This window comes from Streptomyces sp. NPDC029466, from assembly GCF_055574515.1.
The window spans coordinates 93,730-178,172 of sequence record NZ_JBVHZH010000009.1 but is presented as its reverse complement, the minus strand read 5'-3'; the positions used below and the strand labels follow the sequence as shown (position 1 = coordinate 178,172).

At 71.5% G+C, this 84,443-nt stretch carries 71 protein-coding genes, 1 tRNA gene and 3 pseudogenes; 34 read left to right on the top strand and 41 right to left on the bottom strand.

Annotated features, from left to right (window positions below):
* Window positions 1-112: 112 nt before the first annotated feature.
* The gene (gene ppc, locus ACZ4XD_RS10810) at window positions 113-2,875 is read right to left on the bottom strand and encodes a phosphoenolpyruvate carboxylase (RefSeq protein WP_468040419.1); all 2,763 of its coding nucleotides are present in this window, start codon (window positions 2,873-2,875) and stop codon (window positions 113-115) included.
* 304 nt (window positions 2,876-3,179) lie between these two features.
* On the opposite strand from ppc, the gene ACZ4XD_RS10805 reads away from it, so the two are divergent.
* Window positions 3,180-4,193, top strand: a complete 1,014-nt coding sequence (locus ACZ4XD_RS10805) for an acyl-CoA desaturase (protein WP_468040415.1) — start codon at window positions 3,180-3,182, stop codon at window positions 4,191-4,193.
* 21 nt (window positions 4,194-4,214) lie between these two features.
* On the top strand, window positions 4,215-4,898 hold the full coding sequence (locus ACZ4XD_RS10800) for a TetR/AcrR family transcriptional regulator (RefSeq protein ID WP_018091063.1): 684 nt from the start codon (window positions 4,215-4,217) through the stop codon (window positions 4,896-4,898).
* Between the two features lie 161 nt (window positions 4,899-5,059).
* Here the strand turns inward: ACZ4XD_RS10800 and ACZ4XD_RS10795 are convergent, their stop codons facing one another.
* Window positions 5,060-5,884: a trans-aconitate 2-methyltransferase gene (locus tag ACZ4XD_RS10795; RefSeq protein ID WP_468040410.1), complete on the bottom strand. Its 825-nt coding sequence runs from the start codon at window positions 5,882-5,884 to the stop codon at window positions 5,060-5,062.
* A 153-nt stretch (window positions 5,885-6,037) separates the two neighbouring features.
* Here ACZ4XD_RS10795 and ACZ4XD_RS10790 point away from each other — a divergent pair, with 153 nt between their 5' ends.
* The 3 genes from ACZ4XD_RS10790 (at window position 6,038) to ACZ4XD_RS10780 (ending at window position 9,614) form a co-directional block, all read left to right on the top strand.
* A complete protein-coding gene (locus ACZ4XD_RS10790) occupies window positions 6,038-6,535 on the top strand; it encodes a MarR family winged helix-turn-helix transcriptional regulator (RefSeq protein WP_085926438.1) in 498 nt (165 codons plus the stop codon).
* A gap of 198 nt (window positions 6,536-6,733) precedes the next feature.
* Window positions 6,734-7,528, top strand: coding sequence for an SDR family NAD(P)-dependent oxidoreductase (locus tag ACZ4XD_RS10785; protein ID WP_468040406.1), 795 nt, complete (start codon window positions 6,734-6,736; stop codon window positions 7,526-7,528).
* 88 nt (window positions 7,529-7,616) lie between these two features.
* On the top strand, window positions 7,617-9,614 hold the full coding sequence (locus ACZ4XD_RS10780) for a beta-galactosidase (RefSeq protein WP_468040404.1): 1,998 nt from the start codon (window positions 7,617-7,619) through the stop codon (window positions 9,612-9,614).
* A gap of 38 nt (window positions 9,615-9,652) precedes the next feature.
* On the opposite strand, the gene ACZ4XD_RS10775 is transcribed toward ACZ4XD_RS10780, so the two are convergent.
* On the bottom strand, window positions 9,653-10,873 hold the full coding sequence (locus tag ACZ4XD_RS10775) for an MFS transporter (protein WP_468040401.1): 1,221 nt from the start codon (window positions 10,871-10,873) through the stop codon (window positions 9,653-9,655).
* Window positions 10,874-10,919: 46 nt separating this feature from the next.
* On the opposite strand from ACZ4XD_RS10775, the gene pdxR reads away from it, so the two are divergent.
* Complete coding sequence (gene pdxR / locus ACZ4XD_RS10770; protein WP_468040397.1) at window positions 10,920-12,374, top strand: MocR-like pyridoxine biosynthesis transcription factor PdxR; 1,455 nt, start codon at window positions 10,920-10,922, stop codon at window positions 12,372-12,374.
* 97 nt (window positions 12,375-12,471) lie between these two features.
* On the opposite strand, the gene ACZ4XD_RS10765 is transcribed toward pdxR, so the two are convergent.
* The 4 genes from ACZ4XD_RS10765 to galT all read right to left on the bottom strand — a co-directional run bounded on the left by ACZ4XD_RS10765 (window position 12,472) and on the right by galT (window position 16,840).
* Window positions 12,472-13,239 carry a LuxR C-terminal-related transcriptional regulator gene (locus ACZ4XD_RS10765; RefSeq protein WP_468040393.1) on the bottom strand — a complete coding sequence of 256 codons (768 nt, stop codon included), beginning with the start codon at window positions 13,237-13,239 and terminating at the stop codon, window positions 12,472-12,474.
* A 270-nt stretch (window positions 13,240-13,509) separates the two neighbouring features.
* Window positions 13,510-14,757, bottom strand: a complete 1,248-nt coding sequence (gene galK, locus ACZ4XD_RS10760; protein WP_468040391.1) for a galactokinase — start codon at window positions 14,755-14,757, stop codon at window positions 13,510-13,512.
* Window positions 14,757-15,731 (bottom strand): UDP-glucose 4-epimerase GalE, encoded by a 975-nt coding sequence (gene galE / locus ACZ4XD_RS10755; RefSeq protein ID WP_468040388.1) that lies wholly within the window; start codon window positions 15,729-15,731, stop codon window positions 14,757-14,759. Before galE ends, galK begins: the two co-directional genes overlap by 1 nt.
* Window positions 15,728-16,840 carry a galactose-1-phosphate uridylyltransferase gene (gene galT / locus ACZ4XD_RS10750; protein WP_468040385.1) on the bottom strand — a complete coding sequence of 371 codons (1,113 nt, stop codon included), beginning with the start codon at window positions 16,838-16,840 and terminating at the stop codon, window positions 15,728-15,730. Before galT ends, galE begins: the two co-directional genes overlap by 4 nt.
* A 233-nt stretch (window positions 16,841-17,073) precedes the next feature.
* On the opposite strand from galT, the gene ACZ4XD_RS10745 reads away from it, so the two are divergent.
* Window positions 17,074-18,744, top strand: a complete 1,671-nt coding sequence (locus tag ACZ4XD_RS10745; RefSeq protein ID WP_468040383.1) for a sodium:solute symporter family protein — start codon at window positions 17,074-17,076, stop codon at window positions 18,742-18,744.
* A 30-nt stretch (window positions 18,745-18,774) separates the two neighbouring features.
* On the top strand, window positions 18,775-19,092 hold the full coding sequence (locus ACZ4XD_RS10740; RefSeq protein WP_468040380.1) for a hypothetical protein: 318 nt from the start codon (window positions 18,775-18,777) through the stop codon (window positions 19,090-19,092).
* Window positions 19,093-19,178: 86 nt separating this feature from the next.
* On the opposite strand, the gene ACZ4XD_RS10735 is transcribed toward ACZ4XD_RS10740, so the two are convergent.
* Window positions 19,179-19,952: a response regulator transcription factor gene (locus ACZ4XD_RS10735; protein WP_468040377.1), complete on the bottom strand. Its 774-nt coding sequence runs from the start codon at window positions 19,950-19,952 to the stop codon at window positions 19,179-19,181.
* Window positions 19,953-20,436: 484 nt separating this feature from the next.
* Here ACZ4XD_RS10735 and ACZ4XD_RS10730 point away from each other — a divergent pair, with 484 nt between their 5' ends.
* The 4 genes from ACZ4XD_RS10730 (at window position 20,437) to ACZ4XD_RS10715 (ending at window position 28,008) form a co-directional block, all read left to right on the top strand.
* A complete protein-coding gene (locus tag ACZ4XD_RS10730; protein WP_468040375.1) occupies window positions 20,437-20,868 on the top strand; it encodes an SseB family protein in 432 nt (143 codons plus the stop codon).
* A complete protein-coding gene (locus ACZ4XD_RS10725; protein WP_468040372.1) occupies window positions 20,865-21,482 on the top strand; it encodes a hypothetical protein in 618 nt (205 codons plus the stop codon). The genes ACZ4XD_RS10730 and ACZ4XD_RS10725 overlap by 4 nt, the downstream gene beginning before the upstream one ends.
* 66 nt (window positions 21,483-21,548) lie before the next feature.
* On the top strand, window positions 21,549-26,408 hold the full coding sequence (locus ACZ4XD_RS10720) for a putative T7SS-secreted protein (RefSeq protein WP_468040367.1): 4,860 nt from the start codon (window positions 21,549-21,551) through the stop codon (window positions 26,406-26,408).
* Between the two features lie 1,009 nt (window positions 26,409-27,417).
* A complete protein-coding gene (locus ACZ4XD_RS10715; protein ID WP_468040363.1) occupies window positions 27,418-28,008 on the top strand; it encodes a hypothetical protein in 591 nt (196 codons plus the stop codon).
* A 120-nt stretch (window positions 28,009-28,128) separates the two neighbouring features.
* Here ACZ4XD_RS10715 and ACZ4XD_RS10710 read toward each other — a convergent pair whose 3' ends face one another.
* Window positions 28,129-29,928, bottom strand: a complete 1,800-nt coding sequence (locus tag ACZ4XD_RS10710) for an ABC-F family ATP-binding cassette domain-containing protein (protein WP_468040359.1) — start codon at window positions 29,926-29,928, stop codon at window positions 28,129-28,131.
* A 263-nt stretch (window positions 29,929-30,191) separates the two neighbouring features.
* On the opposite strand from ACZ4XD_RS10710, the gene ACZ4XD_RS10705 reads away from it, so the two are divergent.
* Together ACZ4XD_RS10705 and ACZ4XD_RS10700 are read left to right on the top strand one after the other, a co-directional pair.
* Window positions 30,192-30,524, top strand: a complete 333-nt coding sequence (locus ACZ4XD_RS10705) for a hypothetical protein (protein WP_468040356.1) — start codon at window positions 30,192-30,194, stop codon at window positions 30,522-30,524.
* A gap of 31 nt (window positions 30,525-30,555) precedes the next feature.
* The gene (locus ACZ4XD_RS10700) at window positions 30,556-31,383 is read left to right on the top strand and encodes an alpha/beta hydrolase (protein ID WP_468040354.1); all 828 of its coding nucleotides are present in this window, start codon (window positions 30,556-30,558) and stop codon (window positions 31,381-31,383) included.
* A gap of 211 nt (window positions 31,384-31,594) precedes the next feature.
* Here the strand turns inward: ACZ4XD_RS10700 and ACZ4XD_RS10695 are convergent, their stop codons facing one another.
* From ACZ4XD_RS10695 to ACZ4XD_RS10665, 7 genes and pseudogenes are all read right to left on the bottom strand, one after another.
* Window positions 31,595-32,212 carry a LysE family translocator gene (locus ACZ4XD_RS10695; protein ID WP_107070720.1) on the bottom strand — a complete coding sequence of 206 codons (618 nt, stop codon included), beginning with the start codon at window positions 32,210-32,212 and terminating at the stop codon, window positions 31,595-31,597.
* On the bottom strand, window positions 32,206-32,976 hold the full coding sequence (locus ACZ4XD_RS10690) for a thioesterase II family protein (RefSeq protein ID WP_468040351.1): 771 nt from the start codon (window positions 32,974-32,976) through the stop codon (window positions 32,206-32,208). The genes ACZ4XD_RS10695 and ACZ4XD_RS10690 overlap by 7 nt, the downstream gene beginning before the upstream one ends.
* A gap of 7 nt (window positions 32,977-32,983) precedes the next feature.
* Window positions 32,984-33,271 (bottom strand): acyl carrier protein, encoded by a 288-nt coding sequence (locus ACZ4XD_RS10685; RefSeq protein ID WP_468040348.1) that lies wholly within the window; start codon window positions 33,269-33,271, stop codon window positions 32,984-32,986.
* Window positions 33,271-34,287 (bottom strand): class I SAM-dependent methyltransferase, encoded by a 1,017-nt coding sequence (locus ACZ4XD_RS10680; RefSeq protein WP_468040438.1) that lies wholly within the window; start codon window positions 34,285-34,287, stop codon window positions 33,271-33,273. The genes ACZ4XD_RS10685 and ACZ4XD_RS10680 overlap by 1 nt, the downstream gene beginning before the upstream one ends.
* 696 nt (window positions 34,288-34,983) lie before the next feature.
* A pseudogene (locus ACZ4XD_RS10675) lies at window positions 34,984-36,204 on the bottom strand (amino acid adenylation domain-containing protein); the annotation flags it as partial.
* Window positions 36,205-36,312: 108 nt separating this feature from the next.
* Window positions 36,313-37,680: pseudogene (locus ACZ4XD_RS10670) on the bottom strand (condensation domain-containing protein); the annotation flags it as partial.
* Window positions 37,681-39,007: 1,327 nt separating this feature from the next.
* Window positions 39,008-39,223 carry a hypothetical protein gene (locus ACZ4XD_RS10665; RefSeq protein WP_468040344.1) on the bottom strand — a complete coding sequence of 72 codons (216 nt, stop codon included), beginning with the start codon at window positions 39,221-39,223 and terminating at the stop codon, window positions 39,008-39,010.
* A gap of 205 nt (window positions 39,224-39,428) precedes the next feature.
* Between ACZ4XD_RS10665 and ACZ4XD_RS10660 the strand changes: the two genes are divergently transcribed.
* Both ACZ4XD_RS10660 and ACZ4XD_RS10655 read left to right on the top strand, forming a co-directional pair.
* The gene (locus ACZ4XD_RS10660; RefSeq protein WP_468040436.1) at window positions 39,429-40,265 is read left to right on the top strand and encodes a helix-turn-helix domain-containing protein; all 837 of its coding nucleotides are present in this window, start codon (window positions 39,429-39,431) and stop codon (window positions 40,263-40,265) included.
* Window positions 40,246-40,464, top strand: coding sequence for a DUF397 domain-containing protein (locus tag ACZ4XD_RS10655; RefSeq protein ID WP_468040342.1), 219 nt, complete (start codon window positions 40,246-40,248; stop codon window positions 40,462-40,464). Before ACZ4XD_RS10660 ends, ACZ4XD_RS10655 begins: the two co-directional genes overlap by 20 nt.
* A 6-nt stretch (window positions 40,465-40,470) precedes the next feature.
* On the opposite strand, the gene ACZ4XD_RS10650 is transcribed toward ACZ4XD_RS10655, so the two are convergent.
* From ACZ4XD_RS10650 to rsmI, 7 genes are all read right to left on the bottom strand, one after another.
* Window positions 40,471-40,836, bottom strand: coding sequence for a hypothetical protein (locus ACZ4XD_RS10650; RefSeq protein WP_468040339.1), 366 nt, complete (start codon window positions 40,834-40,836; stop codon window positions 40,471-40,473).
* A 201-nt stretch (window positions 40,837-41,037) separates the two neighbouring features.
* On the bottom strand, window positions 41,038-41,967 hold the full coding sequence (locus ACZ4XD_RS10645) for a 4-(cytidine 5'-diphospho)-2-C-methyl-D-erythritol kinase (protein ID WP_468040337.1): 930 nt from the start codon (window positions 41,965-41,967) through the stop codon (window positions 41,038-41,040).
* Window positions 41,964-42,998 (bottom strand): 16S rRNA (adenine(1518)-N(6)/adenine(1519)-N(6))-dimethyltransferase RsmA, encoded by a 1,035-nt coding sequence (gene rsmA, locus ACZ4XD_RS10640; protein ID WP_468040335.1) that lies wholly within the window; start codon window positions 42,996-42,998, stop codon window positions 41,964-41,966. Before rsmA ends, ACZ4XD_RS10645 begins: the two co-directional genes overlap by 4 nt.
* A gap of 22 nt (window positions 42,999-43,020) precedes the next feature.
* The gene (locus tag ACZ4XD_RS10635; RefSeq protein ID WP_468040332.1) at window positions 43,021-44,175 is read right to left on the bottom strand and encodes a ubiquitin-like domain-containing protein; all 1,155 of its coding nucleotides are present in this window, start codon (window positions 44,173-44,175) and stop codon (window positions 43,021-43,023) included.
* A 189-nt stretch (window positions 44,176-44,364) separates the two neighbouring features.
* A complete protein-coding gene (locus ACZ4XD_RS10630) occupies window positions 44,365-45,270 on the bottom strand; it encodes a TatD family hydrolase (RefSeq protein ID WP_468040329.1) in 906 nt (301 codons plus the stop codon).
* A gap of 33 nt (window positions 45,271-45,303) precedes the next feature.
* Window positions 45,304-45,765, bottom strand: a complete 462-nt coding sequence (locus ACZ4XD_RS10625) for a hypothetical protein (protein ID WP_468040327.1) — start codon at window positions 45,763-45,765, stop codon at window positions 45,304-45,306.
* 176 nt (window positions 45,766-45,941) lie between these two features.
* A complete protein-coding gene (gene rsmI / locus ACZ4XD_RS10620; RefSeq protein ID WP_468040325.1) occupies window positions 45,942-46,811 on the bottom strand; it encodes a 16S rRNA (cytidine(1402)-2'-O)-methyltransferase in 870 nt (289 codons plus the stop codon).
* 88 nt (window positions 46,812-46,899) lie between these two features.
* Here rsmI and ACZ4XD_RS10615 point away from each other — a divergent pair, with 88 nt between their 5' ends.
* From ACZ4XD_RS10615 to ACZ4XD_RS10605, 3 genes are all read left to right on the top strand, one after another.
* On the top strand, window positions 46,900-48,639 hold the full coding sequence (locus ACZ4XD_RS10615) for a dolichyl-phosphate-mannose--protein mannosyltransferase (RefSeq protein WP_468040323.1): 1,740 nt from the start codon (window positions 46,900-46,902) through the stop codon (window positions 48,637-48,639).
* A gap of 155 nt (window positions 48,640-48,794) precedes the next feature.
* On the top strand, window positions 48,795-50,447 hold the full coding sequence (locus tag ACZ4XD_RS10610; protein ID WP_468040320.1) for a penicillin-binding transpeptidase domain-containing protein: 1,653 nt from the start codon (window positions 48,795-48,797) through the stop codon (window positions 50,445-50,447).
* A 161-nt stretch (window positions 50,448-50,608) separates the two neighbouring features.
* On the top strand, window positions 50,609-51,460 hold the full coding sequence (locus ACZ4XD_RS10605; protein ID WP_468040317.1) for an EamA family transporter: 852 nt from the start codon (window positions 50,609-50,611) through the stop codon (window positions 51,458-51,460).
* Between the two features lie 19 nt (window positions 51,461-51,479).
* Here the strand turns inward: ACZ4XD_RS10605 and ACZ4XD_RS10600 are convergent, their stop codons facing one another.
* The 6 genes from ACZ4XD_RS10600 to ACZ4XD_RS10575 form a co-directional block, all read right to left on the bottom strand.
* Window positions 51,480-52,433 (bottom strand): TIGR01777 family oxidoreductase, encoded by a 954-nt coding sequence (locus ACZ4XD_RS10600; RefSeq protein ID WP_468040315.1) that lies wholly within the window; start codon window positions 52,431-52,433, stop codon window positions 51,480-51,482.
* Window positions 52,434-52,517: 84 nt separating this feature from the next.
* Window positions 52,518-53,903 carry an alpha/beta hydrolase gene (locus ACZ4XD_RS10595; protein WP_468040312.1) on the bottom strand — a complete coding sequence of 462 codons (1,386 nt, stop codon included), beginning with the start codon at window positions 53,901-53,903 and terminating at the stop codon, window positions 52,518-52,520.
* A gap of 348 nt (window positions 53,904-54,251) precedes the next feature.
* A complete protein-coding gene (locus ACZ4XD_RS10590) occupies window positions 54,252-55,457 on the bottom strand; it encodes a serine hydrolase domain-containing protein (RefSeq protein WP_468040310.1) in 1,206 nt (401 codons plus the stop codon).
* Window positions 55,458-55,581: 124 nt separating this feature from the next.
* The gene (locus tag ACZ4XD_RS10585; RefSeq protein ID WP_468040308.1) at window positions 55,582-56,352 is read right to left on the bottom strand and encodes an energy-coupling factor ABC transporter ATP-binding protein; all 771 of its coding nucleotides are present in this window, start codon (window positions 56,350-56,352) and stop codon (window positions 55,582-55,584) included.
* Window positions 56,340-57,101, bottom strand: a complete 762-nt coding sequence (gene cbiQ, locus ACZ4XD_RS10580; protein WP_468040306.1) for a cobalt ECF transporter T component CbiQ — start codon at window positions 57,099-57,101, stop codon at window positions 56,340-56,342. Before cbiQ ends, ACZ4XD_RS10585 begins: the two co-directional genes overlap by 13 nt.
* A gap of 1 nt (window position 57,102) precedes the next feature.
* Entirely contained in the window at window positions 57,103-58,236 is a 1,134-nt protein-coding gene (locus ACZ4XD_RS10575) for an energy-coupling factor ABC transporter permease (RefSeq protein ID WP_468040304.1), read from the bottom strand.
* A 318-nt stretch (window positions 58,237-58,554) separates the two neighbouring features.
* Between ACZ4XD_RS10575 and ACZ4XD_RS10570 the strand changes: the two genes are divergently transcribed.
* On the top strand, window positions 58,555-61,887 hold the full coding sequence (locus tag ACZ4XD_RS10570; RefSeq protein WP_468040433.1) for a S41 family peptidase: 3,333 nt from the start codon (window positions 58,555-58,557) through the stop codon (window positions 61,885-61,887).
* Between the two features lie 37 nt (window positions 61,888-61,924).
* On the opposite strand, the gene ACZ4XD_RS10565 is transcribed toward ACZ4XD_RS10570, so the two are convergent.
* Window positions 61,925-62,905 (bottom strand): RICIN domain-containing protein, encoded by a 981-nt coding sequence (locus ACZ4XD_RS10565; RefSeq protein WP_468040302.1) that lies wholly within the window; start codon window positions 62,903-62,905, stop codon window positions 61,925-61,927.
* Window positions 62,906-63,143: 238 nt separating this feature from the next.
* On the opposite strand from ACZ4XD_RS10565, the gene ACZ4XD_RS10560 reads away from it, so the two are divergent.
* Together ACZ4XD_RS10560 and ACZ4XD_RS10555 are read left to right on the top strand one after the other, a co-directional pair.
* Window positions 63,144-63,761 (top strand): hypothetical protein, encoded by a 618-nt coding sequence (locus tag ACZ4XD_RS10560; protein ID WP_468040300.1) that lies wholly within the window; start codon window positions 63,144-63,146, stop codon window positions 63,759-63,761.
* Window positions 63,762-63,991: 230 nt separating this feature from the next.
* Window positions 63,992-64,621 carry a hypothetical protein gene (locus tag ACZ4XD_RS10555; RefSeq protein WP_468040298.1) on the top strand — a complete coding sequence of 210 codons (630 nt, stop codon included), beginning with the start codon at window positions 63,992-63,994 and terminating at the stop codon, window positions 64,619-64,621.
* An 87-nt stretch (window positions 64,622-64,708) separates the two neighbouring features.
* Here ACZ4XD_RS10555 and ACZ4XD_RS10550 read toward each other — a convergent pair whose 3' ends face one another.
* From ACZ4XD_RS10550 to ACZ4XD_RS10535, 4 genes are all read right to left on the bottom strand, one after another.
* Window positions 64,709-64,966: a hypothetical protein gene (locus ACZ4XD_RS10550; RefSeq protein ID WP_468040296.1), complete on the bottom strand. Its 258-nt coding sequence runs from the start codon at window positions 64,964-64,966 to the stop codon at window positions 64,709-64,711.
* A gap of 127 nt (window positions 64,967-65,093) precedes the next feature.
* Window positions 65,094-65,975: an SDR family oxidoreductase gene (locus ACZ4XD_RS10545; RefSeq protein WP_468040294.1), complete on the bottom strand. Its 882-nt coding sequence runs from the start codon at window positions 65,973-65,975 to the stop codon at window positions 65,094-65,096.
* Entirely contained in the window at window positions 65,972-66,955 is a 984-nt protein-coding gene (locus ACZ4XD_RS10540; protein ID WP_468040292.1) for an alpha/beta fold hydrolase, read from the bottom strand. The genes ACZ4XD_RS10545 and ACZ4XD_RS10540 overlap by 4 nt, the downstream gene beginning before the upstream one ends.
* On the bottom strand, window positions 66,952-68,475 hold the full coding sequence (locus tag ACZ4XD_RS10535) for a flavin-containing monooxygenase (protein ID WP_468040290.1): 1,524 nt from the start codon (window positions 68,473-68,475) through the stop codon (window positions 66,952-66,954). The genes ACZ4XD_RS10540 and ACZ4XD_RS10535 overlap by 4 nt, the downstream gene beginning before the upstream one ends.
* A gap of 218 nt (window positions 68,476-68,693) precedes the next feature.
* Between ACZ4XD_RS10535 and ACZ4XD_RS10530 the strand changes: the two genes are divergently transcribed.
* Window positions 68,694-69,500 (top strand): MerR family transcriptional regulator, encoded by an 807-nt coding sequence (locus ACZ4XD_RS10530; protein ID WP_468040288.1) that lies wholly within the window; start codon window positions 68,694-68,696, stop codon window positions 69,498-69,500.
* Window positions 69,501-69,525: 25 nt separating this feature from the next.
* Here ACZ4XD_RS10530 and ACZ4XD_RS10525 read toward each other — a convergent pair whose 3' ends face one another.
* Window positions 69,526-71,436: an AfsR/SARP family transcriptional regulator gene (locus tag ACZ4XD_RS10525; RefSeq protein WP_468040286.1), complete on the bottom strand. Its 1,911-nt coding sequence runs from the start codon at window positions 71,434-71,436 to the stop codon at window positions 69,526-69,528.
* A gap of 383 nt (window positions 71,437-71,819) precedes the next feature.
* Between ACZ4XD_RS10525 and ACZ4XD_RS10520 the strand changes: the two genes are divergently transcribed.
* From ACZ4XD_RS10520 to ACZ4XD_RS10510, 3 genes are all read left to right on the top strand, one after another.
* On the top strand, window positions 71,820-72,332 hold the full coding sequence (locus ACZ4XD_RS10520; protein ID WP_468040284.1) for a stress protein: 513 nt from the start codon (window positions 71,820-71,822) through the stop codon (window positions 72,330-72,332).
* Window positions 72,333-72,521: 189 nt separating this feature from the next.
* The gene (locus tag ACZ4XD_RS10515) at window positions 72,522-73,076 is read left to right on the top strand and encodes a hypothetical protein (protein WP_468040282.1); all 555 of its coding nucleotides are present in this window, start codon (window positions 72,522-72,524) and stop codon (window positions 73,074-73,076) included.
* Complete coding sequence (locus ACZ4XD_RS10510) at window positions 73,073-73,237, top strand: hypothetical protein (RefSeq protein WP_468040280.1); 165 nt, start codon at window positions 73,073-73,075, stop codon at window positions 73,235-73,237. The genes ACZ4XD_RS10515 and ACZ4XD_RS10510 overlap by 4 nt, the downstream gene beginning before the upstream one ends.
* A gap of 53 nt (window positions 73,238-73,290) precedes the next feature.
* Here ACZ4XD_RS10510 and ACZ4XD_RS10505 read toward each other — a convergent pair whose 3' ends face one another.
* Window positions 73,291-74,094 carry an exodeoxyribonuclease III gene (locus ACZ4XD_RS10505; protein ID WP_468040278.1) on the bottom strand — a complete coding sequence of 268 codons (804 nt, stop codon included), beginning with the start codon at window positions 74,092-74,094 and terminating at the stop codon, window positions 73,291-73,293.
* A 143-nt stretch (window positions 74,095-74,237) separates the two neighbouring features.
* On the opposite strand from ACZ4XD_RS10505, the gene ACZ4XD_RS10500 reads away from it, so the two are divergent.
* The 8 genes from ACZ4XD_RS10500 to ACZ4XD_RS10465 all read left to right on the top strand — a co-directional run bounded on the left by ACZ4XD_RS10500 (window position 74,238) and on the right by ACZ4XD_RS10465 (window position 81,458).
* A complete protein-coding gene (locus ACZ4XD_RS10500; RefSeq protein ID WP_468040276.1) occupies window positions 74,238-74,723 on the top strand; it encodes a GNAT family N-acetyltransferase in 486 nt (161 codons plus the stop codon).
* 133 nt (window positions 74,724-74,856) lie between these two features.
* Window positions 74,857-75,786, top strand: a complete 930-nt coding sequence (locus tag ACZ4XD_RS10495) for an ABC transporter ATP-binding protein (protein WP_468040274.1) — start codon at window positions 74,857-74,859, stop codon at window positions 75,784-75,786.
* A complete protein-coding gene (locus ACZ4XD_RS10490) occupies window positions 75,783-76,772 on the top strand; it encodes an ABC transporter permease subunit (RefSeq protein WP_468040272.1) in 990 nt (329 codons plus the stop codon). Before ACZ4XD_RS10495 ends, ACZ4XD_RS10490 begins: the two co-directional genes overlap by 4 nt.
* A gap of 169 nt (window positions 76,773-76,941) precedes the next feature.
* Window positions 76,942-77,337, top strand: coding sequence for a GntR family transcriptional regulator (locus ACZ4XD_RS10485; RefSeq protein ID WP_468040270.1), 396 nt, complete (start codon window positions 76,942-76,944; stop codon window positions 77,335-77,337).
* Window positions 77,338-77,548: 211 nt separating this feature from the next.
* Window positions 77,549-78,334 carry a MerR family transcriptional regulator gene (locus ACZ4XD_RS10480; RefSeq protein WP_468040268.1) on the top strand — a complete coding sequence of 262 codons (786 nt, stop codon included), beginning with the start codon at window positions 77,549-77,551 and terminating at the stop codon, window positions 78,332-78,334.
* A gap of 389 nt (window positions 78,335-78,723) precedes the next feature.
* Window positions 78,724-80,046, top strand: coding sequence for a glycosyltransferase (locus ACZ4XD_RS10475; RefSeq protein ID WP_468040266.1), 1,323 nt, complete (start codon window positions 78,724-78,726; stop codon window positions 80,044-80,046).
* A 294-nt stretch (window positions 80,047-80,340) separates the two neighbouring features.
* Entirely contained in the window at window positions 80,341-81,081 is a 741-nt protein-coding gene (locus ACZ4XD_RS10470; RefSeq protein ID WP_468040264.1) for a M23 family metallopeptidase, read from the top strand.
* A 191-nt stretch (window positions 81,082-81,272) separates the two neighbouring features.
* A complete protein-coding gene (locus ACZ4XD_RS10465) occupies window positions 81,273-81,458 on the top strand; it encodes a hypothetical protein (RefSeq protein WP_468040262.1) in 186 nt (61 codons plus the stop codon).
* 126 nt (window positions 81,459-81,584) lie between these two features.
* On the opposite strand, the gene ACZ4XD_RS10460 is transcribed toward ACZ4XD_RS10465, so the two are convergent.
* The 5 genes and pseudogenes from ACZ4XD_RS10460 to moaC all read right to left on the bottom strand — a co-directional run.
* A tRNA-Ala gene (locus ACZ4XD_RS10460) sits at window positions 81,585-81,657 on the bottom strand.
* Between the two features lie 75 nt (window positions 81,658-81,732).
* Window positions 81,733-82,764, bottom strand: coding sequence for a divisome protein SepX/GlpR (gene sepX / locus ACZ4XD_RS10455; protein ID WP_468040260.1), 1,032 nt, complete (start codon window positions 82,762-82,764; stop codon window positions 81,733-81,735).
* Window positions 82,765-82,915: 151 nt separating this feature from the next.
* Window positions 82,916-83,530, bottom strand: coding sequence for a GNAT family N-acetyltransferase (locus ACZ4XD_RS10450; RefSeq protein WP_468040258.1), 615 nt, complete (start codon window positions 83,528-83,530; stop codon window positions 82,916-82,918).
* 14 nt (window positions 83,531-83,544) lie between these two features.
* Window positions 83,545-84,048: a MogA/MoaB family molybdenum cofactor biosynthesis protein gene (locus ACZ4XD_RS10445; protein WP_468040256.1), complete on the bottom strand. Its 504-nt coding sequence runs from the start codon at window positions 84,046-84,048 to the stop codon at window positions 83,545-83,547.
* Window positions 84,045-84,347: pseudogene (gene moaC, locus ACZ4XD_RS10440) on the bottom strand (cyclic pyranopterin monophosphate synthase MoaC); the annotation flags it as partial. The pseudogene moaC and the gene ACZ4XD_RS10445, both read right to left, overlap by 4 nt.
* Between the last annotated feature and the right edge of the window lie 96 nt (window positions 84,348-84,443).

Genomic DNA, 84,443 nt, shown 5'->3' with positions numbered 1-84,443 from the left:
CCCCCCCCCCCCCCCCCCCCCCCCCCCCCCCCCCCCCCCCCCCCCCCCCCCCCCCCCCCCCCCCCCCCCCCCCCCCCCCCCCCCCCCCGCCGTATGTGGTGCCGGGGCCGGGTCAGCCGGTGTTGCGCAGTCCGGCGGCGACGCCGTTGACGGTCAGCAGCAGGGCGCGGGCGAGGACCGGGTCGGCCTCCTCACCGCGTTCGGCGGCGCTGCGCTGGCGGTCCAGCAGCGAGACCTGGAGGTAGGAGATCGGGTCCAGGTAGGCGTCGCGGATGTGGAAGGTCTGCTTCAGGACCGGGTTGGAGTCGAGGAGTTCCTTCTCGCCGGTGACGCGCAGGACCTCGGCGACGGTGAGCTCGTGCTCGGCCTTGATGACGTCGAAGACATGCTTGAGCTTGTCGGGGACCAGGGTGTCGACGTAGTGCTGGGCGATCCGCAGGTCGGTCTTGGCCAGCGTCATGGTGACGTTGGACAGGAAGTTGCGGAAGAAGTGCCAGTACTCGTGCATCTCGTCCAGCACGCTGTCGAGTCCGGCTTCGCGGGCGGCCTTGAGGCCGGTGCCGACGCCGAACCAGCCGGGGACGATCTGGCGGGACTGGGTCCAGCCGAAGACCCACGGGATGGCGCGCAGCCCGTCGAGGCCCGCGCCGGAGTCGGGGCGGCGCGAGGGGCGCGAGCCCAGGTGGAGCTCGGCGAGCTGGTCGACGGGGGTGGAGGCGAAGAAGTACGCGGGCAGGTCCGGGTCCTCGACCAGGCGGCGGTAGGCGCCGTGGGCCGCGTCGGAGACCCGCTCCATGGCCGCGTCCCAGCGGGCCAGCGCCTCGTCGGACTGCCGGGGGGCGGTGTGCAGGGCGGAGGCCTGGAGGGTGGCGGCGACCGTCAGCTCCAGGTTCTCCCGCGCCAGCGAGGGCACCAGGTACTTGTCGGAGATGACCTCGCCCTGCTCGGTGACCTTGATCTCGCCTTCGAGGGTGCCGTAGGGCTGGGCGAGGATCGCGTCGTGCGAGGGGCCGCCGCCGCGGCCGACGGTGCCGCCGCGGCCGTGGAAGAGGCGCAGCCGTACGCCGTGCCGGTGGGCGACGTCGCGCAGCAGGCGCTGGGCGCGGTGGATCTCCCACTGGGAGGTGGTGATGCCGCCGAACTTGGAGGAGTCGGAGTAGCCGAGCATGACCTCCTGGACGTCGCCGCGCAGGGCGACCAGGCGCCGGTAGGAGGGGTCGGCGAGCATCTCGTCGAGCAGCTGGTCGGCGATCTTCAGCTCGTCGGTGGTCTCCAGCAGCGGCACGATGCCGACCTTGGCCCAGCCGGCGTGCAGGTCGATCAGGCCGGCCTCGCGGGCGAGGACGGTGGCGGCGAAGACGTCGTCGGAGCCGGCACACATGGAGATGATGTAGGACTCGATGACCTCGGGGCCGAAGGTGTCCTTGGCCTTGAGGATGGTGCGGAAGACACCGAGGGTCTTGGCGCCGGCCTCGTCGAGGGGGGCCGGGGTGGGGGCCAGCGGACGGCGCGAGCGCAGCTCCTTGGCGAGGAGCTTGCGGCGGTAGTCGCGCGGCATGTCCACGTAGCGCCAGGATTCTTCGCCGAGGCGGTCGAAGAGCTGCCCGAGGGCGTGGTGGTGGGCGTCGGCGTGCTCGCGGACGTCCATGGTGGCGAGCTGGAGGCCGAAGGCGGCGATGGTGCGCAGGGTGCGCTCCAGACGGCCGTCGGCGACCAGGCCGCCGCGGTGTGCGCGCAGCGAGGTCTGGATGAGCGCGAGGTCGTCGAGGAGCTCGGTGGTGCCGAGGTAGTCGCGGCCGGGGACGTGCGGGGTGTCGCCGGCCAGGCGCTCGCGGGTGTTGAGGAGCTTCTGCCGGATGCAGGTGGCCTTGAGGCGGTAGGGCTCCTCGCTGTTCAGCCGCTTGTAGCGCGGGCTGATCTCCGGGAGGAGTTCGAGGTCGCGCTGGAGGGAGGCCAGCAGCTCGTCGGTGGCGCCGCAGTTGCGGATGGAGTTGGACAGCGCGCCGCGCAGCTCGTCGACGTGCTCCAGCGCGTCGGTGATGCCGTGCTCGTGCTGGAGCAGCAGGACGTCCCAGGTGACCTGGGGGGTGACGTTGGGGTTGCCGTCGCGGTCGCCGCCGATCCAGGTGCCGAAGGTGAGCGGGCGGGTGCCGGCGGGCAGCTCGGTGCCGGCCCGCTCCAGCTCGGCGGCGAGGTCCTCCAGGACGTCGCCGACCGCGCCGCGGCCCAGCTCGTCGAGGTAGTAGATGGCGTTGCGGGCCTCGTCGGTGGGCTCGGGGCGGGCGACCCGCAGCTCGTCCGTCTGCCAGATGAGGTCGATGTTCTCGGCGAGGCGGAGGTCGGCGCGGCGGCGCTCGCCCTCGGGGCTGTCCAGCAGCTCGGCGACCTTGCGGAGCTTGGTGAGGACGGAGCGCCGGGCGGCCTCGGTGGGGTGCGCGGTGAAGACGGGGCGGACGCCGAGGTTGCCGGCGGTCGCGCGCAGGTGCTCGGGGTCGGCGTCCTTCAGCATGTCGGCGGTGCGGGCGAGGATGCTGCCCTCGGCGGCGCGCCGGGCGCCCAGCTCACGGCCGCGGTGGACCTGCTCGGTGACGTTCGCGAGGTGGAAGTACGTGGAGAAGGCGCGCACCAGCTTGGCGGCGGTGGCCAGGTCGGTGTCGCCCAGGAGCCCGGCAGCGGCCTCGCCGTCGGAACGGGTCAGGGCGCGTACCCGCTCGACCAGGTCGAGAAGTTCCTGCCCCTCCTGTCGGACGAGGGTCTCGCCGAGGAGATCACCGAGGCGGCGGATGTCGGCACGCAGGGCGACGTTGTCGCTCGGGCCGGCTTCGGGGCCTTCGATGGACACGATCTCGGCGGGAGTGTTGTCGGCACTGCTCACTGGTGCGGCTCCTTGCGGCGATCAGGGACGTCGCCCGTGACCCATGGGTGGGGTCGGGACGGGCGACGGGTTGGGCAGGTCTGATGCGGGCGGGTTGCGGACCGCGCTGTCCGACGTCCCCAGGATAGGTCTGTCCCGGCCTCGGCAGATCACACCGTCCGCAGGGTGGGCACTGCGTCACAGCCGGGCGGGTGTGGCGCCTGTCACGGCCTTGCCCGAGGCGGCGGCACTGCCATACTTACGAGACCGTAGGTTACGGTTCCGTAGCCGTAGCCGTGCCCCCGAGCCCCCGACGAGGGACACCATGACCGCTGGTCCTGAAGCCGTAGAAGATCCCCCGATTCCCGCCGATTCCGCCGTCGGTGCGGCCGCCGGTGCGCCGGTACCGTCCGCGACGCTCGGCGGCGAGCAGCGCAGGTCGGTCGAACAGATCTCGCTCCTGCTGTTCATCACCGTCCCGTTCGTGGCGCTGGTGGCCGCGGTGCCACTGGCCTGGGGCTGGGGGGTGAGCTGGCTCGACCTGGCGCTGATGGTGGCGATGTACTACATCGGCTGCCACGGCATCACGATCGGCTTCCACCGTTACTTCACGCATGGTTCGTTCAAGGCGAAGCGGCCGCTGCGGATCGCGCTCGCGATCATGGGGTCGCTGGCCGTGGAGGGGCCGCTGGTGCGCTGGGTGGCGGATCACCGCAAGCACCACAAGTTCTCCGACGCCGAGGGCGACCCGCATTCGCCGTGGCGCTTCGGCGAGACGGTGCCCGCCCTGATGAAGGGCCTGTGGTGGGCGCACATCGGCTGGATGTTCGATGAGGAGCAGACGCCGCAGCAGAAGTACGCACCGGACCTGATCAAGGACCCGGCGATCCGGACGATCTCCCGCCAGTTCGTGCTGTGGACGGCGGTGTCGCTGCTGATCCCGCCGCTGGTGGGCGGCCTGGTGACCTGGTCCTGGCAGGGCGCGCTGAGCGCGTTCTTCTGGGGTTCCCTGGTCCGGGTGGCCCTGCTGCACCACGTCACCTGGTCGATCAACTCCATCTGTCACGCGGTCGGCAAGCGCCCCTTCAAGTCCCGCGACCGCTCCGGGAACGTCTGGTGGCTGGCCGTCCTCTCGTGCGGCGAGTCCTGGCACAACCTGCACCACGCGGACCCGACCAGCGCCCGGCACGGGGTGATGAAGGGGCAGCTGGACTCCAGCGCCCGCTTGATCCGCTGGTTCGAGAAGGCGGGCTGGGCGTATGACGTCCGGTGGCCGGACGCGTCCCGTCTCGATGCCCGACGCGCGCAGAAGGCCGCCGGGGGTGCCGCCCGGCGGTAGCGGGGAAGGCATCATTGACGGGTGGCGATCGACGACAGCAGTACCAGCGGCAGCAAAAGCAAGTCTTCCTCCGCGGGCACGCGGCGGGCCCGCAGGGTCCGGATGACCGGAGCGGAGCGCCGGGAGCAGCTGCTGGACATCGGTCGCACGCTCTTTGCCGAGCGGGGCTACGAGGGCACCTCGGTGGAGGAGATCGCGGCGAAGGCCGGGGTGTCCAAGCCGGTGGTCTACGAGCACTTCGGCGGCAAGGAGGGCCTGTACGCGGTGGTGGTGGACCGCGAGATGCGGCAGCTGCTGGACATGGTGACGGGCGCACTGACCGCCGGCCATCCCCGCGAACTCCTCGAACAGGCGGCTTTCGCGCTGCTCGACTACATCGAGACCTTCACCGACGGTTTCCGCATCCTGGTCCGCGACTCCCCCGTCGCCCAGTCGACCGGCACCTTCGCCTCCCTCATCAGCGATATCGCCACCCAGGTCGAGGACATCCTGGGCCTGGAATTCAAGGCCCGCGGCTTCGACCCGAAACTCGCCCCCCTCTACGCCCAGGCCCTGGTCGGCATGGTCGCCCTCACCGGCCAGTGGTGGGTCGACACCCGCAAACCGAAGAAGGCCGAGGTCGCGGCCCATCTCGTCAACCTCGCCTGGCACGGCTTGGGCAACTTGGAGGCGAAGCCTCGGTTGATAGGGCATCGGAAGAATTGAGGGGCCTTACCGGCCTCGGACCGGCGTCCCCCACTCAAGACTTCGCTTGAGCGGGAGGTGCCCCCTCATGGGCGGCGCGCTGGATGGGGTCGAGGCCGGTGATCACGGCGTGGGGTCACCTCGGAGGGCGAGCATCGCGGGGTGGCTGTGGGCAGCGGGCGTCAGGCGGTGGACGGCTTGCGGGCGACGGCGAAGATGCGGCGGAAGGGGAAGACCGTGCCGTGGCGGCCCGTGGGGTAGGCCTTGCGGAGGGCGTCGCGGTATTCGGTGAGGAAGGCTTCGCGGGCGGCCGGGTCGTGTTCCAGGGCGGTGAGGACGGGGCGCAGGGCGGTGCCCTTGACCCAGTCGAGGACCGGGTCGTCGCCCTCCAGGAGCTGGACGTAGGTGGTTTCCCAGACGTCGGCGGTGCAGCCGAGGTCGGTGAGGCGCTCCAGGTAGTCGGTCGGTTCGAGGATGTGGATGAAGCGGCGGCCGTGGGTGGTGAGCCGTTCGCGCCACTGGGGGGCGTCGCAGAGTTCGCCGAGGAGGGCGTGGCTGGGTGAGGTGAAGTTGCCGGGGACCTGGAAGGCGAAGGTGCCGCCGGGGGCGAGGGCCTCGATCCAGCGGGCGAAGGAGTCCGGGTGGTTGGGGACCCATTGGAGGGCCGCGTTGGAGACGATCAGGTCGTAGGTCTCCTCGGGCGTCCAGTCGGCGGCGTCGGCGTCGGCGAAGTCGAGGTGGCCGCCGCCCGGGGTGGGGCCGGCGTGGGCCTCGGCCTCTTTGAGCATCTCCGGGGAGTTGTCGTAGCCGGTGATGTGCGCGTCGGGCCAGCGGGTGGTGAGCTGGGCGGTGACGTTGCCGGGGCCGCAGCCGAGGTCGGCGATGCGGGCGGTGCGGTCCTGCCGGGGCAGGTCGGGTATCCGGTTGAGCAGGTCGTGGAACGGACGGGTACGGTGCCCGGAGTGGCGTAGGTATTGCTGCGGATCCCAGGTTGGTGCGTCGTGCATGGTCGAAACCCCTTTGCCGATGCAGGGCTGGCACGGTCTGGTTCGGGCCGTCTCGGCTGGAAACCGAGCCCCCGCCGACGATGCCCATAGTCCAGCGAAATATATCTCGACGTCAAGAGACTTCATGTCGACAGACCCTCTACACTGATCGTCATGGAGGACGAGGTCGACCGACTGGTCGCAGCATGGCGCCGCGAGCGCCCGGACCTCGACGTGGAGCCGCTTGAGGTCCTCAGCCGCGTCTCCCGGCTGGCCAGACACCTTGACCGGGCCCGCCGTATCGCCTTTTCCGAGGTGGGCCTGGAGCCCTGGGAGTTCGATGTGCTCACCGCGCTGCGGCGCGCCGGGGCGCCCTACCAGCTCTCCCCCGGGGCGCTGCTGACCCAGACGCTGGTCACCTCGGGGACGATGACCAACCGCATCGACCGGCTGGCCAAGAAGAACCTCGTCGAGCGGCTGCCCGACCCCAGCGACCGGCGCGGCGTGCTGGTCAGGCTGACCGCGGAGGGCCGCGACAAGGCCGACCGGTCGCTGGCCGGACTGCTGATCCAGGAGCGCGCGATTCTCGCCGAGCTCTCCCGGCAGCAGCGCGGTGAACTGGCCGGTCTGCTGCGGAAGTTGACCGGCCCGTTCGACAACACCCCCGGCTAGGGCCGACAGGCCCTAGGGACCCAGGGGTGCGGCCGCCCCGGGCGCATCCGGAGAGGCTTCCCGCACCGGCGTACGACCCGTTGGCGCACCGTATTTGGCAGCGCGAAAGAAGATGGTGCGCGCCCCATGAATCCGCGTGCGCCCCTCTCCCTCTCTGTGCCCTTGCCCGTCGCTCGCCCCGTGGGCTTGGATCGCGCCATGAGCCAGCAGCGCGCATCGCATCCGCCGAACGGCCCGTACGGCAGGCGGTTCGAGGGCCGTACGGTCCTGGTGACCGGGGCCGCCGCCGGGATCGGGGCGGCCACCGCCGACCGGCTGGCGGCCGAGGGCGCCGGGGTGCTGCTGCTGGACATCGACGACGCGCGCGGCGAACGCACCGCGCGGCGCATCCGGGCGGCCGGCGGCCACGCCTCGTACGAGCACTGCGATGTCTCGGGCGAGGACGACTGGCGACGCGCCGTCGAGGCGGCGCGGCGACGCTACGGCCCGGTGGACGGGCTGGTCAGCAACGCCTTCCTGGCGCAGGTGGCGGCCGCCGAGCACACCTCGCTCGCCGACTGGGACCGGCAGCTGGCGGTCAACCTCACCGGTTCGTTCCTCGGCGTACGCGCCGCCCTGCCGGATCTGCGGGCGCGCGGCGGCGCGGTGGTGCTGACCTCGTCCGTGCATGCCCTGGCCGGGCTGCCGGGGCGGCCCGCCTACGCCGCGGCGAAGGCCGGACTGACCGGTCTGGGCCGTCAACTGGCCGTCGAATACGGGCCACAGGTGCGGGTGAACAGCGTGCTGCCGGGTCCCGTGCTGACCGCGGCCTGGGACGGCATCGGCGAGGAGGAGCGGCAGGCCAGCGCCGCGGAGACGGCGGCGCGGCGGCTGGGGCGGCCCGAGGAGGTCGCCGCGGTCATCGCCTTTCTGCTCTCCCCCGAGGCGTCCTTCGTCACCGGCGCGAGCCTCGTCGTCGACGGCGGCTGGAGCGTGTACAAGAACTCCTCGTGAGGCGTGCGCCGTGCCTGCCGGCGGCGGGGCGGCGGCACCCCGGCCGGGCTTCGGTCCGTAGGGAATCCATCGATCCGTAGGGGCATCCATGGGCATCCATTTCGGCGGCGACTACAACCCCGAGCAGTGGCCCGAGGAGGTGTGGGCCGAGGATCTGAAGCTGATGAAGGCGGCCCATGTCACCATGGTCACCGTCGGGATCTTCTCCTGGGCCAAGGTCGAACCCCGGCCCGGGTCCTGGGACTTCGGCTGGTTCGACCGCGTCATGGACGGGCTGGCGGGCGCCGGGATCGCCGCCTGTCTGGCGACGATGACCGCCTCACCGCCCCCGTGGCTCTCCCGCGCGCACCCCGAGATCCTGCCCGAGGACGCCGACGGCCGGCGCCGCTGGCCCGGCGGCCGGCAGCACTACTGCCCCTCCAGCCCCGTCTACCGCACCCACGCCGTACGCCTCGTCGAACAGCTCGCCACCCGCTACGCCGACCACCCCGCGCTCACCATGTGGCACATCGGCAACGAGTACGGCTGCCACACCCGCCACTGCTACTGCGAGGTGTCCGCCGAGGACTTCCGGCGCTGGCTGCGCGTCCGGTACGGAACCGTCGAGGCGCTCAACGCCGCCTGGTCGACGGCCTTCTGGTCGCAGGCGTACGGCGGCTTCGACGAGGTGCTGCCGCCCCGCACCGCGCCCACCTTCCCCAACCCCGCCCAGCAGCTGGACTATCTGCGCTTCGGCGACGAGGCGCTGCGCGCCTGCTATCTGGCCGAAAAGGAGGTGCTGGAACGGGTCACCCCGTCGATTCCGGCCACCACCAATCTGATGCCGCAGCACAAGCCGGTCGATGCCTTCGCCTGGTCGGCCCATATGGACGCGATGGCGCTGGACTTCTACCAGGACCCCTATGTTCCCGACGATCACGTCCGGGCCGGCTATGTCTTCGACCTGATGCGCTCGGCGCGCGCCGGGCAGCCCTGGATGCTGCTGGAACAGGCGCCGGGCGCGGTCAACTGGCGGCCCCGCAACGGCCCCAAGCCGCCCGGCGCGATGCGGCTGTGGAGCTGGCAGGCCGTCGCCCAGGGGGCGGACGCGGTGCTGTTCTTCCAGTGGCGGCAGTCGCTGGGCGGCGCGGAGAAGTTCCACTCGGCGATGCTGCCGCACGGCGGGACCGACACCCGCATCTTCCGCGAAGTGACGGAACTGGGGCGGGAATTGGCGTCGCTGCCGGGCATCGAGGGGACCCGGTCGCGGGCCGGGGTGGCGCTGCTGGCGGACTGGCACAGCTGGTGGGCCCTGGAACTGGACTCCAAGCCGTCGACCGCGCTGGACCACTCCCGGATCGCGCTGGATCACTACCGGCCGCTGTTCGAGGCGGGCGTGGCCTGCGACGTGCTGCCGCCGCGGCGCGACCTGTCCGGCTACCGGCTCGTCGTGGCCCCCAACCTGTATCTGCTGACCACACCGGACGCCGAGCGGCTGGCCGCCTATGTACGCGACGGCGGGCACCTGCTGGTGTCGTTCTTCTCCGGCATCGTCGACGAGCACGACCGGGTGCACCCCGGCGGCTACCCGGCGCCGCTGCGGGCGCTGCTGGGACTGCGGGTGGCGGAGTTCTGGCCGCTGGACGCGGGCCGGTCGGTGGCGGTCGGCGACGGGGAGTACACGGGGCGGGCGGACCTGTGGTCGGAGGCCCTCGACCTGGAAGGGGCCGAGGCGCTCGCCCACTTCACGGACGGGGAGCTGGCCGGCCGGCCCGCGGTGACCCGGCACTCCTACGGGCGCGGCACGGTCTGGTACGTCGCCACCCGGCCCGATCCGGCGCTGATGCGGACTCTGCTGGACGATGTCCGCGCGGCGGCCGGGGTCGGCCCCGTACTGCCGGGCCTGCCACCGGGCGTCCAGGCCACCGTCCGCGAGGGCACCGGCGGCCGCTGTCTCTTCCTGCTCAACCACGGGGCCGAGGCCGTCGAGATCGGGCTGCCGTCGCCGCTGCGGGACGCGCTCGCGGCGCACGGGACGGCCGGGGCCGGCGCCACCGACCGGATCACGCTGGGGGCACGAGGGGTGGCCGTGCTGACGGAGCCCTAGGGGGTGTGTCCGGGGCGGGGTCCGGGTGTGATCACGCGTCAGCCGCCCCCGGCTGAGGCACGACCCATCCCGTCACCCGAGCCGTGCGCCTGCCGACGGTCGCGCCAGGCCGGGGCGACCGCCGTGAGCATCAGCGCGGCGGTGAGGGTGAAGGCCAGGGGGTAGCCGACGCCGTCGGCGAGTACGCCGAACCCGAGGGCGCCGACGCCCATGCCCGCGTCGTAGGCGAAGTTCCACAGGGCGCTGACCGTGCCGTAGCCGGCGGCGGAGACCCGCGCGTACATGAGGGTCAGGGTGGCGTTCTGGATGACCCCGAAGCCGATCCCGAACAGGGCCACACCGGCCATGACGGCGACGGGGCGGTGGGTCATCGCGGTGAGCAGGGTTCCCGCGGCCGCCGCGGCCAGGCCGGGCAGCACGAGTCCGGCCGGCCCGCGCCGGTCGCTGTGCCGGCCCGCGACCCAGCGGGCCGCGGTCGCCGCCGTGGACTGCGCGAACAGCGCCACGGAGACGAGTCCCAGGGAGGCCGACGGCACGGCCAGGGGGAGAAAGGTGACGAGGATGCCGGCGGCGAGCGCGGTGGCCGCGAAGACGACACCGGGCCGCAGCAGCGCCGCCGTGCGGAGCCCGGACAGCATGGTGACCGATTGTTTCGAGGCCGGCTCCCGGTCGGGCAGGCCCGGCACCGAGACGATCGCGGCCAGCGCGGCCAGGCCACCGGCGGCGCAGACCGGTGCGTACCCCACGTGCCCGGCCAGCCACACCCCCAGCGGCAGCCCCACCAGCGACGGCACCCCGGACACGATGCCGACCAGCGCCAGCCCCTCCCCGCGACGCTCCGGCGGGATCAGCGACGCCGTCAACGCGCCACCCGCGACGACCGTGAAGGCGAAGCCCAGACCGCGCACCAGACAGACCGCCACGATCCACACCAGGTCCGCGGAGGCGGTCAACACCAGTGCGGGCGCCCCGAGCAGGACCAGCCCCGTCGCCAGCACCGGGCGGTAGCCGAAGCGGGCCACCAACCGGGGCGTGGCCAGCTCACCCACGACCGTGGCCAGCATCAGGGCACCCGTCGCCGGGCCCGCCGCGTTCCCGCCCCCACCGGATGTCTCGGCGTAGAGCGGCACGACCGACAGCAGGAGGAAGAAGCTCGTCGAGGCACCGATGATCGACACGAACCGCAGCAGCAGCGGCGGTGTCACCAGCGGCGGGCGCGAACCGGCGTCCTGCGACGGGGAGTTGGTCGTCTTCGTCATGCCTCGACGCTAGAGTCCGAGCGGATCACCAGTAAGCTCCAATTCCATGCCTCTTGAATGGTCCGGTCTGTCCCCCGACCTGTTGTTGGACATCGACCGGGACGGCGGCGGGCCACTGCGCGCACAGCTGGAACGCCAGATACGGGACGCGATCCGCACCCAGCGGCTGCGGGTCGGCGAACGGCTGCCGTCCACCCGTGAACTCGCCCGGACACTCGGGCTGTCACGAGGGCTGGTGCAGGACTGCTACGCCCAGCTCCAGGCCGAGGGCTACCTCGTGGCCCGCCCGGGCGCCGCCACGCGCGTGGCGGCGGGCGCAGGCGTACCGGCCGCGCCCACGCCACCCGCCGCGGCGCCGCCACAGCTGCTGGCCGACTTCCGGTGGGGCGTCCCGGACCTGAGCGCCTTCCCGCTGTCCGACTGGATGTGGGCCACCCGCGATGCGGCACGCACCCTGCCGACGGCGGCGCTCGACTACGGCGACCCGCGCGGCAGCGCGGCGTTGCGCGAGGTCCTCGCCGGATATCTGCGGCGCGTACGGGCCGCCGCGGCGGATCCCGAACGGATCGTCATCTGCTCCGGCTACGCGCAGGGCCTCGGTCTGGCCCTGCAGGCCCTGGCCCGTACCGGTGTCCACACGGCGGCGTACGAGGATCCCGGCTCACCGGCCACGGTCTCCTCGACCATGTCCTGGGCCGGCCTGTCGGCGGTCCCCGTGCCGGTCGACGCGCACGGCATCGACGTACGGGCCCTGGCCGCCACCGGCGCCCGTGCGGTCGTGGTGACCCCCGCGCACCAGTGGCCCACCGGTGTCGTCATGTCCCCGGAGCGGCGGCTCGCCCTGATCGAGTGGGCCAGGCACCGGGACGCCGTGATCATCGAGGACGACTACGACGCCGAATTCCGCTACGACCGGGAGCCGGTGGGCGCCCTGCAAGGACTCGCCCCCGACCGCGTGATCTCCATGGGGACCGTCAGCAAGTCCCTCGCGCCCGCGCTGCGTCTCGGCTGGATGCTCTGCCCGCCCGCCCTCGCCGAACACCTCACCGCACACAAGCAGTTGACCGACCGCGGGTCGCCCACGCTCGACCAGCTCGCCCTGGCGAGGATGATCGAGTCCGGGCGCTTCGACCGGCATCTGCGCCGGATGCGGACGATCTACGCCGCACGGCGCACCGCCCTGGTGGCAGCGCTCGCCGCACACGCCCCCGAGGCCCGGGTGACCGGCCTGGCGGCCGGCTTCCACGCCGTCGTGCACCTCGGCGGACCGGCCGACGAGCAGACCGTCATCGCCGCCGCCCGCGCCCGCTCCGTCGGCCTCTACGGCATGCGCGCCTGCCGCACCGCGCCGACGGCACCGGAGCCACAGCTGGTCCTGGGGTTCGGCAATATCGGCGAACGCGCCCTCACCGCGGGTATCGCGGCGGTCGGCGACCTGCTCAGAGGCGAGCGGCGCGGCCCGGCCCGGCCGGGTCGGCGTTCCCGTCCCGGGCCGCCCTGACCTCGTCGTCGTGCGCGATGGCCGCTGCCCCGAGCGTGTGACCGGGGTACGCGGGGTCACCCCCAGGGCGGCCGCCCGTAGAGCGGGTCCCGTCGCCTCACGGCACCGGCACCGACGCCGCGGCCGCCGTCTCCAGCTCGACCGGGCCGACCCCGGCCCGGCGGGCCAGGGCCACCGCCGCGAGGGTGGAGTGCACCCCGAGCTTGCCGAGCACGTTCTGCATATGGGTACGGACCGTGTGCGGGGAGAGGAACAGCCGCTCGGCGACCGCCTTGCGGCCCAGACCGGCCACCATGCAGCGCAGCACCTCACGCTCGCGCGGAGTCAGCGACTCCACCAGCCGTTCGCTCTCGGAGCGGTGCTTGCGGGCGGCCGTCAGCTCCCGCAGGACACCGGTCAGCAGCGCGGGCGGCAGATGCGTCTCGTCGCGCAGCACCCCGCGGATGACGGCGAGCAGCCGGGACAGCGAGCAGTCCTTGGCGACCCAGCCGGAGGCCCCGGCCTGGAGGGCGGCGGCCGCGCGGCGCGGGTCGTCGCGGTCGGCGAGGACGACGGTGCGCAGATACGGATGGCTGGTGCGCAGGCCGGAGACCAGCGCGATGCCGTCCCGCGGCACGGCGCGCGGCACCGCGTCGCGGACCGCTCCCTGGGCGGGCACCGCCAGCAGCGGCGCGGCGAGGTCGGCGTCGGCGAGCAGCACGTCGAAGCGGCGGCCGTCGGTGGCCGCGCGGTCCAGATTGCGCAGGGCAGCGGGGGCGCTGCCCGCGGCCGCGACGTCCACGTCCTGTTCCGCGGCGAGCGCGGCCGCCAGGGATTCGGCGAAGATGCGGTGGTCGTCGACCACCAGAACCCGGATGCGTTGCACAGAGACCCCCTGTCTCGGTGAACGGACCATAGCGGGCACGACGCCCGGATTGAAGATCGCCTCCACCGCACGGCCGCCGCCGTGCCGACATGGCTACCCCACCCCGGGCGCCGTACCCGAACGGTCTCGCCCCCTGATCGGCACCGGCCCCCACCGGTGCAGGTTCCCAGCGTACGGACGGGGTGCGACGAGGGAAGGTGATTGGCGAAACTGCTCCGCCGGCCGGGCCATTCGGTGCGTGTCCGGCGGCTTCACGCCGTCCGGCGCGCCCTACGCGACGCGGTGCGCCCCCGCACTGGCGACGGCCTCGAAGATCCGCGGGGCGGCATGGCCGGCCGCCGCGAACGCCTCGCCGACCGCCGCGCCGACGGCCGCGGCAGCCGCCTCCTCGACGAGCACGATGGCCGAGCCGCCGAAGCCGCCGCCGGTCATCCGGGCCCCGAGGGCGCCCGCCGTCAGCGCGGTGTCGACGGCGAGATCGAGTTCCCGGCAGGAGATCTTGAAGTCGTCGCGGAGCGAGGCGTGACCGGCCGTCAGCAGGGGGCCGATGGCGCGGGTGCGGCCCGCGTCGAGGCAGGCGATGACTTCTTCAACGCGGTGGTTCTCGGTGACGATGTGCCGGACGAGGGCCTGGACGACGGGGTCGCCGGCCAGCCCGGCCAGCGCCTCGGACAGATGCGCATAGGGCACCTCGCGCAGGGTACGCACCCCGAGCGCCCGCGCGCCACGCTCGCAGCCGGCGCGCCGCTCCGCGTACGCGCCGTCCCCCAGCTCGTGCTTCACCCGGGTGTCGACCACGAGGAGCCGCAGCCCCTCCCGCGCCAGGTCGAACGGGACCTGGCGCCGGGTGAGATCGCGGGTGTCCAGGAACAGGGCGTGGCCCGCGGTGCAGCAGGCTGCGGCGGTCTGGTCCATGATCCCGCAGGGCACCCCGACGAAGGCGTTCTCGGCCCGCTGGGCGAGCTGCGCCAGCCGCTGCGGCTCCTGGCCGAGCCCGTACAGGTCGTTGAGGGCGAGCGCGGTGACGACCTCCAGGGCGGCGGAGGAGGAGAGTCCGGCTCCGGTGGGCACCGTGCTGTCGTAGTGCAGATCCGCTCCGCCGACCGGCAGACCGGCCTCCCGCATCGCCCAGACGACGCCGGCCGGGTAGGCCGCCCAGCCGCCCGCCCGTCTCCCGCCGCCGCCCCGAGTGGAGGCGCTTCGCGCCGCAGTATCCATGGGCGCCGGGCGCAGCTCGTCCAGGCGCAGCTCGACGATGCCGCCGTCGGCGCCGCCGGAGTGCAGCCGCAGCACCCCGTCGGTGCGGGCCGAGGCGGCGGCGAGAGTGGTGTGCGGGAGGGCCAGCGGCATCACGAAACCGTCGTTGTAATCGGTGTGTTCACCGATCAGGTTGACCCGGCCGGGCGCCGCCCAGGTGCCCGTGGGGGCGGCGCCGTACACCGCGGCGAACTGCGCGGCGGTGTGCTGAGCGCTGTGCGGGCGCTCGGTGGCCGGGACGGCGGTTCCGTGTGCGGTCATCAGGACTCCTTGGTCCGGTCGAGGTGCTGCGCGAACTCCCAGGCGTCGGCGACGATGCCGGCGAGGTCGGCGCGGGCGGGCCGCCAGCCGAGGCGGTCGACGGCGGTCTGCGCGGAGGCCACCAGCACGGCGGGGTCGCCGCCGCGGCGCGGGGCGACCACCTCCGGGATGGGGTGCCCGGTGACCTTGCGGACGGTCTCGATGACCTCGCGGACGGAGAAGCCGTTGCCGTTGCCGAGGTTGCAGATGAGGTGCTCACCGGCGGTGGCGGCGTCGAGGGCGAGGAGGTGGGCCTCGGCGAGGTCGGCGACGTGGATGTAGTCGCGGACGCAGGTGCCGTCGGGGGTGGGGTAGTCCTCGCCGAAGACGGAGATCGCCTCGCGCTTGCCCCGGGCGACCTGGAGGACCAGCGGGATCAGGTGCGACTCGGGGTCGTGGCGCTCACCGCAGCTGCCGTAGGCACCGGCGACATTGAAGTAGCGCAGCGAGACGGCGGCCAGACCGTGGGCGGCGGCCTCGCCGCTGATCATGTGGTCGACGGCGAGCTTGCTGGCGCCGTACGGGCTGGTGGGCGCGGTCTCGGCGGACTCGGTGATCGGGGTGGACGCCGGCTCGCCGTAGGTGGCGGCGGTGGAGGAGAAGACGAGGGTGCGGATGCCGGCGTCACGCATCGCGGCGAGCAGGTCCATGGTGCCGCCGACGTTGTTGCGCCAGTACTTCTCGGGGTGCACGACGGACTCGCCCACCTGGGAGAAGGCGGCGAAGTGCAGCACCGCGTCGTAGGAGGGGTCGAGCCACTTCGCCGCGTCCTGGATGCGGCCCTCGATGAAATGGGCACCGGCGGGGATGCCCTCGCGGTGGCCGGTGGACAGGTCGTCCAGCACGGTCACCTCGTGACCGGCCTGGAGCAGATGTGCTGCGACGACGCTGCCGACGTATCCCGCACCACCGGTGACCAGGTACTTCTTGCTCACTCGCTCGCTACCTCTCGCAGTCGGTCGGCCGCGGCCTCCGGCGGCACGTCATTGATGAACACATTCATGCCGGATTCGGAACCCGCGAGAAACTTCAGCTTGCCGGAAGTACGGCGGATGGTGAAAAGCTCGAGGTGAAGCGCGAAATCCTCGCGGTGCTCGGCGCGCAGCGGCGCCTGGTGCCAGGCGGCGATGTACGGCGTGCGGGCGGCGCCGGCCGCACGGGGCCCGCGGCTCGCCCCCTCCCCTTCTTCCCCACCGGCCCGTTCTTCCCCACCGTCCCGCCCGGCGAAGATCCGGTCGAAGCGCCGCAGGACTTCCAGGTAGATCCGTGGGAATTCCGTGCGCGCGGCGTCGTCGAGGGCGAGCAGGTCGGGGACCCGGCGCTTGGGGTAGAGGTGCACCTCGTAGGGCCAGTGGGCGGCGTACGGGACGAAGACCACCCAGTGCTCGCCCTCCAGCACGATCCGGCGGCCGTCGGCCAGCTCGTCGGCGACCGTGTCGTCGAAGAGGTTGCCGCCGGTGGCCGCGCGGTGGGCGGCGACCGAGGTGAGCATGCGCGCGGTGCGCGGGGTGACGAAGGGGTACGCGTAGATCTGGCCGTGCGGGTGGCCGAGGGTGACGCCGATCTCCGCGCCGCGGTTCTCGAAGCAGAAGACCTGTTCCACGCCCGGGAGTTGGGAGAGTTCCGCAGTGCGGTCGGTCCAGGCCTCCAGGACCAGGGCGGCCTGCTCCTCGGTGAGGTCGGCGAAGGAGGCGTCGTGGTCGGGGGTGAAGCAGACGACCTCGCAGCGGCCGCTGTCACCGGCGAGAGAGGGGAAGCGGTTCTCGAAGACGGCGACGTCGTAGTCGGGGGCGGGGATCTCGGAGAGCCGGCCGCCCCGGGAGGGGCACAGCGGGCACTCGTCGGCCGGCGGGTGGTAGGTGCGGGCCTGACGGTGGGAGGCGATGGCGACGGAGTCGCCGAGGAGCCGGTCGTGGCGGATCTCGGCGGCGGTGGCGACGGGGTCGAGGGGGCGGGGGTCGCGCTCGCCGCGGACCGCGTCGTCGCGCAGGTCGTAGTAGATGAGCTCCCGGCCGTCCGCCAGCCGGGTCGTCGTCTTCTTCACGGAGCTCCTCACACGCCGACCAAACACAAACAAACACAATGAAGCACAACTAAACAGCGGCGTCAATGTCAGGCGCAGCACGGGATACAGCACGGATCCACCGCAGACATTCGCGACATATCGACAAGCTCAATCACGAATCAACAACTCAACCAAACAAAAGTATTCAGTTTCTGAAGGCCCGGGCGTAGCTTTCTGTGGATTCCGATCGCGCAGAGAAGCGAGTTCCCACCATGATCACCTTGGCCGAGGGGCTACGGCTCCCCACCAACGGGCTCGATTACACGATCCTGGCCCTCTACTTCGTCGTCGTCCTCGGCATCGGATTCGCGGCGAAACGCAGCGTGAAGACGAGCCTGGACTTCTTCCTCTCCGGGCGGTCACTGCCTGCCTGGGTCACCGGTCTCGCGTTCGTCGCCGCCAACCTCGGCGCCACCGAGATCCTCGGTATGGCCGCCAACGGCGCGCAGTACGGGGCCTACACCGTCCACTGGTACTGGATCGGCGCCATCCCGGCGATGGTCTTCCTCGGCCTGGTGATGATGCCGTTCTACTACGGCTCGAAGGTCCGCTCGGTGCCGGAGTTCCTGCTGCACCGCTTCGGCCCCTCCTCGCACCTGCTCTCCTCGGTCATCTTCGCCGTCTCCTCCGTACTGATCGCGGGCGTGAACCTGTACGCCATGGCGATCGTGCTCCAGGCGCTGCTCGGCTGGCCGCAGTGGGTCGCGATCGTCGTCGCCGGCTTCTTCGTCCTCGCGTACATCACCATCGGCGGCCTGTCCTCGGCGATCTACAACGAGGTACTCCAGTTCTTCGTCATCCTGGCCGCGCTGATCCCGCTGACCGTCGTCGGCCTCAAGCGCGTCGGCGGCTGGGACGGCCTGACCGACTCGCTCTCCTCTTCACACGGGGACGCCTTCCTCACCGCCTGGAAGGGCACCGGCATCGGCGAGGCCAACCCGCTCGGCGCGAACTGGCTGACCATCGTGCTCGGCCTCGGCTTCGTGATGAGCTTCGGCTACTGGACCACCAACTTCGCCGAGGTGCAGCGCGCGCTGTCCGCGAAGAACCTCTCCGCCGCCAAGCGGACCCCGCTGATCGCCGCCTTCCCCAAGATCTTCATCCCGCTGGTGGTGGTCGTCCCCGGCCTGATCGCGCTGGTCATGGAGCCGACGCTGGGCAAGTCCAAGGACGGGCTCCAGTACAACGACGCGATCCCGGTGCTGATGCGGGACCTGCTCCCCAACGGCGTCCTGGGCATCGCCGTCACCGGCCTGCTCGCCGCCTTCATGGCCGGCATGGCCGCCAACGTCTCGTCCTTCAACACGGTCTTCACCAACGACATATGGGCGGCGTACCTGAAGAAGGGCCGCGATGACGCGCACTACCTGAAGACGGGCCGGGTGGTCACCGCGGTCGGCGTGCTGATCGGCATGGGCACCGCCTTCATCGCCTCATCCTTCAGCAACATCATGAACTACCTCCAAACCCTCTTCTCCTTCTTCAACGTGCCGCTGTTCGTCGTCTTCATCATCGGCATGTTCTGGAAGCGGACCAGCGCCGCGGCCGGCTTCTGGGGCCTGCTCTCCGGCACCGCGGCCGCGATGGTCAACTACTTCTGGCTCTACAAGCAGGGCATCATCGCGATCCCCTCCGACCAGGGCGCCAACTTCGTGTCCTCCATCGTCGCCTTCGTCGTCGGCGCGCTCGTGATGTTCGTGGTCACCCTGTTCACGCAGCCCAAGTCCGCCGAGTCGCTGGCCGGACTGGTCTACGGCACGAGGTCCCCCGGCATGGCGGAGCTGCCGGCCGAGGGCGACGACGCCTGGTACCGCAGGCCCGCCCTGCTGGGCTGGGGCGCCGTCGTCCTCGCCGCCCTCTGCTACCTCCCGTTCTCCCTCTGACCTGCCTGAACCAGCGGAGTTGACACACCCATGAGTGACTACCAGCACGAGGTCGAAGAACTGGAGCGCGAATCGGCGACCGCCGCGCGGCTCTTCGACGTACGGCGCATCATCGGCGGCCTGTTCACCGTCTACGGCGTGATCGTCACCATCGCCGGACTGATGGCCACCGACGCGGACCTGAAGAAGGCCCAGGACATCAACATCAACCTCTGGACGGGCCTGGGCATGCTCGCCCTCGGCCTGTTCTTCCTCATCTGGCAAACGCTGCGGCCGGCGGTTCCGCCGACGGCGGGGGAGCTGGGGGAGGAGGGGGGCGGCGGTCCTGAGGCGGGGGTTGAGGGCTGAGGGCTGTTGCCGGGGAGTGGGCCGAGAGGGGCGCGGAGGGCCGGGGCCGTTAGGCGGGCGGCGGCCCCTCGCGGGGCTGAGGGCCGCTACCCCGGCGGCGGCACCGGGGCGTCCGGCCCCACCGAAGCGTCCGGCCCCACCGGTGCGTCCGATCCCCCCGGTCCGCCCGGTCCCACCGCCGTGGCGCGCGCGGTCTGCCCACCCGCCCGGTCCAGCAGCCCCGTACGCGCCGCCAGCGCGGCGGCCTCCAGCCGGGAGCCCACCTCCAGCTTCATCAACACCCGCTGGACATGCGTCCGCGCCGTACTGGGCGCGATATCCATCCCCGCCGCGATCAGCCGGGTGTCCTCCCCGTCCGCGACCCGCATCAGCACCTCGACCTCCCGCGGGGTGAGCAGCTCCAGCAGCCGCGCCCCCTCGTCGTCCGGCTGCGCCGCGGGGTGCAGCAACTCCTCGAAGGCCTGCTGCAACAACTGCGGCGACACCGCCGACTCCCCCGCCCGCGCCTTCATCATGGCGCGCTCCACGCCCTCGATCCGCTCGTCATTACGGACATAACCCGACGCCCCGGCGGCAAAAGCAGCAGCGATCCCCCGCGGGCTGGGCACCGGCCCCAGCACCACCACCGCGACCTGCGGCCGCTCCTTCTTGATCCGTACGACCGGATCGAAGGCCCCCGGCCGGGCCGGCGCGGCGGTCCCCAGCAAGCACACCTCGGGCGCCCGGCTCACCACCAGGTCCGCGGCCCCCGCACTCGGCGCGGCCGCCGCCAGCACCCGGTGCCCGCGCAGTTTCAGCGCCGAGGCGAGCGCCTCCGCGAGCAGACGATGATCGTCGACCACCATGAGCCGCACGCCCATCGAGCAACCTCCCCCGCTCCGGCGGGCCCCGGCGCAGCCCCCGGCCGGGCCGCTTGTCCCCGGGAAGCTACACGCTCGGCTGCAAGAGCGCGCCCCCTACCCGGAAGAAGCCCCCCGGAATGCTGGAATCCCGGCCATTCGGGGCCGATTGGCGCGCTTTCGGTGGGGGTGGGGGCGGGGCTCTCACGGGCCGGACTCTGCCGACGCACGGGGCGGAGAGGGCGCAACGGCGTAACCCGGCTGCTCTCGCGCGGAGTTGAGACCGCCCTCCCTGAGGCGCCACCCATGGCAAGCAGCCTCGGTCACCACACCGGGCGCGCCACCGCCATTTCCGCTCTTCGAACTCCACCCCACTCCAAACTAATTGAATACAAAAGAAACCAGTGGCCGGTTTCCCGGCGGAGCGTCATCGCCTGCATTGTCAGTGCCGTATGCGAAAGTTGGTTCGACAGTTGAGCTGAAGCCGGGGAGGGAGCCAGCCGTCATGTCATTGGCCGACGAAGTAGCGGCAGCACACGCAGGAGATCCAAATCCGGCCGCACTGGTGGGTGAGTTCCGCCGGACGCCGGTCCTGGTACCGCTTATCAACGACTCCCTCATGTCGGCAGAGTTGTCCGGTATCCGCTGGTTGTATGCCTTCTCCGACGAGCAGGAACTGGCTCGCTTCGCGGCGTCCCGTGGCGCCGCTCCCGACACCGAGCTGCCCTACGCCCGCGCCGTCGGCGCACGTCTCCTGGACGTCGTCATCCCCGCCATCGAGGGGCCGGCGGGCGTGGTGCTCGACGCGGGAAGCGAGCAGGGGATGGTGTTTCCGCCGGTCAGCGGCATCGTGCCGGACTCCGCGGCGATCGACCTCGCCGAGCCGGGCCCCACCGCAAGCGGGCCCGGAGCACCCGTGTCCGGGGGTGCGGCATGACATCCGCCGAGGGCTACGAGCTCGACCCGAATGCCATGAAGCAGGTCACCAAGGGCATCCATGACGCCATTGCGGAGCTGAAGGAACTGGGCTTTGACATCAACGCCCAACTCGGCCAGGGATTCGACAAGCTGGCTCTTTCCGGCATGGAGAGCGGGCACGCCGGCGTGAGTTCCGTCTTGGATTCGTTCTGTGAACGCTGGGGCTGGGGCGTTCGCCTGCTCATCCATGAGGCCAACGAATTCGCGCGCCGGCTTGATTTGTCGGCCGGTCTCTATCACGAGCAGGAGCAGTACGTTTCGACGACTTTGAAGGTCGGGGCGAATGCGCTGCTGATGGGGGACCCCACCATGACGGAGGAACGGCTGAAGGACCGGACGTGGAAGCAGGTCCGCGACGACAACGCATTCACCCAGTTCGACGACGCGGACTGGGACCCCAACTCGACCAATTCCCGCAAGGCCTTTCGGGAAATTGACCAGGCCGCGCAGCAGACCGGCGAGGACTTCTCGACGTCCAAGTGGGCGGGCGACATAGACCACAACTGGGCCCTGCGTCCACTGAAGATGACCCGCGACGCCCCGTCGCAGGCCAACGACCACGACGGGTCCTGAGACACCGTTGCACAGCCACCACTGCACATCCATTGCTGCACAGCACGACTCGGGGGTTAATTACTGATGGGCGTCGGCGACTTCATCAATTCCGCAGCCGACAAGGTCGGCAACGCCGTCGACGGCGTGAAGGAGGCGGCCGGTGAGGTCGTCGACTCCGCCACGGACATGACCGCCGACGCACTCGACTACGTCGGTGCGGACGGCGCGGCCAAAGCCGTCCGCTCGGCCGGTGACGACGTCGCCGATGCGCTGGGCGCGCAGGTCGACGAGCGGCAGCTGGGCGAGAGCGACGACCCCAAGGAGCTGATCCACGGGGACGTCGCGAAGATCAACGAATCCGCCGCCCATCTGAAGGACTTCTACGCCGCCTTCGAACGCGTCGGCCAGGGAATCCGCAAACTGGACGCCGGATCGTGGAAGGGAAAGGCCGCCGACAGATTCCACGAGAAATTCGACGTACACCCCAAGCAGTGGATGCGCACCGCGGACGCCTGTGAGGCGGCGTGGAAGGCCCTCGACTCCTACGCGGATACGGTCTCCTGGGCGCAGAAGAAGGCCCAGTCGGCCATCGACGCATGGCACGCGGCCGAGAAGAAGACCATGAAGGCGTTCAAGGCGTACAGCCACACGGTCGACACGTACAACGCCAAGGCAGACGCGTACAACGCCGCACTGGACAAGGGCTCCGACCCGGGGCCCAAGCCCGACAAGCCCGGTGACTTCCACGACCCCGCTGAGCAGGATCGCGAGGCGGCGCGGGACATGCTGAAGAACGCCCGCAGCCAGCGCAACGAGGCCGCGGAGAAGGCGCAACACGCCCTCAAGGACGCCTTGGAACACGCCCCGCAGGCACCGAAGTTCACCGCAGAGGCGACGCTCGATGTCACGGACGGCATCGCGGCCGGCGGCATGAACCTGATGCACGTCGTCGGCGGTGTGGGAAAGGCCCTTGTCGAAACGGTCAATCTGGGCCGCATGGTGAACCCGCTGGAACCGTACAACCTCGCCCACCCCCATCAGTACATGGCCAACGTCTCCAAGATCACCCTCGGCCTGGCCAGTACCGCCGCCCACCCCGGGCGCCTGGCCAAGGGGATGCTCGGCGAGGGCTGGGGCAGCGACCCCGGGGATGCGCTTGGGGGCGTCATCGGCAACCTCATCGGCGCCAAGGGCGTCGGTGCCGTCGGCAAGGGCGTGATGAAGGCGGGGGCGAAGGACGCGGCGAAGGGGGCCGCACGGACGGCCGCCAAGGAGGGCGGCAAGCGCACCGTCATGGACCGTTTCCGTAAGCTCTGGTCCAGGGAATGCGAAAGCGACCCCATCGACATGGCCACCGGCCGTATGGTCCTTCCGCAGACCGATATCACCCTCCCCGGGAGCCTCCCCCTCTCCTTCACCCGCACCTTCGAGTCGTCCTACCGACAAGGCCGCTGGTTCGGCCCGACGTGGATGAGCACCGTCGACCAGCGTCTGGAGATCGACGCCGAGGGCGTCATCCTCATCGGCGACGAGGGCGATTTCCGCCTCTACCCGCACCCAGCCGTCGGCGTCCCCACCCTCCCGGTCGAGGGCGACGGCCACCCCCTGGAGCGCACACCGGACGGCGACTACCTCCTCACCGACCCGGTCACCGGCACCCGCCGCTACTTCACCACCTACACCGAAGACCTCGCCGTCCTCGACGAGATATCCGACCGCCGCGGCAATCACCACACCTTCGACTACACCGAAGACGGCACCCCCACCGCCATCACGCACAGCGCGGGCTACCGCCTCCTGCTCACCACCGAAGAGGGCCGCATCACCGCCCTCCACCTGGCAGGCGCGGCCCCCGACGGCTCCGACCAACTGCTGAGGACGTACGGCTACGACGCCGCCGGCAACCTCATCACCACCACCAACTCCTCCGGCCTCCCGCTCCGCTTCACCTACGACGACCACGGCCGGATCACGTCGTGGACGGACACCAACAACAGCAGCTACACCTACGCCTACGACGACGAAGACCGCTGCACCTCACAGGGTGGCATCGCGGGCCACCTCCGCGCCCAGTACACCTGGGGCGACCCGGATCCCGTCACGGGCCTGCGCACCAACCTTTTCCACAACTCCCAAGGCCAGCTCACCCGCTACGAGGTCAACGAACGCCACCAGATCGTCGCGGAGACCGACCCCACCGGCGCCACCACCCGCACCGTCCGCGACGCCAAACACCGCGTCCTGTCGACCACCGACCCGCTGGGCCGCACCACCCACATCGACTACGACGACGAGGGCCGCCCGGCGAGCGTCGTCCTCCCCGACGGCAGCCGTTCGACCACCACCTACAACGACCTCGGCCTGCCCCTGACCACCACCGGTCCGGACGGCACCACCTGGACCCACACCTACGACGCGGCCGGCAACCGGACCTCCACCACCGACCCCACGGGCGCCAGCACCACCTACACCCATGACGAGCGCGGCCATATCGCCGCCGTCACCGACGCCTTGGGCAACACCACCCGCCTCTACTGCAACAAGGCCGGTCTGCCCCTCACCGTCACCGATCCACTCGGCGCCACCACGCACTACCGCCTCGACGCCTTCGGCCGCACCACATCCGTCACCGACCCGCTCGGCGAAACCACCCACATGCTGTGGACCGACGAAGGCATGCTGGCAGCCCGCATCGACGCCACCGGCGCTACCGAGGAGTGGACCTACGACGGCGAGGGCAACCGCCTCACCCACACCGACGCCATCGGCCAGACCACCCGCTACGAATACAGCCACTTCGACCTTCTGGTGGCCCGCACCGACCCCGACGGCGTCCGCCACGAGTTCACCCACGACACCGAACTCCGCCTCACCCAGGTCACCAATCCCCAGGGCCTGACCTGGAACTACGCCTACGACGGCGCCGGCCGCCTGATATCGGAGACCGACTTCGACGACCGGGTCCTGGCCTACACCCACGACGCCGCCGGCCAACTGGCCACCCGCACCAACGCTCTCGGCGAGGTCACCGCTTACACCCGCGCCCCCCTCGGCCGCATCACAGAGAAGAACGCCGCGGGCCTGGTCACCACCTACGAGCACGACTCGGGCGGAAGCCTTCGACAGGCAGCCAACTCCGACGCCACCGTCACCTACACCCGCGACATCCTCGGCCGCGTCACCGCCGAAACCGTCAACGGCCGCACCATGACGTTCACCTACGACGCCCTGGGCCGCCGCACCTCCCGCACCACCCCCACCGGCCACACCACGACCTACACCTACGACGCGGCGGGCAACCGCACCGCCATGGACATCGCCGGCCACGTCCTCACCTTCGACCACGACGCCGCCGGCCAGGAACTCACCCGCACCATCGGCGACCACCTGCAACTCGCCCACACCTGGGACCCCACCGGCCGCCTCACCAGCCAGTCACTCACCACAGCGGCGACCGGCACCCTCCAGTCCCCCACCGGCACGGACCGCACACAGAACCCTGCCGCCGCCGAAGCACAACGAGTCCTCCACCGCGGCTACACCTACCGCCCCGACGGCCACCTCACCGCGATCGACGACTCCCACACCGGCCGCCGGACCTTCGACCTCGACCGCGCCGGCCGCGTCACCGTCGTCCACGCCACCGACTGGACCGAGACCTACGCCTACGACGAAGCCGGCAACCAAACCCACGCCGACTGGCCGGACCGGCACGCGAGCACCTCGGCCCGAGGCGAGCGCACTTACACGGGCACCAACATCACCCGCGCGGGCCGCATCCGCTACGAACACGACGGGCTCGGGCGAGTAACCCTCCGCCAAAAGACCCGCCTCTCCCACAAGCCAGACACCTGGCAATACACCTGGAACACGGAAGGCCGACTCACCTCAGTCGGTACCCCGGACGGCGCCACCTGGCGCTACCTCTACGACCCCTTTGGTCGGCGAATATCCAAACAACGCCTGGCTGATGACACCTCGGTGGTGGAGCAAATCGACTTCTCCTGGGACGGCCCCACTCTCACCGAACAAACTTCCCACATTCCTCGTACTCCACAGTCGATCACCCTGACATGGGAGTATGAGGGCGCCACTCCGCTGTGCCAAATCGAACGCAAAACATTCGACCCAGGCATCACTGACACGCCGCAACAGGTGATAGACCAGCGATTCTTCGCCATGGTCACCGACCTCGTGGGCACACCTGTGGAAATGGTGTCGGAAGATGGCGACGTCGCTTGGAGCCGGATTTCCACTCTCTGGGGTAGCACTACGTGGCCCACGTCATCAACAGCCCACACACCTTTACGCTTTCCCGGGCAATATTTCGATCCGGAAATTCGGCTCCACTACAACCATTACCGGTATTACGATCCTGAAGCTGCACGATATCTCACTGCCGACCCACTCGGGCTGGAACCTGCAGACAATCCAGTCGCATACGTAGCTAATCCAAATTCATGGATGGACCCCGATGGGCTGGCAGGGTGCAAGCCATCGCTCACCAGCCGCCTTAAATCCTTTTTCGGCGGGCGGGGCAGCGTGGAAGTAACACCCAGCCCTCCCCAGGCCCCTCGCATGTTGGGGCCAGCCTCTCCGAGCCCCGACAGGGTTGCGGACTTGTATGGGCCATACCATAGGCTCTTCTCAGAGAAGACCCAAACCCGCGCAGTGACTCAGCAAGTCCTGGATTCGGGCGAGCTGTGGGGGCGGGAGGCTAGATGGGGTGGAGATCCTATGGTGCAAGCACACCGAGGCCCCATACCAAGCACCGCCGCTCCCGGAAGTTTCGAATTCTATACCTCTGTGGAGCCTAAGCCCATCAAAAACACCCCTCCCGGTTATGTCGCCTGGGAACTCGGCCAGCAGTCAGGAGTGGGCAGCATAATGCACAATGGCGACGAGTTTGCCCGGATACCAGTTTACGTAACGGAGGTAAGGTGACATGCGAAGAATCGCCACAGCGGACTTCACTGGATCCCCCCAGAAGTACATTGCTCAACTAGACTTGACTACAGGGGAAATCGAGTCCCGCTGGGGCTCGGGCGATATAACCTGGGATGACCTTGGCGCATGGATCACCTTTGCCTTCGAATTGAACAATGGCGCGCTCGTCGCCCTAGTAAGAGAGAAGGAGAATGCGCCAGCGCCTGGATATATCCTCACAGCGATTGGAAGCACTCCCCCCAATGAAGTCCTCGTGAAATTCATGGGAGAATTCGGCATTCCCCATAGCCGTGTGACACATGAAGGAATCCCGTAACCAGCCTCCATCCACACTCCGCTTCGCTTTCCAGGTCGGCACTTCAACTCGAAAACGCAGCTTCACAACAATTTGTCTCCGGCCTTGCCGTCCCCGGGCGGGACGGCATTTTTCATCGGCCCCCTTGGGGAAGCCACGCCCACGAAGCCAGGGCAGCCATACTCTTCCCTGGCCTAAAGGCTGCCCCGCAACTCGGAGGATGGAATGGCATCCTGGATCATTCTGGTTCAGAGGAAACAGTAGCTCGACGTCCTTCTCCATACCCGCGCTCAGGATGACCGCCAGTCGTCGGACGTCATCGACGTGCTGTTGGGGGAGCGGCACATCGGGATGAGATTAGCGTGATCAAGAAGTCCCAGACCTCGGTCCTCGTTTCGGAAAAGAAGGAAGTAAGTGACTACTCCACAACAGCCACCAGGTGGTTTCGGGCAGACGCCGGGTTACGGGGCGCCGCAAGGGATGCCGCAGCCCGCCCCGCCGCCAACCGGATATCCGGCGGGGCCCGTCCCCGGCGGACCAGCCCCGTACAGACAACAGCCCCACCCCACCGGTCCGGCGCCCTACGGGCAGCCCGGGCCCTACGGAATGCCGCAGCAGGCGCCCCCGTTCGGGTACGGCGGCGGGCCGGGGATGCCGCCTACCATGCCGCCGAAGCGGAATGCCGGGAAGACGTGGGGCATTCTCGGGGCTGTGGCCGGTGTACTGGTGATCGGGACGCTCGCGTCGGCCGGGCTGTTCCGTGGTGGAGGGAGTCCGTCGGGCGGGTCCGGCGGTGGGCCGAAGTATCGGATCACGGTGCCGCAGGCGCTGGCGGGTGGGGAGTACAAGCTCGCCAAGGACATATCCCAGCAGGCCCGGAGTGCGGTGCCGTCTGACGGGGCCAACGAGCACAACATCAAGGCCGCGGGTGGGCAATACTCGTCCGGAACCAAGTCGCTGGTGATGCTGGGGCTCTACGGCGTCATTGATGATCCCGAGACGACCGTCGACCACACCATCCGCGGCATGACGCGTGACGGTAAGACGGAAGTTGCCGTGACGGAAAAGGAGTTCACGCCCAGTGGGGGTGGGGATGCGCTCACCTGCGGTGTGGATGAGCGGACGGAGATGGGGCAGAAGGTCACGCTGACGTTCTGTGTGTGGGCGGATTCAAGTACGAGCGGGAATGTCGCGGAAACCGACGCCTCGGAGCTGTCGAAGGATCCGTACTCCATCGACCTCCAGAAATTCGCCGACAAGGCGGACAAGATTCGCAGCGAGGTCAGGAAACCGCTGGGATGACTCTTCGTCGCCGCACGCAGAGCGGTTCTTGAAGGCCGCCGCCGTCGTGTGGTCACCGCAGGGCATCGACACGGTGACCACACGACGATCGGCGTTGCCCCACGAGGCACGCCTCCGCCCCTACGCCTCCTCAGCCAACTCCAGCCACCGCATCTCCAGCTCCTCCTTCTCCGTGCTCAGTTCGCGGAGTTGGGCGTCGAGGCCGGCGACCTTTTCGAAGTCGGTGGCGTTTTCGGCGATTTGGGTGTGGAGGGTGGCCTCCTTGGTGCCGATTTTGTCCAGTTGGCGTTCGATCTTCTGGAGTTCCTTCTGGGCGGCGCGGTTGACCGCGGCGGCCTTTTTGGGGGCCGTGGCCTGGGGGGCGGGTGTCGGCGTCGCGGCGTCGATGACCTGTTGGCGGCGTTCCAGGTACTCGTCGAGGCCGCGCGGGAGCATGCGGAGGGTGGCGTCGCCGAGGAGGGCGTGGACGCGGTCGGTGGTGCGCTCGATGAAGTAGCGGTCGTGGCTGATGACGATGAGGGAGCCGGGCCAGCCGTCGAGGAGGTCTTCCAGCTGGGTCAGGGTCTCGATGTCGAGGTCGTTGGTGGGCTCGTCGAGGAAGAGGACGTTGGGCTCGTCCATCAGGAGGCGCAGGATCTGGAGGCGGCGGCGTTCACCGCCGGAGAGGTCGCCGACCGGGGTCCACTGCTTCTCCTTGGTGAAGCCGAACTTCTCGCAGAGCTGGCCGGCGGTCATCTCCCGGCCCTTGCCCAGGTCGACCCGTTCGCGCACCTGCTGTACGGCCTCCAGCACCCGCAGCGTCGGGGGGAGTTCGCCGACCTCCTGGGAGAGGTAGGCCAGTTTGACGGTCCTGCCGACGACGATCTTGCCGCCGGCCGGCTGTGCCTCCCCCTGTGTACGGGCTGCCTCGGCCAGCGCGCGCAGCAGCGAGGTCTTGCCGGCGCCGTTGACGCCCACCAGGCCGATCCGGTCGCCGGGGCCCAGCTGCCAGGTCAGATGCTTGAGGAGGACCTTCGGCCCGGCCTGGACGCTGACGTCCTCCAGCTCGAAGACGGTCTTGCCGAGCCGCGAGCTGGCGAACTTCATCAGCTCGGCGTTGTCGCGGGGCGGCGGGACGTCGGCGATCAGCTCGTTGGCGGCCTCGATGCGGAAGCGGGGCTTGCTCGTACGGGCCGGGGCGCCGCGCCGCAGCCACGCCAGCTCCTTGCGCATCAGGTTCTGCCGCTTGGCCTCTTCGGTGGCGGCGATCCGCTCCCGTTCGGCCCGCGCGAAGACGTAGTCGCTGTAGCCGCCCTCGTACTCGTGGACGTCACCGCGCTGGACGTCCCACATCCGCGTACAGACCTGGTCGAGGAACCAGCGGTCGTGGGTGACGACCACGAGGGCGGAGCGGCGGGCGCGGAGGTGGCGGGCCAGCCAGGAGATGCCCTCGACGTCGAGGTGGTTGGTGGGCTCGTCGAGGACGATCAGGTCCTGCTCGGCGATCAGCAGCTTGGCCAGTGCGATACGGCGGCGCTCGCCGCCGGACAGCGGGCCGATGACGGTGTCCAGGCCGTGGGTGAAGCCCGGCAGGTGCAGATCGCCGAAGAGGCCGGTGAGCACGTCGCGGATCTTGGCGTTGCCGGCCCACTCGTGGTCGGCGAGGTCGCCGATGACCTCGTGCCGGATGGTGGCGGCCGGGTCGAGGGAGTCGTGCTGGGTGAGGACGCCGAGGCGCAGGCCGCCGTTGTGGGTGACCCGTCCGTCGTCCGCGGTCTCCAGCTTGGCGAGGATCCGGATCAGGGTGGTCTTGCCGTCGCCGTTGCGTCCGACGACGCCGATCCGGTCCCCCTCGTTGACGCCGAGCGAGACACCGTCGAGCAGGGCACGGGTTCCGTACACCTTGCCGACGGCTTCCAGATTGACGAGGTTGACGGCCATCTCACTCCTGCACTCAGACCTGCACTTCCGACCTGCACGTCAGATCGATCGACCTTCCCAGCCTAGTCGGCGTGGGGAGGAAGGCCGCCGGGAGATAAATACCTGTGGATAAGTGCGGGGAGATGAGTGGCGGGAGATGAGTATCCGTACTGATGGCAGGGCCGGCGGGCGCTCCTAGCGTGGGCCGCATGATCAACGACCCGGCTCCGGACGCTCTTCCCGTGGGCGACACGGCTTCGGAAGCTCTTCCCGACACTCTTCCCGTGCGCGACACGGCACCGTCGGTGACGGCTTCCGCCGTGGGCCGGATCTTCGCCGGCCTGCTGGTGCTGGCGTTCGCCGGGGTGACCGGGCTGTTCGCGCCGCTGCTGGTGATGGCGAGCGACAGCTGCTCCGAGGAGGACGCCCGGACGATCTGCTCCGCGAGCACCCAGCAGATCGTCGGCGGCCTGCCGGTCGGCGCCGCCTTCGTGGCCGCCCTCCTGGCGGTGGTGGGCATGGCCAACAGGAGCCCGGCCGGCTGGGGCTGCCTCCTGGCGGCGCCGTTTCTGCTGGTCGTGTCCTGGGTGGTGGCGCTGGGCCTCGCGGGCAGCTGAGACACCCGGCTCCCCGTTGTAACGTGCCGTCATGGCACCGGACATGGGCATGACGGGCAGGACAGTGGAGACGGTAGAGACGGTACGCGGAGTGGTCTACGGCCCGAGCGGGCAGCGACTGGATGTCTACCGTCCGGCAGGGGTGGCCGAGTCCGCTGGGGTGGCCGAGTCCGCTGGGGTGGGGCGGCCGGCCAGGGGCGCCGGGCCAGCCGCGGCGTCCGGCCCGGCGCCCACCGTGCTGCTCTGGCACGGCATCGGCCCCGACGAGCGGGACGTACTGGAACCGCTGGCGCGGACGACGGCGGCCCTCGGTGCGCTGGTGCTCGTACCCGACTGGCGCTCGGACGCCCCGGACGCCGGCCGGTCGCATGTGCTGGAGTCCCTGGCCTTCGCCCGTAAGGAAGCGGGCGGGCTGGGTGCCGACGGGGAGTCGCTCGTCCTGGCCGGGTGGTCGGCCGGGGCCGGGGCCGCGCTCGGGGTCGCACTGCGCCCCGAGGTCGCGGACGGTTGGCGGCCGTCGGCAGTGGTGGCCGTGGCGGGCCGCTACGACCTGCCGGCGCGCAGCACCGGGACCGCCCCGCTGGACGATCTCGCCGCGGGCCACGACCCCGGCGTGCCGGTCCATCTGCTGCACGGCACCCGCGACACCGTCGTGGACGCCCGGTACTCCCGCGACCTCGCCGCGGCACTGCGGACCGCGGGCCGGGCGGTGACCCTCCAGGAGCCGCAGACCGACCACGCGGGCGTCATCATGACCGCGTACGACCCGGCGGCGGACCGCTGCGTCCCGACGACGGCCGAGCACGCGGTGCAGGCGGGGCGGCTGGTGAGCGGGGTGCTGGCGGCGGCCGGGGCGTAACGGGAAGCGGCGAGCTCGACGCCTTGATCGAGGCGAGGTTTCCTGAACACGCTCGTCTGGGCACGCGACCACCGCGGACGCTGACGGCCCCGGACCGCGGCCGGGAAACGGCGGAGGGGCCTCCCGGAGCTGAACTCCGGGAGACCCCTCCTGTGCCCGGCGTGACCACCACTGCGGCGTCACCGCACGCCGGGCACCCTGCCCTGCCGGTTCACGGCGACTGGAAGGCGAGCCGCGCCGCGAAGCCGATGAGCAGGATTCCCGTCACCTGCTCGATCCGGGCTCTCACCCGCGGACGCCGCAGCACCTTGCCGAACTGGTCGACCGTGATCACGTACAGGCTGAACCACAGCAGGTAGATCACCGCGAACGCCAACGACAACAACAGCGCTCTGGGGAACACGTTGTGGCCGGCAGGCAGGAACTGCGGCAGGAAGGTCACGAAGAACAGGGCGACCTTGGGGTTGAGCGAGTTGGACAGGAAGCCGTGCCGCAGGTATTTCGTGTCCAGCTTCGCGGCCTCCTGGCCACCGTCCTCCGCCTTCTGGGCCATGGTGCGCCGCGCGCTCAGGAACGTCGCGATGCCCATCCACACCAGATACCCGGCGCCCACGACCTTCAGGACGGTGAACGCCGTCGCCGAGGCGACCAGCAGGGTGGAGATGCCCAGCACCGCCGCTGCCACATGAACGCTCAGCCCGAGCGCTCCGCCCACCATCGTGAGCAGCCCGGCCGCCCGGCCGCCGGCGAGGGCGTTGCGGGTGATCAGGGCCTGGTCCGGGCCAGGGATCATGACCAGGACCAGCGACGCGGCGGCGAAGGTCAGCACGGTGCGCTCCTCTCCTTCGTACGGACCGTCCGGAGTGCACCCGCCAGCGAGCGCAGGACGGCGGCGGGCTGCTCCAGCAGATAGAAATGCCCGCCGGGGAACTGCTGCACGGTGACCTCGCCCGTCGTGAGCTCCTGCCACGCCTGGAGCTGTTCGGCGGTGACATGGTCCGCGCGGCCGCCGAGCACCGTGATCGGCAGCGACAGCGGCTCCTCGGCACGCCAGGAGTAGGTCTCCAGGACCTGGTAGTCGGCGCGCAGCGCGACGGCCGCCAGTTCCCGCAGCTCCACAGAGGCCAGCACCTCCTCCGGGATGCCGCCGTGGGTCCGTGACACCGCCTCGATCAGCTCGGCGTCCGGCAGCGTGTGCAGCTCCTGTGAGGTGCGCGGCAAATGCGGCGCCGGATAGCCGGAGACCACGAGCCGCGCGGGCAGCGGACGGTCCGCCCTGCGCAGCGCCCGGGTCGCCTCGTACGCGATGAGCGAACCGAGGCTGTGCCCGAAGAAGGCATAGGGCGCACGGCCGAGCGGCACATTGGCCAGCACGCCCTCGACGAGGGTGTCCATCGAGGTGAACACCGGTTCGCTGAGGCGCGATCCACGGCCCGGCAGCTGTACGGCGTGGAATTCGGCTCCCGGCAGGCCCCGGGCCCACCGGAGGTACTCCGCGGCCGAGCCGCCCCCGTGCGGAAAGCAGTAGAGCTTGGGGGCGGCCGGCCGCGGTGCCCCGCTCACCAGCCAGCGGGGCATCGCGACGGTGTGCATGACCGCGTCACCCCTTCGCCGGGACGGGTCCGGTCAGATACCGGGCCACGCCGTCGGCCGTGAAGTGCTGGAGGACGTCCTTGGGGCGCACCCGGGCGCCCAGGTCCTCACGGAGTCTGGCGCAGATCACCAGGACGGTCGCCGAGTCGGCACCCAGCTGGTCCAGCGGGGCCGTCGGGTCGATCGTCTCAGGGGAGGTGTCGAGGATCTCCGCCAGGAAGTCGCGGAACCAGCGCACGATCCGCTCGTGGGTCAACGGGGGCATCTCGGTCATCACTTCTCCTGCGGCGGTCATCACTTCTCCTCCGGCATCAGCTCGGACGGGCCGAGCAGTTGCTCCAGATACGTATCGAGTGCCTCCACCGTCGTGTGCTGCAGAATCGTTCCGACCGGCACCGTGACATCGAACGCCGACTGCAGGTTGGCCGCCAGGCGCGCCGCGAGCAGCGAGTCGCCGCCCGCTTCCAGGAAGTCGTCGGCCATGTCCACGCTCTTCAGCCCCAAGACCTCCCGCCAGATCTCGACCAGCTTGAACTGCCGGTCGGTACGCGGTGGTTTGGGCGGACGGTTGCGCATCGAACTGCGCGCTCCCGCCTTCGCCAGGGCCTTGCGGTCCACCTTCCCGGTGCTGCTGAGCGGAAGCTCGCTCAGTGCGAGAAGCTGCGCCGGCACCATGTACTTGGCCAGATGCTCGGCGGCGAAGGAGCGCAGCTCCTCCGGGGCGAACCGGCGTCCGGTGTCCGGGCCCTGGGCGACGATCACGTCGAAGCCGACCGAGCCCGGACCGCCGGAGGTGGTGATCACCTCCGTGTCGGCGAACCCGGCGGCCGCCAGCTCCCGCTGCCACTGACCGCGGTCCAGCAGACAGTGCCCGGTACGCAGCTCGGTGTCCTCGAAGTTGTCGAAGCCCTGCTGCAGGCCCATCACCAGGTCGAACCACGGGTGGAAGGTGGTCTGCTCGACCAGCAGGAGCACGCCTCCCGGCGCCATCACGGAGCGCAGACTGTGCAGCGTGCGCCGGATCTGGCGCATGTCGTGCAGCACGCTCGCGGCGATGACCAGGTCGGCGGACTGGTTCTCGAAGCCCTGGGTCTCGGCCGGCTGGTCGAGGTCGAACAGCTCGTACCGCACGAACGGGAAGTCCTCGAAGGCGCACTGTGCCCGGTCGGTGAAGTAGCGGGAGATGTCGGTGAAGACGTACTCGGTGCGGTCGGGCGGCAGCAGCGGCAGCAGATGCTGCGTCAGCGAACCGTAACCGGCGCCGACCTCCAGCACGTTCAGCGGCCGGTCGGCGGGCCAGGCCGCCACCATGTTCCGTACGGCCTCGGTCGCGGTCGCGTAGGTCGGGCCGAAGAGCTTCTCGTAGATGCCCGGGGTCCGGTCGGAGGCGTACAGCTCGGCCGAGTGGATGCTCTGGGTCAGCACGCCGGCCAGATCACCGGCCAGGGAGAGCATCCAGTCGCTGACGTCCTCGGCAATGTCCAGGACGTCCTTGAGCACGGTCCGGGCCCGCTGCGCCAGCTCCGGGGGGACGGCGGTGGGCAGCTCCCGCGCCACCTCGTGTCCGGCCGGGCCCTGCCGCAGGAAGCCGGCCTGCTCCAGGGAACCGACCGCGCGCGCCAGCCAGCGCTCGTAGCGCGGCGCGATACCGGCCCCGCGCAGTGCCGCCGGGTCGAACGGCTCACCGGGAGAGTGCGGCAGCCCGAAGGAGCGGAAGGCGGTCGCGGCCGCGACGGCGTGGACCTCGTTGAGCACGTCCCAGGCGGTCCGCAGCTCCTCGGGGCCCGGCCCGGGGGCAGGCATCCCGGCGGTGCCGCGGAGCGCCTGCCACTGGCCCTGGCTGACCTCCTGGTCCGCGTGCTCGGTCACGAACAGCGAGCTGTCGTCCTCCGACGGCACGACATACCCGAGCAGCCGGGACGCGCCACCGTCGTCGGACGCCTTCACGACCACGGCGCTGTCGACGCCGGGGTGGCGGGCGAGGGTCGTTTCGATCTCGCCCAGCTCGACCCGGTGCCCGTTGATCTTGACCTGGCCGTCCTGGCGCCCCAGGAACTCGATCGTGCCGTCCGGCAGATAGCGGCCGAAGTCGCCGGTCCGGTAGAGCCGTTCCCCGGTGTGCGGGTGCCGGATGAAGCTCGCCGCCGTCCGCTCCTCGTCCGCCCAGTAGCCGCGGGCCAGGCCCACGCCCCCGATGTGCAGCTCACCCGCCGTCCACACCGGGCACGGGTCGAGGTGGGCGTCCAGGACGTGGAAGGTCTGGTTGCGCAGCGGTACCCCGTACGGCACGCTCTTGGCGCCCGGTTCGGTGTCGCCGATCCGGTGGTGAATCGACCAGATCGACGCCTCGGTGGCGCCGCCCAGGCTGATGACCTCGGCATCGGGCCACAACGCGCGGATGCGGTCCGGGAGATCGACCGGGACCCAGTCGCCGCTCAGCATCACCAGCCGCAGCCCCTCCGGTATCTCACCCCCCATTTCGAGGTGCTCGACCAGCATCTGCATCTGAGCCGGTACCGAGTTCCAGACGGTCGTGCCATAGGTGGCCATGACCTTCGCCCAGTGCGCGGGATCCGACCGCAGGTCCTGGTCGGGCAGCACCAGCGTGGCGCCCGCGGCGAAGGTGCCGAACAGGTCGTAGACGGACAGGTCGAAGCTGAGGTCGGCCAGGCCGAAGACGAAGTCCCCGGGGCCGACGCCGAAGCGCTCGTTGATGTCGATGACGGTGTTGAGCGCGGCGTGGTGCTCGATCATCACGCCCTTGGGCGCCCCGGTCGACCCGGAGGTGTAGATGACGTACGCCAGGTCTTCCGGCCGGGCCGGCCCCGACGGGTGCCGTAAGGAGCCGCCGGCCCGGTCCCCGCCCTGATCCTGGTCGGCGAAGACGCGCGGCACGCCCTGCGGCCACTCCAGTCCGCTCTCCAGGGCCTTGTCCGTGATGACCGCCAGGGCCTCGCCGTCCTCCAGGATGCGCGCGCGGCGCTGCACCGGGAGGGTGGCGCTGACGGGGAGGTAGGCGCCGCCGGCCATCATCGCGCCATAGGCGGCGGCGACCTGGGCGGGCCCCTTGTTCAGGGTGATGCCCACCAGCCGGTCCTGCAGACCGGAGTCGCCGGCCTGCTCGGTGAGGCGCCCGGCGATGTCGTGTGCCTGTGCGGCCAGTTCGCCGTAGGTCAGGGTGCCGGCGTCGCTGAGTACGGCGGGGCGCTCCGGGTGGCGGGCGGCCATGTCGAGCAGCGGTTCGTGGAGCAGTCCGGTGGGAGCCCGGCCGGCGGTGTCGTTGGCCTGCTCGCGGCCGGTCAGCTGCCGGGACGGCAGGGTGACCCGCAGCTCCTTTTCCCACAGCGAGTCGTCGGAGGCCAACTGCTCGACCATGCCGCAGTACGTGGCGAACATGTCGTCCAGGAGCCCTGCGGGGAAGAGTTCCTCCACGCAGTCCCACGTCAGGTTGAGCGACCCGGTGATGTCGACCACCTGGTGGTCGAGCCATACCTGCGGGGTCTGGCTGATCCGGTAGGAGATGTCACCGAAGCTGTCCATGGCCTGCGAGACGTCGGCGGCGGTGCCCAGCCCGCTGGTGAACACCACGGGCATCGTCTCGAACCCGTCCTGCAGTCCGAGCCGTCGGCGCTCGCGCAAGGTCTGCAGGGCGCTGACGTGGCGGTGGCGCAGATCGCGCTGGAGCTGAAGCTGGGTGGTGTTGACGCGCTCTTCGAGGGGCCTGCCACCGCTGGCGTCCATCTCCAGCAGACAGATGGAGGTGAAGTCGCCGACCACCCGCCGCAGGTGGGGGTGCAGGCTGCGGTGTCCGGCGTCGTCCTCGGTCAGCAGCAGTGGCAGCCGGTTGAACAACGTGAGGTTGAGGGTGAAGCGCCGGGTCCCGCTCCAGGCCGCCAGCACTTCGGAGAAGACCGTGGCCAGCACCGCGGTCGGGGTCAGGCCGCGGTCCTCGCAGCGTTCCTGGAGGCGCTTCCAGTCCTCTTCGGGAAGATGGAACTCACGGTGCGAGAAGCGGGGTTTGTACACGCTCACCGGGGACTTGGCGAGCGGGAGGTCCGGCGGAGGGGCCAGGGTCTGTGCCCGGCCGGTCCAGTACTCCAGTGCCTTCTGGTGGCGGGGTGCCTGGCTTCCCCGCTCCAGCTCCAGCGCGTAGTCGCGGAAGGTCACATCCACCGGTTCGAGTTGGTGGTCGGGGTCCACGTACAGCGCACTCCACTCACTGAAGAGCAGCGTGATGCTCGCGAGGTCGACCATCAGCAGGTCGAGGCTGATGTGGATGCGGTCGTAATCGGCGAGACGGGTGAGCCGGATGTCGAACAGCGGCCAGTCCGCGGCGGTGTAGACGTGATGTGACATCTCCTCGCGGATGCCGTCGAGGGTGCGCTCCGCTTCGTCCGCGGGCAGCGAGCGCACATCGGTACATCGAATCCGGAAGTCGGGGACCTGTTCCAGGACACGTTGCTGGCCGTCCTCCGCCACGACGGCCCGCAGCATGTCGTGGCGCGCTATGAGCCGGCACCAGGCGCTGGAGAGCCGGTCGAGGTCCAGCCGGCGCCCTTCCAGTTCGAAGTAGGCGTGCGGAGCCACGTTCCCCAGAACGAAGTTGGGGCCCCGGCCAACCCAGTAGGCGTACTGGATCTCGGTCAGCGGAAACTCTTGAAACCTCTCTTCGGGGACGGTCGCGTCCGAAGGGGCGGTATTCATAGATCTCCCTCTTGGTTACACGGTTGCCGACGGCTGTGTATGCGCCTGGAACCGGTTTTGCTGCGGGCAGGCTTGCGGGCAGACTTCGGAACGAAAGGTGAAGTGCAAATCGCCGGATTAATCGCATTCATGACAGCAGTTCGGATATAATTCACCAATCAACATTGGGCCGATATCTTGCCATGGCAAACAGAGCGTACCTGGGAGGGACTGCACCCCGAAGAAGCCGAAAACCTTTGGCTTGATCATTACGCACGGTTGCCGCGCATCCTTGCCGGAACGGATGCCGCACAGGCGCGCTCGCAATACGTGTGAACTGGGCGTACGAGCAGCCCTGGCGCTTCCCGGGGCACACAAAGGGCGACCCGAATGGGACGCGAACCACGGGCAGGGGTGACCGATTCTTTTCGCCGAAACATGGCAAAGCGAACAAGCGGCGGCGCGCCAGCCGGCATCGGACACATCGCAGCAGTAGCGGTAGCAAGAATTCCGGATAGCCTTCCGCCCCAGCTCAAGGCCGGGAGCAGCAGGGCCCCTACGCCAGGGCGGAAGCTCCATCGATAGGCCCGCCAGGGAAGCGTCCCGGTAATGCCGGTATCCCTGCCCAATCACTACCCAATCACTATCCAGTCACTGCCCAATCACTGTCCATACGCACACCACTGGCGCTTGGGCAGTCGCACGACGGTGGCGTCTAAATTATCGCCGCAACTGACTTCCGACTCACACGGCAGCACCGGTTACGTCCTACGCGTCGAGGAGAACAGGGTGAAGCCGGCGACTAAGGATCCATTCACGGGGAAGAGCAACTCGTACAGCCCGGGGAAGGAATACGCGGTAGACGACGTTCCGTGCACCCCCGTGGCATTTCGCGGAAAAGCGGCAACCGGCCGCTGCTCAGCGGTGACCGCAAGCCGGTAGTCGCGTCGTTCCGCCCGTCCTCCGTGCCGGGGCCAAGTGAAGGAGCGGCCCGTAGGAAACGCGCCCCAGGAACGGCTCGAAATCCTCTGTCAAAACGACATGGAACCGATGCACTGGGTGGGGTGGCGGGTGCGTGCTCGGAGTCCGGTTCGGCCCGGGCGGCAAGTCGGCCCGGAATTTCCTGCGCATCGTTCAGCGCTTGGTTCCAGCCGGAACTCTGTCGGTCAGCGGCGGCCACCTCCACCCGACGACCAGGTGTTGAGCCTCCGTACGGCCTCCTCCAGCTCCCGGCGCCGGGCCTCCTGCTCTCCGGGTTGCCGCGCCTCCTCCGACGGACGGACGCCGGCCCGGACATACGGCCGGACGAGCCTTCCCAAGGCACGTCGGACGAGGCCCGCCCCACCCTTCAACGGGCGGCCGCCTTGCGGAGAACCTCAGCGAGGCGGCGCGCGGTGGCCGCGTTGCAGTTACCGAGCGCGACCAGCGAGACGCTGTAGACGCCCGCGAAGCCGGGCAGGTCGACGCCGAGCGACGGGAGCGTGATGCCGTTGGCCTGCAACGCGGTGCGCAGCTCTTCGGCGCTTTCGTGCACGTCGTCGGGGAGAGAGCGGTCGAGGGGCATGGGCCCCGCCTTTCTGTACGCATAGCAACGAACCACTTACAGAGTGACGTCACGCGGCGTAGCGTGAAAGGGGGTTGGGCTTCCGGCCGCGGTCCGGGGAATGCGCGGTATGACGTGGTGGAGATGTGGGGACCGCCGGGGCTCGTCCGCGACGACTGTGAATCAGCTACACGTACGGCGGTGAACCGTTGCACGACGCAAGGACATTGACGGATCGGCAGGAGTCCCCACTTTCTACGGCAAGGAGCTGCGCTACCAGCGCGAGTTGGCCGGGCTCACGCTCCAGCAACTGGTCGAGGGCAGCTTCTACGGCCAAAGCCACCTCAGCGAGATCGAGCGCGGCGAACGCCGGATGCCGCTGGACCTGGCCGAGCACGTGGACAAGGCCCTCAAGACGGATGGCTTCTTCCAGCGGTGCTGCGAGGACGTGCGGAAGGCCAGGCGGACGGGGCATGCCGAGTACTTCGAGCGGGCGTTGGAGGCGGAAAAGTACGCGGAAAGCATCGAGGAGTGGTCCCCGACCGTCGTTCCTGGCTTGTTGCAGACCGAGCCGTACACACGGGCAGTGGCGCAGGCAGCACACCCACTGGCGTCCGACGCGGAAGTGGACGAGAAGGTCAACGCGTCTACCGCGCGGGCCTGCCTGTTCGAGCGCAACCACAAGACCCCGGAGTACTGGGCAATCCTGCACGAGTCGCTGCTGCGCCACCCCATCCTTCCGCCGGAAGCTGCGGCCGACCAGCTCGATCGCATCTCAGCGTTGGCACGGAGCCGCCGGATCGTTCCACAGATCCTTCCGTGGAACTGTGGACCGCATCCACTCATGCCCAGCACGGTCATGATCATGGCCTTCCCGGACGCCCCACCGCTGGTCTACACAGAAGCGCAGTACAGCGGTGACACGATCGACGATCCAGTCCTCGTGAAGAAGTACCGCAAGGCATACGATCGGCTCAGGGCCGTCGCGCTGCCGCCGGAGGCGTCCCTCGCCATGATCGAGGAAGCGGCTGAGGATTTTCGAAATGGCAAACAGCCACGTTGACTTGAGCACGGCCGTCTGGCGCAAGAGCAGCTACAGCAATGGCGACGGCGGGAACTGTGTAGAGGTCGCCGACGACTTCCCCGGCATCGTCCCCGTCCGCGACTCCAAGGACCCACACGGACCGGCGCTCATCTTCCCGGCCGGCGCCTGGTCGTCCTTCGTCACCGCCGTCAAGGACACTGCCCTACCGGGCATCTGAGTTCGCTCAGCTCAGCGACTTCTCGATGGCCTCGAAGATGTCGGCGTCGGTCTCCTGCTGCCAGGCCGGAAGGTCGGGCCAGTCCGCGACGTAGCCCGGCTTCGGGTCGTCGAAGTGCTTGAACATCTGGGCTGTCCAACAGGTCGCGACAAAGCGGCCCTTCTGCTCACGGGACAGCCTGGACGTCTTCCCGTCGCTGACCTCGACGAACTGACGCACCTGCGCATAGACAGCACCGGCGGCCGCGCGCTCCCACTCCGGGGTGTCGGCCCACGGCGTGACGTAACCGGCCTTCGGCTCCCCGGGGAAGTGCTGGTGTACTCCCGCAATCCAGGTTTCCCGGAAGAGTCGTGCGCCCTCGGTCTGCGACATGTCATCCCTCTCGTCACGGCGTCGTCAGCGCGGCGATCTCCGCCCGCAGCTCAGCCACGCGCTGATCGCGGCTCAGGGGGCCGAACTCCTCGCACAGGTCTCGGAGTCTACGGGCGATGTATCCGAAGGGTGAGGCATGAGGCACGAGCCAGAGGGCCAACCACCCGCCAGCCGCGTCCCCAACCTCACAGGGCAATACACCTAGACCACCCGCGCCCCCTCCGCCGGCCCCTCAGCCACCCGTACCTGTCGGCACGTCCCCGACGCCATCAGCGCCGACGCGACGACCTCTGCCGCCTCCGCGTCCTTGACCAGGAAGGCGGTCGTCGGCCCCGAGCCGGAGACCAGGGCGGCCAGCGCACCCGCCGCAGTCCCCGCCTCCAACGTCTCGGTCAGCGACGGCCGCAGGGACAGTGCCGCGGGCTGGAGGTCGTTGGACAGGGCCGAGGCGAGGGCCGTGGCGTCGCCGGACTCCAGAGCGGCCAGCAACTCCGGCGCCGCCTCCGGCTCCGGTACGTCCGTCCCCGCCGTCAGCCGGTCGAACTCGCCGTAGACGGCCGGGGTGGAGAGGCCGCCGTCGGCGACCGCGAAGACCCAGTGGAAGGTGCCACCCACCGGCAGGGGCGTCAGCAGCTCGCCGCGTCCCTTCCCCAGCGCCGCCCCGCCGACCAGGCTGAACGGGACGTCGCTACCCAACTCGGCGCAGATGGCGAGGAGTTCGTCCCGCGAGGCCCCGGTGGACCACAGGGTGTCGCAGGCCAGGAGGGCGCCGGCGGCGTCCGCGCTGCCGCCGGCCATGCCGCCGGCGACGGGGATGTCCTTGCGGATGTGGAGGTGGACGTGCGGCTCGATGCCGTGGCGGGCGGCGAGGAGTTCGGCGGCGCGGGCCGCCAGGTTGGTGCGGTCCAGCGGGATCTGGTCGACGTCGTGGCCCTCGGCGGTGATCCGGAGGGCGTCGGCGGGGGTGGCGGTGACCTCGTCGTAGAGGCCGACGGCGAGGAAGACGTTCGCCAGGTCGTGGAAGCCGTCGGGGCGGGCGGCGCCCACGGCCAGCTGGACGTTGACCTTGGCCGGTACGCGGACGGTGACCGGGGCGGCGGTCATGTCGGTCGTGTTCGTCGTGTCGGTCATGCCTGCTCTCCCCCTGGTGCCTGCTCTCCCTCTGGTGCCTGTTCTCCCCCTGGCCCCTGTTCCCCTGGTGCCTGTTCTCCCCCTGGCCCCTGTTCCCCTGGCGCCTGTTCTCCCCCTGAGGTGTGTGCTCCGCGCGACTGCCGGATGCCGGGCGCTCCGCCCGGGCCCTTGTGCTCGGCGATCCGCGCGAACTCCTCGACGGTCAGCGCCTCGCCGCGGGCCTGCGGCGAGACGCCCGCGGCGACCAGGGCGGCTTCCGCGGCGGGGGCCGAACCGGCCCAGCCGGACAGTGCGGCCCGCAGCGTCTTGCGGCGCTGGGCGAAGGCCGCGTCGACGACGGCGAAGACCTCGTCGCGGCTCGCCGTGGTCTCGATCGGCTTCTCGCGGCGGACGAGGGAGACCAGGCCGGAGTCGACGTTGGGGGCGGGCCAGAAGACGTTGCGGCCGATGGCGCCGGCCCGCTTGACCTCGGCGTACCAGTTGGCCTTCACCGACGGCACGCCGTAGACCTTGTTGCCGGGGCGGGCGGCCAGCCGGTCGGCGACCTCGGACTGGACCATGACCAGGGTGCGGTCGATGGTGGGGAAGGTCGCGAGCATGTGCAGCAGCACCGGCACGGCGACGTTGTAGGGGAGGTTGGCGACCAGCGCGGTGGGCGCGGGGCCGGGCAGCTCGGTGACGTGCATCGCGTCGCTGTGCACCAGCGCGAAGCGGTCGGCGCGGTCGGGCATCCGGGCGGCGACGGTGTCCGGCAGCGCGGCGGCCAGCACCTCGTCGATCTCGATGGCGGTGACCCGGTCGGCGGCCTCCAGCAGGCCCAGGGTCAGCGAGCCGAGACCGGGGCCGATCTCGACCACGACGTCGTCGGGCCGGACCTCGGCGGTCCGGACGATCCGGCGGACGGTGTTGGCGTCGATGACGAAATTCTGGCCGCGCTGCTTGGTCGGGCGGACGCCCAGCGCGGCGGCCAGCTCGCGGATGTCGGCGGCGCCCAGCAGGGGTCCGGGATCGTCGGTGGTGCTCTTGCTCATGCCACAGCCTCGTTGCGCTCGTTCACCCGTGAAGCTTACGGCCGCAGACCGGCCACGGGCTCGCCCCCCTTCGGATGTAGAGCTTCTTGGCGCGGTAGGTCTGTTCCTGCGGGGTGGCGTCCTGCGGCCGGCCGTGGCCGCCGAGGGCTCGCCAGGTGCCGACATCGAACTGGTAGAGCCCGCCGTAGGTGCCGGAGGAGTCCACGGCGTTCGGCCGGCCGCCGGCCTCGCACTGGGCGAGCGCATGCCAGGCGAGGTGATCGGCGCCGCGTACGGACGTGGGCAGCTCCCGGATGCCGAGGTGCACGATCTGCGGGCGCGGGGCGCGCACGACCTCGCTGTGCAGCCGCTTCGGCCGCTGTTTGACCCCGTTGACGGTGCGGACCCGGTAGGTGACCCGCCGGACCCCGGGGTGGCCCTGCTGGACGACGACCACGGTGCCGCGGGCCAGGCGGGCGTCGGCCCGGTGGATCGTGCGGAAGGGGATGGTCCGGTCGCGGACTTCCTTGGAGCCGGTGATCCGCAGCACCGAGAGGGTCTGGCCGTCGTGCGGGAAGCTGTCCGGCGGCACCGAGGTGGTGTCCTGGCCGCGCAGTGCGAGCCCGGCCTCGGCCAGGGCCTCGCGGACGGTGGCGGCGTTGGTGCGGAGGTGGTGGGCGCGGCCGTCGGCGACGATCGTCACCGCGCGTTCGGTACGGACCGCCAGCTCCAGGCCGCGCTGCCCGATGCGCCGGGAGCGGGAGGCCGACACATAGGCGCCGTCGGCCCGTACGCCGAGCTGGTGGAGGGCGCCGGCGACGGTGTCGGCGGTGGTCCACACCGTGCGGCGCCGGCCGTCGATGGTCAGCTCGACCGGGCGGCCGTGCCGGACGACGATCTCGTCACCGCTGCTGAGGGCGGTGCCGGGGGCGGGCGCGACGATGTCGTGGGCTCCGATGTCGAGCCGTTCGTCGGCCAGCAGGTCGTCGACGTCGGAGGCGAAGGTGTGCAGGGTGCGCGGGGTGCCGTCGACGGTGAGCCGGACCGCCTTGTCGTGGGCGATGAAGGCGGTGGTGCCGCCGGCGAGGAAGGCGACGACCAGGGCCCGCGGCAGCAGCCGGCGCAGCGCTTCGGGGCCTTCGGCGCGGCGTCTGCGACGGCCGCGCGCGGCGCGGTGGCTGCTCTGCGAATGACTCACGGCGCGCTCCACATGCCCCGGCTGCGGTTGACGGCCGGAATGTAGCGGAGTCTCCGTGACTCTCCAAAGTCGACCCGCTACGGAAAGTGATCGCAGTGGGCGGATGTGGACGGGATTCGGGGGTGCGGGCGGGCTTTCCGGTGGGGTGTACGGCCTCCGCGGGGGCTGCCGGAAAGCCGCCGCGAACCGTCAGTAACCGAAGGCCCGCACCGTGTTCGCCGCGACGGCGGTGGCCATGGCGTCCTCGGTCATGGCCGTGACCTCGGCCATGGCCCGCAGCGTGACCGGAATGAGGTACGGGGCGTTGGCCCGTCCGCGGTACGGGGCGGGGGTGAGGAAGGGGGCGTCGGTCTCGACCAGGACCAGCTCCGGCGGGGCGACGGCGAGGGCGTCGCGCAGGTGCTGGGCGTTCTTGAAGGTGACGTTGCCGGCGAAGGACATGAAGTAGCCGGCCGCGGCGCAGATCTTGGCCATCTCGGCGTCGCCGGAGTAGCAGTGGAAGACGACCCGGTCGGGCGCGCCCTCCTCGCGCAGGATGCGCAGTACGTCGTCGTGGGCCTCGCGGTCGTGGATGACCAGGGCCTTGCCGTGCCGCTTGGCGATCTCGATGTGGGCGCGGAAGGAGGTCTCCTGGGCGGCCATGCCCTCGGGGCCGGTGCGGAAGTAGTCCAGGCCGGTCTCGCCGACGCCGCGGACCTGCGGCAGGGCGGCCAGCCGGTCGATCTCGGCGAGGGCGGCGTCCAGGGCGCTGTCGCCGCCGGGCTCCCGGGCGCCCTGCCGGGACCATCCTCCCCCAGCCCTGGGGGGCTGGGAGGTGCCCCCAGGGTCGCCGAGGACGATGCGGGGCGCTTCATTGGGGTGCAGGGCGACGGTGGCGTGCACGCTGTCGTGGGCCGCCGCGGTCTCGGCGGCCCAGCGTGAACCGTCCAGGTCGCACCCCACCTGGACGACGGTGGTCACCCCGACGGAGGCGGCCTTGGCGAGCGCCTCCTCGACGGAGGAATCCTGCATGTCCAGGTGGGTGTGCGAATCCGCGACCGCCACCCGAAGCGGTTCGGGCAGCGGCGGCGGGGTGTTCTTGTCCTGCGGTGCCATGGCCGCGATCCTACGAGGGCCGCGGCACGGACCTCACTTGCGGTGGTGCTGGAAGGGATGCAGCAGGTCGGAGAGGTGCCAGTGGTGGCGGCCGGGGTCCTTGTCCCCGGCGGCGGTGCCGGTGGCGTCCGGGTCCGCCGCGGGGGCTTCCTTCTTCTCGCCGCCGGGCCGGCGCTGATGCATGTTCGCCATCGCCTCGGAGACCATCGAGACCTGGCCGGAGCGCATGATGCGGACCACGTCACTGCCGCAGTTCACGCAGGTGGGGCAGGTCAGCGGGGACGGGACACGCACGCCGTCCGCGTAGTAGACGACATGGAGCTCACCCTTGCCGTCGACCTGATGGACTATCTCGTAGGCCTGCTCCCAGCCGTGGCCGCACCGCATACAGGCGAAGGAGTACGCCTCATGCGCGGCGGCGTCGGGCCGGGGGGCGGGGGGCTCTCCGCCGGTGGTCGTCGTGGAAACTCCGGGGGTCCTGGCGAAATCCGTCATGTGCTGCGCTCCTCTTGTCCGCTGGACAAGGTCTTCGGGAACCGGTTCGTCCCGACGTCCAGTGGACGCCTTTCCCGGTCACAAAGCAGCAGATCGACGACCGTATTGGCCCAGATTTGGCCGGGGGCAGGGAAAAGTCCCCGCCATACCGGCCAGTCCTTTACCTTTCGAGCCAGTCATTTACCTTCTGATGGGTCGGTTTTCGCCGCGTTCTTCGCCGCGACCACCGCGTCGAAGACCTCCCGCTTGGGCAGCCCGGCGTCCGCGGCGACCGCGGCGATGGCTTCCTTGCGGCGCTCCCCGGCCTCTTCGCGGACCCGCACCCGGCGCACCAGCTCCTCGGGGCCCAGATCCTGCGGCCCGCTCTCCGGGGCGCCCTCGACGACGATGGTGATCTCGCCGCGTACGCCCTCGGCCGCCCAGGGCACCAGCTCCGCCAGCGGCCCGCGCTTGACCTCCTCGTACGTCTTCGTCAGCTCCCGGCAGACCGCAGCGCGCCGCTCGGCGCCGAAGATCTCGGCCATCGCGGCGAGGGTGTCGTCCAGCCGGTGCGGCGCCTCGAAGTAGACGAGGGTGCGGCGCTCGTCGGCGACCTCGCGCAGCCGGGTGCGCCGCTCACCGCCCTTGCGGGGCAGGAATCCCTCGAAGCAGAAGCGGTCCACCGGCAGCCCGGAGACGGCGAGGGCGGTGAGCACCGCGCTGGGGCCCGGGACGGCGGTGACCCTGATGTCGCGTTCGACGGCGGCGGCGACCAGCCGGTAGCCGGGGTCGGAGACCGAGGGCATCCCGGCGTCGGTGACCAGCAGCACCCGCGCCCCGCCGGCCAGCGCCTCGGCCAGCTCGGGCGTCCGCGCCGCCTCATTGCCCTCGAAGTACGACACGATCCGCCCGGACGGCTGGACCTCCAGTGCCTGGGTCAGCCGGCGCAGCCGCCGGGTGTCCTCGGCGGCGATCACATCGGCGGCGGCCAGCTCGGTGGCGAGCCGCGGCGGCGCGTCCGCGATCTCGCCGATGGGCGTCCCTGCAAGTACCAGCGTTCCAGTCACCTCCCCATCCTCCCAGGGCGCCGGCGCGCTCCGGCCGGTCGGTGTCCCCCGGTGCGGTCCACGGCGGTCCACAGGCGGTTTCCCTACGATGGGCCGGGTGACGAGTGACACCACCGCGACCGACGCCGCCGCGCAGCACGCCCCGGAGCCGCCCGGAGCGCCCCCCGTGTGGCAGCGGCGACTGCGCCGTTTCGGGCTTCCCGCCCGCCCGCAGACCGATGTCCGCGCGCGGCTGGTGCCCGCCTTCCCCGAGCCGAGCGGTCGTCTGTGGGCCGTGTTCGGCGCGGGCCCGGAGGCCGCGGCCCGGCTGACGCGCTGGTCCGCCTGGCTGGGTCCGCTGCTGGTGGCGCTGTTCGCCGGGGTGCTGCGGTTCTGGAACCTGGGCAGCCCGCGGAAGGTGATATTCGACGAGACGTACTACCCCAAGGACGCCTGGTCGCTGCTCCAGTACGGCTACGAGGGCACCTGGGCCAAGAACGCCAATGACGCGCTGGTCGGGCATCCGCCGCAGCTGCTGCTCTCGCCCGAGCACTCGTATGTCGTCCACCCCCCGATGGGCAAGTGGCTGATCGCGGTCGGCGAGGGCCTGTTCGGGATGAACCCGTTCGGCTGGCGGTTCATGGTGGCGCTGCTCGGCACCCTGTCGGTGCTGCTGGTGTGCCGGATCGGACGCCGGCTGATGCGCTCGACGGCGCTGGGCTGTCTTGCGGGCGCCCTGCTGGCGGTGGACGGTCTGCACCTCGTGATGAGCCGGACCGCGCTGCTCGATCTGATCGTGATGTTCTGGGTGGTCGCCGCGTTCGGCTGTCTGCTGGTGGACCGGGACCGCACCAGGGGCAGGCTGGCGGGGGCACTGCCGGTAAGCCCGGAGGGTGTGGCACGGCCCGACGACGGGGTCGGCGACCGGCTGCGGCTCGGGTGGCGGCCGTGGCGGATCGCGGCCGGGCTGTGTCTGGGCCTGGCCATCGCGACGAAGTGGAACGGCCTGTACTACCTCGCGGCCTTCGCGCTGATGGCGGTGCTGTGGGATGTCGCGGCACGCCGTACGGCCGGCGCCCGGCACCCCTTCCGCTCGGTCCTGCGCCGCGATGTCCTGCCCGCCTTCGGGGCCACCGTCGTCGTCGCGCTCGCCACCTATCTGGCGTCATGGTCGGGCTGGATCGCCACCAAGGGCGGCTACTACCGCGACTGGGCGACCTCGCCGGAGGGCCGTACGGGCGCCTGGACCTGGCTGCCGGACTGGCTGCGCAGCCTGTGGCACTACCAGACCGAGGTCTACTCCTTCCACACCGGACTGACCACCCCGCACACCTACCAGTCCAACCCGTGGAGCTGGCTGGTCCTGGGCCGCCCGGTCTCCTATTTCTACGAGGACCCCAAGATGGGTCAGGACGGCTGCACGGCGGCCGAGGGCTGCGCCCGCGAGGTGCTGGCGCTGGGCACCCCGCTGCTGTGGTGGGCGGCCTGCTTCGCGCTCCTCTATGTCCTCTACCGCTGGCTGTTCAAGCGGGACTGGCGGGCCGGGGCGATCGTCTGCGCTGTCGCGGCCGGCTATCTGCCGTGGTTCCTCTACCAGGAACGGACCATCTTCCTCTTCTACGCGGTGGTGTTCGTCCCGTTCCTGTGTCTGGCGCTGGCGATGCTGCTCGGCGCGATCGTCGGGCCGCCGGGCTCGACGGAGCGCCGCCGCACGATCGGCGCGGTCGGCGCCGGTGTCCTGGTTCTCCTGATCGCATGGAATTTCATCTACTTCTACCCCCTCTATACGGGGATGCCGATCCCCAAGTCGGCCTGGCACCACCGGATGTGGTTCGACACCTGGGTATAAGGGGCGCCCATTCGACAGTTCTGTAACAGCCGTACAACAGCGCGTCACCGGACCGTGCCCGTATCGAGACTCACAGCCCTCCCGTGTCCCTTAGAGTGCGAGGCACGTTCTTGTGTGCGTATTCAAGGACGAAGCTCTGGGAGGGAATCAGTGGCATGCGCCGTGAGGTGAAGTACGGGCTGATCGGCGGATCGGTGGCCCTGGTGGCGGGAGTCGTGGGCGGCTTCACGCTGTTCGGCGGCTCTGACGAGTCGTCGCAGGAGGTCAGCTCGGCGGATGCCAAGTCGGGCGAAGACGGCACCAAGGTGCCGACCGGCCCGCTGTCGGCCAAGGAAGTGCAGACGACATCGCGGCAGTTCCTCACCGCATGGCAGTCCGGCGACGCGGCCAAGGCGGCCGGACTGACCGATGACCCGGAGAAGTGCAAGAGCGCGCTCGCGGCCCTCGGCAAGCAGGCGCGGTTCTCGAAGGTGACGCTCACGCCGGGCACCCCGGCCGGTGACAAGGTGCCGTACACCGTCGCCGCGCAGATCGACTACAAGGGCCTCAAGGCCGCGTACTCGTACCGCACCTCCGCGACCGTGCAGCGCGCAAAGGCCACCGGAAAGCCGCAGATCGCCTGGAAGCCGGCGATGATGCACCCGGGCCTGGCCAAGGGTGACGAACTGCGCACCGGCGAGGCGGAGGCACCGCCGATCAAGGCCGTGGACCGCAAGGGCGCCGTGCTGACCCCCGAGGCGCATCCGGCGCTGGCCGGGGTGCTGGACAGCCTGCGGGACAAGTACGGCGACAAGACCAACGGCAAGCCGGGCGTGGAGCTGTTCATCCACCGCGCCAAGAGCGCCAAGCCCGCCGACCAGCTGCCCGAGAAGACGCTGAAGGTGCTGTCCAAGGGGACGCCGGGCACGCTCAAGACCACCCTGGACGCCGGTATGCAGTCGGCGGCCGAGCGGGCGGTCAAGGGCAAGAAGTCCGCGTCCGTGGCCGCGGTCAAGCCCAGCACCGGTGAGATCCTGGCGCTCGCCAACTCCCCGGAGAAGGGCTTCAATCTGGCCACCCAGGGGTCGCTGGCCCCCGGCTCGACGATGAAGATCGTCACCGCGGCGATGCTGATGGACAAGGGCATGACCTCGCCGGGCAAGTCCCACCCGTGCCCCAAGTACGTGACGGTCGGCGGCTGGAAGTTCCAGAACCTCGACAAGTCCGAGATCAAGAACGGCACGTTCGCGCAGAGCTTCGCGGCGTCCTGCAACAACGCCTTCATCTCGCAGGCCAAGGACCTCCGCGACGACGATCTGACCAAGGAGGCCCGGGACGTCTTCGGTATCGGCCTCAACTGGCAGACCGGCATCCCGACCTTCGACGGCGCGGTGCCGGTGCAGAGCGACGCACAGATGGCGGCCTCGCTGATCGGCCAGGGCGGGGTGCGGATGAACCCGCTCAATGTCGCCACGCTCGCCGCGACGGTCCGGGCCGGCTCCTTCCACCAGCCGTACATCGTCTCGCCGGAACTGGACCACCGGACGCTCGCCAAGGCCCCCCGCACGATGAAGCCGTCCACCCTCAGCGGGCTGAAGTCCCTGATGAAGCTGACCGCGACATCCGGTACGGCCGCCGAGGCGATGGCCGGGGTCAGCGGTGACGTCGGCGCCAAGACGGGCTCGGCCGAGGTCGACGGGCAGAAGAAGCCCAACGCCTGGTTCACCGCCTACCGCGACGACCTCGCCGCGGCGGCCGTCGTCCCGGCGAGCGGCCACGGCGGCTCCAACGCGGGCCCGGTGGTCCGCGCCCTGCTCACCTCCGGCTGACGCGGGACGGGGCGCTGTGGGGGCGCCCCGTCTCAGTCGTCGAATCCGGTTCGCATGGCCCGTACAGCTTTCGCTAGCGTGCGGGCCATGAGCGATTCCGCGTCCGGCACCGCCCCGGGAACCCCCACCGTCATAGCGACCGGCGTGCGCGAGCGCACCTCGTGACCCCGCTCGTCGTCGCCGCGGTCCTGATGGCCGCCGTGACCCACGCCAGCTGGAACGCCATCGCCCACGGCATCCGCGACCAGCTGCTGGCCTTCACCCTGGTCGGCGGCGGCGGTGCGGTCTGCGGCCTCGCGCTGGCCGCCGTCACCCCGCTTCCGGCCGCCGGCGCCTGGCCCTTCCTCCTGGCCTCCGCCGTGCTGCACATCGTCTACCAGGCCCTGCTGATGCAGTCGTTCCGCCTGGGCGACTTCGGGCAGATGTACCCCATCGCCCGCGGCACCGCGCCCCTGGCCGTCACCGTCCTGGCCGCCGTCTTCGTCCACGAGATCCCCGACGGCTGGGCCCTGGCCGGCGTCGCCCTGGCCTCCGCCGGCCTGGTCGGGGTCGCCCTCTGGGGCATCCGCGGCTCCGGGACCAGGCCGCACTGGCCGGCCCTGGTCGCGGCCCTCGCCACCGGCCTCGCCATCGCCTCGTACACGACCGTCGACGGCCTGGGCGTACGGGCCTCCGGCAGCGCTCTGGGCTACATCGGCTGGCTGATGCTCCTCGAAGGCCTCGCGATCCCCGCCTACGCCCTCGCCACCCGCCGCGGCCGACTCCTCACCGAACTCCGCCCGTTCGCCCTGCGCGGGCTGGCCGGCGGGGTGCTCTCCGTCTTCGCCTACGGCCTGGTCCTGTGGGCCCAGACCCGCGCTCCCCTCGCCCCGATCGCCGCGCTGCGCGAGTCCTCCATCATCGTGGGCGCCGCGATCGGCGCGCTCTTCTTCAAGGAACGCTTCGGCGCTCCCCGTATCGCCGCCGCGGGCCTGATGGTCATCGGCATCGGCCTGATGCTGCACACCGGCTGAGGTACGCGGCGCGGACCGCTCAGCCGGCCGCCCGTCCGCCACGGACACGCCGCACCAGGTCGTCCGCGGCCTGCGGCCACGCCTCGTACCCGAAGGTGAAGCCCGCTTCGCGCAGCCGGCCGGGCACCACCCGGCGGCTCTTGAGCAGGAGTTCGGTGTCGGAGCGCAGCGCGAACGCGCCCAGCTCGGCCATCCACTTCGTGGCGGGCAGCCCCACCGGGACGCCCCAGGCGGCCCGCAGCGCGCGCATGAAGTCCCGCTGCGGCAGCGGGCCGGGCGCGGCGAGATTCACCGGCCCGGTCAGGTCGTTCCGGTCGACCAGGAATTCCACCGCCCGGACGAAGTCGCGGTCATGGATCCAGGACACATACTGTGCGCCGCCCGCGACCGGGCCACCGAGCCCCAGCCGCGTCAGCCGCAGCAGTACATCGAACACGCCGCCGCGATCCGGGCTCATCACCATCGCGGAACGCAGCGCGACCTTGCGGGTGTCCGGCGTGGCGGCCTCCTCCTGCGCCCGCTCCCACTCCTTGGCGATCTCGACGCTGAACGCCCAGTAGTCCGGGACACCGGGCTCCGCACCGCCCATCTCACCGGTCGCCTCGTCATGGGCCGCGTCGAACCGATGGGCGTAGACGGTGGCGGTGCTCATCTGGAGCCAGACGCGGGGCGGCCGGGCGGCCGCCGCGATCGCCTCGCCCACGACCCGGGCGGAGTCCACCCGTGAGCGCATCATCTCCTGGAGGTTGGCCTGGGTGTAACGGCAACTGACGCTGCGCCCCGCCAGGTTGATGACGACATCACTGCCGTCGATCGCCGCCGTCCAGGGGCCGGCCGTCGCACCGTCCCAGGCCACTTCCCCCGCCCCCGCCGGACGTCTGGTCAGCACCACGACCTGGTGGCCCGCGGCGGCCAGCGCACGGCGCAGGATGCCGCCCACCTGACCGGTCCCGCCGGGTATCACTATCTTCATCGGGCTCCCCCTCCTGGTCACCGGACCTGCCGGGCGCGGGAACACCGCACCCGGCACCAGCAGATGTCACCGCCCCGGGCCCCGTCAACGACGCGGGTAGACCGTGCCGTCGGGTGGTGTCTCCAGCGTACGGAGATAGCTGTCGACCGCCCGTGCCGGGAGCGGCGACTGGCACTTGCGGTAGAGCCAGTGGTCCACGGAGTCGAGGACCGCGAGCCGCCCCGCCGGGAATTCCCGCGCCATGCGCCGCGCACCCGGCAGCGGGGTCGCCAGGTCGTGTTTGGCGTTCACCACCAGGACGGGCGGGAGGGTGCCCTTGGCCCGGGCCGGCTCCGGCTCGGGCGCGGCCGGCCATCCCTGGCAGCCGAGGACCATGTCCAGGGCCTGGGAGTTGTAGCGGGCGTGCGGCGCGGCGGACCGGGCCCGCTGCCGCAGCTCGCGGTAGTCGTCCCAGTCACGGAGGCGGAAGTCGTAGTCCCGGCACAGCACGGTGCGCCAGGCGAGGTCCGGCGTGCCATCGGTCCAGTAGACCTGGCCCGTGCCGCTGTTCAGGGCGCTCAGCTGCTCAGCGGCGGTCTGCGGGTTCCACTTCCGCAAGTAGTCGGTGAGGAAGCCGGACAGCTGGTCGGCGGTGACCTTCTTCCGCGTGGGGCCGTGCCGCCCCGGTTCGACCAGCCTGCCCGCGTCGGCACGCGCGAAGAGCCCCCGGACGACGGCCTTCACGTCCTTGCCCTTCAGCGCACAGGACGTGTTCTGCGCGCACCAGTCCGCGAGCTGCCGCACCCCGCCCTCGACGGCGGCCGAACCGTCCGTGAGGAAGCGCCCGGCATCCGGCCGGGACGGGTCCATCGCGCTGTCGAGGGCCAGCGCCCGGACTTTCTGCGGGAAGAGGCGGGCGTATTGGCGGCCGATGAGCGTGCCGTACGAATGCCCCAGGAAGCTGATCTTCTTCTCCCCGAGGGCGGCGCGGATGGCGTCCATGTCCCGCGCGACGCTGACGCTGTCCATGTGGTCGGCGACCGGCCCGCTGCCCGCCCGGCAGCTGTCGGCGAGCTGCTTGTTCAGCGTGCGCATCCGCTGGAACTCGGCGGCGCTCTTGGGACGGGTGGGGATCTTCCCGGCGAGCTTCTCGTCGCACCGGAGCCCGCCACTGCGGCCGACACCGCGCGGGTCGAAGCCGATGATGTCGAAGCGGCTCCGGATGCTCTTGTCATAGCCCTCGGTCGGGCTGTCGGCGTAGTAGGCATCGTCCAGACCGCTGGAGCCAGGGCCGCCCGGGTTCGAGAGCAGCACACCGAGGCGCTTCTTGGGATCGGTGGCCTTCTGCCGGGCCACGGCGATCTTCATCGTCGGCCCGTCGGGCTTCGCCCAGTCGACCGGAACCTCCACGGTCCCGCACCGGGCCCGCTTGCTCGGGTCGGGGTAGGGCGGCTCGGCCTTGGGGCAGGCGGACCACTTGACCGCCCCCACGGGACCCGCCCCCGCCGCCGGCTCCGGACTGGCCCCCGCACTCCACGGCACCAGCAGCGACCCGGCAAGCGCCGCCACCCCCACCGAAGCCGTAAGGCCCACCCTCCGACGCGACCAGCGCACCCGGCCGTCCAAGCTCTCGCCCGACCCGCCCCCGGCCCGCCGCGAAAAGAAATCTGAAGCATTCATGCCGCCCACTGAACCGCCCCCGCATCATGGCCCTTCCATGACCGGATGATGACGACGTAACAGCTCCTGCCCGCACCCAACGACCCACGAAAACCCCCACGTTCACCTCCCCCGCTCCCGCCGAAGGCGGGCACCAACTCACAGAAGAAGAACGGCGGATCACCCGGCCACGCGGGAAACAGCCCGCAAAAGCGCCTGCGCCCGCGGATCCGCCGTAACCCCCCGCTGCATCCCGTTGGTGACGTAGCCGAATGCCAGCCCGCTCTCGGGATCGGCGCAGGCGAGCGCGCCGCCGCGTCCCGGGTGGCCGAACGAGCCGGGCGCGAGGAGCGGCGAGGCCGGCCCGTGGAGCATGAAGCCCAGGCCGAATCGGGTGTGGACCAGGAGGGTGCGGTCGAGGCCCGCGGACTCCTCGGTCCGGGCGAGGGTGAGGGTCGCGGGCGCGAAGAGCCGGGCGCGGCCGTCGACGGGGCCGATGAGCGCGGCGTAACAACGGGCCAGCGAACGGGCGGTGGCGATGCCGCCCGAGGCGGGCAGCTCGGCGGCCCGGTACGCGGGCGCGTTCTCGTCGGGGGCCGGCGAGATCGCGGCGAAGGCGCGGCTGGTGAGCGAGTCCGGATCGGCGTAGGCGTCGGCGACGGATTGCTTCGGGCGGACCCGGAGCCCGGACGCGGCGGACGGGGCCGGGGGCTCGACGGCGGCGAGCCGCCCGACGCGGGACCGCTCCGCCTCGGGCAGGCCGACCCACAGGTCGAGGCCGAGCGGCCCGGCTATCTCGTCGGCGATCCAGCTGCCGATGGTGCGGCCGGTGGCCCGCAGCACCAGCTCGCCGAGCAGCCAGCTGTAGGTCTGCGCGTGGTAGCCGTGGTCCGTGCCGGGCTCCCAGGCAGGCGCCTGGGCGGCGAGCGCGGCGGGGCCGCTGACGCCGTCGATGGCCTGGTCCGGGGTGAGCGGGGTGTCCAGGACGGGCAGTCCGGCGCGGTGCGAGAGCAGATGGCGGACGAGTACGCGTTCCTTGCCGGCGGCCTTGAACTCGGGCCAGTACGTGCCGACCGGCGCATCGAGGTCGAGCTGTCCGCGCTGGTGCAGCAGCAGCGGGACGACGGCGGCGATGCCCTTGGTCGCGGAGCGGATCACCTGGGCGGTGCCGGCCTCCCAGGGCGCGGCCGTGGCATCGTCGGACGCGTCGCCGTCCTTCGTACCGCCCCACAGGTCCACGACCTTGCGCCCGTGCCGGTAGACGGCGACCGCCGCGCCCCGCTCACCGCGCCGCGCGAAGTTGGCCATGAAGGCGTCCCGGACCGGCTCGAAGCCGTCCTCGACCGTGCCCTGGACGTCCACCACTGACTCCCGCTTCCCACTCATCCGTCGCTTTCGTGACCCATCCATGGTGCAACGCGCGGATCAGTGCTCATGACCAGGACCGCGGCCCGTGGCGTTCGTCACATGCGAACGGCGCGGGCCGGGCCGGGGAGGTCTCAGCGGTGGGTCACAGCGGGACGTCGACCGACCGCGGGTCGAAACCGAAGGGCAGCTCCAGCCGGTGGGTGCGCATCAGTTCCGCGTCGCACAGCAGCTCCTGGGTGGTGCCGTCGGCGACGAGCACCCCGCCGGAGAGCACGACGGACCGCGGGCACAGCTCCAGCGCGTACGGCAGATCGTGGGTGACCATCAGGACGGTGACGTCCAACGACCGCAGGATGTCGGCGAGTTCCCGGCGGGAGGCGGGGTCGAGGTTGGAGGACGGCTCGTCGAGGACCAGGATCTCGGGGCGCATGGCCAGGACGGTCGCCACCGCCACCCGGCGGCGCTGGCCGAACGAGAGATGGTGCGGCGGCCGGTCGGCGAACTCCGCCATACCGACCCGGGTGAGCGCCTCGGTGACCCGTGCGTCCAGTTCGGCGCCGCGCAGCCCGGCGGAGGCCGGCCCGAAGGCGACGTCCTCCCGGACGGTGGGCATGAACAGCTGGTCGTCGGGGTCCTGGAAGACGATGCCGACGCGGCGGCGGATCTCGGCGAGATGTTCCCTGGCGACGGGCAGCCCGGCGACCGCGACGCTGCCGGCGCCCGCTTCGAGGATCCCGTTGAGGTGCAGGACGAGGGTGGTCTTGCCGGCGCCGTTGGGCCCGAGCAGGGCGACCCGCTCGCCCCGGCCGACGATCAGGTCGACGCCGAAGAGCGCCTGATGGCCGTCGGGGTAGGCGTAGGCGAGCCCGGAGACGGCGAGGGAGGGGGGCGTGGTGGTGCTCAAAGGGTCCATCCCAGGAGGCAGACGGCGAGCGCGGCGAGCGGGAGGGCGGCCGCGCGGGTCCATTGTGTGCGGGTGGCGGCGCCGGCGTCGACCAGGGGCATGGTGCCGGTGTAGCCGCGGCTGACCATGGCGAGGTGGACCCGCTCCCCGCGCTCGTAGGAGCGGATGAACAGCGCCCCGGCGGATTTGGCGAGCACGCCCCAGTGACGGACGCCGCGCGCCTCGAAGCCGCGGGAGAGCCGGGCGATCCGCATCCGCCGCATCTCGTCGGTGATCACATCGCCGTAGCGGATCATGAAGGAGGCGATCTGGACGAGCAGCGGCGGCATCCGGAGCCGTTGCAGGCCCAGCAGCAGTTCCCGCAGCTCGGTGGTGGACGCGAGCAGCACGGAAGCGGCGACCCCGAGCGTGCCCTTGGCCAGGATGTTCCAGGCGCCCCACAGCCCGGACTCGCTCAGGCTCATGCCGAGGACGGCGACCCGCGGCCCCTCGGCGACGAACGGCATCAGCACGGCGAAGGCGACGAACGGCACCTCGATCAGCAGCCGCTTGAGCAGGAACCCGGCCGGGACCCGGGCGGCCCCGGCGGCGGCCGCGATCAGCAGTGCGTACAGCCCGAACGCCCAGACGGCCTCGCGTGGGGTGGAGACGACGACGAGGACGAAGCCGAAGACCCCCGCGATCTTGCAGTGCGCCGGCAGCGCGTGGACCGGCGAATGCCCGTGCCGGTAGAGCTTGTGCGCGTGCCCCGCGCCCATCTCAGACGCTCTCCGACGGGCGCCCGGCACCCGCGTCGGACCGCTCGGCGGTGGCGGCGCTCCGGCGGCGGCGCAGCACGACGAACACGCCGGTGCCCACGGCCAGCGTCGCGCCGACGCCGATGACTCCGGCGAGGCCGCCGGACAGCCGCGGGTCGGTGATGTCCTTGACGCCGTAGTCGGCGAGCGGGGAGTCCTTGGCGGCGTGGTCCTCGGCCTTGCGGTCGATGCCGTGGTCGTGGGCGACCTTCTCCAGGCCGTCGGGGTCGGCGGAGGCGTAGTAGCTGACGCCGCCCGCGCACACCAGGGCGGCGGCGAGGCCGGCCAGCCAGACGCGGCGGACGGAGCGGCGTGCGGGGGCCGGGGCGGCGGCAGCGGGCACCGGGGCCGGCTCGGCAGCCGGGGTGGCCCCGTCGGCCGGGCCGGCGAGCGGCGAGGTCCGCAGCTCCAGCGGCTTGGTCAGACCGCGCGCGCCGTAGACCAGGTCGGGGCGCACCGCGATCACGGCGCCGACCGTCAGGGCGGTGATCGCCGCCTCGCCGATCCCGATCAGCAGATGCACGCCCACCATGGCGGTGAAGACCTTGCCGATCGGCACGTCCGCGGTGCCGCCGAGCGCGTAGAGGGCGGTGAAGGCGACCGCGGCGGCCGGCACCGAGAGCAGCGCGGCGACGAAGGAGGCGACGGTGACCGAGCGGCGGCGCCGCGGCAGCACCTTCACCAGGCCCCGGAACAGGCCGTAGGCGACCACGGTCGTCACGATCGCCATATCGGTGATGTTGACGCCCAGCGCGGTCAGCCCGCCGTCGGCGAACAGCACGCCCTGCATCAGCAGCACCACCGAGACGCACAGCACGCCGGTGTACGGGCCGACGAGTATCGCCGCGAGCGCCCCGCCCAGCAGATGTCCGCTGGTGCCGGCAGCGACCGGGAAGTTCAGCATCTGTACGGCGAAGATGAACGCCGCGACCAGTCCGGCCAGCGGCGCCGTACGCTCGGCGGCGGCCGCGCCGACCGGCCCCGCACCCGCCAGCTCACGCCGGGCACCGCGCAGGCTGACCGCCACCGCGACGGCGGCGACCACTCCGGTCGCCGCCGATACCGGCGCGTTGAGGAATCCATCGGGTACGTGCATCTCGGGTTCTCCGCTTCAGGCGCTGCAACCCACCAATGGTGGGGGCTCCTGCAAATAAGTTGCAAGAGCGCCCATGATGCGGAACGGCCTCGGCGCCCCTCGAAGGGGGGTCCCAGCTGGGCACCCTCCCCCGGTGGCACATACGTACGAACGGGCGGAAGCCGGGCTGCCCGGCCGCATACGGAGGGCCGGTGTTCACCCGACCGAGTTGCCGCCGCTTGCCCGGCCCGAAACGATGGGTGCGTGAGCGATGCACCCGAGGCCGTCGGGCCGCGCCCGGAGCCGAACCCCGCCAAGCCTCGCGGGCGGCTGCGCCGCATACCGGCCCGGCCGGACCCGCCCGGTGGCTCATATCTGCGCTTTCCGCATCTGCACGGCGAGCTGCTCTGCTTCGCCGCCGAGGACGACCTGTGGATCGCCCCGCTCGCCCCGGACGGCGCGGAACCCGGCCGCGCCTGGCGGCTGACCGTGGACCGTACCCGCGTCGGCCACCCCCGCTTCTCCCCTGACGGGCAGCAGATCGCCTTCACCACCTGGCGCAGCCTCGACCCCGAGGTCCATGTCGCGGCGGTCGAGGGCGGCCCGGCCCGCCGGCTGACGTACTGGGGCAGCACCGATGCCCGGGTCTGCGGCTGGACGCCGCCCGACCACGAGGGACAGCCGCACATCCTCGCGGTCTCCTCGCACGGCCAGCCGTTCTCGTACTACTCGTGGGCCTACAGCCTGCCCACCGACGGCAGCCCCGGCGGTCAGCTGCCCTGGGGGCCGGTCTCCGACATCGCGGTCGCCGACATCGACGGGGAGCACCGCACCCTGCTGCTGAGCGGCAAACCGCCGCACGAGCCCGCCTCCTGGAAGCGCTACCGGGGCGGTGCGATGGGCCGGATGTGGCTGCACGGCACCCGGCTGCTGCCGGATCTGTACGGCCATCTCGACTCGGTGATGTTCGTCGGCGGCCGGGTCGCGTTCCTCTCCGACCACGAGGGCATCGCCAACGTCTACTCCTGCCTGCCCGACGGCACCGATCTGCGCCGCCACACCGACCACGCCGACTTCTACGCCCGGCACGCCTCGACCGACGGCGAGCGGATCGTCTACCAGTGCGCCGGGGACCTCTGGCTGGTCGACGACCTCGGCCCGGACGCGGCAGCGCGCAAGCTGGCGGTGCGCCTGGGCGGGCCGCGGGCCGGCCGGCGCAGCTACCAGGTCCCGGCCGCCGCGCATGTCACCGCGCTCGCGGTGGACGCGACCGGGCGGGCCAGCGCGGTCGGCGTCCGCGGCAGCCTGTACTGGCTCACCCACCGCGACGGCCCGGCCCGGACCATCCATGACGTCCCGGGCGTACGGGTCCGGCTCCCCGAAATGCTGGGCGACAGCGGGCGGATCGCCTATGTCACCGACGCCGAGGGCGAGGACGCGATCGAGATCACCAACCTGCCGCGGGCCAGCGCGCCGGGCGAGCCGCGCCGGCTGGCCGCCGGTGCGCTGGGCCGGGTCCACGAGATGACCGCCGCCCCGGACGGGGAACGGCTGGCGGTGGCCGCGAACGACGGCCGGCTGCTGCTGGTGGACGTGGCCAGGCCCGAGGAAGGGGCGGGCGAGGAGGACGCCTCCGGCGGGGTCACCGAGCTGATCCGCTCCGTCAACGGCCCGGTCCGCGATCTGGCGTTCTCCCCCGACTCCCGCTGGCTGACCTGGTCGCACCCCGGCATCGGCCGCTCGCTGCGGCAGATCAAGATGGCCCGGCTGGCAGACCGGCACATCGTGGATGTCACCAACGGCCGGTTCGAGGACGAGCAGCCGGTGTTCACCCGCGACGGCCGCTATCTGGCGTTCCTGTCCTGGCGCGGCTTCGACCCGGTCTACGACGTGCACACCGGCGATCTGTCGTTCCCGCTGGGCTGCCGCCCCCATCTCGTCCCGCTGTCGTCGGCGACCCCGTCCCCCTTCGCGCTGTCCCCGGAGGGCCGGCCGGCCGCGGGCGGCCTGGACCCGGACGAGATCCCCCCGGCCGGTGAGGGGCCGCTGCTGGTCGAGGTGGAGGGGCTGGAGAACCGGGTCACGCCGTTCCCGGTGGCGGCGTCCAAGTACTCCTCCCTGGAGCCGGTCAGCGGCGGCGGGCTGGTCTGGCTGCGCTGGCCGATCTCCGGTGCGCTGGGCGAGACCTTCGCCAACCCGGCCGAGACCTCGGGCCGTCCCACCCTCGAACACTTCGATCTGACCAAGGCGCGGCGCACCGAACTCACCAGCTCCCTGGACGGGTTCGCGCTCAGCGGCGACGGCTCCCGGCTGGTCGTCAACGACGAGGGGGAGCTGCGCGCGGTACCGGCGACCGAACCGCCGGACAGCGACACCACGGTCTTCCTGGACCTGCGGCGCATCCTGCACGACGTCGATCCGGTGGCGGAGTGGCACCAGGCGTTCGAGGAGGCGGGCCGGATCACCCGGGCGTACTTCTGGGAGCCGAGGATGTGCGGCATCGACTGGGACGCGGTGCTGGCGCAGTACCGGCCGCTGCTCGACCGGGTCGCCTCCCCCGACGAGTTCGCCGATCTGCTGCGCGAGGTGATGGGCGAACTGGGGACCTCGCACGCCTATGTCACCGGCGCCCGGCGCAACGAGGGGCCGCCGCACTACCAGCGCGCCATGGGCCTGCTCGGCGCCAACCTGGTGTGCCGGGACGGCCGTTGGGTGGTCACCCGGATCCTGCCCGGTGAGTCCTCCGACTCCAAGGCCCGCTCCCCGCTGGCCGGTACGGGCATCCGTGAGGGCACCGCGCTCACCCATGTCGACGGCCGTCCGGTGGACCCGGTGACCGGCCCCTATCCGCTGCTGGCCGCGGCCGGCGGCACCACCGTCGAGCTCACCTTCTCCCCGCCGGACGGCGACGGCCCGGCCCGCCGGGTCGCGGTGGTCCCGCTGATCGACGAACGGCCGCTGCGCTACCAGGACTGGGTGGCCAAACGCCGGGCGGTGGTGCGGGAGTTGAGCAGCGGCCGGTGCGGCTATCTGCACATCCCCGACATGGGCGGCTCCGGCTGGGCGCAGTTCAACCGCGATCTGCGGATGGAGGTCTCCCGGCCCGCACTGATCGTGGACGTCCGGGGCAACGCGGGCGGCAACATCTCCGAGCTGGTGATCGAGAAGCTGACCCGCACCATCATGGGCTGGGACCTGACCCGGGACGCCGAGCCCGTCTCGTACACCAGCAACGCGCCGCGCGGCCCGGTCGTCGCGGTCGCCGACGAAATGACCTCCTCCGACGGCGACATGATCACCGCGGCCTTCAAGCTCCAGGGCCTCGGCCCGGTGGTCGGCATGCGCACCTGGGGCGGGGTGGTCGGGATGACCGGCCGGCACCGGCTCGCCGACGGCACCGCGATCACCGTCCCGATGAACGCCGCGTGGTTCCGGCTCTACGGCTGGGGCGTGGAGAACCACGGCGTCGAGGTCGACATCGAGGCGCTGCGCTCCCCGCTGCACTGGGCCGAGGGCCGGCATCCCCAGCTGGGCGTCGCGATCCGTACGGCGCTGGAGCTGCTGGAGCGGCATCCGGCGGCGATGCCTCCGGATCTGTCGGACGTGCCGGACCTGCGGCGGCCGCCGTTGCCGCCGCGGAGCGGAGGCGCGGCCGAGGCGGCGGGCGCCTGACACCGGCAGTCCCCGGGCCGCCTCACCGCGGGCCGCCTCACCGCGGGCCGATCAGGAATTTCTGGTCGTCCTCACCCGTGCAGGGCCGGGCGAGCGCGGTGGCGCCGGGCCCTCCGCCGCCGACGGTGACGCACCGGTCGGCGTCGTCACCGCTCAGCCGCAGCCGGTACGCCGCCCCGCCGGCCGCCGCCCGCCCGCCGGCCGGCTCGACCCGGAACAGCTGCGCGGGCCCGCCCGCCGTGCAGTCGTCCCACGGCTCCAGCAGCCCCGCCAGTGCGGGCTCGCTCAGCAGGACCAGACAGCCCTTGCCCTGGTCGGGGTGGGTCCACTGGATGCGGTGGCGTCCGGCGCCGGCCGCGGTGAGATGCGTCTGCGGCGGCACGGCCTGCGCACAGGGCCGCTGCACGGCGACCGTGCGGTACTGACGCGCCCGCAGTACCCGGCCGTCCGTCAGACACAGGTCCGGAGCCCGCAGCGGACGGATCCGTACCTCGCCCGTGGGCAGCGGCGACTGCGCCGCTGCCTCGGGCGGGGCGGTGCCGTCCCCGGTCAGCAGCGGTATGCCGGCGGCGAGCAGCAGCGTCACCAGGGCGGCGGCGCCGCTCAGCAGCACCCGGCGTCGGCGGTACGGACGGGGCGGGGTGCCCGGCAGGGTGGCGCCGCCGGGTGGTTCGTCCGCCTCCGCTGCCTCCCCGGCATCCGGCGGCTCCTGGGCCCCGGCCGCCGCCCGCTCCTCGATGCCCTGCCGCGCCGCGAGCCAGGTATCGACCTCGCCCTCCGCGCAGCCGCAGGCCCGGAGGAACACCGCGAGGAGTTCGGCCCGCGGCAGGGTGCGCCGGCCCAGCACATCGGCCAGGGTGCTGCGGGCCAGCACCTCGCCCCGTTCCGCCGCCCGCTGTTCGAGCTGACGGTAGGTCAATCCTGACTGTTCCTTGAGCTGTTGCATCAGTCCGACGAGTGCGACCGCGTCCCCGGCCGCCGCCGGATCCAGGCCGTCTAAGCCCCCCGTGCTCTTCATGCGGGCCATTGAACCGCCGCCGGGCCACGGCCACAACACCGTCCCCGTCGCTCCGCACGGCGTCCGACGCGCCTCCGGACAAGCCGCCGGCCCCCGTCCGAACTGCCCGGACAGCCCCGGGGTGTCCGGGTCCCCGGATTCCCCTTGCCGGACAGCCGCGGGCCCAGCAACGTCGTGTCCTGCCCGGCCGGCATCGCCCCACACACCAACTGCTCACCACACAACGGGAGATACTCCGATGGGAATCCGTCACCGGTTCATTCCGCTCGCCGCCGCACTGGCGCTCACCGGCGGCCTCGCCGCCGCCGAGGCGGCCCCCGCGCTCGCCGCCCACCCGGCGTCCGGGCAGTCCGCCGCGGGCGGGACGTACCTCTACTTCAACAAGAACCAGAGCAACCCGGCCAACTCGCGGCTCTACCTGATGAAGAGCATTCCGAACGCCAAGGACAAGGTGCTGGCCAAGTACCGCGCGGGCTCCGGCAACGGCGGGCGCAACGCCAAGAACGAGTGCGCGAGCCTGCAGGGCTGGCTGCCCAACGGCAGCTACCGGGTGCTGGCACACACCAAGCGCCACGACGGCGGGGCCGGGGGCATCAACGGCTATGCGATCCACGTCCAGGACAAGGTGTGCAAGAACGGCCGGACCAAGCGGACCGAACTGTTCGTGCACAGCGAGATGAACGTCAACGGCACCCAGGGCGCCCGGCAGCCCGGCCGGGACAACCCCTACCGCTGGGACGGCGTCCGGGACTACTACTCGCTGGGCTGCATCAAGCTCACCCCGGCCCACATCAAGAACCTCTTCACCAAGGCCGCGCACTACGGCTGGCCGACGAAGCTCAAGGTCGTCAGCTGACCGGTGCCGGCGGCCGGCCGGCGCCGCCCGCCGCCCTCTGACCGACGCAGCATGACCGACGCCGCATGACCGGACCGGGGCCCAACTGACCTGCACGGACAGCCGGGTTCCGGTCCGAGACGGCTGATCATCTTCCGGTTACGTGCTCATTACATGGGGGTCGTAGCGTTCCCGGGCCGGGGCATCCGCACGAGCCCCGGCCACACCCCCACCGCAACGGAGATACACCCATGGGAATCCGTCACCGGATCGCGCCGTTGGCCGCCGTGCTGGCTCTGGCCGGCGGCCTGGCCGCCACCGCAGCCGCTCCCGCGCTGGCCGCCCAGCCGGCGTCCGGGCAGACCACCGCAGCGGCCGCGGCCGACGGTACCTACCTCTCCTTCGACAAGAACCGGAGCGACCCGGGCAACTCGCGGCTCTCCCTGATGAAGAGCGTTCCGGACGCCAAGGACGAGGTGCTCGCCACGTACCGCGCGGGCTCCGGCGACGGCGGCCGCAACGGCACGGACGAGTGCGCCGGTTCGCAGGGCTGGCTCCCGAACGGCACCTACCGGGTGCTGGCCCACGACGCTCACTACAACGGCGGGGACCACGGGGTCAACGGCAAGGTGATCCACGTCGAGGACAAGGTGTGCGAGAACGGCCGGACCAAGCGCGCCGAGCTGTTCGTGCACAGCGAGATGTGGCCGGAGGGCAGCCAGGCGTCCCGTCAGCCCGGCAAGGACAACCCCTACCGCTGGGACGGCTCCGATGACTACCGCTCGCTGGGCTGCATCAAGCTGAAGCCGGCGGACATCAACCACCTCTTCACCAAGGCCGGGCAGGCCGGCTGGCCGACGAAGCTCAAGGTCGTCAGCTGACATGCGGTGGGGCGCACCCGGTCGACCGGGTGCGCCCCTCACGCATGGCGCGTACGTCGCCGCGCGTGGTGTTCAGGACGTGCCACGTCAGCTCTGGAAGCGGCCCTCGGCGGCGTCCATCGCGTCCTGGGCCGGACGACGGCCCTGCTGGCGGTCACGGGGCTGCTGGCCACGGTCCTGGCCACCCTGACGCCGGTCGCTCTCGCGCTCCGGGCGCTGACCGCCACGCTCCTGGTCCTGACGCTGACCACGCTCGTGACCCTGCTCGCGAGAGTCGCCCATGGCCTTGTGCGCCTGGTCCTTCAGCTCATTGGCCTTGTCCTGGAACTGGTCCTTGATGCCCATGCTGTTCACTCCTAGTGGGGTGTAAGGGGGGTTTTGGCCCCGATTCAGCGTGACACGCCCGGACATTCGTCGCATTTCGATCATAGTTGACTACGCTCCGTGAGGACCGCCGCTCATCGGCGGCCGCTCACCGGTCCGCCCGCGCCTTCTCGTCGGCCACGCCGCCGGCCCCCAGCAGACCGACCCGCAACCCCTCCAGCCGGTCCCCGAAGCGCCGCATCTCCCGCTGGCCCACCGTCCCGATGAGCGCGGGCAGATATCCCCGGACCGACTGCATCCCGCGCAGCCACCACTGCCCGTAGACATGCGCCGAGCGGCGCTCGATGCCCGCGACGATCCGGTCGACGGCGGGGCCCAGCGGATAGGTCTTGTTCGACGGCCAGGGCAGCCGGGAGCGCAGCTCGCGCATGAGGTCGTCCTGGTCGGCGCCCCGCACCATGTCGGTGTCCGTCCAGCTCAGATAGCCGACGCCGACCCGTACGCCGCGGTGGCCGACCTCGGCGCGCAGGCTGTGCGCGAAGGCCTCGACACCCGACTTGGACGCGCAGTACGCGGTCATCATGGGCGCCGGGGTGATCGCGGCCAGCGAGGCGATCTGGAGGAAGTAGCCGCGGGACGCCGTCAGGAGGGGCAGGAAGGCCCGTCCGGTGACCGCGCCCCCGATGAGGTTGACCTCGATGACCCGCTTCCAGGCGACCGGGTCGGAGCCGTCGAACGGGCCGCCGGTCGCCACCCCGGCGTTGGCGACGACCACATCGACCTTTCCGAAGCGGTCCTTGACCTCGCCGGCCACCCGGGCCATCGCCTCGTGGTCGGTGACATCGGCGTGCCAGTGGTGCGCCGGGCCGTGCAGCCCGGCCGCCACCCCGCGCAGCTCGTCCGGCTCCAGACCGACCAGCGCCAGCGTCGCCCCGCGCGCCGACAGCTTGCGGGCCAGCAGCGCACCGACCCCGCGCGCCGCACCGGTCACCACCACGACCTGCCCGGCCAGACTCCTGCTCGCGCTCATACCGTCTTCTCCTTCTTCTGCCGGGTGCCGTCGGGGACTTCGGTGGTCGCGGCCGCCGCCGTGCCGGCGCTGCGCAGATGGTCCTGTACGAGTGCGCGCAGCCGCCCGGCGACCGCTCCGGGGTCCTCGACCGGCGTCATGTGCCCCAGGCCCGGCAGCTCGGTCAGCCCGCGGAAGTCGGGCAGGACGGAGGCCAGCCGGCGGGCCTGCACCGGCGGGGTGAGCCGGTCGGCGGTGCCCGTGAGGACCGCGGTCGGCAGCTCCAGCCGGGCGGCGCCACCGGTCAGTTCGAGGCCGTCGAGCACCGTGCCCCAGCGGGCCCGTACCGCGGTCGGGCAGCCGTGCACGATGCGGGCACAGGCCTCGATCTGCTCGGCGGTGGCGCCCGGCCCCATCGTGGCGTACCGCAGTGCCCGCCGGGTGAGCGGTGACACGGGGCCGAGCGGGGCCCGCGAGCGCAGCATCAGCCGGTGCGCGCGCCGGCGGCCCTGCGGGCTGCGCAGCGGGAACACCCGTGATTCGGCGGGCAGATCGGCGCTGCCGGTGCTGCACAGCAGCGCGGCCGCGGCCCGCTCGCGCAGCTGGGGCCGCTCGGCGGCGGCCATGATCGTCATACCGCCCATGGAGTGGCCGCCCAGCACGGCGCGTTCGCCCGTCTCCAGGGTCGCCTCCAGTACGGCGACCAGGTCGTCGGCGAGGGCATGGGTGCTGTGGCCCGCCGGGCCGGCGGCGGGGCTGCGGCCGTGGCCGCGCTGGTCGTAGACGACGACCTTGTGGTCGGTGGCCAGCTCACGGACGACCGCGGCCCAGAAGGCGGTCGAGCAGGTCCAGCCGTGCGCGAGGACGACGGCGGGGGCGGACTCGGGGCCGTGGATCTCGGCGTACAGCCGGGCGCCGTCGGCCGAGGTGACGGTCCGGGTCGTGCGCGGCACCGGCGGGGCGTACGGGCCGCTGGTGACATGGGCGGGCCGGCGGCTCATGCGGCCACCTCCGCACGCTCGCCGGTGCTCCTGCCCGCGGCTTTCGGGGGCCGCAGCACCTCGTACTCCGCGAGGTCGACCTGCCGGGTGACCTTCTTGAACTCCCCGGTGGTGCCCGGCCAGACGGTGGTGTTGCGGCCGTTGGCGTCCAGATACCAGCTGTCGCAGCCGCCGGTGTTCCACACCGTGCGGGTCATCCGCTGCTGGACCTTGCGGTTCCAGTCCCGGACGGCGGACGGCCGGGCGTCGAGCGCGATCTTCCCGCCGAGGACGTCCAGCTGGCGCATGAAGTCGGCCAGGTAGTTCAGCTGCGCCTCGATCATCAGGATCATCGAGCTGTTCCCGAGGCCGGTGTTGGGCCCGATGAGGGTGAGGAAGTTGGGGAAGCCGGCCGCGCTGGCACCGCGCAGCGCCTCCATGCCGTCCTTCCACTCCTCGGCCAGCGTCGTCCCGTGGGCACCCGTGACCCGCTGCGCGATCGGCATATCGGTCACATGGAAGCCGGTGCCGAAGACGATCGCATCGGCCTCCACCTCGCTCCCGTCGGATCCGACGAGGGTGCTGCCCCGGACCTCCGTGAGCCCCGCGGCGACCAGGTCCACATTCGGCTGCGCCAGGGCCGGGTAGTAGGTGTTGGAGAGCAGGATGCGCTTGCAGCCGATCCGGTAGTCGGGGGTCAGCGCGGCCCGCAGCGCCGGGTCCTTGACGGCCTTCTTCATATGGTTCCGGGCCAGGAACTCGATCAGACCCAGCTCATTGGGGCGCTTGGTGAAGGCGCTGACCTGCATTTCCCGCAGGCCCCACAGCAGCCCGCGGCGCGCGGCCCGGGTGGCCGGGACCTTGGTGTGCAGCCATTTCTCGGCCGCGCTGATCCTGCGGTCGGCGCGCGGCAGCACCCAGGGCGGGGTGCGCTGGAAGAGCGTGAGGCGCTCCACCTCCGGCTGGACGGCGGGCACGATCTGGATCGCCGAGGCGCCCGTACCGATCATGGCGACGCGCTTGCCGCGCAGGTCGTAGTCGTGGTCCCAACGGGCGGAGTGCGAGACCTTGCCGGGGAAGGTGTCCAGCCCCGGGATATCGGGCACCTTGGGGTCCGACAGCGGTCCGGTCGCCGACACCACCACATCGGCGGTCAGCGGCCCGCTCGCCGTCTCCAGCTCCCAGTGCAGCGCGTCCCCGTTCCACCGCAGGGCGCGCACCTCCGAGTTAAAGCGAAGGTGCGGGCGCAGCCCGAAGGTGTCGGTGACCCGCTCCAGGTACGCGCGGATATGCGGCTGCCCGGAGAAGTTGCGCGGCCACTCCGGGTTGGGCGCGAAGGAGAAGGAGTACAGGTGCGAGGGCACATCGCACGCACACCCCGGATAGCTGTTGTCCCGCCAGGTGCCGCCCACCGCGTCGGCCCGCTCCAGGACCACGAAGTCGGTGATCCCCTGGCGCCGCAGCCGGACCGCCGCCCCCAGACCACCGAAGCCCGATCCGATCACCGCAACCCGCACATGCCTGCGCTCGCGCTCGGCCATCCCGCTGCCTCCCGAGTTCGACGTTCTTCCCTGCATCTTCGGTGCCATGACCTTCGGCGTCACAGCCGCCCGCCCAACTGCGCCAGCAATCACTGGCGCAATGGGAGCGTAGGGCAGCCATGTACCGAGCGGTAGGGGGCGGGCGGCAGGAAGTTACCGCCGGTCGTACGCCGGTCGTACGCCGGACCCGCGTCACACCCCCGGCATAGGCTGAGTCCGTGGCAGCGAACGAGAACCCCCAGGACGAGCGGACCCAGCCCGCAGGCCACCCCGCCGCGCGCGAACTGCGCATGGCCGACCTGGCCGAGGAAGCCGGCATCACGGTCCGTACGCTGCGCTTCTACCGCGAGCGCAAGCTCATCCCGCCGCCGCGCCGCGAGGGCCGGATCGCCTGGTACAACGAGCACCATCTCGCCCGGCTGCGCACCATCGGCGCCCTCCTGGAGCGCGGCCACACCCTCGGCGGCATCGCCGAGCTCCTCTCGGCCTTCGACAACGGCCGCGATGTGGGCGAACTCCTCGGCCTGGAGAACCCCCTGGTCCCGCCCTGGTCCGAGGAGACCCCGGTCCGCCTCACCCCCGAGGAACTCGCCGACCACTTCAGCGAGGACATCACCGCCGAGAACCTCAGCACGTCCCTGGACCTCGGCTATCTCGGCGTCGACGGCGACGAGTTCGTCCACATCAGCCGCCGCCTCCTGGACGCCTCCACCGAACTCGTCCACCAGGGCATCCCGCTGGCCGCCGTCCTGGAAGCCGGCCGCCAGGTGCGCGCCCACGCCGACGCCCTCGCCGATGTCTTCACCGACCTCATCCGCACCCACCTCCTCTCCGACGTCCTGCGCCGCATCGCGGCGTGCGAGGACGTCGGCCCCGAGGAGGTCGACCACATCGGCGAGACCATCGAAAAGCTCCGCCCCCTGTCCAAGGGCGTGGTCGAGGCCGAGCTCTCCATGGCCATGGACCGCCGGGTCCGGGCCGAGCTGGCGCAGTGGCGGCGCGAGGAGGGGCGGGAGGAGCAGTGAGCGCGGGCCGCCGGGCGGCCACTGCTCAGTACCGCCCCGGCCCGTAGCGCGCCGTGTGGTCGCGCAGCCGCTGCCGGGCCAGGTCCCGCTCGGTCGGTGTCTCCTCGACCGCGACGAGCTGCTCGGCATAGATGCGCACCAGATCGGTCCGTACGTAGGACCCCTGCGCCTGCTCCTCGACCAGGTGCGCGTCGCCCAGTTCGGCGAGGTGGCGGTGGGTGCGGTCCGGATCGCGGCCGGCCAGCGCCGCGGCGGTGGGCGCGTCCACGTCCGGGCCGGGGTGCAGCCCGAGCAGGCGGAACAGCCGGGCGGCCCCGCTCGACAGCGCGCGATAGCTGAGATAGAGGCTGGTCTCCACCGCCAGATCGGCATCGTGCGCGGACAGCTCCTGGAGCCGGCGCCGCTCATCGGCCAGCTTCGCCGTCCAGTGCCCCAGCGACCAGTCGGGGTGCGCCATCAGCCGGGCCGCGGCGATCCGCAGCGCCAGCGGCAGTCGGTCGCACCGCTCGACGAGCGCCCTCGCGGCGTCCCGGTCCGCCGCGACGCGGGACCGGCCCAGCGCGTTGCCCAGCAGCTCCAGGGCGTCCTCCGCGGCGAACGGCCCGACCGTGAGCAGGGCCGCCCCGTCGCGGACCACCAGCCCGCTCAGCCGCCGCCGGCTGGTCACCACCGCCAGACAGCCCGGTGTCGCGGGCAGCAGCGGGCGCGCCTGCTCGGCCGTGCCGGCGTTGTCCAGCACGACGAGCAACCGCCGGCCGGCCAGCAGCGAGCGGTACAGCGCCGAGCGCTCCGCCAGGGGTTCGGGGATCCTCGCCTCCGGCACCCCCAACGCCCGCAGGAACATGGCCAGTACGGTGGCCGGCCGCATCGGGGGACGCTCGAAGCCCCGCAGATCGGCGAAGAGCTGCCCGTCGGGGAACTCGTCCTTGTGGGAGTGCGCCCAGTGCACCGCCAGCGTGGTCTTGCCGGTCCCTCCGGCGCCCGTGAGCACCACACAGTCGGGCCGCGGCAGCCGGTCCAGCTGCTGGTCCAGCGCGACGGTCTCCCGCACCCGGCCGCAGAAGTCGGCTATACGGGGCGGGAGTTGGGCCACGGCCGGGGGCGGGGACGAGGGGTAGCCGGAGCCGTACGGGACGGCGGGGCCGGGCCCCGGGCCGGAGCGCGGACGGGGGCCGGAGCCCGGGCCGGGGCCGGAGCCCGGACGCGGTCCGGAACCGGGACCCGGTCCGGCCGACGCGCGACCGGCGTACGGCGGGGCGCTCGCGGGCTTCCCGTCCAGCACCGCCAGATAGGTCTCCCGGAGGGCCGGGCCGGGGTCGATGCCCAACTGGTCCTTCAGATGCCGCCGGGTGCGGTGGTAGTGATCGAGGGCCTCGGCCTGTCTGCCGCTCGCCTGCAGCGCGCGCATCAGCAGCGCGGTCAGCTCCTCGTGCAGCGGATGCTCCGCGAGCCAGGCCATCAGCTCCGTGATCAGCTCCCCGTACCGGCCGAGCAGCAGCAGCTTGGCGCCGAGCTCCTGGAGCGCCGCCACCCTCGCCTGGGTCAGCCCGGCGCCCAGGGCCCGCCGCACCCGTTCACCGGGCACATCCGCCAGCGCCTCGCCCCGCCACAGCCCGAGCGCCTGACGCAGCTTCGCGACGGCGGTCCGCGGCTCGGCCTCGCGGGCCCCCGACACCAGATACCGGAACCGGTTGACGTCCACCGCACACGGATCGGCGAGCAGCACATACCCCTGGCCGCGGGTGGCGATCTCGGCCTGACCGACCAACAGCCGCCGCAACCGGTGCACATGGTTGTGGACCACGCCCCTCGCCCTGGCCGGCGGGTCGGCGTCCCAGGCCAGGTCGATCATTCTGCCGACCGTGATCACCTGATTGACCTCGCTGATCAGAATCGCGGCCACGGTACGCAGGCGGCCCGTTCCGAGGCTCAGCATTCGCCCATTGTTCACTTCGATTTCAACCGGCCCTAGTAGCCGCAACTGAACCATGGTGACCTCGATTTCACGCCGCCGATGCAGGCACGGCAAATCGCCTCTTTTTCCAGAAAGACCGCGGATGGGAACCTAGGGTTCCGTTTGCCTCGGCCGCTCTCACTATGTGGACACCGTCAGCGAATTGACGGAATGTCAATGAAAAAAGCGGGCTATCGGCGAAGACCGTGATCACGATGTGAGCGGATCATGAGCGCCGCCCTGAAACATCGCTTCCGTGCCGGTGACCGCCGCTTTCCCCCGCGGCCGTCCGGGCCACCTCTCCGGTCCCCCCCACCCGCACCGGGGGCCGGAGAGGCATGCATCCGTACCCATGGAGGAGAACCATGTCCAAGAAGAACCTCGTGAAGAAGAGCCTTGCCACGGCGGCCCTGTGCGCCGCGCTGGCCGGCACGGCCGTCGCCTTCCCGGCGACCGCCTCGGCGGCGCCCGCGGCCCCCGCCGCCGCGGCCGGCGAGTCGCCGGTCAGCGTCGGTGCCAACGCGAACCTCAACATGAACGTTGACGTTCTCGGCATCGCCAACAAGATCGAGGCGTCGATCAAGACCGCGCAGAACCGTGAGGGCTTCGTCAAGAGCTTCATGGAGTCGGCGTTCTACGCGGCCGGCGGCAAGTACAACGTCATGGTCCACAACCTGAGCCAGCCGTACGAGGACCACTTCAACGGTGTGCAGTCGTTCGGCACCGCCACCTATGACGGTGTCGTCTACGGCATCTGGGTCTTCGAGGACGGCGAGTTCACGAACCAGGGCGACGGCGGCTACATCAACTGGGCCTTCCGCGGCATCTTCGAGCGTCCCGACAACGGTGGCTACGTGAAGTTCTCGCGCGTCTCCTGACCCAGCGGTCACGCCACCCCCCAGCATGACGGCCCGCCGGAATCTCCGGCGGGCCGTTTTGCTGCCGCGGCGGCCGGGGACTCCTGCCGAAACCGCCCCGGTCCGGGCCGAGTTGGTGTAAACGTGGACAGGCACCGACGCGGCACGGCTCGGATCGCCATGAGCCGGGAGACATCGAGGGGGCCGTGAATGGCCGATGCACCAACACCCCCACCAGGAGACGGCGCGCCGGCCGGCACGGGCGGGACGATAGGCAACGCACCCGCGCTCGGCGGCGGCCTGTGGAACGGCTCCGGGGCCCCGGCAGCCGACCCCGCGGCCCTCAAAGCGGCCCGTCACAAAGCGCTGGAGAAACTCGGCCTGTGGTTCGTCTTCGCCGTCATCTTCGCGGTACTCCCGACCGTCGCCAAGTTCCTTCAGGGGCTCACCCAAAAGGGACACCAGAATCCGGGACTGTACGAGCTGGCCAGCCGGGCGGACCTCTACATCGTCTGTATGGGATTAACCGCCACGGCCATTGGTCAGGCGATGATGCGCACCGAGGGAAAGATGCCGAGAGCCCTCAAGCTGTGGAGCGTGTTCAACATCGTCGTGCTGACACTCGTGACTTTCCTGGCGGCGGGCACCGAAACGTCGGGAGTGGACCAGGTCGCGCTGGGACGGCAGTCCCTGGTGCTGCTCGGCGCCACCTTGGTCAGCACCGGGTGGACCACGTATCTGTGCGAATTGGAGGTGTCACCGTGACTGGGTTCGAATACTTCTCCGCCATTGCCACCTTCGCCTCGGCCGCCATTGCCGTGATCGGCTCCGTCTTCAGCGCGAGTTCCTCGGAGGCCGTCCGTGACGCTCTCGGCAAGCTGGCGGAACACCTGAGAGGGAGGCACAACAAGCCCCCGGGCAATTAGGCACGACGGCAGGGAGACCGAGGCCCCTGCCCCGGGGCCCTCGCGACGGCTCCCTACCGTTCGAAGACCACCGTCACCGGCGCATGGTCGGACCACCGCTGGTCATGGCTGGCCGCCCGCTCCACATACGCCTTCACCGCACGCGCGGCGAGCCCCGGAGTGGCCATGGCGTAGTCGATCCGCCAGCCCGCGTCGTTGTCGAAGGCGCGGCCGCGGTACGACCACCACGAGTACGGGCCCTCGGTGTCCGGGTGCAGGGCGCGGACGACGTCCACGTAGCCGCCGCGGGTCTCGTCCAGGACGTCGGTCAGCCAGGCGCGCTCCTCCGGGAGGAAACCGGCCTTCTTCCGGTTGGCCTTCCAGTTCTTCAGGTCGGCCTCCTGGTGCGCGATGTTCCAGTCACCGCAGACCACCACCTCACGGCCGTCCGCCGCGGCCCGCTTGCGCAGCCCGACGAGGTACGGCAGGAACTCCGCCAGGAAGCGTTCCTTCTCGTCCTGCCGCTCCGTGCCGACCTCCCCGGAGGGGAGATAGAGGCTGGCGACGGTCACACCGGGCAGGTCCGCCTCGACATAGCGACCGCTGGTGTCGAATTCCGCCGAGCCGAAGCCGACCTGGACACGGTCCGGCTCCCGCCGGGTGTAGAGCGAGACACCGGCCCGGCCCTTGGCGGCCGCCGGGGCGTGCACGGTGTACCAGCCCGCGGGCTGGCGCACCTCGTCCGGGAGCTGGGCGGGCTCGGCCCGGACCTCTTGCAGGCACAGCACATCCGCCGCGGTCTCCGCCAGCCACGGGACGAAGCCCTTCTTGGCCGCGGCGCGCAGCCCGTTCACGTTCACCGAGGTCACGGTGTACAAAACCCTCACCCAGCCCTTTCCCGGCCCCATCGCTTCGCCTCGGGCCAGGGGTCAGGCTCCCATACCCCCGGGCGCCCGGCCGTCGCGGGCCGCGGCCCCCGCCTCGTCGCGCCCGCCATCCGCCCGCCCGTACGCTTTCTGGAATGGAGATACGCCCCGTCCGCTATGACCACCCCGACGCGGTCGCCCTCGACGCGCTGGTGCAGCAGGAGTACGCCCGGCGCTACGGCGACGACGGCGACATCACCCCGCTCACCCCGGAGATGTTCACCCCGCCGCACGGCATGTATCTGATCGCGTACGACGGCCCCCGCCCGCTGGCCACCGGCGGATGGCGGCGGCAGGAGGACGCGGCGGAGGGGTACGCGGTCGGCGACGCCGAGATCAAGCGGATGTTCGTGCTCCCGGAGGCGCGCGGACGGGGGCTGGCCCGGCGGATCCTGGCCGCCCTGGAAGCGGACGCACGGGCCGCGGGGCGCTCCCGCATGGTGCTGGAGACCGGGACCAAGCAGCCGGAGGCACTGGAGCTGTACGCCTCCAGCGGCTATGCGATGGTCGAGAAGTTCGGTCTGTACCGGACGTATGAGGACAGCCGCTGTATGGCGAAGGCGCTGGTGGCCGAGGGCTGAGGCAGCCGGGGCAGCCCTCCGTCCGGCGCGGGCGGAGGACTGCCCCGCCACCTCCGCCCACCCTTTGTTGACATGCCTCCGCCCCGCTCCCCATACTCATTCCACTAATCAACTAGCTAAAGGGGGGATCCGGGTGAGCGACCCGAGCCCATGGGCCATCGAGGCCGAAGGACTGGGGAAGAAGTACCGCCGCGGCTGGGCGCTGCGGGACTGCTCCTTCCGGCTCCCGGCGGGCCATATCTGCGCCCTCGTCGGCCCCAACGGCGCCGGCAAGAGCACCTTCCTGGGCACCGCGACCCGGCTGGTGCAGCCGACCACCGGCACCCTGAAGCTGTTCGGCGTCCCCGTCTCCGACCCGGCCGTGCTGTCCCGGGTCGCCTTCCTCGCCCAGGACAAGCCGCTCTACCCCCGCTTCACGGTGGCCGAGACGCTGCGGCTGGGCCGTGAGCTCAACCCGCGCTGGGACCAGGCGCTGGCCGAGCGCATCGTGCGGTCCGGCAAGGTGCCGCTCAGCGCCCGCGTCGGCACCCTCTCGGGCGGCCAGCGCACCCGCGTCGCCTTCGCCCTCGCCTTCGGCAAGCGGCCCGAGCTGCTGCTGCTCGACGAGCCGATGTCCGACCTCGACCCGCTCGCCCGGCACGAGCTGTCCGGGCTGCTGATGGCCGAGGCCGCCGAACACGGCACGACCGTCCTGATGTCGTCCCACATGCTCTCCGAGATGGAGGTCATGTGTGACTACCTCGTCGTCCTCGCCGAGGGCCGGCTGCGGATGGCCGGCCGGACCGAGGACCTGATCCCCGCCCACCTGCTGGTGACGGGCGTCGCCGAGGGGGACGACGGGGTGCCCGGGGAACTGCGCCGGCACCACACCGTCATCGAATCCCGGGTCACCGGGCGGCAGTTCAGCGCCCTGGTCCGCACCGGCGGGCCGCTCTCCGACAGCTGGGAGGTGCTGGCGCCGAGCATGGAGGAGGTCCTGCTGGCCTATCTGCGCGCGCCCGACGCCCCCACCCTCGTCATGGACGAGGCCGGCACCGGCGGAGCGGGGGAAGCCGCGGCATGAGCACGACCCACACGTCCGGCCCGGCCGCTACGGCAACCGGCCGCCGCGGTCTGCTGCACGGCCTGCCCTGGCTGGTCTGGCGCCGGCACCGCGCCTTCCTGCGCCTGGCCCTGCTGGCCACCATCGTGGGCTGCGCCGCCTTCGCCTACCAGCGCATCGGCGTACAGGACTTCCTGCACACCCACGGCACCACGCCCGACCTCGACGGACGGCTGGTCAACGCGTTCCGGAACAGCTACGGCTCGGCGATCGACAGCGACATCGCCCTGGTGCGGTACCTGCCCGTCGTCGCCGGCATCTTCCTCGGCGCACCGCTGATCGGGGGCGAGCAGGAGCACGGCACCGTCAAGCTGGTCACCACCCAGTCGGTGAGCCGCGGCCGCTGGATCGCCGCCACGCTCGGGCTGCCGCTGGCCGTCGCGGTGCTGTGCGCCACCCTGCTGTCGGCCGTCTTCACCTGGCTGTGGACCCCGGCCCACGAGCTGATCGCGACCGGCGACTGGCTGGCGGGCGGCCCCTTCGACAGCACCGGCCCCGTCCCCGTCGCCATGACCCTGCTCCTGACCTCCTGCGGTATCGCCCTCGGCATGCTGATCAAGCGGGTGGTGCCGGCCATGGCGGCCACCGCCGTCCTCGCCGTGGTCGCCGACGTGCTCTGGGCCGAGCAGGTACGCCCCCGGCTCGGCACTCTGCGCAGCGTCAGCTACCCGTATGGCTCCGACAGCGGCCCCCGCCTGCCGTCCGACGCCGTACGGATGGACGACTGGGTGTCCACCGCGGACGGCAAGCTCTACGGCTTCGGCACCTGCGTCAACGGCGACGCCGAGGCGTGCCGGGCCAAGCTGGGCATCGTCAACCGGGTGACCCAGTACTTCGACTACGGGCAGATGGCCGGGATGCAGTGGCGGGGCGCGGCGATTCTGCTGGCACTGGCCGTCGTGGTGCTGGCGTTCGTCGTGTGGCGGGCACACCGGCGGCCGCTCTGAACGGCCTGCCGCGCGACGGCCGGTACGGGCGGCCGGCCGCGGGAGAATTGCGGACGGGGCACCTCCCGGGAGGCGCTTTGACACCCGGGACGGCCGGCCTGATCATCAAGCGGTCGGGCAGCCCGGCCCCGGCGCCCCACAGGACGGCACGGGTGGAAGAAGCAGAGAGGTGGTGAGCGTCGTCGAGTTCCGGATCGACCGCCGCAGCGGTGTCGCCACCTACCTCCAGATCGTCCAACAGGTCCAGCAGGCACTGCGGTTGGGCGTCCTGGTGGAGGGCGACCGGCTGCCGACCGCCGCCCAGGTGGCCGCCACGACCAAGGTCAACCCCAATACGACCCTCAAGGCCTACCGCGAGCTGGAGCGGGAGGGCCTGGTCGAACCACGCCCCGGCCTCGGCACCTTCGTCAGCCGTACGCTCGCCCGCCCCCAGTCCGCCGCGGACGCCCTGCTCCGCGAGGAACTCCGCTCATGGATGGACCGCGCCCGCGCCGAGGGCCTGGACCGGGAAGACGTCCAGGCGCTGGTGACCTCGGTGCTCCAGGACCGGTATCCGGACGGCTGAGCCGGCCGGACGGGCCCGGCGCCCGCCCTCTCGCACGGCCCCGGACGGGGCGGGCCGCCCCCGGCACCCGCCCCGTCCCCGTCCCCGTCCCGCTTGACCCTCACGCCACGTCAGGCTCCACTCTGAAGCCGCGGCACGGCCCCGGCCACCGGTGACCTCACCACCGGAAGACGGCGGGCCGACCGGACATGACGGGACGAAAGGCGCTGCGATGAGCTACTCGGTCGGGCAGGTCTCCGGCTTCGCGGGGATCACGGTGCGGACCCTGCACCACTACGACAAGTCCGGTCTGCTCTCCCCCAGCGACCGCAGCCCCGCCGGCTACCGCCTCTACAGCGATGCCGACCTCGCGCGGCTCCAGCAGATCCTCTTCTACCGGGAACTCGGCTTCCCCCTCGACGAGATCGCCACCATCCTGGCGGACCCTCAGGCCAACGCACTGGACCACCTCCGCGCCCGGCACCGCCTCCTCAACGACCAGATCACCAAGCTGCGACGGCTGGTCGAGGTCGCCGAACACGCCATGGAGGTCCAGCAGACCGGCGTGGAGCTGACCCCCGAGGAGCGGTTCGAGGTCTTCGGCGAGGTCACCTTCGACCTGACCTACGCCACCCAGGCCCACCTCAAGTGGCAGCACCGCGAGGGCCATCAGCGCTCGATGGCGCGGGCCGCCGCGCACTCCAAGGAGGACTGGGCGAAAATCATGACCGAGGCCGCCGACTGGCGCCTGCGGCTCCGCACCGCCTTCGACGCCGGGGAGCCGGCGGACGGCACCCCCGCCATGGACCTCGCGGAGGAACACCGGCAGCACATCGCCCGCTGGTTCACCCCGTGCCCCACCGACATGCACGCCCGGATCGCCGACGACTTCGCCGCCGACCCCCGCGCCTTCGCCCTGGTCGTCCCACCCACCGAACAACGCCCCGGCCTCGCCCCCTACCTGCGCACCGCCGTACACGCCAACGCGATCCGCCGGTCGCCGGGCGACGGGGGCTGAGGGGCGGCTGCCGGTACGGGGGGCGAGGGGCGGGGCTCCCGGTACGGGCTGAGGGGCGGGCAACTGCCGGTCACGGGGGTGCCGGGCAGCTGCCGGTACGGGGGGAAGGGGCGGGCAACTGCCGGTCACGGGGGTGCCGTGCAGTTGCCCGCCCGGGGGCAACCGCCGGGCGGCTGCCGGTCGGGTGGGCTGAGGCATCCGCCACATCGCCATGCCGGCCACGCGCGGCAAGCGCGGCGGGTCCGCCTTACGCGGCATACCCGCCACGGCAGCCCTCCCCGCCACGCCCGCCCCCGGCGAGACCCGACCCAACCCGATCCGGCCCGACCCGGCCCGACCCAACCCGATCCGATCCGCCCCCATCCGACCCCGAGAAGGCTGAGCGCCCCATGACAAAGATCCTGATCACGGCCGCCGGATCGTACGGCGACATCGCCCCGTACACCGGCCTGGGCGCCCGGCTCCGCGCGACCGGCCACGAGGTCGCCCTCGCCACCCACGACAGCTACGCCGCACTCGTACGGGCCGCCGGCCTGGAGTTCCGCCCGCTGCCGGCCGACCCCCGCACCCGCCGCGCCGCCACCACGGACACGGCGGACACCGCTGATACCGCGGACACCGCCGAGCCGGGCCGTCCCTCGGGCCCGGGCGGCAACCGCGCCCTGATGCGCCAGGCATCCGCCTTCATCAAGGAACTGGGCGGCGGCCTCGCCGACGCCGTCCGCGAGGACACCGGCCTGCTCCTGCTCTCCGCCACCACCGCACCGCTCGGCCATCACCTCGCGGAGGCGCGGGGCATCCCGTTCCTGGACCTGCCCCTCGTGCCCGGCGCCCCCACCGGCGACTTCGCCCCGGTGGTCAGCGGCGGCCGCTCACTGGGCCGCTGGGGCAACCGCGCCGCCGGCCGGCTCTCCCTCCGCATCGTCGACCGCCTCTACGCCGACGCGACCCGTGAGCTGCGTGCCCGCCTCGGACTGCCGCCCGCCACGCCCCGTACGGTCCGCCGCCGTGCCGAAACCGCCGGCCGGCCGGTCCTGCACGGCTTCAGCGAGGTCCTGGTGCCCCGCCCCACGGACTGGCGCCCCGGCCTCGACGTCGTGGGCAACTGGTGGCCCTGGCATGCGCCGGACGACCGACTCCCGCCCGTAGTCGAGGACTTCCTGGCCGCGGGCCCGCCCCCGGTCTTCATCGGCTTCGGCAGCATGGCGGGCGGCGAGGGCGAACGCCTGAGTGCTCTCGCGGCAGCCGCCCTGCGCCGCGCCAAGGTCCGCGGCATCCTCCAGTCCGGCTGGGCCGGCCTGTCCGCCGGGCACACCTCCGCGGACGCCGACCTCCTCACCATCGGCGAGGTCCCGCACGCCCTCCTCTTCCCCCGGATGGCCGCGGTGGTGCACCACTGCGGCGCCGGCACCGCCGCCGCGGGCGTACGCGCCGGAGTCCCCACCATCCCCGTCCCGGTCACCGCCGACCAGCCCTTCTGGGCCGCCCGCCTGGCCTTGCTGGGCGTCGCCACCGCCCCGATCCCCTTCAAGGAGCTGTCCGGGGACCGCGCCGTCGCCCGCCTGTCCCAGGCCATCACCCAGGCCACCGCCGCCCCGGCCCGCCGCGATCACGCCCGCGCCGCCGCCCACCGTCTCGCCGCCGAGGACGGCGCCGGCGAGGTCCTCAAGGCAGTCGAACACCTGGCAGAAACCGCACACCCGACGAGCTGAGCCACCCCCGGCCCCGGCCGGCACCGGCCCGACCTCGCCCCGCCCACCTGCCCGACCCCATCCCGTCCACCTGCCCGAGCTCACCCCCACCCGCCAACCGTCCGAGCTCGCCCCCACCCGCCGCCCGCCCGAGCTGCTCCCTCACCGCCCGCCCGAACTCGCCCCGCCGCCCGAGCTCATCCCTCACCACCCGCCCGAACAAGACCCGCCCGGCGGACGCTCCTCCACCCAATCGGCGGCCCGGTGCCCCGCCCCGGGATGCGCGCGCCCGCCACCAGGCGTGGGCTCGCAACTATGACCACGTTCCGCAAAAGCACCCCGCTGCGCAGAATGCTGCTGCTCGCCATGGCCCCGACGGCCACGAGCTGCGTCCTCGCCCTGGCGGCCTCCCAGGCGGCCCTCGCCGCCCCGGCCGGCACCGTGGATCACCCCACGAAGGTCCGCCACCGCATCAGCTCGCCCTACGGCGTCCGCGGCAGCTGGCAGGCCGGTCACCACACGGGCATAGATCTCGCCGTCCGCACCGGGACCAAGGTCAGGTCCGTGGGCTCCGGCATCGTGGTGCTCGCCAAACGGTCGGGCGCCTACGGGAAGGCCGTGACGATCCGGATGAACGACGGCCACTACACCCTCTTCGGCCACCTCTCCCGCATCACGGTCCGCCCCGGCCAGAAGGTCCGCGCCCGCACCCACCTCGGCTACAGCGGCGCCACCGGCCGCGCCACCGGCCCGCACCTCCACTTCGAGGTCCGCACCAGCCGCCACTACGGCTCGGACATCAACCCCCTCCCCTACCTGGCCAAACGCGGCATCCACCTCACCCACCCCACCCCCACCTCACACCCGCACCGCCCCCACACCCGCCCCAGACACCACGCCCGCACCCACGGCCACGGCCACGCCCACGGCCACACCCGCACCCACACCCGCACCCACAGCCACAGCCACAGCCACAGCCACAGCCACAGCCACAGCCACAGCCATCATCACCGCCCTCACCACCGCCCCAAGCACCCTCACCGCCACCGCCGCTAGCCCCCACCGCCGACAGGCCCCCGCCCCACTCCCCTTGAGTCCCCCTCAGCCCGCACCCGGCCGGTCGCCGAGGCCGAGCGGGGACCGACCGGCCACTCAACCGCCGCCCGATGGCGGCCGCCTCTCCCACCCCAGTGGGTGCTGTACTTTCCTGCTGTACACAGGGGTGGGATGAGCACGCCGGGGGACCCGTGGCAGCGTTCGGTTTCGTCTTCGTCATGCTGCCGTGCCTCGCCATCGCCGGCTTCACATGCTTCGCCGCATGCCGCGCCCAGCGCCCCAAGGTGTTCAGGCTCCTGGCCGCCGTCTGCCTGACCGCCGGCCTGGCCGCGGCCCTCACCCCCGTCGGCGTCATGCTCTGGCTCTTCACCCTCTGATTCCCGCCGGGACCGCAGCGGCAGCTCCGCGAGCGGCGGTTGGCGCCCGGCCACCGCCGACACGGACCGGCACGACATACGAAAAAGCCCCCACCGGATATCCCCGGCGGGGGCTTTGACGTGCTGTGGACCTGAGGGGATTCGAACCCCTGACCCCCTCGTTGCGAACGAGGTGCGCTACCAGCTGCGCCACAGGCCCTTGCGACGAGTGAAACTCTAGCATCTCGGTCGCGGTGCTCGGAAATCGCTTCCGGTGCTGGTCAGCGGAGGGCCGTCACTCGTTCGCCGCGCGTGGGCGGTCCTCGTCCTCGTACTGGTCGAAGAGGGGGGTGCGGCCCCGGGCGCGGCGGCCGGGGTGGGTGGGGCGGTCCGCCTGGGGGTCGTGGTGGGGGTGGTCGGCGGCGGCGCTGGAGCGGGCGGAGCTCCAGGCGTCGTCGGCGTCCAGGTCGACATGGCTGGTGGCGCGCGGGGCGACCGGGGCGGTGACGTAGGTGGGGAGGGGGACCGGGACCGGCTCCCAGCTGCCGGGGGCGGGGCGCTCGCGTTCGCGCTGCTGGTCGACCCACTCGGCGTGGTCGGTCTCCTCCACCAGGGCGCGGCGGCCCGCGGTGTGGGCGGGGGTCGCGGGGCGGGGCGGTTCCGGGGCGGCCTCGGCCGGGAGGTCAGGGCCGGCCTCGGCCGGGAGGTCGTCGGCGGGCGGCTGGTCGGCCGCCTGCGGAGGGCGGCGCCGGCCCTCCCGCAGCCGCTGGGCCGCGGCCTCCGCCTTGCGCCGGTCCATGGTGAAGGTGAAGCGCCGCCGCTCCTGGGCGCGCAGGTAAATGATGTACGCGGTCAGGAGGAGGGCGGGGAGGGCGGGGGCCCAGAGGAAGGGGAGGCCGCCGACCGCGGCGACGATGGCGCCGACGGTGAAGGTGAGGAACAGGATGGTGGTGGTGCGACGGCGGCGGGCGAGGACCTTGGCGCGCTTGGTCCGCTCGGCGGCGGAGGGGCGCGGAGGAGCGGACTGCACCCGGGTGTGGCCGGCCTCGGCCGGGTCCGCAGCGGGGTCGCCAAAGGCCCGGGCGGCGGCCTCGTCGGCCGGAGCGTCCGGGTCCGCTTCGCCCTCATCGTCGGCGGGGTATTCCCCGTGCCGCTTGTCGTAGCGGCGCTGCATGGCCGCGCGTCCGGACAGCAGCCGGATGGCGGTGCTGAAACGCTCGGTCGGACGGGCCTCGTTGAGCTCGTCCTGCCTACGGAGCCACATCGGCACCAAATAGGCAGCCCAGGCCCCGACGATGACTGCGTAGATGAGGCCGCTGCTTCTCACAACTCACACGGTAGAGGGGTTTGCATGGGGCCATCCGCCAATTGGGCCGGTGTGTCGCACGATCTGGCTGATATCTCGAACTTTTTTGTGATCGTAGAGATCAGCTCCTCCGCCGATCCGGTCATTCGGCGAATGTATTCGAACATTTATTTTATTTGTGGGGTGCGCCGGGTGTCCGGGGTTTCCTTCGCCGCCAGCGGTTGAGCAGCCCTTCGGGCACCTCTTCCGCGGTGAGGACGAAAACCGCGTGGTCGCGCCAGGCGCCGTCGATGTGCAGGTAGCGCGGGCGGATGCCTTCTTCGCGGAACCCGAGCTTTTCGACCACCCGGCGGCTGGGGGTGTTCTCCGGGCGAATGCAGATCTCGATGCGGTGCAGGCCCACGGCCCGGAAGCAGTGGTCGACTGCGAGCGCCACGGCCGTCGGGATGACACCGCGGCCGGCGACTTCCTGGTCGACCCAGTAGCCGATATGGGCGGAGCACATGGAGCCCCAGGTGATACCCGCGACCGTCAGCTGGCCGACGAGCCGGCCGCGGTATTCGACGACGAACGGCAGCATCCGACCGGCGTGCGCCTCGCCGCGGAGATGGCGGACCATCTGACGGAACGTGGGGCGGTTCGGCGGCGCGAGGCCCGGCGGGGGCGGCGGGATGGTGGCTTCCCAGGGGCGCAGCCAGTCGCGGTTGCGGCGGTTGACCTCGCGCCAGGCCCGTTGGTCGCGCACCCTTATCGGGCGGAGGGTGACCTCACCGTCCGTCAGGATCACCGGCCAGGGCGCGTTCAGCTCGGGCTCCCGGAAGGTCTGGGGTGGTCGCCGCCGCGGATCTGGTCGACGGCGTGCGGCAGCAGGTCGGTGAGGACGGCGAGGCCGTCGCGGACGCCGCCGGAGGAGCCGGGGAGGTTGACGATCAGGGTCGTACCGGCGACGCCGGCCAGGCCGCGGGAGAGCGCGGCGGTGGGGACCTTCGTGCGGCCGGCGGCGCGGATCGCCTCGGGGATGCCGGGGACCTCGTAGTCCAGGACCCGGCGGGTGGCCTCGGGGGTGCGGTCGGTGGGTGACAGGCCCGTGCCGCCGGTGGTGAGGATGACGGCGTACGCGGCGGAGGAGACGGCGCCGCGCAGGGCGGCTTCGACCGGGTCGCCGTCGGGCACCACCTGCGGGCCGTCGACCTCGAAGCCCATGGCCGCCAGGCCCTCGGCGAGCAGCGGACCGCTCTTGTCGGCGTACAGGCCGGCCGCGGCGCGGTTGGAGGCGGTGACGACGAGGGCGCGGGCGGAGGTCATGACCGGCTCCAGTCGCCGGACTTGCCGCCGGTCTTCTCCTCCACACGGATGTCGGAGATCACCGCGGCCTTGTCGACGGCCTTGACCATGTCGATGACGGTGAGGGCGGCGACGGAGACCGCGGTCAGCGCCTCCATTTCGACGCCGGTGCGGTCGGTGGTCTTGACCGTGGCTGTGATCTCGACGGCGTCGTCGGCGACGGTGAGGTCGACCGTGACGCCGGAGACGGCCAGCGGGTGGCAGAGCGGGATCAGCTCGGGGGTGCGCTTGGCGCCCATGATGCCGGCGATCCGGGCGGTGGGGGGGGGGGGGGGGGGGGGGGGGGGGGGGGGGGGGGGGGGGGGGGGGGGGGGGGGGGGGGAAGGCGGAGGAAGACGCAGCCGGATAAGCGAGGT

Bases quoted from the DNA above. Each gene is read 5' to 3' on its own strand.
- cbiQ (WP_468040306.1), bottom strand. From the start codon at position 57,101: ATGGGCGCGGGGCACGCGCACAAGCTCTACCGGCACGGGCATTCGCCG.
- ACZ4XD_RS10700 (WP_468040354.1), top strand. From the start codon at position 30,556: ATGGCACCGGACATGGGCATGACGGGCAGGACAGTGGAGACGGTAGAG.
- ACZ4XD_RS10610 (WP_468040320.1), top strand. From the start codon at position 48,795: ATGCGCCGTGAGGTGAAGTACGGGCTGATCGGCGGATCGGTGGCCCTG.
- ACZ4XD_RS10470 (WP_468040264.1), top strand. From the start codon at position 80,341: ATGACCACGTTCCGCAAAAGCACCCCGCTGCGCAGAATGCTGCTGCTC.
- galK (WP_468040391.1), bottom strand. From the start codon at position 14,757: ATGACCGCACACGGAACCGCCGTCCCGGCCACCGAGCGCCCGCACAGC.
- rsmA (WP_468040335.1), bottom strand. From the start codon at position 42,998: ATGAGCAAGAGCACCACCGACGATCCCGGACCCCTGCTGGGCGCCGCC.
- ACZ4XD_RS10480 (WP_468040268.1), top strand. From the start codon at position 77,549: ATGAGCTACTCGGTCGGGCAGGTCTCCGGCTTCGCGGGGATCACGGTG.
- ACZ4XD_RS10680 (WP_468040438.1), bottom strand. From the start codon at position 34,287: ATGGTGGCGGCCTGGCCCGCCGACCGGCCGCTGAACGTGCTGGAGGTC.
- ACZ4XD_RS10535 (WP_468040290.1), bottom strand. From the start codon at position 68,475: ATGGCCGAGCGCGAGCGCAGGCATGTGCGGGTTGCGGTGATCGGATCG.
- ACZ4XD_RS10445 (WP_468040256.1), bottom strand. From the start codon at position 84,048: ATGACCTCCGCCCGCGCCCTCGTCGTCACCGCCTCCAACCGCGCCGCG.
- ACZ4XD_RS10565 (WP_468040302.1), bottom strand. From the start codon at position 62,905: ATGAAGAGCACGGGGGGCTTAGACGGCCTGGATCCGGCGGCGGCCGGG.
- ACZ4XD_RS10550 (WP_468040296.1), bottom strand. From the start codon at position 64,966: ATGGGCATCAAGGACCAGTTCCAGGACAAGGCCAATGAGCTGAAGGAC.
- ACZ4XD_RS10790 (WP_085926438.1), top strand. From the start codon at position 6,038: ATGGAGGACGAGGTCGACCGACTGGTCGCAGCATGGCGCCGCGAGCGC.
- ACZ4XD_RS10540 (WP_468040292.1), bottom strand. From the start codon at position 66,955: ATGAGCCGCCGGCCCGCCCATGTCACCAGCGGCCCGTACGCCCCGCCG.
- ACZ4XD_RS10560 (WP_468040300.1), top strand. From the start codon at position 63,144: ATGGGAATCCGTCACCGGTTCATTCCGCTCGCCGCCGCACTGGCGCTC.
- ACZ4XD_RS10630 (WP_468040329.1), bottom strand. From the start codon at position 45,270: ATGGCACCGCAGGACAAGAACACCCCGCCGCCGCTGCCCGAACCGCTT.
- ACZ4XD_RS10600 (WP_468040315.1), bottom strand. From the start codon at position 52,433: ATGAAGATAGTGATACCCGGCGGGACCGGTCAGGTGGGCGGCATCCTG.
- ACZ4XD_RS10590 (WP_468040310.1), bottom strand. From the start codon at position 55,457: ATGAGTGGGAAGCGGGAGTCAGTGGTGGACGTCCAGGGCACGGTCGAG.
- ACZ4XD_RS10500 (WP_468040276.1), top strand. From the start codon at position 74,238: ATGGAGATACGCCCCGTCCGCTATGACCACCCCGACGCGGTCGCCCTC.
- ACZ4XD_RS10545 (WP_468040294.1), bottom strand. From the start codon at position 65,975: ATGAGCGCGAGCAGGAGTCTGGCCGGGCAGGTCGTGGTGGTGACCGGT.
- ACZ4XD_RS10745 (WP_468040383.1), top strand. From the start codon at position 17,074: ATGATCACCTTGGCCGAGGGGCTACGGCTCCCCACCAACGGGCTCGAT.
- ACZ4XD_RS10795 (WP_468040410.1), bottom strand. From the start codon at position 5,884: ATGCACGACGCACCAACCTGGGATCCGCAGCAATACCTACGCCACTCC.
- ACZ4XD_RS10585 (WP_468040308.1), bottom strand. From the start codon at position 56,352: ATGGACCCTTTGAGCACCACCACGCCCCCCTCCCTCGCCGTCTCCGGG.
- ACZ4XD_RS10515 (WP_468040282.1), top strand. From the start codon at position 72,522: ATGGCCGATGCACCAACACCCCCACCAGGAGACGGCGCGCCGGCCGGC.
- ACZ4XD_RS10655 (WP_468040342.1), top strand. From the start codon at position 40,246: ATGGCAAACAGCCACGTTGACTTGAGCACGGCCGTCTGGCGCAAGAGC.
- ACZ4XD_RS10785 (WP_468040406.1), top strand. From the start codon at position 6,734: ATGAGCCAGCAGCGCGCATCGCATCCGCCGAACGGCCCGTACGGCAGG.
- ACZ4XD_RS10645 (WP_468040337.1), bottom strand. From the start codon at position 41,967: ATGACCGACACGACGAACACGACCGACATGACCGCCGCCCCGGTCACC.
- ACZ4XD_RS10740 (WP_468040380.1), top strand. From the start codon at position 18,775: ATGAGTGACTACCAGCACGAGGTCGAAGAACTGGAGCGCGAATCGGCG.
- ACZ4XD_RS10490 (WP_468040272.1), top strand. From the start codon at position 75,783: ATGAGCACGACCCACACGTCCGGCCCGGCCGCTACGGCAACCGGCCGC.
- ACZ4XD_RS10725 (WP_468040372.1), top strand. From the start codon at position 20,865: ATGACATCCGCCGAGGGCTACGAGCTCGACCCGAATGCCATGAAGCAG.
- ACZ4XD_RS10475 (WP_468040266.1), top strand. From the start codon at position 78,724: ATGACAAAGATCCTGATCACGGCCGCCGGATCGTACGGCGACATCGCC.
- ACZ4XD_RS10650 (WP_468040339.1), bottom strand. From the start codon at position 40,836: ATGTCGCAGACCGAGGGCGCACGACTCTTCCGGGAAACCTGGATTGCG.
- ACZ4XD_RS10555 (WP_468040298.1), top strand. From the start codon at position 63,992: ATGGGAATCCGTCACCGGATCGCGCCGTTGGCCGCCGTGCTGGCTCTG.
- ACZ4XD_RS10625 (WP_468040327.1), bottom strand. From the start codon at position 45,765: ATGACGGATTTCGCCAGGACCCCCGGAGTTTCCACGACGACCACCGGC.
- ACZ4XD_RS10685 (WP_468040348.1), bottom strand. From the start codon at position 33,271: ATGACCGCCGCAGGAGAAGTGATGACCGAGATGCCCCCGTTGACCCAC.
- ACZ4XD_RS10665 (WP_468040344.1), bottom strand. From the start codon at position 39,223: ATGCCCCTCGACCGCTCTCTCCCCGACGACGTGCACGAAAGCGCCGAA.
- ACZ4XD_RS10615 (WP_468040323.1), top strand. From the start codon at position 46,900: ATGGGCCGGGTGACGAGTGACACCACCGCGACCGACGCCGCCGCGCAG.
- ACZ4XD_RS10720 (WP_468040367.1), top strand. From the start codon at position 21,549: ATGGGCGTCGGCGACTTCATCAATTCCGCAGCCGACAAGGTCGGCAAC.
- ACZ4XD_RS10805 (WP_468040415.1), top strand. From the start codon at position 3,180: ATGACCGCTGGTCCTGAAGCCGTAGAAGATCCCCCGATTCCCGCCGAT.
- ACZ4XD_RS10575 (WP_468040304.1), bottom strand. From the start codon at position 58,236: ATGCACGTACCCGATGGATTCCTCAACGCGCCGGTATCGGCGGCGACC.
- ACZ4XD_RS10735 (WP_468040377.1), bottom strand. From the start codon at position 19,952: ATGGGCGTGCGGCTCATGGTGGTCGACGATCATCGTCTGCTCGCGGAG.
- ACZ4XD_RS10690 (WP_468040351.1), bottom strand. From the start codon at position 32,976: ATGCACACCGTCGCGATGCCCCGCTGGCTGGTGAGCGGGGCACCGCGG.
- ACZ4XD_RS10775 (WP_468040401.1), bottom strand. From the start codon at position 10,873: ATGACGAAGACGACCAACTCCCCGTCGCAGGACGCCGGTTCGCGCCCG.
- ACZ4XD_RS10525 (WP_468040286.1), bottom strand. From the start codon at position 71,436: ATGCTGAGCCTCGGAACGGGCCGCCTGCGTACCGTGGCCGCGATTCTG.
- ACZ4XD_RS10730 (WP_468040375.1), top strand. From the start codon at position 20,437: ATGTCATTGGCCGACGAAGTAGCGGCAGCACACGCAGGAGATCCAAAT.
- ACZ4XD_RS10710 (WP_468040359.1), bottom strand. From the start codon at position 29,928: ATGGCCGTCAACCTCGTCAATCTGGAAGCCGTCGGCAAGGTGTACGGA.
- ACZ4XD_RS10780 (WP_468040404.1), top strand. From the start codon at position 7,617: ATGGGCATCCATTTCGGCGGCGACTACAACCCCGAGCAGTGGCCCGAG.
- ACZ4XD_RS10520 (WP_468040284.1), top strand. From the start codon at position 71,820: ATGTCCAAGAAGAACCTCGTGAAGAAGAGCCTTGCCACGGCGGCCCTG.
- pdxR (WP_468040397.1), top strand. From the start codon at position 10,920: ATGCCTCTTGAATGGTCCGGTCTGTCCCCCGACCTGTTGTTGGACATC.